The sequence below is a fragment of the Dickeya chrysanthemi NCPPB 402 genome (assembly GCF_000406105.1).
Taxonomy (GTDB): domain Bacteria; phylum Pseudomonadota; class Gammaproteobacteria; order Enterobacterales; family Enterobacteriaceae; genus Dickeya; species Dickeya chrysanthemi.
The window spans coordinates 1,896,367-2,011,709 of the sequence record NZ_CM001974.1 but is presented as its reverse complement, the minus strand read 5'-3'; the positions used below and the strand labels follow the sequence as shown (position 1 = coordinate 2,011,709).

The following is a 115,343-nucleotide window of genomic DNA, read 5'->3' as shown; positions in this document are numbered from 1 at the left end:
TACTATGCCCGCTATCTGCCGCAGATGTATCTGGCGGCCATCATCCCCGTGCTGATACTGATTATCGTCTTTCCGGTGAACTGGGCTGCAGGATTGATCTTGTTCGCTACAGCGCCGCTGATTCCGCTGTTTATGGCGATGGTCGGTATGGGCGCTGCCGATGCTAACCGACGCAATTTCCAGGCATTAGCCAGATTAAGCGGTAACTTCCTTGACCGGCTACGCGGCCTGGATACCCTGCGCCTGTTTCATCGCGGCGATGCCGAGACCGACAAAATCCGCCAGGCCTCGGAGCAATTTCGCAGCCGGACGATGGAAGTGCTGCGTATGGCGTTTCTTTCTTCCGGCGTGCTGGAATTTTTCGCCTCGATTTCAATTGCCGTGGTTGCCGTCTACTTTGGTTTCTCCTATCTTGGCGAATTACACTTCGGTAGTTACGGCACCGGCGTAACGCTGTTTGCGGGTTTTCTGGTGTTGATTCTGGCGCCGGAATTCTTCCAGCCGCTGCGTGACCTCGGCACATTTTATCATGCCAAGGCGCAGGCCATCGGTGCTGCCGAAGCGCTACACCGCTTTATGACGGCCGCAAACGAGGAAAACGGCGACGCGACTCGCCCATTCCAAAGCGATGCACCCGTCACGATTATTGCCGATGAGCTTATTATCTTATCCCCCGAAGGCAAAGCACTGGCCGGGCCACTGACCTTCAGGCTGGAAGCCGGGCAACGCGTTGCACTGGTCGGGCCGAGCGGCGCCGGAAAAAGCTCTCTGCTCAATGTGCTGCTCGGTTTTCTGCCTTATCGTGGTTCGATAACCGTCAATGGCGAGGAGTTGCGCACCCTGTCACCGATGTCCTGGCGACAGCATCTTAGTTGGGTGGGGCAAAATCCTCATCTTCCGGAAGCCACGCTGCGACAGAACGTATTGCTAGGTCGTCCGCAGGCCAGCGATCCTATACTGCAGCAGGCGCTTGAGCGCGCTTACGTCCACGAATTTCTGCCGCAATTGCCGCAAGGTCTGGATACACCGTTAGGCGACGGGGCGGCACGTTTGTCTGTCGGTCAGGCTCAGCGGGTTGCGGTAGCGCGTGCGCTGTTGCACCGATGTCGCTTGCTGCTGCTGGATGAACCCTCCGCCAGCCTTGACGCCCACAGCGAGCAACGGGTGATGAGTGCGTTGAGCGAAGCCTCACAGGCTCAGACCACCTTGTTGGTCACGCATCAGTTAAACGAAATTCGGGACTATGACGCCATCTGGGTGATGGCCGACGGTCAGTTGGTCCAGCAAGGCGACTATCTTACCCTGAGTCAGGTTGATGGGCCGTTCGCCGCGCTCCTGACACAACGCCGGGGAGAGCTGTAAGATGGAAAAGACGCACGTAATGCAGGTACTTAAACCTTTTCTGGCACTGTATCGCCGCCATTTTTTTCAACTCATTTTGGGTATCGTACTGGCTATTCTGACGTTACTCGCCAGCATTGGTCTGTTGACGTTATCAGGCTGGTTTCTGGCTGCATCGGCTATTGCCGGTCTGGCGGGCTTAACCACCTTCAACTATATGCTGCCCGCTGCCGGCGTGCGCGGTGCGGCGATCCTGCGTACCGTCAGTCGTTACTTTGAGCGACTGGTAAGCCATGACGCCACCTTCCGCGTTCTGATGCATCTGCGGGTGTTCACGTTTAGCCGTATTCTACCGCTGTCGCCCGGCGGGCTGATTCGCTTTCGTCAGGCCGAGCTGCTTAACCGACTCGTGGCGGATGTGGACACGCTGGATCACCTTTACCTACGGGTTATTTCGCCACTGGTAAGCGCACTGGTGGTGATTCTGGCTCTGGCTTATGGGCTAAGCTGGTTGGATACATCGCTGGCATTCACGCTGGCGTCCATCATGATGGCGTTGTTAGTGATGCTGCCGTTGGTCTTTTACCGTGCCGGGCAACCCATCGGCGCTGACCTGACCGCATTACGCGCTCATTACCGGGTACAACTGACGACATGGCTCCAGGGGCAGGCAGAATTAGCCGTCTTTGGTGCACTGGCAAACTTTCGCCAGCAACTGGATGTGTTGGAACAGCGTTGGTTTGAACGGCAACGGCAGCAAGCCGGGCTCAGCGCATTGTCACAGGCTATCCTGATCGCTGCCGGCGGATTAACGGCAACTTTGTTGCTATGGCTGGCCGCGGGCGGTGTCGGCGGCGACAGCCAACCCGGTGCGCTTATCGCACTGTTTGTCTTTACCACTCTTGCCGCTTTTGAAGCACTGGCACCGGTCGCCGGCGCATTCCAGCACATCGGGCACGTAGTGGCTTCCGCCTCGCGAGTCGATCAATTGCTGAAACTCCACCCGCCGGTCACTTTCCCGTCTCAGGGGCCAGAGCAGCCGGCGCAGGTAGCATTGACGTTGGATAAAGTGAGCTTCACATACCCGGAACAACGCCAACCTGCACTGCACGATATTTCACTCACACTGGCGCCGGGCGAACATGTCGCATTGCTCGGGCGTACCGGTTGCGGCAAATCAACCCTGTTGCAATTACTCACCCGAGCCTGGGATTGCAGTGAAGGCGAAATCCGGCTTAACGACACCCCGATTGCGGCATGGCCGGAGTCCGCTTTGCGCGCAACCATGAGTGTCGTGCCCCAGCGCGTACACATTTTCAGCGCGACATTACGGGATAACTTGCAGTTGGCTGCGCCTTCTGCCAGCGACGCACAGTTGGAAACGGTGCTCACACAAGTCGGGCTGGAGAAACTGCTGGATGACCAAGGGCTCAATGCCTGGCTGGGTGAAGGCGGTCGTCAATTGTCCGGGGGCGAGCAGCGACGCATTGGTGTCGCTCGCGCCCTGCTCCACCCGGCACCGCTGGTGCTGCTGGATGAACCGACCGAAGGACTTGATGCCGACACGGAGCAACGCATACTGCAAATATTGCGGCAGCATTGTCTTGGCAGAACCCTGCTCGTGATTACCCATCGGCTCAATGGGCTGGAAAGCATGGACAGGCTGTTTGTAATGGACGGCGGGAAAATGGTGGAGCAAGGGTCACATCGCAGCCTGATAGCGTTGCAGGGACGTTACTGGCAATTTCATCAACACCTGTAGCCCGAGGTGAGCATGCTATTGTGTGAACTTTCTCCCTTCTCATTGCAGTTCCCTAATCCACAGACCGCTCTGCGCGACCCGAACGGGCTGTTGGCTTATGGCGGCGATCTGTCGCCGGAGCGGGTGCTGAGCGCTTATCAACAAGGAATTTTTCCGTGGTTTGCGCCGGGCGAACCAATCCTGTGGTGGTGCCCTGACCCACGGGCAGTGTTGTTTCCGGCACAGTTTCACCTTAGCCGGAGCATGAGAAAATTCATTCGGCGTACCGATTATCGGGTCACACTGAATCAGGCGTTTGAGGCGGTGATTGCCGCCTGCGCCGACGAGCGGGAGGAAGGCACCTGGATTGGTGACGATATCATGCAAACCTACTGCCGGTTACACGTGTCCGGACTGGCGCATTCGGTCGAAGTCTGGCTCGGTGAACAGTTGGTCGGCGGATTATACGGTATCGCCCAGGGGGCGCTATTTTGCGGTGAGTCGATGTTCAGCCGGGCTGACAATGCCTCCAAATATGCTCTGGCAACGTTTCTGCAGCATTTTGTACGCCACGGTGGTCAGTTGATTGACTGTCAGGTGCTTAACGACCACACTGCCTCTCTGGGAGCCTGTGATATCCCGAGACGCGAATTTCTGTATCAACTGCATCAGTTGCAACGGCAGGTATTGCACAACGGCTGTTGGCACCCGCAGACACTCTCTCCCGCCAATCCCGATCAACTGCTTAAAGGGGATAAATGACCGGCGGTCGCTTACGCGCCTTTACATAATGAGGGTTTTTCGGCATTATCTTGCCGGTTAAAAACTAAGGTAATTACACCTAGAGGATTCGATGGCCAAAGAAGACAATATTGAAATGCAAGGCACCGTGCTGGATACGCTGCCCAACACCATGTTCCGCGTTGAGCTGGAAAACGGGCACGTGGTTACCGCTCATATCTCCGGTAAAATGCGTAAAAACTATATCCGCATCCTGACGGGTGACAAAGTGACTGTGGAACTGACCCCGTACGACCTGAGCAAAGGCCGCATTGTCTTCCGTAGCCGTTAACAACTGCACTATCGTCTGAAACGATAGTCGGTATGTTTACCTTTCAGCCCTTGCCTCTCTGGTGAGGGCGTTTGCATTCTAAGGCTGTAAGTGACTTACCCGCCTATTAATTCAAACGACCTGGTATGGTTGAGCATACAGGCACCATCCCCGATGTTTATGCTATCGCGGCGATGATGTCGTAAAGATATCAAGACAATGTTGTAAAACCATGTTGTAAAACAATGTTGTAAAAAAGGGCATCTGACGATGCCCTTTGTGTTTTGATCGGGTAGACGATGACGGTTAACGACGATTCACTCAGTGAACTGCGCCTTCAGTTTTGGTTTTCTGCGCGCTCAGAAAGCGGTAGGTCAGTTGCTGAGCAGGTGCATCCAACTCCACCTTCACCGAGCCCCCATCCACCAGCGAGCCGAACAGCAGTTCATTTGCCAACGGTTTCTTGAGGTTCTCCTGAATGACACGCGCCATCGGCCGTGCGCCCATCGCCTTGTCGTATCCTTTTTCCGCCAGCCAGTTACGCGCTTCTTCGCTGACTTCCAGCGATACGCCTTTGGCATCCAGTTGCGCCTGCAGTTCGACAATAAACTTGTCCACCACCTGCTGAATCACGTCTGCCGACAGATGATTGAACCAGATAATGCCATCCAGACGATTGCGGAATTCCGGCGTGAATACCTTTTTGATCTCTTCCATCGCATCGCTGCTGTTATCCTGCTGGATGAGACCAATCGACTTACGCTGGGTTTCCCGCACGCCGGCGTTGGTCGTCATCACCACGATCACATTGCGGAAATCCGCTTTGCGGCCGTTGTTATCGGTGAGCGTACCGTTGTCCATCACCTGTAAAAGCAGGTTGAACACATCCGGGTGCGCTTTTTCGATTTCATCAAGCAACAGCACCGAATGCGGGTGTTTGATGACCGCATCGGTAAGCAAACCGCCCTGATCGTAGCCCACATAACCCGGAGGCGCACCAATCAAACGGCTGACCGTGTGGCGCTCCATGTATTCAGACATATCAAAACGCAGCAATTCGATATCCAGCGCTTTCGCCAGTTGCACCGTCACTTCTGTTTTACCCACCCCGGTAGGGCCGGCAAACAGGAACGACCCGACCGGCTTACGCTCATGGCCCAATCCGGCACGGCTCATCTTAATGGCCTCGGTCAACGCCTCAATGGCTTTATCCTGCCCGAACACCAGCATTTTCAGGCGATCCCCCAGATTACGCAGCACATCACGATCGCTGGCGGAAACGGTTTTCTCCGGAATGCGGGCAATACGGGCGACCACCGATTCAATATCCGCCACATTGACGGTTTTCTTGCGTTTGCTGGCAGGCAACAGGCGGCAACGCGCACCGGCTTCGTCGATAACGTCGATGGCCTTGTCCGGCAGATGGCGATCATTAATGTATTTCACCGCCAGTTCCACCGCCGCGCGAACCGCCTTAGCGGTATACCGCACATCGTGGTGCGCTTCGTATTTCGGCTTCAGACCGTTAATGATCTGTACCGTCTCTTCCACACTCGGTTCGGTAATATCGATTTTCTGGAAGCGACGCGCCAGCGCTCGATCTTTTTCGAAGATATTGCTGAATTCCTGATAGGTAGTGGAACCGACGACGCGAATCTTACCGCTGGACAGCAGCGGCTTGATCAGGTTAGCGGCGTCAACCTGACCGCCAGATGCGGCTCCCGCACCGATAATCGTGTGAATTTCGTCGATAAACAGAATACTGCTCTGGTCTTGCTCCAGTTGCTTGAGCAGCGATTTAAAGCGTTTTTCGAAATCGCCGCGGTATTTGGTGCCCGCCAGCAACGAACCGATATCCAGCGAGTAGATTGTGCAGCCAGCCATCACCTCCGGCACGTCGCCCTGCACGATACGCCAGGCCAGCCCTTCGGCAATGGCGGTTTTCCCCACGCCGGATTCACCGACCAACAACGGGTTATTTTTACGGCGGCGGCATAGCACCTGAATGGTACGCTCCAGTTCGCTGTCGCGGCCAATCAGCGGGTCGATGCCTCCCACCCGGGCAAGCTGGTTGAGATTAGTGGTGAAGTTTTCCATACGCTCCTCCCCGCCAGCCTGTTCTTCATTCACCGGATTTTCCGGATTTGCAGCCGGGCCGGACTCTTCTTTGCGCGTACCATGTGAAATAAAATTCACCACATCCAACCGGCTGACGTCGTGTTTACGCAGCAGATAGGCCGCCTGAGACTCCTGCTCGCTGAAGATGGCGACCAGGACGTTAGCGCCGGACACCTCGCTACGCCCCGACGACTGCACGTGGAACACGGCACGTTGCAACACGCGCTGGAAACTCAGCGTCGGCTGAGTATCACGTTCTTCGTCATTTTGCGGCAGTGTGGGTGTGGTCTGTTCGATAAAGGTTTCCAGTTCCTGACGCAGAACTGCCAAATCGACCGTACAAGCTTCCAATGCCTCGCGTGCGGAGGGGTTGCTGAGCAGCGCCAGCAACAGATGCTCCACGGTCATAAACTCATGCCGGTGCTCACGCGCTCTGGCGAAAGCCATGTTGAGACTGAGTTCCAGTTCTTGATTGAGCATAGGCACCTCCCCCAATAAATTGCCCTATTCAGGCTTTTTCCAGCGTACAGAGCAACGGATGCTCGTTCTCCCTGGCATAGCGGTTCACCTGCTCCACCTTGGTTTCCGCCACTTCGGCGCTATATACGCCGCAGATGGCTTTACCTTGATAGTGAACCGTAAGCATCAGTTGCGTTGCACGTTCAATATCATAAGAAAAGAACTTTTGCAGAACGTCAATAACAAATTCCATCGGCGTGTAATCGTCATTGTTAAGTATCACTTTATACATCGATGGCGGCTGCAAAGCTTCAGTATAATGCTCTTTGGTCAGGTCGTCGGTCTGTGGCCCGGTGCTATGATTTCCCATCTTCTACCCAAAATCAGTTCTGCTACTTATCCGCTGGCTGTTATCACAGCAGCATGCCTGATTTTCATTGTATCACCGACCTATCAAAATCGCTCAGACCTCGAAAATGCTCCTTCCTGATATTAACGGCAATAAAACCTGACGATAGCGTTATCTATATCAAATTTTCACAAACCTGCTGCAACCTGTCCGATCCGAGTGCTTGACGGCAAGGGCGATTTCACTAGAGTGTAGGGTTGGATTGATGCTGTTTTAATCAATTCGGTTTGCCTTAACCCAATAACCTCACCTTAGAGAACACTCTAGCGAAGGATGAAGATGCATGGAGACAGGTACTGTTAAATGGTTCAATAACGCCAAAGGCTTTGGTTTTATTTGTCCCGAGAGCGGTGGTGAAGATATTTTCGCCCACTATTCAACCATTCAGATGGACGGCTACAGGACGCTGAAAGCAGGTCAGGTGGTGCAATTTACCGTGCACCAGGGGCCTAAAGGAAATCACGCCAGTCTGATCGTACCGGTCGCCGGTGAAACGGTCGCCTGAATACTCACCTTACGCTTTCCGGTCTTTCTCCTTTATTCCTGTAACCAGGTCAAAACGAGTCCAATACCGGCCGCCGTCGGGCAGCCGGTATTTTAATCCGCCCGTCCGCGCGCCAGCCACAATACCCGCGAAAACATACTGCGAATCAGCGGAGGAATCGCCGACTCCCCCAGCGATGCGGCCTCTATCGCTACCTCAATCGCCAGATCCGGTTTCGACGTCCGATGAATTGCCTTGGTAATGATTTTAGCCGCTGATAACGGCACCGGCTCCGGTAATTGCGCAATACGATGGTAAACCTGACTAAACCCATTACGGTACATGAAGTGCTCCATGTCCAGCGCCGGCAGCATCGTTAAATGGTCGCGCTCGGATTCGCCCTGTGATTGCAACAAACTACGGACCGTCGCCGCGTATTTTTTCCCGGCGTCATCGCCATCGACCAGCACATGCCATTCAATCCCCATGCGATAGGCGAATTTCAGTAGCGGTCTTAGCCCTGCCTGCGCAAACTCGATAACCCTCACCCCTTCCGCCTCAAAATGATGCCCGCACTGACGCGCCAGTTCACTGAGCATCCAGACTTCGGTTTCGCCTTCCACCAGCAGCCAACAGCGCGCAAACAAAGACGCCGGGCGATTGAAACGAATGTGGAAGGTGATGCGGCGGCTGTCTTCCTGGGTCATCCCCTGACGACCAATACGGTAAGTCGCCACCTTCGCCGATTCACGTACCAGACGGCACACCTGCTCGACCGGCACCAGCGATAGCAATTCACCCGAGTTGGTGGTGGTGATCTTCTGCAACGGCAATTGCGTCAACAGCCCCCACGCCACCGACAGCATGATCGGATGCAACCGGGTTTCCGGGTCTTCAATCAGCAGCAATGGCCGTGCATGCGGGTCAAGCACCGCCGAACCCTTAGCCTGTAACAGGGTGGAAAACAGCTCCAGCAGAATAATGCGGCGACTGCGGTTGTGGGAGCCGGAAATCATGCGGTTGATGTTATCCAGCGAGCGCCACGCCCGGCCATTGCCGGCACGCGCATGGCGATGATGACGCCTGTCGTTCGGATCTGCACTCTGCTCGGAGAAATAGTGCTCAACCAGTTGGCGCATCGCCACCAGACCTTGCCGCAGTTCCTGATTGGTCAGCCGGTTGGGATTCTGCGCCAATTCGCGCACCAGCGCCTCAAACTGGCGCGATAGCCGTTCATTATCATCGAGTTGCGGCATTAGTGTGCCGGTGCGAAAACGGCGAATAAAACGCGCATCACGCAGCCGCAGAACCGGATGTAATCGGACCACCTCGCTGGCCAGCCAGTCGATATTCTCCAGCGCCAACGCCTGACCATTGGCATCCAGAAAGCTGCGCCAGGTAAAAATCGCCTGGCTTTCATCCATTTCCCCTTCCAGACGATAAAAAATGCGGTGCAAGCGCCCTTCACCCTTGATCCATACCGGCGATAACGAACGATAACGGGGAGCCAAATGATGCCCGGGAGCTGATTCGCAAAAGGTAAAGATCACCTGCAGGTGGCGTTCACGGCTGGCTTCATCACCCGGTGTAAAATGAAAATCTTGCAGATCAAAGTGATAGAGGGGCGGCGACGGCGTCAGCAACAGAGAAAGCGCATCCAACAGGCTGGACTTGCCCCAGGCGTTCTCACCGATCAGCACGGTATTGTCATCCAGCGTCAGCGACAGTCGGTTAATGCCACGGAATCCAACAATCTCGACTCTTTCCAGATACATCCGTGCCTCCTGTTCTGTACTTTCCTGATGAGCATGACGATAAAAGCACGGCAGGGTCAAGCCTTATACCTCGGATCTGACTCGCAACGCATAAAAATGGCCCTCAGGCGCGAGTGATTATCATCCACAAGTAAAATTGCGCTAAATCAACTTCGGCTTAAATTGCATATAAAAAACCTTTTTAGCGGTCTGCAACCGTTCTATTCTCATAACAGGCATTAAAAATGCAACTTTAAAAGGAAGCCATCATGTATTGTGTGCAATGTGAACAGACCATCCGAACCCCGGCCAGCAACGGCTGCGCCTATGCGCAAGGCATGTGCGGTAAAACCGCCGAAACCTCTGACCTGCAAGACCTGCTGGTTGCTGTTCTCCAGGGATTGTCGGCCTGGGCGTTGCAGGCACGCGCGCTGGGCATCATCGACCACGAGATCGATAGTTTCGCTCCCCGCGCCTTCTTCTCTACCCTGACTAACGTGAACTTTGATTCACCACGTATCGTCGGTTATGCCCGCGAGGCGATTAACCTGCGTGAAAGCCTGGCCACCCGCTGCCGATTGCTGGACGCCAGCGTCGCCGTCGATCACCCGATGGCGGAACTGCAACTGGCGGGCGACGACATCCCGACACTGTTGCATCAGGCAGCCGAGTTTGCGCTGAATAAAGATAAAGCCGCTATTGGCGACGATATCCACGGGCTGCGTATGCTGTGCCTGTATGGTCTGAAAGGCGCTGCCGCCTACATGGAACACGCCCACGTACTGGGGCAGCACGATGATGCCATATACGCCGATTACCATGCACTGATGGCCTGGCTTGGCACCGCGCCTACCGATGTCGATACGCTGCTTGGCAATGCGATGGCCATCGGTAAAATGAACTTCAACGTGATGGCGATTCTGGATCAGGGCGAAACCTCCGCCTACGGCCATCCGCAACCGACCCAGGTGAATGTGCGCCCGGTTGCTGGCAAAGCGATCCTGATCTCCGGCCACGACCTGAAAGACCTCCGCATGCTGCTGGAACAAACCGAAGGTACCGGCATCAATATCTATACTCACGGCGAAATGCTGCCGGCGCACGGTTACCCGGAATTGAAGCGATTCTCCCATCTGGTCGGCAATTACGGCAGCGGCTGGCAGAACCAGCAAACCGAATTCGCCAAATTTCCTGGCCCGATCCTGATGACCTCGAACTGCATCATCGATCCTAACGTAGGCCAGTATACCGACCGCATCTGGACCCGCAGCATCGTTGGCTGGCCGGGCGCACAGCACCTGGAAGGCGACGATTTCAGCGCCGTCGTCGCACAAGCGCAGCAACTGCCGGGCTTCCCGTACAGTGAGATTGAGCACCTGATTACCGTCGGTTTTGGTCGCCAGACGTTGCTGAATGCCGCGGATACCGTGATTGATCTGGTCGCCAACAAGAAGCTGCGCCACGTCTTTCTGGTCGGCGGTTGCGACGGTAGCCGTACCGAACGCAGCTACTACACCGATTTCGCCCGTAGCGTACCGCAGGACTGCCTGATCATGACGCTGGCGTGCGGTAAATACCGCTTCAATAAGTTGGACTTCGGCACGCTGGAAGGCTTGCCGCGTCTACTGGATGTCGGCCAGTGCAACGACGCTTACTCCGCCATCATGCTGGCAGTCAATCTGGCGGAAAAACTGGGCTGTGGCGTCAACGATCTGCCGCTGAGTCTGGTGCTGTCATGGTTCGAACAGAAAGCTATCGTCATCCTGCTGACACTGCTGGCGCTGGGCGTAAAAAATATCTACACCGGCCCTACCGCACCGGGATTCCTGACGCCGTCGCTGCTGGCCATTCTGAACGAGAAGTTCGGTATGCGCTCCATCACCACCGTAGAGCAGGACCTGAAAGACATCCTCGCCGCCTGACCTTTTTGTTGACCTTCGCCTTCCACTGCAACACGGCGGAAGGCTGTTATGGAGACTGCCCATGACCATGCCTACTCCGCAGTGCCCCAACCGTATGCAGGTGCACTCCCTTCATCAGGAAACGCCGGATGTGTGGACGATTTCCCTGATTAGCCATGATTTTTATCCCTGGCAACCGGGCCAGTACGCACTGGTCAGCATCGCCAACAGCAGTGAAACACTGCGTGCTTATACGTTGTCCTCCTCACCGGGGCTTAGCCCGTTCATCACCTTCACCGTAAGGCGACTGGAAAACGGCACCGGCTCGCGCTGGCTGGCTGAACAGGTAAAACCGGGCGACTATCTGTGGATCTCCGATGCGCAAGGCGAGTTTACCTGTACCCACGCCGTCGGCGACCGTTATCTGATGCTGGCCGCAGGCTGTGGCGTAACGCCGATTATGTCGATGACGCGCTGGCTGCTGGCCAACCGCCCGCACACCGATATTCAGGTGATTTTCAACGTCCGCGACCCGCAACACGTGATTTTTGCTTCGCAATGGCAAGCGCTCCGCCAGCGTTACCCACAGCAGTTGAAACTGACGCTGATGGCGGAACAGCAGGCTGAAGCCGGTTTTCTCAGCGGGCGGCTTACCGAGTCGGTGCTGTTGCAGCAGGTACCGGATATCGCCAACCGTACCGTGATGACCTGTGGCCCACAGCCTTATATGAAGCAGGTGGAAACATTTTGCATACAGGCCGGCGTGCCGCGCGATCGTATTTTCAAAGAGCAGTTCGGTGCTACGGATGTCGAAGTGGACGATGACAGCGAACAACTCACCATGACGATTCGTCATTCATTGCAACAGTTGAAAGTCCCGGTCGGCATAAGCCTGCTGGCAGCGCTGGAAAGTCATCAATTACCGGTCAACGCGGCCTGCCGTGCCGGTGTGTGCGGTAGTTGCAAGACCCGTATTATCAGCGGCCACTACACCACCACCAGCACCATGACGTTGACGGCCGAAGAGATTGAAAACGGCTATGTGTTGGCCTGCAGTTGCCAGTTACAAGGTGACGTCGAACTGGCCTGACGCGCCGCCTCTCCTTGCCATACGGCAATATACATCGCGCCTCTGGATCGACCCCGCATTTTCGTTAAGAAAGCGTTAAGGCGGGGTTTTTCCCCTTTCAGCTTCCAGTTATATTAAATACCGTCATGCTTATGGCGGGGCATAATCTACGCTGTGTCATAGGTATTACTGCTAAGCTGAATGCAGCTATTACCAGGTTTAGTGTATTGTCAGGCTTAATGTATTGCGGGCGTGAACATCGACAGGGACACCGCTGCAGTATCAATCGCGCTGTTGTGGCAGGAGCAAAAACACATGATGACCGTCAAACCCGCCCCGATTCTCATCCTTGGCGCCAGTGGTTATATTGGCCGGCATCTGCTGACATGTCTAAGCCGTCAAGGACAATCGGTCATTGCCGCGTCACGTCATATCGATTCGCTGGCGGCGCTGAATCTTCCCGGCGTACGCTGTGAATATGTGGACCTGATGAAGCCGTATACGCTGCCGGAAGGACTATGGCAGGCGGATACTCTGTACTATCTGGCGCACAGCATGGGTGATGGCGCCGATTTTCTGGAGCGGGAATACCAATCGGCGCAAAACCTGCGCCAGGTGCTACGCACCAGTCGGGTTCGCCAGATTATTTATTTAGGTTCAGCGCAATCCGAACACCGGCCGTCCGTTCATATGCAGGCACGTAAACTGACCGGCGATATTCTGCGCAGTAGCAATATTCCCGTCACCGAACTGCGCGCCGGCATCATCGTCGGCCCAGGCTCCGCCGCGTTCGAAATTATGCGCGACATGGTGAACAATTTGCCGGTATTGACACCGCCGCGCTGGGTACGCTCAAAATCCGCGCCTATCGCACTGGAAAACCTGCTTACGTATCTGACGGAGCTGAGGCATCACCCCGCGGCCCGACATCGGATTTTTGACGCCGCCGGGCCGGAATACCTCAGTTATCAAACCTTGTTCGAACGCTTTATCCGCATTACGGGTAAACGTCGCCTGCTGATACCGGTTCCCGTACCGACCGGATTGGTATCAGCCTGGTTTCTGAATTTGGTTACCTCGGTCTCCAGTTCCACCGCTCGGGCGCTGGTACAAGGGTTACGACATGATTTGCCGATGGACGATAGCGAGCTGCGTCGCCTGATTCCACAACGGCTGTTGGGATTTGACGACGCGGTACGGGCGACGCTGGATGATGAAAAAGCCGCCGCGCAACACCCCGACTGGGGATATGACCCGGAAGTCCAGGCACGCTGGCGCCCTAACTACGCGTTCTATCCTAAACAAGCCGGTTACAGCCACAAGACCGATGCCAGCAGTCAGGCGCTGTGGCAAGTAGTGCAGAATATCGGCGGGAAGGAAGGCTATTTCTACGCCAATATATTGTGGGCAATCCGGGCCAAAATAGATGATTTATGCGGTAATCAGGTGATTTACCAACGCCCGAATCGGGCTACGCTGATCGAAGGCGATCTCGTGCACGGCTGGAAAGTCATCCGCGTGAAGCCCCTTAAGCAACTGGTACTGTTGTTTGGTATGAAAGCGCCCGGACTTGGGCGACTGGCGTTCTCGATTGACGACCGCGGAACCTACCGCGTACTGGATGTTCGCGCCTGGTGGCATCCGGCAGGCTGCAACGGGCTGGGTTATTGGTTCCTGATGATGCCGGCGCATCTGTTCATATTTCGCGGCATGGCGCGCCGTATCGCCGCGCTGGCACAGGAAGCGGAGCGTTTGGATATCCATCGCCTGCCCGATAACGACTAACCCCCTCTGCGCGATGACGCCTGTGTGGCCGAATAAGTCGAACGACCGGTTTTCAGGCTCATCGCGCTCACCATAACACTGATGCCTGTTGATGGGGCTAAATCATGTCGCCCCTTTGCAGGACCCGCCGTATTTTTCCAGCAATGCGTCGGCAATCGCTTCAGTTTCGGCGTCGGCGTTGCCGTCATAACGCTGTTGCCGGAAGTGCATCTGGAATGCCGCCACGACGCGCTGCTGCTGATCCTCGCTCATGCCCGGGTTGACCTCATAGCCATAACACGCCAGTTTCTTCAGCAACGCGCCTCTGTCTGTCGGTGTATATGTCTGTTTATCTCCCAGATAGAAGCGGACGCGTTGTGCATCCGGCCAGGCACCAATTCCCGCCAGCGCCAGTTGACGCCAGGGAAACAACGGCCCCGGGTCGACCTTGCGTTGGGGAGCGATATCGCTATGCCCCACTACATTCTGCGGCGCAATATTATGATGACGGGCAATGATGTCGCGGGCCAGGCGGGTTACCAACGTAATCTGTTGCGGCGTATAGGGTTGCCACCAGTAGGTACCCAACGCGGTCTGACGCCAGCCGGGGTTTTCCTGCTCGATACCGACAGATGTCGCGTTCAACTGGCTGTAACCTCGCCAGTAGCTGCCGCCAGCATGCCAGGCCGCCTGCGACTCCGGCACCAGTTTCCACGCGACGGGCTTACCATTGACCTGCCGCGGATACGCCGGCACCAAATAATGTGCACTGACATGGCCAGTGGTAAGCGTTTCCAACGAAGTGCTCAGGTCTTCAGCCGTGTAGTGAAATACCAGAAAACGAACCCGCTCCCCCCGGCTGATAGCCGGAGACGACAGATCCAGTTGATAATCCCCCTCATCAACATAACGTTCACGCGTCTGGCAGCCCGCCAGCAGCGTCAGCACAACTAAGACCGCGCTCCGCCATGCCGGCCCGATAACCGGGCGATTCATAAGCGGCGGACCTCGACCGCTGTGCCGCTGACGGACACCATCAGCATGCTGCCGTCTTTACCTACCGTTTCATAATCAATATCGATACCGACGACGGCATTCGCCCCCAGTTCCTGAGCCTGCTGCTGCATTTCGCGAAACGCTATCTGTCGTGCATTGCGTAGCTCCTTCTCATAGGCACCGGAACGGCCGCCGACGATATCGCGAATGCCGGCAAAGAAATCCCGAAAGATATTGGCGCCGAGGATAGCTTCTCCCGTCACCACGCCACAGTAAGTTTCAATGACGTGTCCTTCCAGCGTTGGTGTAGTAGATAACTGCATCATGCCTCCTCACATCAGATGTTCGATAACCAGACTAATTGCACCTTCTCACAGCTTTCTTACACTTTTATAGCAATTTCCGCCATAAACAGACCGTTTTACAACACAGAGGTCATCAATCGCCTGTTTCAGCAACGTACCCGGCTATAACTGAGTAAAGTTATGGATGAAGATTGTTTGCCGCCGTGCGGCTATCGCCTTGACAAATCCACCCGTCATCGCAGCAAAGCGAGATTTTGTGCTAAAATATCAACAATAAGTCATGTATTCGCAAATTTTAACCCGTGACGATTGCATAACTATTCTGCCGAGGCTACCATTTGCGGCATCAATGTCTATTCAATTCTTGCGCATGAGTATTCAACTAAACAGCATTAACTGTTTCTATGGCGCACACCAGGCGCTGTTCGATGTCACCCTTGATTGTCCATCCGGCGAAACGCTGGTCTTGCTTGGCCCCAGCGGTGCAGGCAAAAGTTCATTACTGCGGGTGCTGAACCTGCTGGAAACGCCCCGCTCCGGTACGCTGAGCATCGGCGGCAATACTTTTGATTTCAGCCAGACGCCCGGCGAAAATGCCATCCGTGAACTGCGTCGCAATGTCGGCATGGTGTTCCAGCAGTATAATTTGTGGCCGCATCTCACCGTACAGCAGAATCTGGTCGAAGCGCCCTGCCGCGTGCTGGGGCTCGGTCGTCAGGATGTGCAGGTTCGTGCGGAGAAACTGTTGAGCCGCCTGCGCCTGAGCGACTTCGCCGACCGCTATCCGTTACATCTCTCCGGCGGCCAACAGCAGCGTGTTGCCATCGCCCGCGCGCTGATGATGGAACCGCAGGTGTTATTATTCGACGAACCCACCGCCGCCCTCGACCCGGAAATCACCGCTCAGGTGGTTAGCATTATTAAGGAATTGAGCGAAACCGGCATCACTCAGGTGATCGTCACCCATGAAGTGGATTTCGCACGCAAGACCGCCAGCCGCGTGGTGTACATGGAAAACGGCCGTATTGTGGAACAAGGCGACGCCTCACACTTTTCCCAGCCACAGACACCGGCGTTCGCTGGCTATTTATCTCACTGATAGATAAGGATAATAATATGAAAAAACTGTTCATTGCCGCCCTGTTCGGCAGCGTAAGCTTTTCCGCTGGTGCAGCCGAAACGATTCGTTTTGCTACCGAAGCGTCCTATCCTCCGTTTGAGTCGGTAGACGCCAACAACCAGATCGTCGGCTTTGATATCGATCTCGCCAACGCGCTGTGCAAACAGATTCAGGCCACCTGTACGTTCAGCAATCAGGCTTTCGATAGCCTGATCCCCGGCCTGAAATTCCGCCGTTACGACGCCGTGATCGCCGGTATGGACATCACGCCGGAGCGCCAGCAACAGGTGTCTTTTTCCCAGCCGTACTATGAAAACTCGGCGCTGTTCATTGCTCAGAAAGACAAGCTGGCCGATGTCGCTGCGCTGAAAGGCAAGCGTGTCGGGGTACAAAACGGCACCACGCACCAGAAATTCCTGTTGGATAAACATCAAGACATCACCGTCGTGCCGTACGACAGTTACCAGAATGCCGTGCTGGACCTGAAAAATGGTCGTCTGGACGCCGTTTTCGGCGACACTGCCGTAGTCAACGATTGGCTGAAACAGAACCCGAATCTGGCATCCGTAGGGAACAAGGTTACCGATAAAGACTACTTCGGCATCGGTCTGGGTATTGCGGTTCGCCAGAACAATGATGAGCTGGTGAAAAAATTCAACGATGCGCTGAACAACATCAAGCAGGATGGCACCTATCAGACCATCTACAAGAAATGGTTCCAGCAGTAATCCGATAAAAATCAATGACTGAATTTCAACCTATTGCAAGCGCCGCCGGGATGACCGTCGGCCTTGCCGTTTGCGCTCTGCTGCTGGGGCTACTGCTGGCTATGCTGTTTGCCCTGTGGGAAACCGCACGCTGGAAAACCATCAGCGCCGGCGGCACCGCGGTAGTCACTCTGCTGCGCGGTTTGCCGGAAATTCTGGTAGTGCTGTTTATCTATTTCGGCTCGTCCCAGTTACTGCTGATACTGTCCGACGGTTTCACGCTCAATCTTGGTCTGGCGCAAATACCGGTCAAACTGGCTATCGATAACTTTGAAGTCAGCCCGTTTTTGTGTGGCGTTATTGCCTTGTCGCTGCTGTATGCCGCCTATGCATCGCAAACGCTGCGTGGGGCGCTGAAAGCGGTGCCACAAGGGCAATGGGAATCCGGTCAGGCGCTGGGCATGAGCAAAAGCGTGATTTTCCGCCGTCTGATCATGCCGCAAATGTGGCGTCATGCCCTGCCGGGGCTCGGCAACCAGTGGCTGGTGCTGCTGAAAGACACCGCGTTGGTTTCGCTGATCAGCGTCAATGACTTGATGCTGCAAACCAAAAGCATCGCCACCCGCACTCAGGAACCGTTCACCTGGTACATGATTGCCGCGGCGATCTATCTGGTGATTACGTTGTTAAGTCAGGCGATCCTGAAAAGGATTGAAACACGCGCCACACGCTTTGAACGGAGGCCGTCCTGATGTTGGCTTACATTCCCGAACTGCTCAAAGGGTTGAACACCAGCCTGTTGCTGACACTGGCCGCGCTGTTGCTGGCATTACTGTTGTCGCTGCTGTTGACGGTGATCCTGACGCTAAAAACACCGGTGCTGTCGGTGCTGGCCAAAGGCTACATCACATTATTTACCGGCACCCCGCTGCTGGTGCAGATTTTCCTGATTTATTACGGCCCCGGTCAGTTCGAATCGATTCGCCGCATTGACTGGCTGTGGAATTTGCTATCGCAACCGTGGTTGTGCGCAGTCAGTGCGCTGGCGCTCAATAGCGCAGCCTACACCACGCAGCTGTTTTATGGTGCGGTGCGAGCCATTCCGTCGGGACAATGGCAATCCTGCGCGGCGCTGGGGATGAATCAGCGCCAGACGCTGCGTATCCTGCTGCCGTTTGCGTTTAAACGTGCGCTCTCTTCGTACTCCAACGAGGTGGTGCTGGTGTTCAAAGGCACCTCGCTGGCTTACACCATTACCCTGATGGAAGTGATGGGTTACGGTCAGTTGTTGTACGGCCGAACCTACGATGTATTGGTGTTTGGTGCGGCCGGCATCGTCTATCTGTGCGTCAATGGCCTGCTGACGCTGTTGATGCGCCTGGTCGAGCGACGCGCACTGCGGTTTGAACAACGCAACACCTGAATCATCAGCGAATATGACTTATGCACTGATTACGCCGGCTTTCATGCCGGCGTTTTTATGCATAAAAACCCATCCAGCCCAGGTTCACCATCAATTAAAATCTGCTTTATTTTTAAACTATTACAGTGTTTCACCCTCATAAAAACAATATAAATACAACTAAAATTGAATTTATAATCATATTATTTGCATATAAATACATTTAATGGCATGGTATCGTTATCCTTTTCAACGACAATCACGTTGATAAACATAAGTTAAGCTGGAGTACTTGATGAAAAAACTGATTCTTGCCGCACTGCTGGCCGGCACCGCTTTTAGCAGCATGACCTTTAACGCAATGGCGGCAGAAACCATCCGCTTCGCCGCGTCGGCCACCTATCCGCCATTCGAATCGCTGGATGCCGGCAACCAGATCGTCGGGTTTGATATCGATCTCGCCAATGCGCTATGCAAGCAATTACAGGCGACCTGTAGCTTCACCAATCAGGCGTTTGACAGCCTGATTCCAGCATTGAAATTCCGCCGTTATGACGCGGTGATTTCCGGCATGGACATCACGCCGGAACGCAGCAAGCAAGTGGCGTTTACCCAACCGTACTACGCTAATTCAGCGATCGTCATCGCTCAGAAAGGCAAGTTTCACTCGCTGGCAGACCTGAACGGTAAACGTATCGGCATGGAAAACGGCACGACTCACCAGAAATTCCTGCAGGAAAAACACCCGGAAGTGAAAACCGTCCCGTACGACAGTTACCAGAATGCGTTGATCGACCTGAAGAACGGTCGTCTTGACGGCGTATTCGGCGACACCGCCGTGGTCAACGAGTGGCTGAAAGCCAACCCAGACCTGGCCACCGTCGGCGAGAAAGTCACCGACCCGGCCTATTTCGGCATCGGTTTGGGGATTGCCGTTCGCCCGGATAATCAGGCGCTGCTGGAAAAACTGAACAGCGCGCTGAACGCCATTAAAGCGAATGGCACTTACCAAGCCATCAACGACAAATGGTTCCCGCAGCAGTAAATCTCTCCTTACGCTGCCGGTTGCCGCCGGCAGCGTACCACGCTCGCCAATCATTTTGGCCTGTCCTGCATTTTGTACTTACCAACGCCGCTGCAGGAAGCCACGTTCGTTAAACACGCCGTTGCAGTAGCGTTAGCACCTCGTAATGCGCGGTATGCGGGAACATATCGAATAACTGTACCTGCCGTATCTGATACGCCGGTAGCCGTGTGATGTCTTTCGCCATACTTTCGGCGTTGCAGCTGGAGTAAAGAAGATACGGCGGCGCCATATGGCTCAGGTAATCGCACAATTCAGAGCCGATACCGCGCCGGGGCGGATTGACGATCACCAGATCCGGCGTCTGTGCTTCGCCGACGGCAAAGCGGGTGGAATCAAGCGCGGCAAAACTGACGTTAGTCAGCCCCAGTTGTGCCGCCGAACGCCGGGCACAGGCAATGGCTTCAGGGCTAATCTCAATGCCGGTGAGCGGTGTATCGGCTCCGGCACAATGCAGGCCGAATCCACCCACGCCACAGAACAGATCCCATAAACTGCGCACCGGCAACGCCGACACCCACTGCCGAGCGGTATCATACAAGGCTGCCGCCACCTGCGGGTTGGTCTGGAAGAAGCTTTGCGGCCGAATATACAGCGGCACCTGATTAAAGCGCTCTTCCAACGCTTGCGCTTCCGTCAGCGGAATCTCCAACTCCCCTTCCAGTATCGCCTGATGAACAGGTTGAATATTGGCCGATATCACCGCCAACTGCGGCAATTGCTGTTGTAGCCACGGCAGCGCGGCACGCAATTGCGCCAGCCTGGCGTCGGAACGCAGCACAAAACGCAGCATGAAGTGGCCGTTCAGGGTGCTTTGCGTTAACAACAGGTATTTCAGTTCGCCCCGGCGTCGGGCGACGTTATAGGGCGTCAGTCCGGCGCGGGCGATAAACGTTTTCAATACACGAAACACCGGCGAAAAACTGTCGGGATACAGCGGGCAATCGCAAAGATCAACCGGCGAACCGTCACGATGCAACATTCCCAGCAGCGGGCGTTCGACGCTGCCGCTGACGACCATCTTGGCTTTATTGCGAAAAGCGATTTCCACCGAGGTTACCGGCGTCAGCCAGCGTTGAACCGGATGAGCGGCCAGCAACCCGAGCAGATGTTGCTGCTTATGGGTTATCTGCTGCGGGTAGGCGGTTTCCAGCCATTGACAGGAACGACACGAACCGTCGTTATAGCGGGCACATTGCATGGAAAATCTGAAATCTGTCGTTAACATCAAGGGGGGCTGATTGTATCACCCCCGTGCGAGAAAGTTAGGGATGGCGCGTAAAAAAACGCTGGCTGCGCCGGGGAAAAAACAACAGCAAAATCAGCAAAAAATCCGGCAGCCGCTGCATCAGCAAATGATGCAAAATCTCACTCATGCCGTCGCCGCTGACATGAAAGATCGGCGGCAAAAACTCCACCAGCGACGCCGTCAGCATATACATCGTCACCAGACACTGGATCAGCAGGAAACACCAGCGCCCCCAGTTCAGCCCGCTGAGCACCGCGAATCCACAGCGGATTTCGAGGCAAACCACCAGCAACGCCGCCAGCAACACCAGCGTGCTGTCCCACTGCTTGGCGCTACTACTGAGCCAGCCGCCAAAACCACTCAGCCCCAGTTCACTGATAGTCAGGACGATCCCCAGACACCGGGTAGCGATAATTGCTGAACCCGCCACCATGATGGAGACAGGGGCGAACATGCCACGCCGCAGAGGTTCCCGTTTACTGTACAGTATGATTGCGTTCCCCCTGAAATTACCGCGCCACCAGAAAGTATGGCGGCGCGGTGGGAATTGGCAAGTTCAGGGCGAAAACGCGGCTATCGTCAGCCACGCCTTGCTTTTTGCAAATCGCGTTGACGCTGCTTTTCCGCCCTGGCCATAAACCACCAGGCAATCAAACCGATAATGCCTACCACCAACAATATCAAAGAGGCCAGCGCGTTAATCTGCGGGTTAACGCCCATTCTTACGCTGGAAAAAACCAGCATCGGCAAGGTGGTCGCACCGGGACCAGAGACGAAGCTGGCAATCACCAGATCATCCAGCGACAGGGTAAAAGCCAGCAGCCAACCGGAAACCAGCGCCGGTGCTATCATCGGCACGGTGATAATGAAGAACACCTTCAGCGGCGTCGCCCCCAGATCCATCGCCGCCTCTTCAATCGAATGATCCAGCTCACGCAGGCGAGCGCTGATGACCACGGTGACATACGCCGAACAGAAGGTGACGTGCGCCAGCCAGATGGTCAGCATGCCGCGTTCCGCCGGCCAGCCAATAGCCTGCGCCAGCGACACAAACAGCAGCAGCAGCGACAACCCGGTAATCACATCCGGCATGACCAGCGGCGCGGTCAGCATAAAAGCAAAACCATTGGAACCGCGGAAATTGCCGAAGCGCACCATCACCACCGCCGCCAGCGTTCCCAGCACCACCGCCATAGTGGCTGAGGCCGCCGCGATGGTCAGGCTGAGCAATACCGCACTGATCATCGCCGAATCCTCGAATAGCGCACGGTACCACTGAGTAGACCAGCCGGCCCACACCGTCACCAACCGAGAACTGTTGAAGGAGTAAATCACCAGCATCAGCATCGGTGCATACAGAAAACCGTATCCCAGCACCAGAATCAGCGTCCGCCACGGCGAACGCACGACCGGTAAATTGTTCATGCCTGATCCTCCGCAGCTTTATTCTGATGTTTATGGAACCAGATGATCGGCACTATCAGCAGGAACAGCATCACCATCGCCACCGCCGACGCTACCGGCCAGTCACGGTTATTGAAGAATTCCTGCCACAGAATACGACCGATCATGATGCTGTCCGGCCCACCCAACAGTTCAGGAATCACGTATTCACCCACGGTAGGAATAAACACCAGCATCGACCCGGCGATAATGCCGCCTTTGGTCAGCGGCACAATCACGCTGAAGAAGGTTCTCACCGGACGGGCGCCCAAATCCAACGAGGCTTCAACCAGCGAATAATCAAGGCGGGTCAGCGCGGTATAAATCGGCAACACCATAAACGGCAGGTAGGAGTAGACCACGCCGATATACACCGCCAGATTGGTGTGCAAAATCACCAACGGCTGATCGATAACCCCCAGCCAAATCAGGAAATTATTCAGGATACCGTTGTCTTTCAGGATACCCATCCAGGCATACACGCGGATCAGGAACGAGGTCCATGACGGCAGGATCACCAGCAGCAACAGAATATTGCGGGTAGACGGCTTGCTATGCGCTACCGCCCAGGCCATCGGATACCCGACCACCAGACAGCACAGGGTGGAAATCGCCGCCACTTTCAGTGACTGCAGGTAAGCGTCGATGTACAGCGGGTCGGACAACAGTTGCAGATAATTGCCGATATTCAGGCTGATTTGCAGCCGATTCTCCGCCCATTCAAGCAAATCAGTATAAGGCGGCACGGTGCGCGCCATTTCCGCAAAGCTTATCTTGAATACGATCAGAAACGGCAGCATAAACAGGCACAACAACCACAGATAAGGCAGCGCGATCACCAGTTTGCGGCCATGCGCCAGACGCAGCCGCGCCAGCGTAGCGCGCAATGGGCTCATCGACTGACCCGGCGGTTCATGTTGTTCAGATAACATCGCCATTGCGTCTTCCCCCGTTACACCGTCAACACCACACAGCTGTCCGCATCCCAACACAGGCGGACTTCATCCCCCCAGGTGGGCGAACCTTTACGGAACCGGTCGGCGTTTTGTAATTGGGCGCTGATGGTCTGGCCGCTGTTCAGCCGAACGTGATAAATAGAGAGATCGCCCAGATAAGCGATATGCACCACTTCGCCCACGGCAAAGTTACAGCCATCCGCCGGCACATCTTCACACAGCATGATTTTTTCCGGACGCAGTGCGATGTACACCGGCACGCCATCCACCACCGACACATCCGAATTGACCTTCAGCGGATGCACCAGCCCTGGGCTCTGTACGATGAGCGCATCATCCTGGCGCTCTTTCAACAGCCCTTCGAACATGTTGACCGAACCAATGAACTCAGCGCTAAAGCGGCTATTCGGGTTTTCGTATATCTCTTCCGGCTCGCCAATCTGCACGAATTTACCGCGATTCATAATGGCGATACGGCCGGCCATGGTCATGGCCTCTTCCTGATCGTGCGTAACCATCACGCAGGTCACCCCCACCCGCTCCAGAATGTCGACCACTTCCAGTTGCATACGGTCGCGCAGTTTCTTATCCAGCGCGCCCATCGGTTCATCCAGCAACAACAATTTGGGACGCTTGGCCAGACTGCGCGCCAGCGCCACGCGCTGACGCTGACCGCCGGAAAGCTGATGCGGTTTACGCCCGGCGAATTCCTGCATATGTACCAGCGTCAGCATTTCCTCTACGCGGTCTTTGATTTCACCACGCGACAGCTTGTCCTGTTTCAGGCCAAAAGCGATATTCTTCTCCACCGTCATGTGCGGGAACAACGCGTAAGACTGAAACATCATGTTGATCGGGCGTTGATAAGGCGGCACCAGAGACAGGTCCTGTCCGTCCAGCACAATTTGCCCCTGAGTAGGCTGCTCAAAGCCCGCCAGCATACGCAACAATGTGGATTTACCACATCCGGATGCCCCCAACAGGGCGAAAATTTCACCTTTGTAGATGGTCAGGCTGACGTCATCAACCGCAAATTGACCATCATAGGATTTGGTCAGGTTGCGCACTTCCAGCAGCGGTGTGGCCGCTTTCTGGGGCTTGGGGCGGGGAATCGCTTCGTTCACTTAATATTGCTCTCCGGCAAAAGCAGAACAAAATCGCAGCCACATGACTGCGACACAAATAGCACAAACAGGCGGGGTAAGCCGCCTGTTGCATGAAAGTGGCATCAAAGACGGCGGTTATTTCCCGCTTTTTACCTTGGTCCACGAGCGTGTAATCACGCGGTCGATTTTGGGTGATTGTACCTTGAGCGTAAACAACTTGGCGCGAATATCCGCTGGCGGATAAATATTCGGGTTATTACGCACTTCATCTTTCACCAGTGCCGTAGCCTCTTTATTCGGGTTGGCGTAATACACATGGTTACTGACGTTGGCAATCACCTCCGGTTTCAGCAGATAGTTAAGGAACTGATAGGCTGAATCCAGATTTTTGGCATCTTTCGGGATAGCGAATACGTCAAAGAACGCCAGCGCACCTTCCTTCGGAATGCTGTAGCTGATGTTCACGCCGTTTTTCGCCTCTTTCGCCCGATTAGCCGCCTGCATCACGTCGCCGGCCCAGCCGATAGCCACGCAGATATCGCCGTTGGCCAGGTCGTTAATGTACTGAGACGAGTGGAAATAGCGAATGTTCGGGCGCAGTTTCAGCAGCAGATCCGTGGCGTCTTTGGTGTAATCCGCTTCGGTGGCGCTGTTCGGGTTTTTGCCCTGATAGTTCAACACCGTGGCATAAATTTCAGCCGGCGCGTCGAGGAAGGAAACGCCGCAGCTCTTCAGCTTTTCCAAGTTCTCCGGCTTCAGCACCAGATCCCAGCTATTGACCGGCGCGTCTTTGCCCAATACGGCTTTCACCTTATCCACGTTGTAACCGATACCGGTGGTGGCCCACAGATAAGGCACCGCGTATTTATGGCCCGGATCGTGTTCCTCGATCAGCTTCATCAGCTCAGGATCGAGGTTCTTGTAGTTCGGCAGTTTGCTCTTATCCAGCGGTTGAAAGACACCGGCGCTGATCTGGCGGCCGAGGAAGCTGGCGGAAGGCACCACCAGGTCAAACCCCGTGCTGCCGGCCATCAGTTTGCCTTCCAGCACCTCGTTGGAGTCAAACACGTCGTACACGACTTTAATACCGCTCTCTTTCTGGAAATTTTCCAGTGTGTCCGGCGCGATATAATCAGACCAGTTATAGACGTGCAGCGTTTTCTCTTCCGCAGATGCGGTGACGGACGCGGCCATCATCAAGCCGGTTAAAACACCCGAAAGCCATTTTTTACGTTGGGTGAACATCCGTTCCTTCCTCCATACCAGGGATAAACATAGGGGGTGATTGCACGGTGCCCGGCAGCAACACCGTTCGTTGTTTATCAGGCCTCAGAATAACGACGCGATGAATGGCTATGCACCCGCGTTTTTCATCGTTAAAACACAAACCGTCACGACGTTATTATCTGAACCATACAGAAATAAAGCATAACCGCACTGTTACGCCCGTACCATACCGGAAGGCAAAAAACGGGTTTTATCGATTATTTATTCACTATTTATCTATGTGCTGCGTCCCGAAGCGACAAACGCAGAAAAAAATATGGATTAGAAAGCAAAAAACCGCACTAAATGCGGTTTTTGAAAATAAGAAAAGCTAATGACCGGTGATTGATCCGTAAAGCAATCAGTGCAGGCTGGAGGTGTTGAAGCGCTCAGCAGGGCTCTCTTCCTCATCACCTAAAAACAGCAGATTATTGGCGCTGGCCTCCATAATCACCATGGAGACCTGCTGCTCGGCTTGCTGCATGAAATGGCGGAACTGTTCGAGCGTGATACCGGCGCCGGCACTGAATGTCTGGCACACGATCAACTTGGGCAGGTTATCGTCCTGAATATCAAGAAATGCCTTAGCCGTTAGCGAGCTGGCGTTAATCTGGCTTAGGTTGCTCGCCAGCGGAATCAACGCCGTCGGCTTAACTTCCGCCAATGCGGAAAACAGGATAACGTTGTCAGCCATGTCGACTTTCGCGTCAAACACGCCGTCAAAATTCTGCATATGCGGCAGATGTAACGCCTGACAGGAATCACATTCGAAATAAATGATGCCCAGTTGATCCAGCCACCGCCGAAGCAAATTCAAATCAGGGACGATGATTGAATCCATCTTGACCGCCTCATATTCATGGAGATAAAAAACCTGACCTACGCCAACGCCTAACTCAGGGATGACAGGTCAATCATCATTATTGACTGACCACCAAGACACGCCTACGCCGTCAAAAGCGACGTTCACGCGGCGTATTCACCCGACTTTGGCTGAACGGGATACGGTGCGATGATGTTGCTCAATGTATTCGACCATCATCCCTGCGATATCCAACCCGGTAACGGTTTCGATACCCTCCAGCCCGGGTGAGGCGTTGACCTCCATAACCAGAGGCCCACGCGCCGAGCGCAGTATATCAACACCCGCCACATTCAGTCCCAATGTTTTTGCGGCTTTGACCGCAATTGCACGCTCCTGCGGCGTAATTCGCACCTGGCTGGCCTTGCCGCTTCGGTGCAGATTGGAACGAAAATCCCCAGGTTTGGCCTGCCGTTCAATCGCCGCCACGACCTTATCGCCAATCACCAGGCACCGAATATCTTTCCCCTGCGCTTCGCGGACATACTCCTGCACCAGGATGTGGGCATTAAGACCACGAAACGCATCAATCACGCTTTCCGCCGCCTGCTGGGTTTCCGCCAGCACAACGCCTATCCCCTGTCGTGCCTTCCACCAGTTTCACTACCAGCGGCGCTCCGCCGACCATTTTGATCAAATCAGCCGTATCATCGGGAGAATGCGCAAAACCGGTAATCGGCAGATCGATACCCTGCCGAGCGAGCAATTGCAGCGAGTGCAGTTTGTCGCGGGCACGGATGACCGACATCGCGTTATTCAGCACCATGCTGCCCAGCATTTCAAACTGGCGCAACACCGCCGTGCCATAGAAGGTAATCGCCGCGCCGATGCGTGGAATAACCGCGTCATACGGGTCCAGATGACGCCCACGATAATGCACCGAGGGTGCCGCCGAATTAATATTCATATAGCACGACAGCGGATTGATGACCTCAATGCTGTGTTGCCGTTCTTCCGCTGCTTCACACAATCGCTTGCAAGAATAGAGAGAACCGTCCTGCGACAGAATGGCGATTTTCATAGCGCTCCGGTGCTATCGGGTGGCCCAGCCCTGCCGCCGCAGGTAGTCCAACATGAATGGCCGGCTCTCTTTACTCAGAGTCCGCCGGATTTGTTCGCTCCAGTTGTCCATACGCTGATGGCTGTCGCGATGACGATAATACTCGACGATATGTTGGTCATATTCCGCCAACAAAGCACGATCCAGCAGTTGATAGCCGTTCTCATGCACCACCAGTTCTGCGGGCAGGCGCGGTTTCAGGTCCGGCTGCGCGGCCGGATACCCAAGACACAAACCAAACAACGGCAACACCTGTTGCGGCAATGCCAGCAAACGCGTGACTTCGGCAATACTATTGCGGATCCCACCGATGAAAACGCCGCCCAACCCCAACGACTCCGCCGCTACCAGCGCATTCTGCCCCATCAGCGCGGTGTCGACACACCCCAGCAGCAATTGCTCGGCCAGCCCCAGTTCAGCCTGCGGGTAGATTTGTTGATGACGATGAAAATCGGCGCAAAATACCCAAAATTCCGCCGCCTTTCCAACCCAAGGTTGCTCGCCGGTCAGGTGTACTAATTGCGAACGCAAAGCGCGATCGGTAATACGGATGATCGAGCTGCATTGCAAGAAACTGGAGGTGGATGCACTCTGAGCCGCCGCAATAATGGCATGGCGTTGCTCATCGCTGAGCGCCTGGTCGGTAAACGATCGGATGGAACGATGCTGGCGTAGTAGCGAGATGGTTGGCGTCACGTTGAATATCCCTGAAACACAATGTTGAGATGATAAGCTTCCGGCGACGATGTCCGCCGCCTATGCGGGCCGGCAACCGCACTATAGAGCATGCCGTCGCTCTATTGATAAACGAGCATAATGCCGAGCTGTCTCTTGTCTGGCCGGGCTACTGCGTCCTTTGCGGTTTTCGCATCCTGCCGCCGCAGCTTCGCGCCATAAAAAACGTCCATCTAGTATATGTCAGACCGGCAGGCAGACCAATGTCGCCAGCCATTTTAAGCAATAAGTCACAACCGAAAAGGTGGCATAAAATCATAGACGGCGCTAATCGTTATGACAGGTAATGACTGCTTTAGGTCTCCTCTGATTGCAGGCATAGTAACGCGGTTGGCTAAAACCGTTTACAATATGGGTATATCCTGATTACAGCGATGCCCAGACAAAATGAGATGTTAAGGAGTTCACATGTACGCAGTTATTTTTGGTCGTCCCGGCTGTCCTTATTGTGTCCGAGCCAAAGAATTGGCTGAAAAGTTGACCGAAGAGCGCGACGATTTCAATTACCGTTACGTCGACATACACGCAGAAGGCATCACCAAGGCCGACTTGTCTAAAACGGTAGGAAAACCGGTAGAAACCGTACCTCAGATTTTCCTGGATGAAAAACACATTGGCGGCTGCACCGATTTCGAAGCTTACGCCAGAGAAAATCTGTTTCAGTAATCACGTATCGTTGATGTGATGACAACGTTGATGTGTTGATGTGATGACAACAAAGGCGCGATAAGCGCCTTTGTTGTTTTCCTGCCGGTCGTATCATTCCCTAAAGACACCTATCGCCATGCAATCAGTTGCCGGCATCAGCAGAGACCTAACGCAAATGCAGACTGACCGCACGTAAGAACAGAAAAGCCAAGGCGCCCATCAAACACCAGAACACCGCACTGCTGACATACGCCAGTTCTTGCCAGAACGACAAGCTGGAAAACTGCCATATCTGTAATACCAGCAGGCAAAGCGGCATCGCCGCTGCCGCACCCAGCAGCGGGTAACGTAATCGCCGATTACGCGACAGGTAACTCGACACCATGCCTGGCAATAAAAACAACAGCATACCCGGGTCCCCATGAAAGCCGTCTTCCAGCGAGGTTCCGACAATACGCATTTTTTGACTTAAGAACACCAGCGTAAACAACACAAAACAGCTGACTACGCCCAACCAACCTCTGTTGCCTGTCATGTGAGCCTCTCCGCAATAGACCAAAGCCGCGCATGACAAGCAAACGCTCAACTCATGCTGCGTCAGATATCCCTGATAGGACGAAAAGCCAGCAATGAGGTGATTTATCAGCACCCTCGGCTGGTTGTCCGCCGGAGAAATCACTAAAATGGCACGGCCATATCAGACGGTGTTCCCCGTCCCTGGCGACCTTGCCAGATAATGAATAACGGGACCCAAACCTTTCTTATCATCATGTTGTCGTCCAAACATGGTCAGGCCCTCTTTTATAGGGTAAATTTAGTCTAAATTATTTTTATATCAATAATTTACCAGTAAACAACAAGTTACATTCCATGAATATAAACGTCGCTGATTTGTTAAACGGGAATTACATTCTGCTGCTGTTCGTCGTTCTCTGTTTAGGTCTTTGCCTGGGAAAATTGCGGCTTGGTTCAGTTCAACTCGGCAATTCTATTGGCGTTCTGGTGGTGTCGCTGTTATTGGGGCAACAACACTTCGCTATCAACACCGAGGCGCTTAATCTCGGTTTTATGTTGTTTATCTTCTGCGTCGGTGTGGAAGCCGGTCCCAACTTTTTCTCGATTTTTTTCCGTGACGGTAAAAATTACCTGATGCTGGCGCTGGTTATGGTCAGTAGCGCGTTACTGATAGCCCTGGTGCTGGGTAAAGTATTCGGCTGGGGCATCGGCCTGACCGCCGGTATGCTGGCTGGCGCCATGACCTCGACACCGGTGTTGGTCGGCGCCGGCGATACGCTGCGCAATACCATTAGTCTCGGACCGCAGTTGTCGATGACGCAGGAACAACTAAGCCTTGGCTACGCACTGACTTACCTGGTCGGTTTAGTCAGCCTGATTTTCGGCGCCCGCTATCTGCCGAAACTGCAACATCAGGATCTGCCGACCAGTGCACAACAAATCGCACGTGAGCGCGGTCTGGACGCCGACAGTCAGCGCAAGATTTATCTGCCGATCATTCGGGCTTATCGGGTCGGCCCGGAGCTGGTCGCCTGGGCCGACGGCAAAAACCTGCGTGAACTCGGCATTTACCGTCAGACCGGTTGTTATATTGAACGTATTCGTCGTAATGGCATTCTGGCCACGCCGGATGGCGATGCGGTGCTGCAATTAGGCGATGAAATCGCGCTGGTGGGATACCCGGACGCCCACGCTCGCCTTAACCCCAATTTTCGCGACGGTAAGGAAGTGTTTGAGCGCGACCTGCTGGATATGCGGATCGTGACGGAAGAAATTGTGGTGAAAAACCACAACGCCGTGGGTAAACGCCTGAGCCAATTAAAACTGACCGACCACGGCTGTTTCCTCAACCGTATCGTCCGTAGTCAGATCGAGATGCCGATCGATGACGGCGTGGTGTTAAACAAAGGCGACGTGTTGCAGGTGAGTGGCGACGCACGTCGTGTAAAAAGTATCGCGGATCGCATCGGTTTTATTTCCATCCACAGTCAGGTTACCGACCTGCTGGCCTTCTGCGCCTTTTTCATCATCGGCATTATGGTGGGGCTTATCACCTTCCAGTTCCGTAATTTTTCTTTCGGCATCGGTAACGCGGCCGGCCTATTGTTTTCCGGCATCATGCTCGGTTTTCTGCGCGCCAACCACCCGACGTTCGGATACATCCCGCAAGGGGCGTTAAATATGGTGAAAGAGTTCGGATTGATGGTATTTATGGCCGGCGTCGGACTCAGCGCAGGCAGTACCATCAACCATAGCTTTGGTGATATCGGCATCCAGATGGTGCTGTCCGGGCTTATCGTCAGCCTGCTGCCGGTGATAGTGTGCTTCCTGTTTGGCGCTTATGTGTTGCGTATGAATCGGGCGCTGCTGTTCGGCGCTATCATGGGGGCGCGTACCTGTGCGCCGGCCATGGAAATCATCAGCGACGCCGCCCGCAGCAACATCCCGGCATTGGGCTACGCCGGCACCTATGCTATCGCCAACGTGCTACTGACGCTGGCAGGCTCGTTGATTGTGATTATCTGGCCGCAACTGCCCGGCTAAAACCATTTTGTAAATCAGCGTCAATTTTTTTTCAGAAAACGCAGAACTTTTTTCCAGCAGTAAAGTCTGAATAAGTGCCACTGCTTTTCTTTGATATCCCTGAATTGAGGAGCCCGTCGTTCACGCCGGTTAGGTTCAAGAACGATGGGCCTTTTCTTTTCCCCTTCCCTGTTTTGCATTCACCGCGTTGCCTGTTTTTGATCGGCATACCGCTTAACTGTTGGTTTCTTTGCGTTAATTAGCCCATCTAATAAGATTCGGGGCGTTATAACATTTGCACGATGGATTTGCGCCCTACATTTCATGAAGGTTATATTAATGCCCCATCTGCTGAGCAATCAGCGCACATTGCCTGCGGTTAACCATCCCCGGTGCATTTCCTTTCACCCCATTTCTATCCCGATTCAGGCGTAGCCATGAAGGATAGCGTAATGCGTGGTGGTGATAGCGCATCGGAACACGTCTGACCGGCATTATCGAGGAAAACATGGAAACGCGTCGCGCAGCAAGGCTCAACAAACTGGCTCAGGCTTTAAAAAAAGCCGACAAACTGCACCTCAAGGATGCAGCACAACTGCTTGGCGTCTCTGAAATGACGGTTCGGCGTGATCTGAGCGCTAACCCAGATGCATCGGTGGTGTTGTTGGGTGGCTACGTGGTTTGTGACCCGAAAACCAACGGCGCCACCAATTATTTTGTCTCCGATCAGCAGACAAAGCATGTGGTAGAAAAAAATATCGTGGGAGAATTAGCCGCCGCCGGCATTGAGCCCAACGACACCCTGTTCTTCGACTGCGGGACCACCATACCTTTTATCATCGCCGCTATTCCGGATGACCTGCCGTTTACCGGTATCTGTTATTCGCTCAATACCTTTCTGGCGTTGCAAGACAAACCGAATGGCCGGGTAATCCTGTGTGGTGGGGAATTTCACCCTGACAACGCGATCTTCACCCCGCTGGGGCATCAACATGAGCTTGACCAAATCTGCCCGACCAAAGCCTTCATTTCAGCAGGAGGCATCGACCCGGAGGCTGGCGCGACCTGTTTTAATTTCGCCGAACTGGCAATGAAACACCGAGCCATGACGTTGTCCCAGCGGGTAATTTTAACCGCAGATGCCAGTAAATTCGGCAAGCGCAAACCTGCTCGCATCGGTGCGTTAACCTTGTTTGATTCGCTGATCACTAACCGTACGCCGGACACGGATTGCGTGAACTACCTCAAAGCCAACAATATTCAGTTACTGACGCCGTAAGCCATCGCCGCAGTAGGCTCTGATGAACCCACTGCCGCGTACTCCCCTGACGGGTTAACCCCATAATCCGCCGAACCATCCGGATAATGTCATCAGCACCGTATCCCACAGGCGACTGAAAAAGCCGGCTTCCGGTATGTCGTCCATGACCACCAGCGGGCGCTGGCCGATACTGGCGCCATCCAACTGGAAATCTATCGTCCCGACGACCTGCCCTTTCTTCAGCGGCGCTTTCAGTTGCGGCTGGGCTAATGTAAAACTGGCTTTCAGGTTTTTCGTCTGCCCTTTTGGCACAGTCAGCGCCGCATCCTGTGCGACGCCTAATCGGGCCTGCTTTTCGCTGCCGAACCACACCCGATGGGTAGTAAACGGCGTATCGCTGCGTACCCGCGTCGCTGTTTCAAAGAAACGGAACCCCCAGGTCAGCAATTTTTCGCTTTCCCGAAAGCGCACGGCATCAGACGGCGCGCCCAGCACCACGGAAATCAACCGCATATCCCCATCAACCGCCGAAGCCACCAGGCTATGGCCAGCCCCATCGGTATAGCCGGTTTTCACGCCATCGACCCGCAGATTGCCGCTCCACAGCAGGCGATTACGGTTTGGCTGACGAATATTATTAAACGTAAATTCTTTTTCGCTGTGTAACGCATACTCGCCCGGAACATCGCGGACTAATGCCTGCGTCAGGCGCGCCATATCGCGGGCGGTGCTGTATTGCCCGGGCGTATCCAAACCGTGAACCGTGAGAAAATGGGTATTCGTCAAACCGAGATTAAGCGCATACTGATTCATCAGGCTGACGAACGCATCCTGGCTGCCCGCCACATAATCCGCCAGAGCGATACTGGCATCATTGCCGGACTGAATCACCATCCCTTTATTAAGATCGGACACCGGAATCTGGTCACCCGGCTTGAGAAACATCAGTGAAGAGCCACGGAGTGATGGATTACCGGTCGCCCAGGCGTCTTTTCCAACGGTCACCTTATCTTCGGGCTTAATCTTTCCTACTTTTATGGCTTGCCCAATCACATAACTCGACATGATCTTCGTCAGGCTGGCAGGGTCCAACCGGGTATCGGCGTTTGACTCCGCCAGCACCCGACCGCTGGCGGAATCGATCAGAATAAAAGCCTTGGCGTCAATTTGTGGCGGAGGCGGCGTCTGTTCGGCGCGAAGCCCCAACGAAACCACCATCAGTACCCCAGTCGCCGCTACGACTGCGTGCCGCCAGGAAATGCGAGGTGTCATTATCTTCATGCGCGCGGTCCATAAATTGTTAAAAGTAAGTAGGATCAAGCAGTTTACTGAGATCAACGGGTACAAGTTAGCCGGACATATCTGAGAATAGAACGACTCTCTCTGTAAAGTTCGTCAAAGAAAATAAAAAATTAACAACTTCTGCCGGTGAGTGCAGTCAAATTCACTACCGAAAGGTGATAATACCCTTATTTACATCATCACAACGTCATAAAATCTACACATCTATCGAAATTATTAAAAATTTTTATAAGATCGTCTCTACATACCACTTAGGTCAGGATTTTTACTCTTTTATTTATTTTTAGAAAGCTTAATAGTGCGAATAAATTAAGTGGCATTTATCTCATCCCGAATAATGTGATAAATTAATCATGTCAATATATTAACAATAAAGATAAAAACCATATTCCTTCCGCGTTTTAAGAGGGAGCACTATTAATTCGGTTAAATCTCACGACTAGAAATGAACTAACGATAGCGCCATGCCTTGGCCGGGCAAACAAAAGGGACTTTATCATGTCAATAGAAAAATGCATTGTCACATATGACTCATGGAAAATATATGTTGAAAGGCATATTTCCGATCCTGAACATGAAACCATCATTATGGTTAACGGAGCACTATCGACAACAGCCGCGTTCAAAAACACCGTTAAGAATCTGTCCAGCAGGTTTAATATTATTCTTTTTGATTTACCGTTTATTGGCGAATCACTGCCACACAACACACTGGATAGAGTCATAACAAAAAACGATGAAGTCAATATCCTGCTTCATCTTATCGATACTTTTGAGCCGGACCACATACTGTCGATCTCATGGGGAGGCCTCTCGTCCATGCTGGCCTTGTCTAACAAGCCCAAGCATATCAAGAAGGCCGTCATCGCATCGTTTTCAGCACACCTTAACGACAAAATGCGGGATTATATCCAACGTGCCAGATACTATATCCACTCGAAGGAATTCGAAAGTGCGGCAGAGTTGCTGAATAATGAAGTCGGCAAGTTTTTGCCGCCTTTATTGAAGCATATTAACCTAAAACATATTTCTTCTATGAGCGAATTTGCTTTCCAGCAGGTCAATTTCCATATAGATCAGGTGCTCACGCTCAAAGAGGAGAATTATATCGAGATATTCAAGGATATTAACGCTGAGATACTGTTTCTGAATGGTGAAAATGACGAGTACACTACAGCTGACGATATTAAGAAAATGGAGAAGTATATTCAGAGCTGCGAATTCACTACGATTCCAGAAGCGGGCCATTTCCTTGACCTTGAAAACAGAAAAGCGGCAAAGCAAGTAGCAGAAAAAATAATATCGTTTTTCGCATAACGGAACACCTTCCCTTACACCAGGCCACTGCCCCCCATCAGTGGCCTGATCATTTATCTGATAGTCAAATAAGATTTCATTATCGGCGACGCTCGCGCTTATCAGCGCGTTTTGCCAGCCCGTCGCCCAATGTCTGTACTATCTGAACCAGAATGACCAACGCAATCACAGTAATCACCATTACCTGCGTTTCGTAGCGGTAATAGCCGAAACGAATCGCCAGATCACCCACGCCGCCACCGCCGACAATCCCAGCCATAGCGGAGTAGCCAATCAGGCTGACCAGCGTAATCGTCAATCCCCGCAACAGACCGGCTCGTGCTTCCGGCAGTAACACGGTACAGATAATACGCAGCGGACTGGCGCCAAATGCTTCCGCCGCTTCCACAATACCTGGGTCAACCTCACGCAAAGCACTGTCGACCAGACGCGCATAGAATGCTATCGCAGCCACCGACATCGGCACCGCTGCGGCTACCGGGCCGATAGTATTCCCCAGCAGGAACTGAGTCAGCGGCAGCAGCAGTACCAGCAGAATCACAAACGGAATCGAGCGGATGATATTCACCAGCACGGTGCTGACCAAATAGAGGAAGCGATTTTCCCAAAACAGATGTCGGTCAGTCACATAGATCAGGAATCCAACTGGCAACCCGCCTATCACTGCGAATAGCGTTGAAATACCGACCATCTGGAAGGTTTCGTTGAACGCATTGAACAAATCGGTCAATAACTCAGCCATGCAACACCTCCACCTGAGCTGTGCGTTGTTGAATATGCTTCACGGCATCCGTGACCTGCAGGTCATCGGTAGGATGAGTCAATAACGCCACCAGAATGCCCAGCGCCCGATGACCGATATATTCAATTTTGCCGTGCAGGATATTGACCGACACACCGTAGCGGGTTGCCACATCCGACAGCACAGGTTGCTCAGCCGACTCGCCGATAAACAGGATTTTCAGCAAGGTACCGCGTAGCTCTTCCTTCAGACGCGCCGGCAATTCCAGATTGAGGGTGTGCGATACCAGTTGCCGGGTAAAAGCATGTTGTGGCGTCGCGAAAATGTCGAACACATCCCCCTCTTCCACCACGCAACCGTCGCTCATCACCGCCACCCGGTCGCAAATCGCCTTGATCACACTCATTTCGTGGGAGATCAGCACAATGGTGATGCCCAGTTTCTGGTTAATTTCTTTCAGCAAATCCAGAATAGACGCCGATGTTTCCAGATCCAACGCTGACGTCGGCTCATCGCACAACAGTACCTCAGGATGATTCGCGATGGCGCGGGCAATGCCCACTCGCTGTTTTTGCCCACCGCTCAGCTGAGAAGGATAGGCGTTGGCTTTATCCGCCAGCCCCACCAGCGCCAGAGTTTCCGCAACACGCTGGTTGATTGCCTGCGATGCTACGCCGGCGGCACGCAGGCTGAATGCGACATTTTGCGCCACAGTGCGCGTCTGCATTAAATTGAAATGCTGAAAAATCATGCCGATCTTCTGACGCTCGGTACGCAGCGCCTGGCCTCGCAGGCCGCTAACCAGCACGCCATTGACCCGTACCTGACCCGACACCGGACGTTGCAGCAGGTTAATGGTACGCAGCAAGGTGCTTTTACCTGCGCCGCTGGCCCCCACGATACCGTAGACCTCTCCCGGGCGAATATGCAGGCTGACGTTATTGACCACCCGTGCGCTCACACCTTTTCCCTGGGGAAATTCTACGCAGATATTTTCTAACTGAATCATTATCCGCCTGACTCCTGATAAGCCTATGGAAAAAAACAGAAAGCCGGTCTAAGACCGGCTCATGCCGAGACTACGCGATTCTGGCCCTGAATCGGCGTACCGTTAATGGTGTTAACCTCCCGACACCCTCTGCCTCAGGTCATTATTATTGGGCCGGCACCGGCGTTTGCGCCTGCATCCAGTCAGGACGCTGGAACTGGCTGAACATGGTGGCCGGGTCATTGATCACCGCGGCATAAGCCGGGGACTCCACCACCGCTTTGATATCTTTCACAAACGGTTTGTCCAAATCATCGGCACGTACGGCAATCACGTTCTTCAGATTCTCATCCAACGTTTCCAGTTTTAATGCTGAAGAGAGTTTCAGCCCGGCGGCGATGGCGAAATTGCCGTTCACCAACGATGCAGTCACGCTATCCAGCGTACGCGGCAATTGCGCAGCCTCCAGCGGTTTGAATACCAGCTCGCGTGGGTTGTCCTGAATATCCTTTTCCGAGGCTTTGGTCGGATCGATAGCCGGTTTAATGGTGATCAACCCCAGTGATTGCAGAAAACGCAGGCCACGTGCCAGGTTGGTCGGGTCGTTGGACAGGGTGATCACATCTCCTTTTTTCAACTGATCCAACGAGGTAATTTTACGTGAGTAAAATCCCATGCTGGCAGTCGGCACCGTGATCAGACGAGTGAGTTTCAGCCCTTTGTCGGCGGAAAATTTGTCCAGATACAGCGTATGCTGGAACAGGTTGGCGTCGATACTGCCGTTAGACAATGCCAGATTGGGCTGAACATAATCGCTGAATTCGCGCACCACCACCTTGTAACCTTTTTTGACCAGTTCCGGTTTAATGGCCTGATTGACCATATCTCCGTACGGCCCCGGCGCCACGCCAAATACGATAGTATGAGGATCGTTCTGTGCGAATGCCTGCGAAGTACCAGAAGCCAAAAGCGCCACCGTCAACAGGGCGCGAATCGAATGGGTTAATGTCATATATAATGATCCTGTCTGCTAATAAATAGCTGCCATTATTGGAAATATCAGTCTGATTGGTAAATAGAAAAAAGGTATATCTTAAATAATTCGAGTTGCAGGACAACACGCTCGCGTGTTGAACAACGCCACGCGTTGGCCCTTTAGGGCAAGGCTCATTGAGCCTTGTCATGAGCGGTGGGCGACACGACACCCACCGATTTTTGTGCAAAAGAATAAACAAAAAGGAGTGGCGCCATGTTAAAAATCTGGGGTCGAGAAAACTCGACCAACGTGAAAAAAGCGCGCTGGTGCGCAGCAGAGCTCGGTTTAACATACGAGCTAGTGCTGGCTGGCGGGCAATTCGGCCGTAACCACGACGCGGATTATCTGTCCATGAACCCTAACGGACTGGTGCCATGCCTGCAGGATGATGAACTGGTGCTGTGGGAATCACACGCCATCGTGCGTTATCTGGCCGCACAATATGGTCAGGGTCGTTTCTATCACGCTAGCCCGAAAATCCAGGCGGGTATCGATAAATGGCTGGATTGGGCGGCAGGATTTACCGAGCCTTACAAGCAGGTATTTGTCAATCTGGTGCGCACTGCGCCAGAAAAACGCAATATGCAGGATGTCGAAGCCGGTATCGCCGGATGCGAAAAACTGTTCGCCATTGCCGATACCGTACTGGCGAAACAGCGCTGGCTTTCCGGTGCGGAGTTCGGCATTGGTGACATTCCGGCTGGGTGCATCGCTTATAGCTGGTTCAACCTGCCGATTCGCCGCCAACCTCGCCCTCACCTGGAGCGCTGGTATCAGCAATTGACCGAGCGGGAAGCGTTTCGCCAAACCGTCATGCTGCCATTGACCTGATACTTTCTCTCGTGCGCCCGACACGGGCGCACTCAGCCTTTCACCACACGCCTGATACGTTGCGCTTTGCGTTTTGTTACTCTGCCAGCCCAACCTTCAGCAGCTTGCCGTTGTCCTGATCCGTCAACACATAGAGATAACCGTCCGGTCCAACCCGCACATCACGGATACGTTCGCCCTGTTCCGAGAGTAAACGCTCTTCAGAAACAACCCGATCGCCCTCCAGCGATAATCGAATCAGGCTGGTTCCCGCCAACGCACCAATAAACAGCGAGTGACGCCAGACCGGGAAGCGGTCGTTGTTATAGAATGCCATGCCGCTGATGGCGGGCGAAACTTTCCAGTAATAAATCGGGGTTGCAGTCCCAACGACTTCCGCACCCTGAAATTCCGGGATTTTCTGCCCCGAGTAATCAATGCCGTAGGTTGCCAACGGCCAGCCGTAGTTTTGCCCTGGGCGAGGAATATTCACTTCATCGCCGCCTCGCGGGCCATGTTCACTTTCCCATACGTCGCCAGACCATGGATTCAGCGCCAGACCTTGCGGGTTGCGTAATCCGTAGGCCCAGATTTCCGGCCGCGCCGCGGTGTGATTAACAAAGGGATTATCCATCGGGACTTGCCCGTCGGGTGTGAGACGCACCAGTTTCCCTTGCAGACTACCGAGATCCTGAGCCAACATGCGTTGCTGGTTTTCACCTAAAGCAATAAATAAATACCCTTGCTTATCAAATACCATGCGTCCGCCAAAATGCGCGCCTGTGGAGCGTTTCGGCGATTGCTGGAAAATCACGGTGAAGTTATTCAACCGCTGCATATCGTCCGACAGGGTGCCGAATCCTACCGTCGTTCCCGCCAGCCCTTCCGCCCCTGCTTCGGCATAACTCAGGTATACGCGGCGATCCTGACGAAAGTTCGGCGACACGACCACATCCAGCAAACCGCCTTGTGAACGGACAAATACCGCCGGCACGCCATCAATCGGCGCCGACAACCCCTTGCCCGCTTGCCAGCGTCGCAACTGACCTGAACGCTCGGTCAGCAACAATCCCTGATCGTCCGGCAAAAACGCCAGCGACCAGGGATGATCAAGATTATCTTGTAGCACGGCGACCGTCGGCCCCGCAGACAAACTCGCGGAAAATAACCAGCCCACCGCCAGCAGCGGCAAGGCAAAAAAACGAAAGCGGGGGAAAAACATGCCGGTCTCCCTGTTATGGGGGTGGTGATAACATCGTCACACGACGAACCTCAAAGAAGGTCAAATTAATAGCATGTTGCACCAAATCGCCAGGGAGAATTTACTCAAATTTGCATCCCGGCGATGTAAACGGCGATGGCCACCAAACAGATTGCCGCTGATTGTTTTATAATCATGCAGGACTGTTTCCTGCCGGCGATTCAGGTATAATCCGCCGCATTTTTCCGCCCCAACCCGATGTATGAGACGCTATGACTGTTAATACCTTCGATCCATCCCAGACCACTACACTATCGGCCCCGCAAAAGGCATTGAGCGATCAGTCCGGCGATGTCGGCAAAGACCTGTCCCGCAAGATTGGCTTTGTCAGCCTCGGATGCCCGAAAAACCTGGTGGATTCTGAGCGGATCCTGACTGAGCTGCGTACTGAGGGCTATCAGGTAGTGCCGAGCTACAACGATGCCGATCTGGTGATCGTCAATACCTGTGGTTTCATCGACAGCGCAGTGCAGGAGTCACTGGAAGCGATTGGCGAAGCGCTCAACGAAAACGGTAAGGTCATCGTGACCGGCTGTCTGGGCGCGAAAGAGAATCAGATCCGCGAAGTGCATCCAAAAGTGTTGGAAATCACCGGCCCGCATAGCTATGAGCAGGTACTCAAGCATGTGCATCATTATGTTCCTAAACCGGAACATGACCCGTTCACCAGTTTGATCCCGGCGCAGGGTGTAAAGCTGACGCCGCGTCATTACGCTTACCTGAAAATTTCTGAAGGCTGCGATCATCGCTGCACCTTTTGCATTATTCCATCAATGCGCGGTGATTTAGACAGCCGCCCCATCGGTTCGGTGCTGGATGAAGCCAAACGGCTGGCAGAAGCCGGGGTAAAAGAATTGCTGGTGATTTCTCAGGATACCTCTGCCTACGGTGCCGACGTCAAACACCGTACCGGATTCTGGAATGGCCAACCGGTGAAAACCAGTATGGTCAGCCTGTGTGAACAACTGGCGACGTTGGGCATGTGGGTTCGCCTGCATTATGTCTACCCCTATCCGCATGTGGATGACGTTATCCCGCTGATGGCGGCGGGCAAGATCCTGCCGTATCTGGATATCCCGTTGCAGCATGCCAGCCCGAAGGTCCTCAAGTTGATGAAACGGCCCGGCGCGGTCGAGCGGACGCTGGAGCGCATCAAGCGCTGGCGCGAGATCTGCCCTGATCTCACCTTACGCTCAACGTTTATTGTCGGTTTCCCTGGCGAAACCGAAGAAGATTTCCAGATGCTGCTGGATTTTCTGCAGGAAGCGCAGTTGGATCGCGTAGGTTGCTTCCGCTATAGCCCGGTCGAAGGGGCTGCGGCAAACGACTTGCCGGATCAAGTGCCGGAAGACGTGAAAGAAGAGCGTTACCATCGCTTTATGCAGGTACAACAACAGATTTCCAGCCAGCGTTTGCAAGCCAAGATTGGCCGGGAACTGAAAGTGTTGATCGATGAAGTGGATGACGAAGGCGCCATTGGCCGTAGTATGGCCGATGCGCCGGAGATCGACGGCGCGGTCTATCTGAACGGCGAAAAACGGCTCAAGGTTGGCGATCTGGTTACCGTAAAAATCGAACACGCCGACGAATACGATCTGTGGGGCAGTCTGGTCTGATGCTCTCACTCCGGCTGGGGTAAAACCCGGCCGGTGATCGCCCCCATTAATTCCGAACAAAAAATCAGCACCGCTTGCCGCTTCCGGACAGTTCACCTTGCGTCGTTTCAGTACCTCAAGTAGCCTTGCCTCATGATTACCGATTCCATGATGATTCTCTACGCCATGCGAACGAAGGCAGCAGCATGTGGAAACGCCTGATATTTGGTCTTTTCGCCACGATTCTGGTGCTGGCCTGCAGCGCTTTTTTGCTTGATCGCTGCATCAGTTGGCGTACCGCGCCTTACATCTACGAAGACGTTCAGGACCTGCCGCCGCGTCAGGTCGGCGTGGTGTTGGGGACCGCCAAATACTATCGCACCGGCGTTATCAACCAGTATTATCTGTTTCGCATTCAGGGGGCGCTCAATGCCTACAACAGCGGCAAAGTCAGCTACTTGCTGCTGAGCGGCGACAATGCCCAGCAGAGCTACAACGAGCCGATGACCATGCGCCGTGATCTGATCGCCGCCGGCGTGCCTCCCGCCAATATCGTGCTGGACTACGCCGGATTCAGAACACTGGATTCCATCGTGCGGACCCGCAAGGTCTTTGATACCAACGATTTCACGATTATTACCCAGCGTTTCCATTGCGAACGCGCGCTGTTTATCGCGCTGCACAAGGGCATTCAGGCACAATGTTTCGCCGTACCGTCGCCCAAAGATATCTGGCAGGTGCGATTACGCGAGTTCGGCGCCCGACTGGGCACCCTATTTGATCTTTATATCCTGAAGCGGGAACCTCGCTTTCTGGGCCCACAGGTCCCGATTCCGTCTGAATACAAAATTTCAGACGATGAACCCAGTTATCCTGCCGTACCGCCGGAATTCATGAACGATCAGGATTGGCGCGCAGAACCGCCGTTGCAGCAAAAACCCGCTCCGGCGGCGTCTCGCTAATTATCGCTCGTCGGCAGAGGATGTCGAAACCGGCCCGGCAACCCAGGCCGTCAGCCAGTGCCATATCGCCTCTATCGGCCCTTGCCGGAAAAGACTCAGCCAGAAACGCGCGATCAGCAGGTTGCACAGCCATACCGGCGGCACGACCAGCAACAGTTGCCAGCGATCCAAATGCATGAACCAACCGAAGCGGTTGAACAAGGTGGTGCAAATCAGGGTTTGCAGCAGGTAGCTACTTAGCGCCATGCGGCCGACATTGACGATCCAACCGGTCAACCGCCAGTTTGCCAGCGTCGGCCAAAATCCATAGCACAGCGCCAGATAGGCAATCGCCTGTAGCGGCGCGCCGATTTCCCGCGGAAGTTGCAGCAGTAAACCGCACCAGCGATAGTCCCACTGCAACTGCCACTGACTCATGACGCCCAGCCCATTAATCAACAACGCCGGCGGCAGCAGCCACAGCGCGACACGCCGATAATGACGCTGGCTAAACTGCCCTCGCAACCAGCCGCTACGCATCAGCGCAGCGCCCAACAGCATCGAGCCGGCCAGCAACCACCCGTACTGAATCCCCAACGACAGCAGGCTCTCATTAAGCAGCGACAACCGGTTGCGCCAGGCCTCAGGCCCCCCCTGCGTTAACCACCAAGCCTCATAGGTCACTTCAGCCGCCCCCGGTTGCCAGAAGCTCCCGCCGTCAGGGCTCAATACCTGACTCAAGACCACCAGCATCACCAGCCCCATCAGGTACAACGCCATGCCGGTACGCAGCAACATGCGGGTGCTGTCGGCATGACGCAACATGCCGTAACACACCAGACCGATCAGGCCATAATCCAGCAGGATATCGCCGTCCCATAGCAACAGGCTATGCAGTAAACCGAACACCATCAACCAGAACAAGCGGGCGTGGATCCAGCGTTTGCCGCGTCTTAGCAACAGCTGCAATCCGGCACCGAACAGCAGGGCAAACAGGGTGAGAAATTTCCCTTGCGCCACCATATCCATCAGCGCCCATGCCCAGGCATCAGCGGAAGAAGGCGGCCCCTGCCAGGCCGGATTAAGGTACGCGGCATGCGGCAAGCCGAACGAAACGATGTTCATCAATAGAATGCCGAGCATCGCCAGCCCGCGGGCGAAATCGAGCATAGGGATACGGAATGAAGAATGAGGCGGTGGCGACATGGTTTTTAGCAAATACAGGAACGTATCCGCGAATTGTAGTGACTGATACGGCAATTGCCCATGATTTTCTGGCGGCTGATAGCGGCCGCCAGCAGAGCATCGACACTAACGATCAGTTGTGATGGTGGCGCACTGCGCGTAAGAACTCCTGACGGGTGTTCTGGCTGGATTTGAACAGCCCTCCCAGCGACGTGGTAGTAGTGGCGCTGGTCGCATCGCGAATACCACGCGCCTTGACGCAGTAATGCACCGCATCGATCGATACAGCGACGTTGTTGGTGCCAAGCAGGGTCTGCAATGCGACCAGAATTTGCTGGGTCAACCGTTCTTGTACCTGCGGGCGCTGAGAGAAAAACTGCACGATGCGGTTGATCTTGGACAACCCGATCACGCCGTCTTTAGGAATATAGGCCACCGTGGCTTTACCATCGATAGTCACAAAATGGTGTTCGCAGGTACTGGTCAGCGTGATATCGCGCACCGTCACCATTTCATCAACTTTCATCTTGTTTTCAATGATGGTGATCTTCGGGAAATTGGCGTAATCCAGACCGGAAAAAATCTCCTCCACATACATTTTAGCGATGCGGTGAGGCGTTTCTGCCAGGCTATCATCCTCCAGATCAAGATTCAGCAGGTTCATGATTTCCGTCATGTGCTGAGCGATGAGGCGCTTGCGGGTTTCACTTTCCAGCATTTCGCCGCGCAGTGGCGTTTCAAGGCCACGGGCCAACAGCGCTTCGTGAACCATAGCCGCTTCTTTTGTTAATACAGCCGACATGTTTTTCTCCAGCAGGTGTCTTTCAGTCTGACGATGACCGGAGCCAGCGTCGGCCACAACTCTAATGGAGTGCCTGACGATTATCCAGCGATTGTATGTCATGACCGATGAAAAGACGTCAACTTGCCGACGCGGTATGCTCCGTCGTATTCAGCGCTGCCGAATACGACGGGCAAACGCATCACAGACTCAGAATTTTTCCCAATTATCCTGCGTGCTGACTTTACTCGGCAATGCAGGGGCCGCGCCTTTGAGCGCCGGTCGCTTCAGCGCCATGCCGCCCGATTGCCCGGTATTAACGGCAGCCGAACGATGCTCGGTACCAAGATGGAACACTTCCACCGCCTGCGTTAACTGCCGCGCCTGCTCTTCCAGCGAGGCTATCGCCGCCATTGCCTGTTGCACTAACGTCGCATTCTGTTGGGTCACGCCGTCCATTTCATTGACGGCCTGGCCTATTTGCGAAATCCCCCGGCTTTGTTCATCCGATGCAGAGGCAATTTCGCCGATGAGATTACTCACGTGCGATACCACATCGATAATCGTCTGCATCGCCTCCCCTGCCTGCTTAACCTGCGTTGACCCCACATCCACCCGGGATACCGATTCCGCAATCAAGCCTTCGATCTCTTTGGCCGCCTGGGCGCTGCGCTGCGCCAGACTGCGTACTTCCCCTGCCACCACGGCAAAGCCGCGGCCTTGCTCACCGGCGCGCGCCGCTTCCACCGCCGCGTTCAACGCCAGAATATTGGTCTGGAAAGCGATACCGTTAATAACCGATGTAATATCCGCGATCTTACGAGAACTGGCGGTAATGCTGTCCATGGTTTCCACCACATTATCGGTGATCTTACCGCCCTGTCTGGCTGCATCGGACGCTTCCTGCGCCAGTTTGGTTGCCTGATGGACGTTTTCCGCATTGTGCTGCACGGTAGAACTCAGTTGCTCCATGCTGGCGGCGGTTTCCTGCAATGCCGAAGCCTGTTGCTCCGTGCGGCCGGACAGGTCGTTATTGCCCTGTCGGATTTCGGTCGCGCCCTGATAAATCGCTTCGGCGGTATCCCGAATCAACGATACGGTATCTTTCAAGCTAAGTTGCAGCTTTTTGATATCGGGGATCATACGCCCGGCACAGTTACGGCCGAACTCATCCAGATACTGATCCAACCGCCCGGCGATCAGCTTTCCAAGGTGAGCCTGGATCGCAGTAATAGGGTTAACCAAATATCGGGTTAGGTAACGTTCACTGATCAGGAAAATCAGGACACTGATGGTTAACGCCAGAATTAAGATATTCCGCGTCCAGCTGTTATGCTCATTTACCGTACCCAGGAAATCGGCATTGGTGACTGCCGCGGTGTATTTCTGGGCTGCATCGCCAAATGCCCAACTGGCTGGCGGATAGGTTTTGCGAAACACATTGCGAAAGGCGTCCAGATCATTTTTCTGCAACGCGGTATACATAGGCTCGATGGCGGTCGCAATCAGTGCAGACCAGCTTGATACCATCTCATCGGTAATTTTTTGCTCAACACCGATGTGCGGTGCCGCCTTAAATTTACCCAATGCGCCTTTGGTGTTATTGATGGCCGTCAGCGCCATCTCCAGCGTTTTTTTCGCGTTCTCCGTGTCGTTAAATTGCAAATAATCCATCACCCGCGCCATTCGGGTGACGGAGCGGAAGTATTGATCATTGCCATACGTGAGATAACTATGGGTTTTGCTTTGAGTCGAGTTATCACTGAGCAGCACAGTGACCTGTTTTAACGAATACAGGCTGTAGCCCGATACACTTCCCCATAACACCACGAAGAATCCCATAATAAATAACATCATCACTCTTATACTGATATTTCTTAGAAAAGACATAATTCACTCCCGAATGTTATTCGACATTTTCCAGGATTCGCTGAATAGCAGAGTGCCTTTGACGCATTAATACGGCAGTCCCTTCTATCAGAACACGTGTCTCGCTAAATACCGCCGCACCACACGTCATAGAGAGAAATACTACCATCAAGTGGTTATAAGCAGGGTAAGCAATAAACTGAACAGGCACGTACCGATCATCAGCAAGTATAGGCAGGGATAGGAAAAATGAGGGGGGTGCAAGCGCTTATTCATATAAAAACCGCGCCGAAAAAGAGTGAGACGGTGTTCGCCATTCCAGAGGGGAATAAAAAATGCACCGGCTAGCCGGTGCATTATGGGTAAATATGTTGATCAGATCAGAATGTTTCCCAGCCATCGTGGGACGAGCGGTTCGTTAAGGCAGCTTTCTGCGATGGCCGTTTCAGCGCAGGCGCCGCCGGCGCGACACGTGGTGAGTGCAATGCGCCCGACGATCCACCCAGGTCAAATGCGGCGACAGCCGACGCCAGGCTCTGCGCCTGCTCATCCAACGATGCGGCGGCGACGGAAGCTTCCTGTACCAGCGCCGCGTTCTGCTGCGTCACGCCGTCCATTTCCGTTACCGCCTGACCGATTTGGTCGATACCGCGGCTCTGTTCGTCGGATGCCGCCGATATCTCGCCCATCAGGTCATGCACACGTGATACCGAGGAGATAATCACCTCCATGGCGCTGCCCGCTTCCCGTACCAGCGCCGACCCGGTATCGACCCGGCTGACCGACTCGCCGATCAACGTCTCAATCTCTTTCGCCGCCTGCGCACTGCGCTGCGCCAGGCTGCGGACTTCACCGGCGACGACGGCAAATCCCCGGCCTTGTTCGCCGGCCCGCGCCGCTTCCACCGCCGCATTCAGCGCCAGAATGTTGGTCTGGAAGGCGATGCCGTTAATCACGCTGGTAATATCTGCAATCTTGCGGGAACTCTCGGAAATGCTCTGCATGGTGGTCACCACGCTGTCGGTAATATCACCGCCCTGCCGGGCCATTTTCTGCGCTTCGTCCGAAATCTGCCGCGCCTGACGCACGTTATCGGCGTTGTTTTTCACCGTCGAGGTCAACTCTTCCATGCTGGCGGCCGTTTCCTGCAACGCCGCCGCTTGTTGGTCGGTACGGCGCGACAGTTCGTCATTCCCCTGGCGGATTTCGCTGGTGCCGGTGTAAATCACCGTCGAGCTGCCATGGATAGTCTGCACCGTGTCGCGCAGGCTTTGCTGCATCGCGCGAATGTAAGGGATCAACTGGCCGGCGCAGTTACGGCCGAACTCTTCCAGTTCAACGCCTAACTTACCGCTGGTCAGCAATTCCAGATGACGTTTAATCTGACCAATCGGCTTCACCAGATAATTGACCAGATAACGGTCGCTCAGGAACAACATGATAACGCCTGTAACTAACGCAAACAGCAGCACCGTTTTATTAATGGCAATGTGGTTTCCTACGGCTAAAATCGTCTCGTCAGATTGGATAGCTACTGCATATTTCTCTGCAATATTGCCAAACTCCACACTCAACGGCGGATATTGTTTGCGAAACAACTGGCGAAAATCCTCCATTCTGCCTTCCTTAGCCGCCGTCAGCATGGGTTCGATGCCTTCCTGTAATAACCGGCCCCACGTTTCGTGCATTTTTTGTACAGTTTCTTTATCTACCCCGATATGTTCGCTGTTTTTAAACTGCGCCAGCGCATCCTGACTGTTTTTCAGTGCGGTGCCGGCTGCACTCAGGGTTTTCTGGGCATCTTCCTTATTCCCCGTCTGCAGGTAATCCGCCGCACGCAACATGCGGGTTACCGAGCGAAAATACTGATCATTACCTTTGACCAGCGTAGAGTAACTCTTCTTTTGTGACATGTTGTCATTCAGTAGATTACTCATACTACTGAACGAATCCAATGTATAAATAGAGGCCATTCCCCAGATGACAGTAAACAGTGTCAGTATAATGAGCAGCATCCGCCTAACGGTAATGTGTCTTAAGATATTCATAACAGGCTCCGGATAATTAGTCGCGCCTTCAGCGCTTGCGTAGTCATAGCCACCTGCGTTTGGTTATTCCCCAGTTTAAATAATGAGCACTTCTCACAACTGTTCACCTGACGCGTATCGTGACAATCAAACCCTGGCAAAATCACTCTTAATAAATTGAATAATTTTTCTATTCCGGTAAGTGCTACGGCGAAAAAAACCGCGTTTCCTTTTTATCCAACGCTTGTCAGTTTACCATGACTGGCTATTCATTCACGGTATTTTCATCGTTTAAACTACCGATTGAAAATTAAGCCATCCTTAAATAAAAAAATAAAATGGACCGAGATCACGTTATTTCATTTCAACTATTCTATTTTTAATTTCTTCCGTTACTGAACCCTGAGTCACCGTCTCTGTAGTAATCATTCGGTATTTGCCGCGGCTCCATTTATACCCGTCAGACTTGCGCCAACACACCGGCATACAGCCGAATGCACCGGCAAGCCGGTGCATTCGGAACAAGAGACGGGCACATCAGATACTGCGTCAGAAGGTTTCCCAGTCGGCCTGAGTAGAGACCGCGACCGAACGTACGCCCGGCGAAGATGCCGCTGGTCGTTTCAAAGCCGGCCCCACGCGGCGAGCCGAGCCCGCAATACCGTGCCGATCGCCCAGGTCAAACGCCGCCACCGCCTCAGCCAGATTCTGCGCCTGCTCATCCAACGATGCGGCGGCGACGGAAGCTTCCTGTACCAGCGCCGCGTTCTGCTGCGTCACGCCGTCCATTTCCGTTACCGCCTGACCGATTTGGTCGATACCGCGGCTCTGTTCGTCGGATGCCGCCGATATCTCACCCATCAGGTCATGCACACGTGATACCGAAGAGATAATCACCTCCATGGCGCTGCCCGCTTCCCGTACCAGCGCCGACCCGGTATCGACCCGGCTGACCGACTCGCCGATCAACGTCTCAATCTCTTTCGCCGCCTGCGCACTGCGCTGCGCCAGATTTCTCACCTCACCGGCCACCACGGCGAAACCGCGCCCCTGTTCACCGGCCCGCGCCGCTTCCACCGCCGCGTTCAGCGCCAGAATGTTGGTCTGGAAGGCGATGCCGTTAATTACGCTGGTAATATCTGCAATCTTGCGGGAACTCTCGGAAATGCTCTGCATGGTGGTCACCACGCTGTCGGTAATATCACCGCCCTGCCGAGCCATTTTCTGCGCTTCGTCCGAAATCTGCCGCGCCTGACGCACGTTATCGGCGTTGTTTTTCACCGTCGAGGTCAACTCTTCCATGCTGGCGGCCGTTTCCTGCAACGCCGCCGCTTGTTGGTCGGTACGGCGCGACAGTTCGTCATTCCCCTGGCGGATTTCGCTGGTGCCGGTGTAAATCACGGATGAACCGGCATGAATGGTCTGTACGGTATTACGCAGGCTATGCTGCATCGCCCGAATGTAGGGGATTAATTGGCCGGCGCAGTTACGGCCGAACTCTTCCAGCTCGACGCCTAACTTACCGCTGGTCAGTAATTCCAGATGACGTTTAATCTGGCCGATCGGCTTCACCAGATAATTGACCAGATAACGGTCGCTCAGAAACAGTACACCGATGCCGATGACCAACGCAGCCAGCAAGATATTTTTGCTGATTGCGATGTAATGCTCTACATCCATAATCGAATTGTCGGACTGAATCGCAGCGGCATATTTTTCCGTCAACTCACCGAACTCCACACTCATCGACAGATATTGCTTCAGAAAAATTCGCTTAAACTCGTCCATTTTCCCTTCTTTCAATGCCGTGATCATCGGCTCTACCGCATTACCGAGAATCTGCTCCCATGATGTAACCAGTTGCCGGGCCAGCCCATCGCTGATGCCGATCTGCGGGCTATTTCTGAATTGCGCTAATCCCTCTTTGGCGTTTTTAAGCGCCTCCGAAGCGGACTCCAGCGTTTTTTGCGCATTGTCCATATCCCCTTGCTGTATAAATTCCGGTATGCGCAACATACGGGTTACCGCACGGGAGTATTGATCATTACCGTGAACCAGAATGGAATAGCTTCTTTTCTGCTCCTGATTGTCACCTAATAAACGACTGACATTACCCAGCGAGTACAAAGTAAAGCCGGAGGCGATTCCCCACACAAGGGTAAATAGCGCGAGAATAACCAACATCATTCTTCTGACGGTAATATTTATCAAGAAATTCATAACAGGCTCCACATTGTTTTTGCGTGCTCAGCACGTATTTAGTCATAGTCACCTGCGCTGGTTATTACCGAATGTAATCAGAAGCATTGTGCGCGCTGTTTACTTATATTCGCATCGTGACAAGAGAATTCCCGGTCAAATTGAAAAGCACGGCACTAAAAATAATCACCGTGTTTATCTTTCCGGCATAAATCACTACCAATTAAACAAGTAACATGAGATATCAACTTATCTTTTTATCACCGGGAAATAATTCCGCCCCCCGACAGTTTTCAATTTAAAAGATTACATGGCGAAAATTAAGCGAGCCTTAAATTAAAACGACGCGGCATCACCTTCAGCCACCGTTTAACCGATTCCTGTGCTTTCTCCTTCATATGGTTGATGATTTTCTTTTCATCAAAGCATCTATACCCAAAATAATTCGAGTTGCAGGAAGGCGGCGACGCAGCGAATCCCCGGGAGCTTACTCAAGTAAGTGACCGGGGTGAACGAGGAAAGCCAACGCACCTGCGACTTGAAGTATGACGGGTATATCGTTGCTATCGTTATTTCAGTGCTGTTTCAGGTCAGGGAAAAGCTATCGTCACCAGTAGATGATGACGGCAGAGTGCGATGGGGACGAACTGGGAGATATGGCCGTCGGCAATACGGCAACGTGCAAAACAATGGGAATAATAATTAACAGGAACAATGAATTAGGTTGAATCTATACCCAAAATAATTCGAGTTGCAGGAAGACGGCAAGAGAGTGAATCCCGATGAGCTTACTCAGGTAAGTGATTCGGGTGAACGAACGCCGCCAACGCACCTGCAACTTGAAGTATGACGGATATATTGTAAAAACCACCGGCATAAAGCAGGTGGTCTGTATTGATGATTACGCGATCAGAAAAGCCGCTATGGCGCGCACGACACGTGCTGCCCCTCTCCCGCAATGGCGGCTCAACGGAATGACGTCGCCAGCCGCGCCGGGGGCAGCATCCCGTGAGTAGCGTACCGATGTTCCTCCCCCTCCGACAGGCTGAATACGGTAACGGCATCCGCCAACTGCCGGGCCTGGAATTCCAACGATGCCGCAGCGGAGGCCGCTTCTTCTACCAGCGACGCATTCTGTTGCGTCACGCCGTCCATTTCCGTCACCGCCTGGCCTATTTGCATGATGCCTCGCTTTTGTTCTTCCGACGCGGACGCAATATCACGGATCAAGGCATCCACGCCCATGATGCTATTAATGATGTCGCCCATCGCCGCCCCCGCTTGCGTCAACTGGACGGAGCCTGCGGCCACTCGCTGAACGGAATCACCGATCAGCGTGCTGATATCTTTGGCGGCCTGAGCACTGCGTTGAGCCAGATTACGCACTTCGCCCGCTACGACGGCAAAACCGCGACCAGCCTCACCCGCACGCGCCGCTTCCACCGCCGCATTCAACGCCAGGATATTGGTCTGGAAAGCAATACCGTTAATCAGGGTAATAATGTCGTTGATCTGACGCGAGCTGTTGGAAATTCCAGCCATCATATCTTCCAGCGCCTTCCCGACTTCGCCGCCGGCCACAGCACGTTTGGTGGCGTCCTGTGCCAACTGGCTGGCTTGTCTCAGATTATCCGCATTATGGATCACGGTAGCGCTCAACTGTTCCATGCTGGCCGCCGTCTGTTGTAGCGCTGCGGCCTGCTCTTCCGTGCGGCTGGCCAATTCATCGTTGCCGCTTTTGATCTCGCTTGCCCCGACATGCAGCGCCGCTGAGCTATCGCGGATGACGCTCACCGTATCACGCAGATTATTTTGCATTTGGCGGATGTAGGGGATCAGTTGACCAACACAGTTACGGCCGAACTCCTGCAGCTCCAGCCCAAGGCGCCCTTCCGTCAACGCGCTCAGATGACGTTTGATATCCCCTATCGGTTTCACCAGATAGTTGACCAGATAACGATCGCACAGCAACAACGCCAGCACGCCAAAAATCAGGGCGGCACTCAGCACATTCCGGCTGACAGAAGTCAGATGATTCGCTTTGGCTAATGAGTTATCAATCTGTATTGTCTCGCCGTACTGCGCCACATTATTACCAAACGCTTGTGCCAGCGCAGGATAAACGTCCAGATAATAGTGTTGGTATTCGTCGAAACGGCCCGCACGGCTGGCATTCAGCATCGGAATCAATGCCTGGACAATAGCGTTATCCCAGGAGTCGGCGATTTGCCCGACCAGCGTAGCCTTGATGCCGTCATGACTGGAGGCACGAAAAGTTGCCAGCAGCGTACGGGTACTGTCGAGGTTACCCTGCACTCGTTGCAACAGGGCCTGCGCCTGAGCCGTATCTCCTCGTTGTTGAAATAGCGCGCTGCGATTAATCAGCGAAATTGATTGGGTAAAGGCTTCCCGGCCATTAGACAGAATAGTGTAATTTTTTTTCTCAATCTGATTGGTGTTCAATAACGATTCCACTTTATTTAACGACACGATAGTAGTCATCGCGCTGCCTCCCCAGATTAAGGTAAATCCGGTGAGTATGATTAAAAGCATGGCCCTGATGGTGATATTGTTTAAAATGCGCATCATGATATCCAGATAATGTCTGTCTGATTAGAATAATGACTTATCCACGGCGCAGAAAAACGCGATGACGCCAGAAAGGATAAGGTATTTTCCCTAAATAATTCGAGCCGCAGGAGGGTGGCGACTGAAAGCGTCCCCAGGCGCGTAACAGATAAGCGACTGGGAAAAATAACAAAACCAACGCACCTGCAACCTGAAGTATGAAGGATATAACGGGTAGGTGATCAGTCAGTGATGACTGTCAGTGTCGTCCATAGAATGTCACAAAGAAAAAGAATAATAGCCAGGGCTCCATGCCAAAACCCGAATATCATCTTATCCCTACTTCGTGATAAAAAAAAAGCCACTCCATTAAAATGCGGCTAATTAAAATGTCACAAAAAATAAAAAAGCGCCGACGTCTATCCGGCGGTTATACATATACCCAAAATAATTCGAGTTGCAGGACAACACGCTCGCGTGTTGAACAACGCAAAGCGTTGGCCCGTCAGGGCAAGGCTCATTGAGCCTTGTAACGCGGCGACGCAGCGAATCTCCGGGAGCTTACTCAAGTAAGTGACCGGAGTGAGCGAGGAAAGCCAACGCACCTGCAACTTGAAGTATGACGGGTATAGAATAATTCACATTGCAGGACAAGCCGCTTTACGTTTTGAACAACGCGTCGCGTTAACCCGACGGAGCAAGGCTTGTTAAGCGCCTTATTGCGCGGCAAGAGCGTGACAAATTCGTTGGGAACAAATTTGAACGCCGCTCGCTGCGGCCCGGAAAGGCCTCACCAACAACCGGGTTGCCAGTGCCACACACAACCGCTAAACTCAATATAAATAAACAACTCAACAAAAGTTATTCACGAAAAAAGAATAAATGGATCTCACTCAACTGCGTATGTTCTGCCTGGTGGCGGAAACCGGCTCACTGGTACGCGCCGCCGCACAGCTTGGCCGGGTACCGTCCAACCTCACTACCCGGCTGCGCCAGCTGGAGCAAGAGCTGGGCACCGATCTGTTTATTCGTGAGCGTCAGCGCGTTCGTCTTTCACCGGCAGGCCATAATTTCCTGTGTTATGCCCAGCGTATTCTGGCGCTAAGCGACGAAGCGCTGGCGATGGCGCACACCAGCGAACCTGCCGGCCTGTTCGCGTTGGGCGCGGTAGAAAGCCTGCTGATCACGGCGTTGCCTGAACTGCTGGCGCTGTACCATCGCCGTTATCCACAGGTTCAGTTATCACTGCATAACGACACCTGCGGCGCATTGCTGGACGCGGTAAATGCCGGCGAGCTGGCGGCAGGGCTGGTTACCGGCCCAGTCAGGCATGACGCCGTCAACAGTTGCCAGGTGTTTTCGCAACAGTTGGCGCTAATTACCGCCGTCGGCATGCCGCCGGTTTCCCAGGCGTCGCAGGTTAAGCACCTGCCATTGCTGACCTTCGCCGCCGGCTGCGGTTACCGCCAGCGACTGGAGGGCTGGTTTCGCGGGCAAGGTTTCACCCCCGTCGCCATCGTGGAAATGCCGTCGTATAGCGCCTTGTTGGCGGGTGTGGCCGGCGGCAGCGGTATAGCCATGGTGCCGCACAGCGTGCTGGACGCGCTGCCGGCCGGTCAGCAGGTTCAGCCTCATTCATTGCCCGGTGACATCGCCTTGGTCACGACCTGGCTTATCTGGCGGCGGGATGCGTTCGGTCCCAATGTCGAGGCGTTGAAAAAGCTCATGATTGAACTCGGCGTCTGATGCCGGTGTCTGCATCAGCCCCGCATTACCCCTGGCTGCCGCTGTGTGATTCCAGCGGCTGCATTACAACTTAATAAGGAGTTTCACCATGCAAATGATTAAAACCCGCGCCGCTATCGCCTGGGGTCCGAATCAGCCGTTGTCGATTGAAGAAGTCGATCTGATGCCGCCGCAGAAAGGCGAAGTGCTGGTACGCATCCTCGCCAGCGGTGTCTGCCATACCGATGCTTATACCTTGTCCGGCAAAGACCCGGAGGGCGTATTCCCGGTGATCCTCGGTCACGAAGGCGCCGGCATCGTAGAGGCCGTGGGTGAAGGGGTGACCAGCGTCGCCGTCGGCGATCATGTGATCCCGCTGTATACCCCGGAGTGCGGCGAGTGCAAATTCTGCCGTTCGGGTAAAACCAACCTGTGTCAGGCGATCCGCGCCACGCAAGGCAAAGGCCTGATGCCGGACGGTACTCACCGTTTCTTTAAAGACGGCCAGCCGATTTTCCATTACATGGGCACGTCCACGTTTGCGGAACGTACCGTGGTGGCGGAAATTTCTCTGGCGAAAATCAGCAAAGAAGCCCCATTGGAAGAAGTGTGCCTGTTAGGTTGCGGCGTCACGACCGGTATGGGCGCGGTAACCAATACCGCCAAAGTGAAGGCCGGAGATACCGTGGCGGTGTTCGGTCTGGGCGGCATCGGCCTGTCTGCGATTATTGGTGCGAAAATGGCGGGTGCCGGCCGCATCATCGGTATCGACCTCAACACCAGCAAGTTTGACCTGGCCCGTAAACTGGGCGCGACCGATCTCATCAACCCGAAAGATTACGACAAACCGATCCAGGACGTGATCGTCGACATGACCGACGGCGGCGTGGATTTCTCTTTCGAATGTATCGGCAATGTCAACGTGATGCGCTCTGCGCTCGAGTGTTGCCATAAAGGCTGGGGTGAATCGGTTATTATCGGCGTGGCCGGCGCGGGCGAAGAGATCGCCACCCGGCCATTCCAACTGGTGACCGGGCGCGTATGGCGCGGCTCCGCTTTCGGCGGCGTCAAAGGTCGCAGCCAACTGCCGGGGATCGTACAGCGTTATCTTGACGGCGAATTCCAGCTCAGCGACTTCATCACTCATACCATGCCGCTTGAGCAGATCAATGAAGCATTTGATCTGATGCACGAAGGTAAATCCATTCGCTCCGTGGTGCATTTCAACTGATGACGGGGAATTCACACACCATGACGGCATCACTGGAATTGCTGGAAGAACACCGGTTATTCGGCGGTTGGCAGCGGCGTTATCGCCATGCCTCCGCCACGCTGAATTGCGACATGACCTTTAGCGTGTTTTATCCGCCTCTCGCCAAAGACGCCCCGCCGCCGGTGCTGTACTGGCTGTCGGGGCTCACCTGCAACGACGAGAATTTTACCCTTAAATCCGGTGCTCAACGGGTGGCGGCGGAGTTGGGGCTGGTGCTGGTGATACCGGATACCAGCCCGCGCGGCGATGACGTTCCGGACGACGCGCAGTACGATCTGGGTAAAGGCGCAGGGTTTTATCTCAACGCCACGCAATCGCCCTGGGACCGGCATTTCCGTATGTTCGACTATATCAGCGACGAATTGCCTGCGCTGGTGCGCCAGCACGTCAGCGCCAGCGATCGGGTCGCCATCAGCGGCCATTCGATGGGCGGGCACGGCGCGTTGATGCTGGCGCTGCGTCATCCCGGCCGTTTCCGTTCGGTGTCGGCTTTTGCGCCCATCGTCAACCCTGCGCAAGTGCCCTGGGGGCAGAAAGCGTTCAGTGCCTATTTGGGCGACGATCGGCAGCAGTGGTTACAGTACGACAGTTGTCACTTGCTTGCTCACAGTGAGGCACCGCTACCGACGCTGATCGATCAGGGTGACGGCGACAGCTTCCTGCCCGTCCAGCTTCAGCCAGAGCAACTGGAGAGCATCGCCGGCGCACGACAGTGGCCGTTGACACTGCGCATTCAGCCGGGTTATGACCATAGTTATTACTTTATCGCCAGCTTTATTGAGGATCATCTGCGTTTTCATGCAAATCACTTGCAGTCAAACTAATCGGGGTTGTTTAATAACGTAACCCTGCACGGTACACGTACCGCGGAGTTCATCGGGAACGCTTGCGGTACGTGGCAGTAGCCTTTTAAGACGTGCTTACTCTTCATGAGGCAATCTACCGAGCGGCCGGTAGGCAGGTGAAAAAACGAGAGTCGCCTTTTTATATTTTCTTCGTCTGTTTTGACGACGGTTTTCGCCCCACCGGGGCTATGATTGACCAAAAAAAACACAGCAAGTAACATTACCGTTACATCGCAATCATCAACAGGGAGCAATTTGTTTTGCAACGCAAACGTGTATCTTCCACTGAGTTGTTTGCCGTAGGTTACGATCCGGACAATAGCATTCTGGAAATAGAGTTATTGAACGGCAGTCTGTATCAGTACAAAAATGTGGCGCGGATGATTTATGAAGAGCTGATGGAATCCAATGCCAAAGCACGTTATTACGCACGTTACATCAGGAACTCTTTTCCGTATAACAAACTGCAGTAACACCGTCCAATACAACAAACAGCGGGGCGGTTTAACCGCCGCCCCGCACTCATCACACCGTTCGCTCCACTGACTGAAACGCCGCCAGCAGCCTGTTGGCGTCCAACACGCCGGGTAAATAATGAATGGACTCGCCGGCCTGCAAGGTACGGGCGATTACCGCCTGCAACGCCGAGTCATCGGTGATATCCACCCCCAGTTCGGCCAGCGACACCGGTAATCCAAACACCCGGAACGCGGCCTTCAACTGGCGCAACGTATCGGTTTGATCCAGCAATGCGCATTGCACCAGAATACCGTAGGCCACTTTGGTGCCATGCAGGAATGGCTCCGTCTGCGGCAACACCGTTAAACCATTGTGCACGGCATGTGCCGCCGCCACCCGGGTATAACGCTCGCCCAATCCCCCGACCATGCCGCCACCGGCGATAATGGCATCGACCACATCCAGAAAGTCCTGATTCAGCGTGGCGGTGCTCGCGGCTTTCAGCGCCGATTCGCTTTGGCGCAGCAACAGGTCGCGGATATCCTGCGCGGTTTGCAGGCCCAGGCGCACGGTCAACGATAACGTCTCCGGCCGGGGGCTTAACACGACGGCCTCATACCATTTGGCCAGCGTATCGCCAATCCCCGCCAACAGGTACTCCACCGGCGCGGCCAGCAGAATACGCGGCTCCACCAACACCAGGTGGTTGGCATCATTGAAAATCTCAAACCGCAACGCCTGCCCGGCGTCGTTGTACCAGACGGACAACGGCGTCCAGGCGGCGCAGGTTGCGGCGATAGTCGGTATCGCCACCAGCGGCAGCCCCAAACGACGCGCCACCACCTTCGCGGTATCCAGCACCGCACCGCCTCCCACGCCAATCACTACGGTGCGATCGTCGCCCGCGGCCGTGGTTAAGCGAGCAATCTCGCTTTCGCTGCAATGCGCGGAAAAGCCGGCGGACCGGGCCGTCGGTGCGGAAAATGCCGACGGCAGATACGGATGCGCCGCCGCCAGAGCACGTTCACCAGAGATCCAGAACGCTCGCGCCAGCACCTCATCCGGGTAAAATTCACTCAGTTTGTCGATTGCCCCTGGGAAAGAAAAATAGTTAGCCGGCCCTACCTGGACCCGAATATCGGTTGTACTCATGACGAACACGTTCCTGTTTGAATAATTTAGGCGATAACACGCACGCGTTAACCTGCCGCCGGGCGTGGAAAAAACGGGTGGAAACCATCTTTAGCGATAACGGATTCCGGTGTTAATAACGTTTTTGCTTAAGTTATGCTTTTTCATTTCTTTCCCGCAACGCCCGGAGCCCTAATCAGGCATTCCATTCTGCGGTTAATATGATATTTTTCAACGTCGACTCCTCGTCATTATCGCCATTAAGAATCCGTTGTTGTCAATTATGCCCATAAACCCGCGCTCGCGTCTGGAAATGCGCTACATTTCCATCTCTTTTGCCGGATTTCCGGCCCTCAGACAGGTGAATTTCACGCTGGAAGGCGGGTCTATCCACGCGTTGACCGGCGCCAACGGCGCGGGAAAATCCACGCTGATGGCGATTCTTTCCGGCTCTTATGACCATTACAGCGGAGATATTCTGCTGGATGGCGAAAAAGTCTCGATTCATTCTCCCCGCGACGCCAAACGTTATGGTATTCATCTGGTGCAGCAGGAAGTGGATGCCGCGCTGGTGCCCACGCTGTCGGTAGCGGAAAACATCATGCTGGACCAGTTGGCGGAAAGCGGCCATGTGGTCAACTGGGCGGCGCTCTATCAGCAGGCGCAGGCGCTGCTAACGCAGCTAGGAGTCAGCATCAACGTTCGCCGGCGACTGGAGCAGTGTACGCTGGCGGAGAAACAGCAAATCCTGCTGGCACGCGCCTTATCCCATCGTTGCCGCTTTCTGATTCTGGATGAGCCTACCGCGCCGCTGGACCAGGAAGAAAGCGCCCGCTTATTTGCGGTCGTGCGCCGTCTGCAACAAGACGGGATCGGCATTGTCTTTATTTCACACCGCATTCACGAACTGAAGGCCATTTGCGATACGTTAACCGTGCTGCGCGACGGGCAGTTCGTCAGCAGCGGTCCGATGGCGGGCCTCAGCGGCGGTGAAATCGTCGAACGGATGCTGGGCCATCGACTGGATGATATTTACCCGCCCCGCCGCCCACGCCATGACGGCGACATCCTGTTGCAGGTAGACGGCCTGCATGACGACACGCTGCTGCACAATATCTCATTGCGGTTACGTCAGGGCGAAATTCTCGGCATCGCCGGCCTTGCCGGTGCGGGCAAAACCGAACTGTGTAAAGCGTTGTTCGGCGCCGCCCGCAGTCGGGTTGCCTCCGGGCGTTATCAGGGGCGCGCCTGGCGCCCTACCTCGCCCGCCGACGCCGTGCAGCAAGGTATCGCGTTGGTGCCGGAGGAACGACGTAAAGAAGGCATTTTTATTGATGAATCCATCACCATGAATCTCAGCATCAGCGCCAGCGACAGCTTTTCCCGCTATGGCATTTTCGGGCATGGTCAGGCGCTGGCCTGGGCCCGCGACCTGATCCAGCGGCTGACCATCCGCACCAGCGGGCCGCAACAGCGGTTGCGACGCCTGTCGGGCGGTAATCAGCAAAAGGTGGCGATCGGCAAATGGTTACGCAGCGACGTACAGGTATTGATTCTGGATGAGCCCACCAAAGGCGTGGATATCAAAGCCAAGCAGGATCTGTTCACGTTGATCGACTCACTGGCGAGACAAGGCAAGGGAGTGATTTATGCTTCCGGCGAATTCTCCGAACTGGTCGGGCTGTGTGATCGCATCTGCGTGCTGTGGGACGGCCGCATCGTCGCCGAACTGGACGGCGCAGACGCCGATGAAGAGACGTTATTACTTTATTCAACCGGAGGAACTCCCGCGTGAGTCAGCCACTTGCATCCAACAGTGCGCCCAACGAAGCACTTCCCTTGCGCCATCGCCTGTTTGACCTGTTCTATAAGTGGGGAATGCTGATTACCGTCGTCGCCCTGATCGCGCTATTCGGGCTGGCGTCGGACAATTTTCTGGATCCGAACAATATCATTAATATTCTGCGATCCATCGCCATCGTGACGGTGATCGCGATAGCCGTTTCCATTTCGTTATCCGTCGGTGGATTCGACCTGTCGGTCGGGTCAACCACGTCGCTGGCGAACGCGCTGGTGATTTCGTTGTTCGTCTGGCACGGTTTCGGCACGACCGGCGCCATCATGTTGACGCTGACGCTATGCCTGCTGGTTGGGCTGTTTAATGCCTTTTTGATCGTAGTGTTGCGTATTCCCGACATGTTGGCGACGTTGGCCAGCCTGTTCGTCATTCAAGGCGTTGCCATGACCTACAGTTACGGCGGTTCGATCACCCAGAATATGCTGCTGCCGAGCGGCGATATGGCGGAAGGCGTGATCCCCGAGGTGTTCGCGACGCTTGGGCAGGTGCCGGTGATTGTGGTGATCATGTTGGTGGTTACGGTGCTGGTACAGCTGTATATGTCGCTCACCAAACACGGCCGACGCATGTACGCCATTGGCGGCAATCCGGAAGCGGCGCGGCTGGCCGGGATCCGTACTGCGCGTTACCGGGTGCTGGCCTATCTGCTCTCCTCGTTGCTGGCGGCGTTGGGCGGTATCTTACTGGCATCACGCATCGGTTCTTCGCAGGTTAACGCCGGCGGCGGTTATCTGATGGATGCGGTAGCCGCCGCTTATATCGGTTTTTCGCTGGCGGGATCCGGCAAGCCCAATGCACTGGGCACGCTGGTCGGCGCGGTGATCCTCGGTGTATTACAAAATGGTCTGGTGATGCTGTCCGTCCCCTACTACGCGATGGATATCATCAAAGGACTGGTGCTGGCGCTGGCGCTGGCGATGACCTACTTCCAGAAACGCTGATGCCGACGTCGAAACACGCCTCACGTCGGCAAACAAGATAGCTCGGCATATAAAAAAATGGGGCCGGTACTCGCGCCCCAAACTGACAAAAGGCCAGACGGTTTGTAGACTAAAACGCTGTATGCGGCCAGGCATAACGCTTAATACACAAGATGCGCCTTCGACGCCCCCCCTCGGACGATACGCCCGCGTTATGGCAGATCACGCCAAATATCAGGCGATTGTCCTTAATCACTTTTTTGCCGATTGATGATGTTTTGCTGATTGATGATGCTTTGCTGATTGATGGTGAAAAATCGCACTAATTTCAGTATCCAAATCATGGCGAAACACAACTTATCGCTTCAGATACCGCAGAACACGAACCCCCAGTCCGGCGACGCCGTGCAGAACCCGTGACAAACGCAGCGAATTCAGTAACGACCATAGCAAATACACCCGCACAGTTTTGCCGTATCCGGGCGATCCATGCACGTCGTCCAGCGACAAAATATGGTTCTGCCGGGACAAACGGCGGATCGTGTCCGCTTCAAGGTTAGGGATCACTTCGTCGCGCAGGCTCTGAACGTAATACAACCTGACACTATGGTTGATATCCTCCTGATGCATCACGAACGTTTCATTGAGGTAACCAAATACCTTGTCGTCGTTATCCAGTTCCGGATGCGTTTTCCCCACGTTATGGCCGATCACCAACCGTGTAACGTAAGGTAGCCGACGATAAACCTCTCGATCGTGATACAACGAATCAAGCGGTGTACCCGCCATAGTGATGCCCACAATGCGGCTATCGGTCAGGCTGTTCTTATAGGCGATAAACCCGCTGAAACTTAGGCCGAAAATATGACAACGAATGTCGGAGCGATCCTGTGCGAGATAATCCAGTACATCGCTGTACATACGGAAAGACTGTTCGTTGTAGGGTAATTGGTTTTCCCCCACCCCCGGCATTTCCGTCAACACCACGGTAACGTCGAAACGTTCGAACAACCCCACCAAATGTACCCACTGCTCTTTCAGCGAGATGATGCCGCCATTAATAATGACGACGCTGCCGGTGTTCTTTTTTCTGACATAGCACACCTGTCGCCCTTGCGACAGACTGACCCGTGTCACCGTGCCGCTCTCGATATACTGCCGGCGGAACAAGCGCTGACAATGCCGGTTGCACTCATGCTGGAGCGGCGTTTCCGGATAGGGAAAGCGCGCCAGGTTGTAAAGCGAACACGCCTTGAGTAGTTCGCCTTGATTTTCATAGTGTTGTGCCTGACGATAAAACATCTGGCTCCAGCTATGCGGCAGATCGTCGCCCAAATGATGAATATCCGGCAGGATGGCACGGGTTTCCGCGGCGACATTCAGTACATTGCTGTGCAACAGCACAAAATTTTTGAGCTCATCAAGCATCATGATGATGGCTCCAGTACAACATCTTCCATGTTGCTTTTTATCTGCGCCAGAAACTCTGACGCCAGGCGACCGTCCAGCACGCGGTGGTCGAAAATCATCGACAGATTCGCCACATGCAACATTGCCTCTTCATGCTCATGCGCGTTTCGCGACCACTTCTCGTTAATTAACCCCAGCGTAAACGTGAACGTGGAACCGGATAAGGGGATACAGATATCGGGGCTGTTTTTCCCCAGCGATGTCACGGTGAAACTACCCCAGGTCTCTGCCTGTAGTTTCGGCGACAGCATCGCTAATCGCAGCAACAGGCCGGCCAGTAACGGTGGCAAACGCTGAATAAGGCGAATTTTCCGGTAATGCTCGCTGGTGGCGGCGTCCTCTTGCTTGAACTGCTGTAGCGCCCGCTCAATGTCGGCAACGGACAGCCGATCCGTATTTTTGATCACCCGTGAATACACCCCGGATACGCCGTTCAACACTTTTTCCAGCGTTACCCGGGTACTGATGTTATCCGGGCAAATCAGCGTGCTGTCGCTGCCGAATTTGATCATCGCATTCAGTTGCGGAAACTGGCGCAGCGCCTCGCTGATCGCCTTGATGGTAATCGCCGTCATGCTGCGCTGCTGCCCACTCGCCACAATGCGCGAGACATCAATCTCGCGTATGACGGTAATAGCCGGAATGCCCCTGGATATCGCCAGAAAAGAGAGCGTCTGGCGTCTTTCCCTAGACACTTGCAGTAATTTCATGGCTCACAACCTTGTAAATGTCATTCAACGTGGTGCATTGCAATACTTTCTCGACATCGATCTTAATATTCTGCTGTTTTTCGATTTCCATCAGCAGATAGACGAAGGTCAACGAATCCCACTCCGGCAGGTCGGTTAAATCCGTCTGCGCCTGCTCGGTCGCCAGCGCCATACCGGTTTTGGTGTTGATCAAGCCAATAAAATCGTCCAGTTTCATGGTCATTTCCCTTCTTTGACAGTGACGGTATTGCTGTTATCAGCCAACAACGCGGGCGCTGGGTTGATAACGGTGAACACATTGCTTGTGGTTTCGGTGAACCCGCAATCCGGGTAGAAACGCTGGAACTTGCCATTTTTTTCGGTCGGGCCGAACACCGCGGTAATCCGGTCGACACCCCGTGTCTGACACAGATCGAATAACCAGCGCATCGCTGCAAACTCAACCTGTCGCCCGAAGATACGGCAGCTCATGATGAAGTTATCGATGTGACAGCCATCGCCATCAAAATGCAGAAATATCGCACCAATAGTGCCGTAGTCGCCGATGCGATCGCGGCACGCCAACGTAACCGCCAGGTGTCCTTCCCGCGAGAGATAACCAGCCACGTCCTGCGCGGTCATCCGTTGCGTCGTCATGTTGAACTGGTTAGTGCGCAGCGTCAGTTGTGATACGCGATCCAACGTGGATTCCTCTACCGGCAGAATGGTCAGCGTCATTCCCAGGCTGGTCAGAAAGGCGTGGTCATCCGTAAACTCTTTTTGCAGTTCCGTGCGGCGTTTATTCTGTGCATAGCTCAGATTGCGCATGCGATCATCACTACTGATGGTCGGACGCAGGAAATAGTCGGCGTTAATCAGCGCGGCGACGTTCTCCGACACATCGCCGGAAAAATCCAGCACGGTGATTTCCGGGATACGGGTCTTGACTTCCGCGCACTCGAACGCCGAATCGTCGATAAACAGCATGTGTTCCGGGGAGATATTCAACTCGTTGGCGATGTTCAGGATGTTGCCGCTTTTGCTCTGCCAATTGGCGCTAACCACGGAAAATTTATCCAACGAAATACGCATCTCATCAGCGCGGCGTTTAAACGCCTCCTCCACATTCTCCAGGTTATTTTTGCTACAAATAGCCAGAATGATGCCCTGATCGTACAGATGGCGCAGGTACTCCTGATAGCGCAGGTGTCCCGTACCGATATGTTTATCCGCCATCAGGATACCGTCGACACCATCGTCCGCCAGAATGCCTTTCCATAGCGTGTTATCCAGATCACTGACCACGCATTTCAGCGTTTTCCCCAGCGCTTGCCGGATAGCAACGGCACCGCTGCGAGCAATGGCGTCCAGCGCATCCAGGCCAACGCCCAGCCCTAACAGTTGTGCCGTTCGGCGGGTGGCAGGGTCCTCCACTATTCCGCCGTTCTCCTGCAGGTCGACCACCGTCACACGATCTTCCGTCTGCCCTAACGCCAGAAGATTCGCATTAAATTCGTCAATCAGTTGCTTTAACGCTACCCGCTGATCCTGCGCGATAACATGTTTGAGCTGCGATTCAGCGATATGGATGGTGTTTAATACCACGTGGGCATCGCAATCGGCGGTAGAAAAATTCAGCAGATACGCCAGCCGATTTTTGTGCTCCTGGATAGTTTCGCGGATATCATCCGTTGGCAGCAGCGAACCAATGTCGTTTTCGATAAAGGCGGTATCCAGAACATAGAAATGAAATTGTGCCCCGAACGCTTTAATGTCGCTAGCATTACCCAAAACGTGGGGAAAATAGTCGCTGTAAATACCGTCATAAAAGGAGGGATAACAACCCAGGTCATTCAGGTTAAAGGTAATCAGGTCATTCAATGCTTTATGATTGAAATTACTAAACGTGGCGATATTGATGCTGCGCTTTCCTTCCGCCGCGATTTTTTTCGACGCGGCGATCCGACTTAATGCATTATCCTGTTTCATACATATCCTTATTCTCTTTATCCCTGTCGGATTTCAGGTTGCAGGCGTATCGCCTTGAGGCCCGTCTATCGATGCCCCTACGGGCCTTTTCTCTTTCGGCTACAGTAGATTTCATTCCACATGGCTGACGGCTACGCGGGTATCACCCAGCCACTTAACGGAGTAAGCAACTGGGGATTCGAGCAATTGCCGCGTTACAAAACGGGAATACCGCTTGTCCTAAAGAGCCAACGCATTGCGTTACTCAATACGCCAACGTTTTGTCCTGCAACTCTACTTATTAAAAGTTCTTTTTATAGGAGATTACAACATGCCTTTCTTGTTTCTTAGAATAAGACCACCTGCCAACCAACGCGACGACTCAACCGAGATGCCGATGGCACATTCATTGGCAAGAGAGATATCACTAAATTCTTTTATTTGGAAAAACAATGCGGCGTTGGCGGTATTACCGATTTTATCCACCAGACTGAATGTTTCATCTGCCGCATAACCGATATCGGATAATATTTTCTCCAACATCGAGCCGGATAGCTGTGGCGGCAAAAGCCAGTTCGGACGCCCACCCAACTTATCCGTTAATGCATTGAGCGTATCCTGAGTAATAACCGGCACCAGTTTTTCAATCAACTTATATTCTTCATTCAGCAACGCGCCATATTCAATATCATTACGGGAGCCACGCCAGTTGGCCAGTTGGCCCACCGCTTCGTCAACCCCCAGATATTTAAAAGAAATATGTTCAATCTCAATACTGGATACGGCGGGTTGATTAGAAACCAGGCATCCACCAACGCCATCGCCAAACAACGTATAATTAACCAGTTCCTTGGTTTCTTTCTTCCCGGCATGTTCATCGAAGACATCCAGAAATTTATAGGCTGTCTCAACCCCGATGACCAGTCCGTGGTCCAGGCCATTGTCCGGCGTCGCCACCAGCTCGCGAGCGAGTTTGAGCGCCTGTACTGCGCCGGAACATCCCGAAACGATCTGGTAGGTTTCAATCTGCCGAAACCCCATAGCATGGCACGCCTGATTGACACTGCTTGGCAAAAGTGTATCCGGTGTGGCGGACGCAACGATAATAAAATCGATACGTTCTTTATTTATACCGGCGCTGGAAAGAAGTTTCTTGATTAAGATGGTAATTAATTCTGCTGACGACGCGATAGGTTTACCGGTATTCATATTCACCGCAAAATGCCGACCAGTATTCCCAAAAAGTTTTTTAATTAGCTCGGGTTTAAATCCGATTTTATTACCCAACTCCTGATTACTAATAATCGGACCAGGTAAATAGGTTTCCACCGCATTAATATATACGCTCATTCTCTGTTCCCTCATCGAAGCTTGTGACAAAGCTCTCATACCTGTTTTTATTTTGCAACCACAATTTCATTCATAATTATGAAAAATTAACTTCATTCGGATCACGTAAAAACTCACTTAGTTTTATATACTTCACCATTTCATTGAAAAATAATTATCAAGATCATGTTTAGTTATATCTATTTAATTTTTCTATGCTACGCATATACAAACACTAAAAAACCATAAACAAAATAACAATAACGCCATCTTGAAGAGATGATCTTCTGCGAAAAATAAAAATAACCACAATTAATATTGAAATTCAAAGTGTAAAAAAAACGTCACGACATTGTAACCACTCCATCTGTTAATAATATCCTCATCACTCCCAAACAACCAACAGTGAAAATAAACAAATACTATTTTTTATGTAGCTTATTTGATGAAAAACAAATACAGAAAAATGATAATATTCATCACACCCTATTATTCTTAAAATTAATTTTTATTAAAATAATTTATTTTAAGAATAATACTCGACTCTATCAAATAATAAATTGCAACATTGGAGGCCGATTTAGGCTCTTACTGCATCGACTCTCGACGTGGATGTCAGGCGACCATCGAAAGCTGTACCGGAGTGAAATGTGATCGTAATCGCATTTTGACTCGTGATTGACTACAATGGGATGCCCGTCACACCCGTTCAGGATCCTGTTATGACAACCACATCATCCCCGCGCGCCACCGCCTGGCTGCGCGTGGTCACCTTGGCTATCGCCGCGTTTATTTTCAATACCACGGAATTTATTCCGGTGGGACTGCTGAGCGACATCGCCAACACCTTTGCCATGAAAACCGAAGATGTCGGCTTGATGATTACCATTTATGCCTGGATCGTGGCGGCAGCTTCGCTGATCTGTATGTTGCTGACCAGCGGCATTGAGCGCCGCAAATTGCTGATTGGCCTGTTTAGTCTGTTTATCATCAGCCATATGCTGTCTGCCGTCGCCTGGAACTTTACCGTGCTGGTCATTTCCCGCGCCGGGGTCGCGCTGGCGCACTCGGTATTCTGGTCGATTACCGCCTCGCTGGCGATTCGCATGGCGCCTCCCGGCAAACGCGCGCAGGCATTGGGGTTGATCGCCACCGGGTCGTCGCTGGCGATGGTACTGGGGCTGCCGTTGGGACGGGTTATCGGTCAGTACCTTGGCTGGCGCATTACGTTTCTGACCATCGCCGTCGGCGCTACCGTTGCCATGATCCTGCTGGCGCGCCTGCTGCCGCGCCTGCCAAGCGAGCATTCCGGTTCACTGTCCAGCGTACCGACGTTGTTCCGCCGCCCGGCGCTGGTCGGCGTTTATCTGCTGACTGTGGCCGTGGTGACCGCGCACTTCACCGCTTACAGTTACATTGAGCCGTTCATCCAGACGGTGGCCCGGTTGCCGGAAAACTTCACCACCCTGATTCTGTTGCTGTTCGGCTGCGCCGGGATTGTCGGCAGTATGCTTTACAGCCGCTACAGCGAACGTTTTCCTCTCGCATTTCTGTTTATCGCCATGCTGCTGTTGCTCAGTTGCCTGACGCTGCTGATGCCGTTGTCCGGTTATCCGTTCGGCCTGACATTATTGTGCCTGGTGTGGGGACTGGCGATGATGGCGATAGGGCTGGCGATGCAGGCCAAAGTGCTGGCGCTGGCGCCGGATGCCAGCGATGTCGCCATGTCGATTTTCTCCGGGTTGTTCAATCTCGGTATCGGCGGCGGCGCACTGCTGGGCAGCCAGGTGAGCCTGCATCTGGGAATGGACAAAATCGGTTATGTCGGCGCGCCGCTGGTGCTGATGGCGTTGGTCGCCGTGCTGCTCAGCGTCTACCGCAATGTGCGGCTGGTGCAGCACTCACGCATTTAAACCGCTTCTTTCTCGCATAAAAAAAAGCCAGCCGGTAACCCGACTGGCTTTTTTATTGACGGAACAGTTACTGATGTTCCGGGAAGGTCATCTCGCCGTATTTCACCATCCGTGAACCTTTCACCAGACGGTAACTGAACCAGATAACCAAAAACAGCGGAATGCCGATGTAAGTCGCCGTCACGGCATACCAGTCAATCTTATCCGCCAGAAACGCCTGATAGTTCTGCCCCAGCGTAATGATCAGGCAGAGGATAAAAGCAAAAATCGGCCCCAGCGGGAAGAACCCGGAACGGTACGGCAGCGCGTTCAGGTCACGCCCCTGCATGACGTAACCACGGCGAAAACGGTAGTGACTGATGGCGATCCCCAGCCAGGCGATAAACCCGGTCATGCCGGAGGTATTCAGCAGCCACAGGTATACCGTCTGGTTGCCGAACATCGACGACAGGAAACACAAGCCCGCCACCACCGTAGTGGCATACAACGCGTTGCGCGGTACTCCGCCGTTAGACAGTTTGCCGAAACAGGCCGGTGCCTTACCTTCCTGCGCCAGCGTAAACAACATGCGGGTGGACGCGTACATACCGGAATTGCCCGCCGACAGCACCGCCGTCAGGATGACCGCATTCATCACCGCCGCCGCCGACAACAGACCGGCATTTTCAAACACCAGCGTGAACGGGCTGACGCCAATGTCTTTCACATCATTGCGCAGTAGGTTCGGGTCGGTGTAAGGGACCAGCAGGCTGATAATCAGAATGGCGAAAATATAGAACAGCAGAATGCGCCAGAACACCTGACGAACCGCGCGCGGGATAGTGGTCTGCGGATCTTTTGATTCTCCGGCCGCTACGCCAATCAATTCCGTGCCCTGGAACGAGAAACCCACAATCATCGCCACGCCGATCATGGCGGAAAAACCGCCGACAAACGGTGCATCGCCAATCTGCCAGTTATGCCAGCCGGCGTGCTCGCCGCCGCGCAGAATGCCGATAATCATCAGCACGCCGACCGCAATAAACAGAATAACGGTGGTGACTTTAATCAGCGAGAACCAGTATTCCGCTTCGCCAAATCCTTTCACGGAAATGTAGTTCAGCAAAAACATCAGCGACAGGAACAGCGCGCTCCATACCCAGCCGGGGACTGATGGAAACCAGTACCCCATCACCAGTTGCGCCGCCACCAGGTCGACCGCGATGGTCACCGCCCAGTTGTACCAGTAGTTCCAGCCCAGCGCGAAGCCGAACCCTTCTTCCACGTAACGCGCCCCATAAGTGGAGAACGAACCGGATACCGGCATAAATGCCGCCAGTTCGCCGAGACTGGTCATCAGGAAATAGACCATCAGGCCGATCAACGCATACGACAACAGCGCGCCGCCAGGCCCAGCCTGCGACACCGTCGCCCCGGAGGCGACAAACAACCCGGTGCCGATCGAACCGCCAATGGCGATCATCGTCAAATGCCGCGCTTTCAGCTCACGCCGTAGCGTGGTTCCTCGCTGTTCTGCGAGGTGAGTATTATGTTGAGCCATTACTATCCATGCCCTTGAAAATTTGAGGGCGGATTGTAGGCAATCCGCTATCTGCTGAATAGCGCACAGCGCGGATTATAAGAGACCTTCATAACTCACCCGGCATCATAAGAAATCCCTCTGAAAGGAAGCACTGCTCGTTACATTTGCGTTGCCGATTTGTTTAAATTGAGTCATCCCCACGGCAATATTCCAGAAAGCATTGCAGTACGCCGGATAAGTGCTTCTGACGGTGATGCACCAGATATAACGAGCGGCTCAGGCGCGGCAAGGGAACCGGTAACTCCACCAGCATTCCGGTCGCGAGTTGCTCGGCAACCACATGGCGCGATAAGCAACTGATACCGATACCATGCCGCACCGCGTGTTTAATCGCCTCCGAGTTGCCCAGTTCCATCACCAGCCGAAAATGCGGCAAACGAGTCAGCAGCAGATGGTCCAACACTTCACGCGTCCCGGAACCGTGTTCACGCAGAATCCAGGGCGCATCGGCCAGCGTCTGTAACGTAAAATCACTATTAATCAGCGGGTTGCCCGGTGCGCAAAACACCACTAATTCATCTTCCCGCCAGGGCTGGGTAATCAAGTCGGGATGATGGCAAGGCCCCTCGATCAAGCCCAGATCAACCCGAAACTCAGACACGGCATTCACCACATCCAGAGTATTGCCGACATACAGTTCCAACGGAATGGCAGGAAAATCCTGACGATAGCGGGCAATCATCGCCGGCATCAGATAATTACCGATGGTGCTGCTGGCATAAATGCGCAGTGCGCCGTTATCGCGCCGAAACAGTTGCTCAATCTCCGCCGACTGTTCCAGTAACGCCAGCGCCTTGGGGTACAACAGGCGCCCGTGCTCATTGACCACCAACCGTTTACCCACTCGGTCAAACAGCTGGACTCCCAGTTGGCTTTCAAGATCGGCCAAGGCGGCGCTGACGGCGGACTGCGACAGCGACAACACCACCGATGCCTGCGTCGTTGAGCCGCTTTTCAGGACTTCGGTAAACACTTCCAGTTGACGTAACGTAATGTGCATAGGGGCTCTTATCGTAAATATCTATAGGTTATAAATATATAATCAATTTCTATTTTAAGCGCGCTGATCATAGGCTGTGCCCTCAACCTCACCATTCAGAGCGGGTATGGCTATGTTTTCATTTTCTTCCAGGGTACAACGTCTTTCCCCTTTATCCGCCGCGGGCCACCTGCTGGCCGGCATCATCCTGACCGGCCTGCTGACCCGTGGCGTATTATGGTTATCCAGCCTGCCGGCGATTGCCGGATTAGGGCTGGGTTCCCTAACGCTGGCGATACTGGTTGGCATGGTGTTAGGCAATACGGCTTACACTCGTCTGCAACCCTGGTGCGACGCCGGGGTTCAATGGTCGCGGCATCATCTGTTGCGCTGGGGCATCATCCTGTACGGTTTCAAACTCAACTTTCAGCAACTGGCCGCCGTCGGTGTCGCCGGGCTGGTGATCGACCTGATGACCCTCACCTCTACCCTGCTGCTCGCTTATTGGCTGGGGCGGCGCTGGTTTCGGCTGGATCAGCACACCGCTTTACTGATCGGTGCAGGCAGCAGCATTTGCGGCGCCGCCGCCGTGCTGGCTACCGCACCGGTACTGAAAAGCACCGCCGACAAGGTGGCCGTGGCGGTATCGACCGTGGTGCTGTTCGGCACTACCGCGATGTTTTTTTACCCGTGGCTGTACCAGCATGTTATCCAGTATAGCGGCTGGTTATTTACCCCGCAGACTTTCGGACTCTATCTCGGCTCAACGGTGCATGAAGTGGCGCAAGTGGTCGCCGCCGGCCATGCTATTAGCCCGGAAACCGAAAACGCGGCGGTCATCGGTAAAATGCTGCGCGTTATGATGCTGGCGCCGTTCCTGTTTCTGTTGGGGATGTGGCTGAAACCGCGTCAGCCTGCCCATTCAACGGCGGCAACCTCAACTACGGCCGGGTATCCGTGGTTCGCGCTGGGTTTTGTGCTGATGTGCGGCGTCAACTCCCTGAACGGGTTGCCGGGAAATTGGGTTACCGTGATAACGCAACTGGATAACGCGCTGCTGACGATGGCGATGGTGGCCCTGGGGATGGCGACGCGCCTGAGCACACTACGTCAGGCCGGGCTCAAGCCATTGCTGTTGGCGGCCGTCCTGTTTATCTGGTTAGTGGTGGGTGGTGCGGCCATTAATCTGGGGGTACAGCATCTCTTCGCCTGAACAAAACAACATGGGTGAAACATGGCTACAGCCAGCTAAGCGGGTAATGTCATAATGCGCGGGCATGAAAAGGAGAAAAACATGAAATATGTCGGAGCCCACGTCAGCGCCTCAGGCGGCGTGGATCAGGCGGTGAGCCGCGCCCATGACATCGGCGCCACCGCGTTTGCGCTGTTTACTAAAAATCAACGCCAGTGGCAGGCCCCGCCGTTAACGGCAGATGTCATTGATCGTTTCCAGGCAGCCTGTGAACAGTATCGTTTCACCCCGGCGCAGATACTGCCGCACGACAGTTATCTGATCAATTTGGGTCATCCGGATGACGACGCCTTACAGAAATCCCAAACGGCGTTTATCGACGAAATGATGCGTTGCCAACAACTGGGGCTGACGTTGCTGAATTTCCATCCCGGCAGTCACCTGCGTCAGATCGACGAAAATACCTGCCTGAGCCGCATCGCCCGGTCTATCAACCTGGCGCTCGAGGCTACCAACGGTGTCACGGCGGTGATCGAGAACACCGCCGGTCAGGGCAGCAATCTGGGGTTCCGGTTTGAACATCTGGCGGAAATCATCAGTCAGGTGGAAGACAAAAGCCGGGTCGGCGTCTGCATCGATACTTGTCACGCCTTTGCCGGCGGCTATGACCTGCGCACCGACGCCGACTGCGAACACACCTTTGCCGAGCTGGAACGTATCGTCGGCTTCCGTTATTTGCGCGGTATGCACCTGAATGATGCGAAAAGCGCGTTTAACAGCCGGGTTGACCGTCACCACAGCCTGGGGGAAGGCAACATCGGTAAAACCGTATTCAGTTATATTATGCGCGACCCGCGCTTCGACGGCATTCCACTGATTCTGGAAACCATCAATCCGGATATCTGGCCACAGGAAATCACCTGGCTGAAGTCGCAGCAATCACCGGGCAACTGAGCCCGAACACACTCTGCGCCTTTCCATCGGCGTCAGCAAAGAAAAATCATACCGCTATTTGCCGACATCGCGGGAAAAACATAAAAAAACGCCGGTCGCAGGACCGGCGTTTCCACCACGGAATCATCACATCAGGCTTTAGCCAGTTGCTCTTCCGGACGTTTCAGCACCGCGTACAGCACGCCAGCCACTACCGTACCGGCAATGATGGAGAACAGGTAACCCAGCACCGGCGTAATTGCCCCTGGAATCAGCAGCACAAACAGACCGCCGTGCGGCGCCATCAGCTTCGCGCCAACCGCCATGGAGATAGCGCCGGTCAACGCCCCGCCCAGAATACAGCTCGGCAACACCCGCATCGGGTCACGGGCAGCGTAAGGAATGGCCCCTTCGGAGATAAAGCACAGTCCCAGTACCACCGCAGCCTTGCCGCCTTCCCGCTCGCTGGCGGTGAATTTCTTCGCCGCGATGAAGGTCGCCAGACCCATCGCCAGCGGCGGCACCATACCGGCAGCCATCACGGCGGCCATCGGTGCATACACCTGACTACTCAACAGCGTAGTACCGAACACATAGGCCACTTTGTTCACCGGGCCACCCATATCGGTACACATCATGCCACCCAGAATAGCGCCCAGAATCACCGCATTGGCCGTACCCATGGACTGCAGCCAGCCGGTCAGACCGGTCAGAATTTTCGCAACCGGCGTACCGACGACATAAATCATGATGAGACCGGTAATCAGCGTAGCGAATAGCGGAATAATCAGGATCGGTTTCAGCGCCGACATGCTCTGCGGCAGCGTCACATGGTTACTGATGGCGCGCGCCAGATAACCCGCCAGGAACCCGGCGATGATACCGCCAAGGAAACCGGCGCCGGTGCTGACGGCCAGCATACCGCCCACCAGACCCGGCGTCAGACCAGGACGGTCGGCAATAGAGAACGCGATATAACCGGCCAATATCGGCACCATCAGCGCAAACGCGGAACCGCCGCCGATCTTCATCAGCGCCGCCGCCAGCGTCCCCTCTTCCTTGAATGCAGTAATCCCGAACACGAATGACAGGGCGATACACAGACCGCCGGCCACCACCATCGGCAACATGTACGACACACCGGTCAGCAGATGGCGATATGGGCCCGCGCCGCCTTTTTGGGCGGTTTCGCCGCCGGCCGCCGCACCGCTCTGGGCGGATGGCTGGAACACCACGGCTTCAGACAACGCTTTGTCAAACTCCTGCGCCGTCTTTTTCAGCGCCAGACCGGTGGACGTGCGATACATTTTTTTGCCGGCGAATTTGCTGAGGTCGACTTCGATATCCGCCGCCACGATCACCAAATCCGCCTGTTCCACTTCTTCCGGGCTGATCGGGTTACCGGCGCCGACGGAACCGCGGGTTTCAACTTTCACCCACCAGCCACGTTTTTTTGCTTCACTTTCAATGGCTTCGGCCGCCATGAAGGTATGCGCTACCCCTGTCGGGCAGGCAGTGACCGCCACAATACGTTTGGCCGCAGTTGGCGCCGCCGCGGCAGCGGTAGCGACCGGTGCCTGATACGGCTGCGCTTCCGCCTTCGCTTTTTCCAGGAACTGAGCCGGCTGACTCAACGCCAGTTCTACATCACCGGCAAACACTTTCTTGCCATTCAGACCGCTGTCTGCCTGTACGGGAGCACCCAGCACAATGGCCAGCTCCGCATCGGCAAGCTGCTCGGTGAGGGTAAGTCCTGCGTTAGCGGCAGCAGCACCAAGCAAATTCTTCACCAGACGGCTTTTCGCCAGTCCCAGTGATTTATCAAGTATCAGCAGCGTTTTCATTGTTTATCTCCTGCTGTCAGTTAAAGGGTTTCAGATCGACGCGCGCCATCATCGCGGCCAGTTGCGGACGATCACTAATGCCTACGTTGCTCTGGCTGACGGCCAGCGCTGCCACCGCAGTGGCCAGGCGCAACGTGTGTTCACTGGACTCACGCATTAATAAGCCATAAATCAATCCCCCCACCATGGAGTCACCCGCACCTACCGTACTGATCACTTCACAGGCCGGCGGCAACGCCCGCCAGGCTCCGGACGCATTGACCCACAGCGCGCCTTCCGCTCCCAGCGAAATCACGACATGAGCAATACCCTGTTCACGCAGCGCATGCGCTGCGTCCACCACATCCGCCAGCGTGGGCAACTTACGCCCGGCCCAGATTTCCAGCTCGCGGCGATTGGGTTTCACCAACCACGGCGAAGCTTTCAGTCCCGCTACCAGCGCTTCACGGCTGCTGTCGAAAATAATGCACGGACACTGGCTGCGCAGACGCGACATCCAGTCGGTAAACGCATCCGGGTCGACGCCGCTCGGCAGGCTGCCGCTCACGGCGACCATGTCAAACTGCCCCAGCCAGCTCAGCGAATCATTAACGAAACGCTGCCAGTCCTGCTGGGTCACTTCAAAACCGGAGAAATTCAGGTCGGTCACCTCACCATTCTGCTCGGTGAGTTTGACATTAATGCGAGTACGCCCCGACACCACCTGGAAACGGTTGGCAATGCCCAACTCGCTGAACAACTGCTGAAAGCCGTCCTGATTGTCTTTTCCCAGGAAACCGCCCACAGTGACATCAATCCCAAGGTCTTTCAGCACCTTGGCCACGTTGATGCCTTTACCTGCCGCATGCAGACCGGAAGTCTGCACCAGATTAACTTCGCCACGTTCGATTTCCGGGCAGTACCCTACTAAATCATAGGCGGGATTTAGGGTAATGGTGGCAACGCGCCTGCTCATACCGCACCCTCCCCAAGACCGGACTGAATGGCTTCGCCGATGGCCTTCAGCGCCGCTTCAGCATCGCTGCCTTTAGCAGTAAAGCGCAGGCGATGACCGCTCTTGACGCCCAGCGCCACCACCTTCATCAGGCTGCGGCCGTTGGCCGGTTTGCCGGTGCCGTCAAGGTTCGTCACGGTGATTTCGCTGGAGAACTGTTTGATGACGTTAACCAGCATCGCGCCGGGGCGGGCATGCAGACCGTGCTCGTTACGGACAGTAAATTCCGCCGCCAGCGCGTCGCTTTCTTCTTCCTCTTCTTCGCTGGTCAGCAATGCCAGCAGCGTCGCTTCATCAGCAGACAGCAAACTGTCGGCTTTGCCGGCGATCAATAACTTGCTGAGATAATCGAGCGACGCGAACACCTGCTCATCAGCCGCCGAAACGGTCAGCAACAACGCCACGTTTTCGCCATCCGCCACGAACGGCTCGGCCGGGCGGCTTACCGCCAGCGCACTCGCCAGATTGCCGTTCAGGCTATCGCTCAGCCAAATGCCCTGCCCCAGATAAGTCGGTTTATTAGCGACTACGTGGCTGACAAAACCGGCATCCACCGCGCCAATCTGCTGTAAACGGCCGGCGTTCAGCGCCTGCAGCGTCATCAGGTTGTCGGTCGCCACATTCAGGTTAATCAGCGAAGTATCAAAGCGGAACGCGCCCGCCAGTTGTTCGCCCATCAGCAACCCGCGCAATTCGTCCGCCGACGTGGTGCTGGCCAGACGGGCCGCCACACGATCATCGCTCAGTACATGGGTCAGTTGACGCAACAGCGCCAAGTGTTCGTCAGAACGCGCAGCGATGCCCAGTACCACATAGGCGGTCTGGTCTTCCCCCCACGCGATCCCCTGCGGGAACTGGAACACCTGAACACCGGTTTTCTTTACCAGATCACGTGTATCGGTGGTGCCATGCGGAATGGCGATACCGCTACCGAGATAGGTCGAGGTCTGCTGTTCGCGCTGAAGCATCCCCTCGACATAACCTTCGCTCACGCAACCCGCTTCGGTCAGTGCGGCGGCTACCTGACGGATAGCCTCCTCTTTGCTACCGGCGGAAGCACCTAAATGAATGTCGTGCTGTGACAACTGAAACATAATGCTCCTCTCTTGCTGAACTTGAATCGTTTCAGCTTTTATGAGAAATAATTTGCTGACTCGCTCAGGGTGGTTTCAGCAAAACCTCGCTGAAACGTTTCAAAAATTCTGCGTTTTTCATTATACCTATGCAAGCATTCTGCATGGATGAAATAACAGATCTTAGAGGTCACGCACATTTTTACGCTAAACCCACACAATAAATAGTGTCTTTTTGCGTCCATGCTGAATGCGTGCTGAAGAAAAAAAATTGAAACAGACTTTCGTTTCTACTTCATCAGCGTAAGATGGCGCGTTCGGTTTTCTCCCTGTTCTTTCTCTAACCTGAATTCAGCATGACACTTTCTTCTGCCCGCTCAGCCCGGCGCCTGCCCGACCTGACGTCTTTCGCATTTCTGGTGATCGCTTTTTTGACCGGGATCGCCGGTGCGCTGCAACTCCCCACGCTCAGTCTGTTCTTGTCGACGGAAGTACAGGCGCGTCCGTTCATGGTCGGCCTGTTTTATACCGGCAGCGCGGTGATCGGCATCATTGTCAGCCAAATTCTGGCCACGTATTCGGATCATCAGGGCGACCGCAAAACACTGATATTGCAGTGTTGCCTGTTGGGAGCGCTGGCCTGCCTGCTGTATGCCTGGAACCGTAACTATTTTGTTCTGTTGTTTGTCGGCGTATTGCTGTCGAGTTTCGGCTCCACCGCCAACCCGCAACTGTTTGCATTGGCACGGGAACATGCCGACCGTAACGGCCGCGGTGCAGCCATGTTCAGCTCAGTCATGCGGGCGCAGATTTCCCTGTCATGGGTAATTGGGCCGCCGGTCGCCTTCGCGCTGTCGCTGGGCTTCGGCTTCCCGGTGATGTACCTGACGGCGGCAACGGTGTTTGTGTTGTGTGGGTTACTGGTCTGGCAGCTCCTACCGTCAATGCCGAAAACCCGGGTGAAATCCGCCGCGACGCTGGAGTCCCCCCGGCAGAATCGGCGCGATACGCTGTTACTGTTTAGCGCCTGTACCCTGATGTGGACCTGCAACGGGATCTATTTGATCAATATGCCGTTGTATCTGGTCCATGAATTGCAGTTACCGGAAAAGCTGGCCGGTGTAATGATGGGCACGGCCGCCGGACTGGAAATTCCCGTGATGCTGCTGGCCGGTTATCTGGCTAATCGCTTAGGTAAACGCCTGCTGATGCGGCTGGCGGTAATCGCCGGGCTGTTTTTCTATGCCGGGCTGATGCTGCTGAACGCCTCATGGGCATTGCTGGCTCTGCAACTGATGAATGCCATTTTCATCGGTATTCTGGCCGGTATGGGGATGTTGTACTTTCAGGATCTGATGCCGGGTCAGGCCGGGGCCGCCACGACGCTGTTCACCAATACCACCCGGGTCGGCTGGATCATCTCCGGATCGCTGGCAGGCGTGGTGGCGGAAGTCTGGAGCTATCATGCCGGTTTCGTTATCGCCGTCGCCATGCTGGCCGGCGCCGTCCTCTGTATGTGGCGCATCCGCGACGTTTGAGCTTGTTACGGCGCGGTGGCGTCTTCCAGTCGGATAAGGTAGAACATCGCTTCATCACGATCATTTCGGCACATGTCGCGGCGAGGCTGCAAGCCTCGGCACACCGCCGGACGCAATGACGAAAAGAACAGACCGCAACGCATGTGCTCGTCCAGATGGATACAGGCCGTGTTGGCCGGTTTTCCCTGCGGCATACCGGGAATCGGGCTGGAGATAGAAGGCGCGATACAACAGGCGCCGCAATCAGGGCGACATTCCATCAGTGACCTCCGGAGATTCCCGTCGCTATATTCAGGCCGCAGAGCCTAACAGGCTGTCGACCGCAAGGCCACTACTCTATTTTCGGCCGGTTTGGCGCCGTTTTCATTTCCGCCGTGTTTTATCCAGCCGGTGGTTTGTCTGGTGTCTGGCCGCCACAATTCCCGCTTGCCTGAACCCATCCTGACGAGTAACGTGTCGCCACAAAAATTTCTCTTCTTTATTTAAGGTATATCCCATGGCAAGAGCAAATGAGATCAAACGCGGCATGGCCATTAACTACAACGGTAAATTGTTGCTGGTAAAAGATATCGATATCCAAAGCCCCAGCGCCCGCGGTGCCAGTACGCTGTACAAAATGCGTTTCGCCGATGTCCGTACCGGCCTGAAGGTGGAAGAACGTTTTAAAGGCGATGACATTCTGGATACCATCACCCTAACCCGCCGTTCCGTCACCTTCTCTTATATTGATGGCGATGAATACATCTTTATGGACGAGGAAGACTACACGCCGTATACCTTCAAGAAAGAGCAGATCGAAGACGAACTGCTGTTTATTCCGGAAGGCGGCATGCCGGGCATTCAGGTATTAACCATGGATGGGCAACTGCTGGCGCTGGAACTGCCGCAGACGGTCGATCTGGAAATCGTTGAAACCGCACCCGGCATTAAAGGCGCCTCCGCCAGCGCCCGCAACAAACCCGCCACGCTGACGACCGGTTTGGTCATTCAGGTGCCGGAATACCTGAGCGCCGGCGAAAAAATCCGTATTCACATCCCTGAACGCCGCTACATGGGCCGCGCGGACTAAATTACAGCAAGCGCCTCACCAACCGTCCCCGCGTCTGACAGTCCATGTCAGACGCATCCCGCACACGCAAGGAGACTCCAGTGTTGACGAAAGTAAACCTGATTACCGGCTTTCTCGGTAGCGGTAAAACCACCACCATCAGACACCTGCTCTCTCATAAACCCGAAGGCGAAACCTGGGCGGTGCTGGTGAATGAGTTTGGTGAAATCGGCATCGACGGCGCGTTGTTAAGCGACTCCGGTGCCCTGCTCAAAGAGATCCCCGGCGGATGCATGTGCTGCGTCAACGGCCTGCCGATGCAAGTGGGCCTCAACATGTTGCTGCAGAAAAAACCACATCGTTTGTTGATTGAACCGACCGGTCTTGGTCACCCGAAGCAAATTCTGACGCTGTTGAACTCGGAGGCTTACCAGCCGTGGCTTCAGCTACAGGCGACCTTCTGTTTGCTCGATCCGCGCCAGCTCGGCGACAGCCGTTATAGCGAGAATGAGAACTTCCGCGATCAGCTCGCCGCAGCAGACGTCATCGTCGCCAACAAGGAAGATACCTGGCAGGACAGTGACCGCGCAGCGTTGCAAGACTGGTATCAGCAGCAGGGGCAGGATCGTCGCCTGATCACGCTGTCTCAAGGACAGTTGGACACGGCAATACTGGACCTGCCGCGGAAAAACCACAATGCGCTGCCGGATGCCCGTCACCATCATCACTCCGCCGCTGCCAAAACCGGGCTGGCCGCACTGAAACTGACCGGCCGGGAAAGCTGGCGCCGCGCCCTTAATCAAGGACAGGGTTATTACGCCTGCGGCTGGATTTTTGATGGCGAGACCCAATTCAATACCGCCAGTCTGCTGGACTGGGTACGCCTGGCACCGGTAAGCCGCGTTAAAGGGGTGATGCGCATTCCGGAGGGCACACTGGTGGTCAACCGCCAGGGATTCGACCTGCGCATTGAAACACAATCGGTATCACCGCCAGATAGCCGCATCGAAATCATTAATGAGTCTGAAGCGGAATGGAACAAGTTACAAAAGCAGTTGCTGGATGCACGGTTACTCTAAGTGGTGTCGGCGGCACGCTCAGGCAGCGATTAACGGGCGTCAGAATGTCTGTCCGGGCGTTATTCTCCCTGTAATTTCTCGTTCTGAACGCCTGTAGCAGGTTTTTATCGGGCTGACATCAAAGATTTCATCACGAAATCGTATTAACAAAAGAGACAAAAAAACTCGCAATCTGATTTTCGTTAGGGTATGGTCACCAAGGTTTGTGATTTATCGGCAGATGTCCGGCCAGTTAAATAAATGTTGCAACATCAATAATAATGTGCGGTGTTGCACAAATTAACTGACGAATAATTGTCCCGGTAATAGTAGTACTTTAGTCTGACACTCGTTTTGTTTGGCATAGATACATCGATCAGTAGATACATCGCCCAATAGATGCATCAATCAATAGATGCATCGTTCATAAACACAGCGATAGCGATTGAATCGCTAAGGACATCAAGGGAACACAACAACAATGGTCAAATCTCAACCGACTCTGAGATATATCTGGCGGGCCTTGCCTGCCGTGGCGATGGCGATAGCGCTTTCGGCCTGTACAAGCAACAATGCAAGTCTTAATAATCAAACTGATAGGCGTGTAGTTAACGGTGGTGACCCTTCACTACAAGCCTCTCAGGATGAATTCGAAGCGATGGTTCGCAACGTGGAAGTCAAATCCAGGTTGCTTGAACAATACGCGAGCTGGAAAGGCGTGCGTTACCGTCTCGGTGGCGACAGCCGTAAAGGTATTGATTGCTCCGGTTTCGTTCAGCGGACTTTCCGTGAACAATTTGGTATGGATTTACCCCGTTCCAGCTATGAGCAGAAGGATATCGGCGTTCAAATCCAACGCAATAAATTGCGTCCAGGTGATTTGGTAGTGTTCCACGCAGGCTCAACCGGCCGCCACATGGGTATCTACCTGGGTAACCAGCAATTCGTTCATGCATCCACCAGTATTGGTGTGACGATTTCCAGCATGGATGACAACTATTGGAAGCCACGCTACCGTGAAGCACGCCGCGTGCTGAAACAGGAACCGCACAGCTGATTTTCCTTTCCCTTGATGTTGCCCAAACAAACGTAAAACGCCGCTCGTCAGACAGCGGCGTTTTTTATTTATAGCCCGATATCGGTTCAGGTAACAACTTGGATCGATTAACAGTAGGTTTGACATCTGATTTCATGGTAAAACAGAGCGCTATAGCGTCCGGCATCGCGATTGCCAGGAATTTCAGGCACTTTCTCCGGCAAGCCTGCTTTTCACGCGGAGAAACATGAGGTTATCAGGAGTCTGCCATTTCGATGTTTACACGTGCCATTCTCGCCGCCATGCTGTCCGCCAGCGCCTGGCTGGCGCACGCGGCCCCCGTCACGCAGCAAACCTATGCGTTTGCGACGCTGGGGGATCCGAAGTACCCGCAGGGCTTCACCCACTACGATTACGCTAATCCATCGGCACCCAAAGGCGGTAAAATCACGCTGAGTGCACTGGGTACCTTCGATAACTTCAACCGTTTTGCCTTGCGCGGCCTGGCCGCCGCTCGCACCGAAAGCCTGTACGATTCGCTGTACGTCAGTTCGGAAGACGAACCGGGTAGCTACTACCCGCTGATCGCGCTTACCGCACGTTACGCCAGCGACTACAGTTGGCTTGAAGTGGACATGAACCCTGCCGCACGTTTCCACGACGGCTCGCCGGTGACCGCCGCTGACGTGGCATTCACCTTCAATATGTTTATGACGCAGGGCGTGCCGCAATTCCGCGTCTACTACAAAGGCACCGAAGCCAAGGCCATCACACCGCATACCGTACGTTTCACTTTCCCCGACCCCGACAAAGAAAAAATGCTGGGGATGTTGACGCTGCCGGCGATGCCGGAGAAATTCTGGCGCGACCACAAACTCAGTGATCCGCTGAGCACGCCGCCATTGGCCGGCGGCCCCTACCGCATCACCGATTACCGCATGGGGCAATACGTCATTTACTCCCGTGTAACCGACTACTGGGCGGCCGATCTGCCCGTCAACCGGGGTCGCTACAATATCGACCAATTACGGTACGACTATTATCTGGACGACAGTGTCGCGCTGGAAGCCTTCAAGGCCGGCGCCTTCGATCTGCGTATCGAGGGGTCACCGAAACATTGGGCGACTCAATATGACGGCGGCAACTTCGCGCGGGGGTATATTCTGAAGAAGGATGAAACCAATCAGGCGGCGCAGGATACCCGCTGGCTGGTATTCAATACCCAGCGGCCTCAGTTTAGCGATCGCCGGGTGCGTCGGGCGCTGGCGCTCGCCTTTGATTTCAACTGGATGAACAAGGCGCTATTTTTTAACAGCTATCAGCGCCCCTACAGCTTTTTCCAGAACACCGAGTACGCAGCGCGGGGAATGCCATCGGCAGAAGAACTGGCCTGGCTGACGCCGCTGAAAGACAAAATTCCCGCCGAGGTGTTTGGCCCGGCGTACCGGCCGGAGGAATCCGATGGCAGTGGTTATGACCGCGCCGGTCTGCTCAACGCGTTACAACTGCTGCAACAGGCCGGTTGGGAGTTGAAAAATCAGGTACTGGTGAATACAAAAACCGGCCAGCCTTTCCGTTTCGAATTGCTGCTGCCGAGTGCCGCCAACGCCATCTATGTGTTGCCGTTCCAGCATAGCCTGGCGCGACTCGGTATCCGCATGGAAGTGCGCAGCGTCGACAGCCCGCAGTTCAACAACCGGTTTCGCAAGCGCGATTTCGACATGATCCCGAAGCTGTATCCGGCGATGCCCTACCCCAGCTCGGATCTGGCCGTCAGTTGGAGTTCAGCCTATATCAACTCCTCCTACAACTCGCCGGGGGTACAGGACGCCGCCATCGACCAGTTGATTGACAACATCATTCGCCATCAGGGCGACAAGCCGGCGCTGTTGTCGCTGGGACCGGCGCTGGACAGAGTGCTGACCTGGAATCAGTTCGCCATACCGATGTGGTATTCCAACCACGACCGTTTCGCTTACTGGAATAAATTCGCCATGCCTGCGACCCGTCCGGCTTATACGCTGGGCATCGACACTTGGTGGTATGACGCAGAGAAAGCCGCCACATTGCCGGCGGCGCGTCGATAAGGAGCCGATGTGGGAACTTACCTGTTACGTCGATTATTGCTGGTGATCCCCACGTTGTGGGCCATCATCACCATCAACTTTTTTATTGTGCAAATAGCGCCGGGCGGCCCGGTCGACCAGGCTATTGCCTCCATTGAAATGGGCCAGGGCAGCGGTTTCGGCGCCGGCGGGGACGGCGGCGGGCTGGCGCGCGGGCCGGGTGGTGGCAAGCCATCGGTGGAAAATACTTACCGCGGCGCGCGTGGGCTGGACCCGGAAGTGATCGACGAAATCACTAAACGCTACGGTTTTGATAAACCGCTGCACGAGCGTTACGTCAAACTACTTTGGGACTACGTGCGGTTTGACTTCGGCAACAGCCTGTTTCGCGGCTCGTCGGTGATTGCGCTGATTAAAGAGAGTATGCCGGTTTCAATATCCCTTGGGCTGTGGAGTACGTTGATTATCTATCTGGTTTCCATTCCACTCGGCATTAAAAAAGCGGTGCGCAACGGCTCCGCCTTTGACGTCTGGAGCAGCACGCTGATCATTGTCGGATACGCTATTCCCGCGTTTCTGTTCGCGATTCTGCTGATCGTGCTATTTGCCGGCGGCAGCTATCTTGATTGGTTCCCGCTGCGCGGGCTGGTATCGCCACATTTTGATAGCCTATCCTGGTTCGACAAGATCATCGATTATCTGTGGCATATCGCACTGCCGGTGCTGGCGATGGTGATTGGCGGCTTCGCCACGCTGACCATGCTCACCAAGAACTCATTTCTGGATGAAATCCGCAAACAATACGTGATCACCGCCCGCGCCAAAGGGCTGGATGAGAAAAAAATTCTCTATCGCCACGTGTTTCGCAACGCCATGTTACTGGTGATCGCCGGTTTCCCCGCCACCTTCATCAGCATGTTTTTTACCGGCTCGCTATTGATCGAAGTGATGTTCTCCCTCAACGGCCTCGGGCTACTGGGGTACGACGCCACGTTGCAACGCGATTACCCGGTGATGTTCGGCACGCTATACATTTTTACCCTCATCGGCCTGCTGCTGAACATTCTCAGCGACATGACCTATACGCTGGTTGACCCACGTATCGACTTCGAGGAGCGCCAATGAGCCGTCTAAGCCCCATTAATCAGGCGCGCTGGGCACGCTTTCGCGCTAATCGTCGCGGCTACTGGTCGCTGTGGATTTTCCTGGCGTTGTTTGCCGTTACGCTATGTTCCGAACTGATCGCCAACGATAAACCCTTGTTGGTGCGCTACAACGGGCAATGGTATGCCCCGTTCATGGTGGATTATAGCGAAACCACCTTCGGCGGCCCTCTGGCCACGCCGGCTGATTACCGTGATCCCTGGCTGGCACAGCGGCTGGAGCAAGGCGGCTGGTCGTTGTGGCCGTTGATTCACTACCGCTACGACACCATCAATTACACCACCCAGAGCGCGTTTCCTTCGCCGCCGTCGAGCCAAAACCTGCTCGGCACCGACAGCCAAGGACGCGACGTGCTGGCGCAGATACTGTACGGCTTTCGTATTTCCATTCTGTTCGGGCTGGCGCTGACACTACTGTCCAGCCTGATTGGCATCGTAGTGGGCGCGTCTCAGGGGTATTACGGTGGTCGTGTCGATCTGTGGGGACAACGCGTTATCGAAGTCTGGTCCGGCATGCCGACGCTGTTTCTGATCATCCTGCTCTCCAGCGTCATTCAGCCGAATTTCTGGTGGCTGCTGGGGATTACGGTACTGTTTGGCTGGATGGCGCTGGTAGGGGTGGTGCGAGCGGAATTCCTGCGTACCCGCAATTTCGACTATATCCGCGCCGCACAGGCGATGGGTGTTAGCGATCGGTCCATCATGTTTCGCTGCATGTTGCCCAACGCCATGGTCGCCACCCTCACCTACCTGCCGTTTATTTTGTGTGGTTCCATCACCACCCTGACCTCGCTCGATTTTCTGGGTTTTGGTCTGCCGATGGGTTCCGCTTCGCTCGGCGGACTGTTGCTGGAAGGGAAAAACAATCTACAGGCGCCGTGGCTCGGCATTACGGTCTTCATGGTGCTGGCGGTGGTGTTGTCACTGCTTATTTTTATCGGCGAAGCGGTTCGCGACGCCTTTGACCCAGGCAAGGCGCATTGATATGTCCGCACAACCTTTACTTGAAATTCGCGATCTGAGCATTGCCTTTCGCAACGGCGGCCTGCAGCGGCAAGTGGTCGACCAGGTCTCATTCAGCGTTGAAACCGGTGAAACGCTGGCGCTGGTCGGTGAATCCGGCTCCGGCAAAAGCGTCACCGCGCTGTCGGTACTGCGCCTGTTACCTTCGCCGCCGGTCGTCTACCCGCAGGGCGACATTTTATTCGCCGGCGAATCGTTGCTAAACGCCGATGAACAGCGGTTACGCCAGTTGCGCGGCGAACGGATAGCGATGATTTTTCAGGAGCCGATGGTATCACTCAACCCGCTGCATACCATCGAAAAACAGTTGGCGGAAGTGCTGGTGTTGCATCGGGGAATGCGCCATGAAGCCGCCCGGGGCGAGATCATCGGTTGTCTTGAACGCGTCGGGATTCGTCAGGCGGCACGACGGCTGGCGGATTTTCCCCATCAGCTTTCCGGCGGCGAACGCCAGCGGGTGATGATCGCCATGGCATTGCTGACGCAACCCGATCTGTTAATCGCCGATGAGCCGACTACCGCGCTGGACGTCACCGTACAGGCGCAAATTCTGGATTTGCTCAATGAACTGAAGCAGGAACTGAATATGAGTTTGCTGTTCATTACGCATAACCTGAACATTGTGCGCCGATTTGCAGACCGGGTCGTGGTGATGCAGGCCGGACGCTGCGTCGAGCAGAACCGCACCCACGGGTTGTTCAGCACGCCGCAGCACGCTTACACCCGGCAGTTACTGGATGCCGAGCCGACCGGAGAAGCGCTGCCGCTGGCGCAGGAGGCGTCAACGCTGCTGGATGTCCGGGAACTGGGCGTCAGCTTCCCCATCAAACGTGGCCTGCTGCGCCGTACCGTAGGGGAAAAATCGGTGCTACAGGCGCTCAGTTTTCGTCTGCGCCGCGGCGAAAGCATCGGACTGGTGGGTGAATCCGGTTCCGGCAAAAGCACCACCGGGCTGGCATTGCTGCGTTTGCTACGCAGTAGTGGCGAGATCTGGTTCGATGGCCAACCGCTACACCGCTTTAACCGCAAGCAGATGCTGCCGTTTCGTCGCCGTATTCAGGTGGTGTTTCAGGATCCCAACGGTTCGCTGAATCCCCGTTTAAATGTGGAACAGATTATTGCCGAAGGGCTACGGGTACATTACCCGTTAAGCGCGGCGGAACAGACGCAGCGGGTGATTCAGGCGATGCAGGAAGTCGGGCTGGACCCGGACAGCCGTCATCGCTATCCGGCGGAATTTTCCGGCGGCCAGCGGCAACGTATCGCTATCGCCCGGGCACTGATCCTACAGCCGGAACTGCTGATTCTCGATGAGCCCACCTCATCGCTTGATCGCACCGTCCAGGCGCAGATTCTGGCGTTACTAAAAACCCTGCAACAGACCCATCAACTGGCCTATCTGTTCATCAGTCACGATCTGCACGTGGTACGCTCGCTGTGCCATCAGGTGATTGTACTGCGGCACGGCGAAGTGATAGAGCAAGGCGATTGTCGGCAGATCTTTGAACACCCGCAGCAGGACTACACCCGGCAATTGCTACGGTTATCCGCCTGATGTGCTCCCGGCCTGATACTTGCGCAGTCTGGCAGGCATCAGGCCGGGCGGGAGAACAGCGACTACAGTTTTTTTCGATGCGGCGAGCTTAGAAAGGATACTGCGCGCATACGGACTCGGCGATCGCCACGCCCACGTCTTTCAGGCGGCACATCGCGGCGCTCTCGTCATGACGATGCAAAAACAGACATGGCTCGCCCTCCCACTCCACAACGGCGCACTGCAGTTGAATCTCATCCAGCGACTGGTTGAGATGGCGCATAATCTGACGGGCTTCTTCACCGTCGTGGCTGAGTAGTTTAAAACCAATCAGACAACTGTCATCATCCATGCTGCTAAGTGGAATCGGTTCAACTTTTATGCCAGTAAAACCCGATAACCATCGGTAACTTTGCGGCAAGCGATGAACTACCGAAAGTTGGAGAGTATTCACAGCGGTCTTCCTCAGCTAAGCTGCCATAAATTCACAAAATTATAACATAAATTCACAAGTTTTCTTTGCTTCGCATCTTTTTTACCACGATAGCGACACAAAAAAGTAACATGTTTTCATGATGAGGCCGCCCCAGAAGCATGGCACTCAGCGTGACAACCGTTCAAAACGTTAGCAAGATCACGTTCTTGATCGATTTTGCGCTATATGTAACCTTTTATTCCCAATATCTCAACCCATTTCTTCTAATTGTTCACTTTTGGTTCAACTTTTTCACATTTTAAGAACGCGGGCGGGAACACTGCCGACAACACGCCGGCGGCAACATCAGGAAAGGACACATCAGGAGATGACGATTAGCGGCGGCCTGCGTACAGAAATAAACCGAATGCGCCGGTTGAACAGAACGCCATCGCGCCCACCATCGGCCAGGGACTTTGGAAAGTAGCCAGCGACAACAATGTCCCTACCAGCGACCCCAACCCGAAGCGCATCGTACCCGCCAGTGAGGATGCCGTCCCGGCCATATGCGGGAAATCATCAAGAATCACCGCCATGGCATTAGACGCCACCGTCGCGACGCACCCGACGAATACCGCCACGCCAAACACCAGCGGGATAAACCCCAGATGAAAGCTACAAACCGCCACCAGCCATATCCCCATCATAAACTGGATAAGCAGCCCCAACCGAAACATGAACATCGCCCCCATACGCGACACAATGCGGCTATTGAGCAAAGTCATCAAAAACAGGAACACGATATTCAGCGCAAAATAGTAACCAAAGTGTTGGGGTGACACGCCATTCAGGTCGATGTAGACAAACGGCCCGGCGCTCAAAAAAGCAAACATCCCCGAAAACGACAGTCCGCTGGCAAACATATAACTGAAAACACGGCGATGACGCACCAACTGGAAAAAATTCCTCACCGTAGTACGCAGATGGAAAGGCTGTCGCCGTTCGGCCGGCAAAGTTTCATGCACAAACAGCCATACCAGCACCGTCGCAACCAGCGATGCCGCGGCTATCGTCCAGAAAATGGCATGCCAGCTCAGCCAGAACAGCAGCGCGCCGCCAATAATCGGTGCCAGCAGCGGCGCCACCGTCATGACCAGAATCACGAACGACATCATGCGCGAGAATTCATCTTTCGAGAATCTATCCCGCATCAGCGCATTGATAACCACACTGGCTGAAGCCGCCGACAGGCCATGCAGAAAGCGCATATGAATCAGTTGGTCGACCGTTTGCGACAAGGCACAGGCTGCGGCCGCCAGCGTAAAGACCAGAACCCCGCCCAGAATCACCGGTTTACGCCCGATGCTGTCCGACATCGGACCGTAAAAGATCTGACCAATAGCGAAACCGAGCACATATGAACTGAGCGTCATCTGCACCCGGCCCGGATCGACCGAAAACTCTTTTGCAATCACCGGCAACGCCGGCAAATACATATCGATGGCGATAGGCATCAGCATCGATATTAATCCCAGAATAAAAATCAGACCGACGCGCGAAGATGAGGGTGATGGCACGAAAAGCGGTTCTCCAGATAAAAGGAAGCACCCCGCCACGGAGCGGCGGGGATCAAGACGTTACACCGGATAACGTATCAACAATTGACTGCGTGCAGTTATTGCCCGATGCCGGCGATTTCTTCCGGCGTCAACGGCCGATATTCGCCCGCCTCCAGCGCATCATCCAAGGTAATGGCGCCAATACGCTCACGATGCAACGCCACCACATGATTGCCCACCGCGGCAAACATGCGTTTCACCTGGTGATAACGCCCTTCGCTGATGGTCAGGCGCACCCGATGCTCAGAGAGAACCTCCAGCGTGGCCGGGCGCGTCAGGCTCTGCTCGCCGTGAAGCTGTACGCCGGCCTGAAACTTCTCTGCGGTATCCGGCGCCAAAGGCTGCTCCAGCGTCACCAGATAGGTTTTTTCGCAGTGGTGTTTCGGCGAGGTAATGCGGTGCGACCACTGACCGTCGTCGGTCAACAATACTAAACCGCTGGTATCGATATCTAACCGCCCGGCGGCGTGCAGTTTGTGCGCGACCGGTTCATCGATAAAGTACAAAATCGTTGGATGGTCAGGGTCATCGGTCGAGCACACATACCCCAGCGGCTTGTTGAGCATGAAATAGCGCGGCCCGTTCTGCTGTTCGAGCACATTGTCGTCAAACGCCACCTCATGCTCCGGCAGCAGTTTGAATGCACCGTTTTTTATGACTTCGCCGTCAACCGTCACACGCTGCGCACGCAACTCGCGCGCGACCAGCGAACGGCTGATCCCCAACTGCTGGGAAAGAAATTTATCCAATCGCATTAATGAATGACTGCCTATGGTGATCACGAATTACCGGTCAGGTACGGACGTAACGCCGCCTGACCGGGATAAGGCACTGTCTTTCACACCGAATATCCTCTTTCAGGCCGGATATTGATGTAGACCGCCTCTCTGTACCGTTTAAAAAAGCATAATAAAAGCAACTTTACTATTCTGCCGCCTGGCCTTATCGGCCGGCACACGATAGCAAGTATAACCGCGACGTCTCGCCGTACTGGCGATGATCGATCGCCCGATAATTATCAGGAGACCTATTATGTCATCGATTCACGGCCATGAAGTATTACATATGATGGTGGCCGCCAACAGATCCTTTACCACTGATGAACTGATTGCCGCCATCGAAGCACGTTTTGGCCGCGATGCCCGTTTTCACACCTGCTCCGCCGCCGACATGACGGCTGCCGGACTGGTGCAATTTCTGGCTGACAAAGGCAAATTCATTGCGCAAGATAACGGCTTTACTACCCACGAAAGCAAAATCTGCCGCCACTGATGTCATTTACACTGCGCCCGTACCAGCAAGAAGCGGTTGACGCCACCCTTGCCTATTTTCGCCAGCACACCGCCCCGGCGGTGATCGTTTTACCCACCGGCGCCGGCAAAAGCCTGGTGATTGCTGAGCTGGCACGGCTGGCGCGCGGGCGGGTATTGGTACTGGCGCACGTCAAGGAACTGGTTGAGCAGAATCACGCCAAATATTGCGCGCTGGGTTTACCGGCGGATATTTTCGCCGCCGGACTCAATCAGCACGACAGCGAAGGCAAAGTGGTGTTTGGCAGTGTGCAGTCAGTGGCGCGTCACCCCGGAAAATTCGATGAGGCGTTCTCACTGTTGATCGTCGATGAGTGTCATCGAATCAGCGATGATGAAAACAGCCAGTACCAGCAAATCATCCGGCATTTACAGCAGACCAATCCCCAGTTGCGGTTGCTGGGATTGACCGCCACCCCCTATCGCCTGGGCCGGGGTTGGATCTATCAATACCATTATCACGGTATGATCCGCGGCGACGAGAGCTGCCTGTTCCGCGACTGTATCTACGAATTACCGCTGCGCTACATGATCCGCCACGGTTTTCTGGTGCCACCGGATCGGCTCGATATGCCGGTGGTGCAATATGACTTCAGCCAACTGGCGGCGCGCAGCAACGGGCTGTTCAATAATGGATCGTTCAGCGATGCGGATCTGAACCGGGAGCTGAAGCGTCAGCAGCGGGTCACCCCGCTCATCATTCGCCAGATTATCGAATACACGACACACCGGCGAGGCGTGATGATCTTTGCCGCCACGGTGGAACATGCGCGGGAAATCGAAGGCTTGTTACCGCCTGGCGAAGCGGCGCTTATCAGCGGGGAAACGCCTACCCCACAGCGAGACGCACTCATCAGCGCCTTCAAACAGCAGCAATTGCGTTATCTGGTTAACGTGTCGGTGTTGACGACAGGTTTTGACGCGCCACATGTCGACGCCATCGCCATTTTACGGCCAACCGAATCCGTCAGCCTCTATCAGCAAATCATCGGGCGTGGCTTGCGTTTGTTTCCCGGTAAAACCGACTGCCTGATCCTGGATTATGCCGGCAACCCTTTCGATCTCTACACGCCGGAAGTCGGCAACAGTAAACCGCACAGCGACAGCCAGCCGGTACAGGTATTCTGCCCGCAATGCGGTTTCGCCAACTTGTTCTGGGGGAAATGCACCGATGACGGCAGCGTAATAGAACATTACGGCCGCCGCTGTCAGGGCTGGCAGGACGATGAACAAGGGCGGAGACAACAATGCGACTACCGCTTCCGCTTCAAAAGCTGCCCGCACTGCGGCGCGGAAAACGATATTGCCGCGCGACGCTGCCAGACCTGCGATGCATTGTTGGTCGACCCGGATGATATGCTGAAAGCCGCATTGAAGCTCAAAGATGCGCTGGTGCTGCGCTGTAGCGGCATGCGCCTGCAACACGGCACCGACGCCAAAGGCGAATGGCTGCGCATCACCTATTACGACGAAGACGGTGCTGATGTCAGCGAACGCTTTCGGCTGCACACGGCCGCCCAGCGTAACGCGTTTAGCCATGTTTTTCTGCGGGTGCATCAGCGCGCGCCCGGCGTTCCTTTTCACTGGCAGAATGCTGACGATGTGGTGACGCAGCAGGTGCTGCTGCGCGCGCCGGACTTCGTGGTGGCCCGTCTACAGGGCAAATTCTGGCAGGTGCGGGAAAAAATCTTCGATTATCAGGGCCGCTATCGCCGGGCAAACGAACTGCGCGGCTAGCTTGCAGTGGTTTTATTTGCCCGCGCCGCCATATTCCGCTAGAATCTCGCCCGCTTTTATTTCGAATATCAACATATACCCAAAATAATTCGAGTTGCAGGAAGGCGGCAAGAGAGTGACAAATTCGTCGGGAACGAATTTGACCAGCCAACGGCTGGCCTCCGGTGAGAGACAGGATGTCTCTCATTTCATCCCGATGAGCTTACTCAGGTAAGTGATTCGGGTGAACGAACGCAGCCAACACACCTGCAACTTGAAGTATGAAGGGTATGGTTATTTGAACAAAGCGGATTATCCTGCCTGTTGCTGGGTCGCCTGTAACAGGGTCATTTTATATAAGTAGAGAAAGCAATGATTACTATCAACGCAGAAGTACGTAAAGAGCAGGGTAAGGGTGCGAGCCGCCGCCTGCGCACTACCGGTAAATTCCCCGCTATCGTTTACGGTGGTAGCGAAGCACCGGTTTCCATCGAACTGGACCACGATATCGTTAAAAACCTGGAAGATCGTAACAGCGAAGGCCTGTACGGTGAAATCGTCCTGGTTGTCGATGGCAAAGAAACCAAAGTAAAAATCCAGGCTGTTCAGCGTCATCCGTTCAAGCCGAAACTGACTCACATCGATTTCGTTCGCGTGTAATTACACCACAACGTTTCGACGAGCCAGCAAAAACGCCGCACAACTGTGCGGCGTTTTTGTTTTCACCTTATCGACAGCTTCCCGTTATCTCGCCAATACGCGGTCTTCCTTACGTCTTCCCCCAAAAAAACGCCACCGGCGTGATGGCGGTGGCGTTCGGCGATACAGTAAAGGCCGGGCGAATCAGGCGTGGCTACCTTGGGCAACCAGCGGGACATCCTGCTCACGCGGTGCTTTCGGCGGCTGGATAAACAGGGTAATCACCAGCGAAACCACCGACAGCAGCGCAATGGCGATAAAGGTACTGTGGAACCCTCCCAGCGCAGCGGCGATAAAGGAACCGGCTAGCGGGCCTAAACCAAACCCCTGATAAATCAGCCCGTAGTTTTTACTGTGATGCTTGAGGCCAAAGAAATCAGCCACGATCGCCGGGTAGACCGTAATATTTCCGCCGAAACAGAAGGCCACCGCCCCGGTGCACAGGAAGAACGTCATAGCGTTAAGCGGCAGGAAAGCCATCACTGTAACAGCCAATGCAGTGACCAACAGCGTAAAATTCAGCACCCGCAAACGCCCCACTTTGTCGGACAGATAGCCAAGAATCAAACGCCCCGCCGTGTTGCAAATCGCGATCGCCGATACCGCACTGGCGGCCGTCATTGCATCCAGCCCGGCCATTGTGACCCCGATATCCTTCACGATGCCGATCAGATACAGCCCGCTCATGCAAGAGGTGAAGAACACCACAAACAACAACCAGGCTTCTTTACGACGCAGCATTTCACTGACGGTAAAGTTGACGTTGCCACCCTGAGCTGCCGTCTGAATCGGTTGTACCGGCGCATCTTTCAGCAGCATCGCACCGCCGGTAATCATCAGCAGCGCCATGATCCCCCACCAGAAGAATGTCTGTGATACGCCGACCTGCGCCAGCAATGCGCTATTGACGTATTTAAACACCAGACTGCCGGTGCCGTATGCGCCGACGGATACCCCGGCAATCACGCCTTTGCGATTCGGAAACCACTTTATCAGGTTGGATAGCGTGGTGATGTACGCGGTGCCGTCGGCAAATCCCACCACCAGCCCGACCAATAGCCACAGCATCGGCAGCGACGACACCATGGATGTCGCCATCAACGCCACCCCCAGCACCAAACCGGCCATCAACGCCAGCTTGCGAATGCCAATGCGTTCCTGTATCCGCCCGGCAAACAGCGTGGCGAACGCCAGAAAAAAACTGGTGAGGGAGAAAGTGGTCGACACCGAACTGAGCGGCCAGTGAAATTTGTCGACCAGCGGTTGGTTGTAAAGACTCCAGGTGTATATGGTGCCCAGCCCCATTTGGGTCAGGACGGTTCCGGCAACAATAACGCCGCGGTTTACTGGTGTTCCGTTCATGACGGTAGCCTCGATTGTTCTGGTGTGAAGAGATGCGGGCAAAACGGCCTGCGAATGGCACCAGTATAAAGAGGGGGAACGACCACCGATTTAATAACGGCATGAACGGCATCAATCAGGGAATGAAATGCCGCCAGAGCGGCATCAATGACGGTGAAGACGCCTTACGATGTCGGACGTCCGGCCTCGTCATCGCTACAACCGCATCAACTGGCGAAACTCCCGCACCTTGCTGCGGCTGACCGGCACCTGGAAATCCAGGTCGCTCAATTTGAGGATGTAGGTATTGTTAAACCAGGGCTCTATCTCGCGGATTTTGCTCAAATTCACGCAGTACGACCGGTGGCACCGAAAGAAATAGGCCTCCGGCAACCGGCTACAAAACTCGGTAATGTTCATCGACATCACAAACTCATCGCGCCGGGTATAGACAAAGGTCAGCTTTTCATGGGATTCGGCGTAATAGATATCATGAATATTGGTGACGATAATCCGCTTATCTTTGAGCAGATTGATGGTCATCGGCGCCGGGCGGATGCTGTCGCTGCTGGAATGAGCAGGTAATTGCTGTTGCTGCCACGCTGCTTCCAGTTTTTGCAACATGCCGACAATGCGGGTTTCATGGTAGGGCTTGAGAATATAGTCGAACGCTTCCAGCTCAAACGCCTCCACCGCATGGTTTTTATAGGCGGTAATGAAAACAATCAGCGGCTTGTGGGCAAACTGGTTGATATTTTTCGCCAGCATCACCCCATCCAACGACGGAATATTGATATCAAGGAAGATGACATCCACCCGGTTATCCTGCAGGTATTTCAACACATCCAGGCCATCATCAAAGACGGCATCCACCTCAATCTGGCTGTGCTGTTTGATAAGCCAGCCCAGTTCCTGCTGCGCCAGAAATTCATCTTCAACAATGATTGCTTTCACACGGTTCTCCTGCCGCCGGTTCGGTTCATGAAGGAAACGTCACCCTATTGTCCGAACGGTTCATGCTGTCGCGCGTAATAAAAAACTCGATTTCGGTGCCTGGATTAAGCCGAGTGATTCGCAGCCCTTCGCCATACAACAGCTTAATCCGTTGATGAACGTTGAGCAGGCCAATCTTATTGCCCGGCAGTTCATTGCGCTCCACGCGGGCAATCACCTCATCGCTGATGCCGATGCCGGTATCACGCACCGCCACCCGAATGCGATCACCCTGCTCCCGAATGCTCAGCGTCACTACGCCCTTGCCTTTACAAGATCGAATGCCGTGAACAATTGCGTTTTCAACCAGCGGCTGAATCAGCAGGCCAGGGATATGACAACTGACGTCTTCATCAATCTCGTAAATCACCGTCAGCTTGTCGCCGAAACGCGCCTGCTCAATGGCGATGTAATCCTTAACCTGGTACAGCTCGCTTTTTATATCAATCAGTTCCTCTTCATTGCGCTCCAGGTTATACCGCAGGTAACGCGACAGGTTGATAATCAACTGACGCGCAGTATCCGGATTCAGCCGAATGGAAGTAGAGATCGCGTTGAGTGCGTTAAACAGGAAGTGCGGGTTGATTTTGCTTTGCAGCGCCCGTAATTCCGCGCGATTAGCCATATCACGCAGTTGCTCGGCGCGCGACACCTCAAGCTGGGTGGAAATGATTTGCGACAGCCCGACAGCCATCTCTTGCAGCGACCAGGTAATCCGATGCGCCCGTTGGTAATAGATTTTAAGCGTGCCGGTTACTTCGCCTTTTTCCCGCAAAGGGATCACAATCATCGAATGGATTTCCGGGGTGCGATACGCCTCATCATTGTTTTTAATGATGATTTTCCCACTTCTTAGTGCCAGTTGCGTCGTCGGGCTAAGCTCGCGATCGCCGCTATGGTAATTCTCCTCCCCGACCCCCACGTAGGCCAGCACCTGCGAGGTGTTGGTGATCGCCACGGCGTCGGCAGCAATATCACGGCGGATAATTTCACATACCGTACTGAGCGACTGGCTATTGATATGGCGAAACAGCGGCAGCGTTTTGTTGGCAATATCCAGTGCCAGCTTGGCCTGTCGGGCGGCAATCGCCTCCTTTTCCCCTTCCACGCTACGCACCAGCAACACGATCAATCCGATACTGACCGCACCCAAAATCATCGGAATCGCAATATGGGCGACAATATCCAGCCCCAGCGAAAACGGCCGCGCCCACAGCACCACCAACAGCATGGTCAACGACTCGCACAGCATCCCGCCGACGATTCCCACGCTCCAGTGGCGATCACGCGGGATGCGATGGTGAATCCAGGCCGACATAAACCCGGCCACAATGCTGGTGATAAGGCAAGGGACCGACGTAATACCGTGAATATCGATCAGGTAACGGTGCACACCGGCGATCACGCCTGTGGTGATCCCCACCCACGGCCCGAACAGAATACCGCCGGACATCACCGCCACCACCCGCACATTCACCAGCGACCCTTCCACGTTAATACCGGACCAGGTGCTAAACAGCGCAAACAGTGAAAAGATGGCGGTGACCACCACCAGGTCAACGCGGGAGTGTTCATCCTGCTGCAACAGTTGGCGGAAATGGCGTGTCCGCGTCAGGAAAAACAGGCAGATAAGCATCAATGCCGCACGGTCGTACACCGCCAGCAACATGTCAAAGGTCGAACGCACGGGAATCTCACAACGCACACAGACGAATACCCATCATAAAACAGTGGGCAAACGCTGCCAAACCGGTTTGCAGGCAGGGACGACAATCCCTGCCTGAGCAAACTCCACGCAGAGAAACCGGTGGAGAGAGGGGAAAAAAGGAAAAATCAGCGCTCGCCGCCGCCAAGCCGACGCTGTAATTGGTCACGCAGATTAGGCGGCGTGCCTTTGATGGTCAGCGTATCGGTGGCCGGGTCCCAGAAAATACGCTCTCCCAACAGCAGCGCATCAAAATTAATACTGAGCCCGCCGCCGCTACCGGCAAATTTGGTCAACTGGCGCAGCGTGCTGCGGTCCGCCGGGAAGCTCTCTTCCAGTTCATACCCCTGCTCGGCGGTAAACGCCTGGAAGGTTTTATCGCCCAACGGCGGCAGCTCGTTCGACAACGCTTCCAGTTCGATTTCTTCGCCCGCCTGCAACTGCTCGTTGCAGTAGCTGTACACCTGCTGACGGTATTGCTGACGCTCGTTCTTATCCAGTTGTGCATCAGCGCAATACTCATCCACCGCCTTCAGCAACCCTTTATTCTGCGCTTTGGTATCCAGCCCTTCGGCTGCCGCCAGAAAATCCATAAAGAAGTCAGATACTTTACGGCCAACACGCCCTTTGAAAAAGGTCAGATAACGGGTGGATTCCGGGCTGGTTTCCCATTCGGTCAGATCGATGCGCGCCACGATATCGGCATGGTGGATGTCCAGATAATGGGTGCTGCTGATATCCAGCTGTTCGTTGACCCGCAGGCTGTTGCAACTGTTCAGCACCGCAATCAGCAGATACTCCACCGCCAGATAACGGTACTGGCAGAACAACACTACGCCGCCTTCAGCAAACGGGTATTTGGCCAGCTCATCGCGTAACCGGCCGGTCGCCGCGCGGGAAAAGGCCAGAAAGTCATCATCGCCTTTACGGCAGGAACGCAATGCCGCCGCCAGCTCGCTCTCTTCATTAAACAGGCCGTATGCCTTGCTTTTGGCGCTGTAAACACGGTGCAGCTCCGCCATCATATCGCTGACCGCGCCGTTCACGGTCAACAGCGAATCGCGCAACACCATCTCCAGCGACTGCTCGTCACGCTTGATGAGCTGGTGCAAGGCAATCTGGTCGATATCCAGACTCATGATAAACTCTCCTTACTGGTAAGGCGCGTATTCAAGCACCTGGTGTGCCGGTATGCAACTTAAAGCAACCGGATTCTGGCGAGCGGCGTTGATAAAAGTGCGGAAAAGCACGCCCCTATACGGTAATATATTGGCCTTTCATCATCAGAGATTCATGATTTTATGCCACAATCATCCCGTTATAGTGACGAACAAATCGAACAATTGCTGACTGATTTGGTCAATGTGCTGGAAAAGCACCACACCCCGACCGATCTCGCACTGATGGTGCTCGGCAACATGGTCACTAATCTGCTCAATACCAGCATCGCTAATCCGAAACAACGCGAAGCGCTGGCTGCTTCGTTTGCCGACGCATTGCAGGCGTCTATCAAAACCAACGACATCCACTGAGTACCGGCCCGTTTATGGTAACCAACCGTCCGCGCTACCGTGAAAAAGTCTCCCAGATGATCAGCTGGGGGCACTGGTTCGCCCTGTTTAACATTCTGCTCGCTCTGGGGCTGGGTAGCCGCTATCTGTTTGTTGCCGACTGGCCGTCGTCGCTGGCCGGGCGAGTCTATTCTCTGGTGAGCTGGCTAGGGCATTTCAGCTTTATCGGTTTTTCCGCCTACCTGCTGATCATTTTCCCGCTGACATTTATTGTGATGTCGCAGCGACTGCTGCGCTTCCTGTCTGCCGCGCTCGCCACCGCCGGCCAAACACTGCTGATTGTCGATGCCGCCGTGTTCAGCCGTTTCCATCTTCACCTGAACATGACGGTATGGGATCTGGTCACCAACCCGGACCAGAGTGAGATGGTGCGTGACTGGCAGTTGCTGTTCATCAGCGTGCCGGTGATCTTCATGGTGGAGATGTTATTCGGCACCTGGTGCTGGCAAAAGCTGCGCAGCCTGAACCGACGCCACTTCGCCAGGCCGATGGCGACGGTTTTCATCGCTGCGTTTTGCCTGTCGCATTTGATGTATATCTGGGCTGACGCCAACTTCTACCGCCCGATTACCATGCAACGCGCCAATTTACCGCTTTCCTACCCGATGACGGCACGCCGTTTTCTGGAAAAACACGGTCTGCTCAACGCACAGGAATATGAGCGTCGTCTGGCGTTGCAGGGCAACCCGGATGCGGTGTCGGTGGAATATCCGCTCAGCGACATCCGCTTCCGTGATGCCGGCAGCGGCTATAACCTGCTGCTGGTGGTGCTGGACAGCGTACCGGATCAGGATACGCCCCATTCCATGCCCAATCTGGCACGCTTCGCTGAAGAAAACGTACGCTTCAGCAACCATTTCAGCGCCGGAACCCAGCAAGACGGCGGCTTGTTCAACCTGTTTTATGGTATCTCCACCACCTACATGGACGGCATACTCGGCAGCAGCAAACCGTCTGCGCTGATCGACGCCTTGAGCCAGCAGGGTTACCAGTTTGGCCTGTTCTCCGCCAGCGGATTCAGCAGCCCGTTGTACCGTCAGGCGCTGTTGTCCGACTTCTCGCTGCCGCCGGCACAACCACAAAGCGATGACGCCATCACCACGCAATGGCTCAAATGGCTGGACAACAATACCGGTACCCGCTCTCCCTGGTTCTCGTTCATCGAGTTCAACCACGCGACCACGGGCAGCAACGGTCGCCCGCTTGCCGCCGGTGAACAGCAACGTCGCTACCGTCAGGATACCGCCAGTATTGATGAGCAGATCGACCGCATCATCACTACATTGCGGGAGAAAAACCTGCTCGATAAAACGGTGGTGGTGATTACCGCCGAGCAAAGCAGCGCCGAGCGCCTCAAAGACGACGACCCGTCGCCGATGAACCGCGAACACCGACAGGTGCCGCTGGTGGTGCACTGGCCGGAAACCCCGGCGCAGACCATCAGCAAAATGACCGACCCGAAAGACGTGATGACCACGCTGATGCAACGCCTGCTGCATGTGAAAACCGCAGCGGAAGATTACTCCCAAGGTGAGGACTTGTTCAGCGCTGAGCGGCGAACCAACTGGCTGCTCAATGGAGACGGCAATTCGCTGACCATTGTCACACCGCAACAAGTCATCCTGTTAGGTCGCAACGGCAACTACCGCGCGTATGACGCCAACGGCCGGCTGTTACCGAATGAAAAACCGCAGTTAGGGCTGCTCTTGCAAGTGTTGACGACTGAACGGCGATTTATTGCCAACTAACTGCCTAAATCTAAAGCAGTCGTTTGGGGCGGCTATTGCAATCGAGTCAGGAAACGGTAGTATAGCGGCCCATAGCATCGGCACGTAGCGCAGCCTGGTAGCGCACCGTCATGGGGTGTCGGGGGTCGGAGGTTCAAATCCTCTCGTGCCGACCAAATACTACTTCCGTAAGTACCGGTTACTGACGGAAACCCCACAGAAACCCGCATCCTCTCTGAGTTTGCGGGTTTTTTGTTGCCTGTTATCTGCCGGGATACCCCGTTTACAGCCGGAAACTTTGGGACTACATTTGGGACTAACTCGGCATAGTCCCATAAAACCGTAGTCCCAAAGGAAACGATCATGGCAATTCAGGCAAAGCCCCTCACCAACACGGAAGTCAAAGCCGCCAAAGCGACGGATAAAGAATTGTCATTGCATGACGGCGGCGGGCTGCTGCTGTTCGTCAAACCATCTGGTACAAAAACCTGGCGCTTTCGCTATTACCATCCACAGACCAAAAAGCGGACTACGCTCACCTTTGGCAATTATCCAGCGCTCTCTTTGGCCAACGCTCGCTAAATGCGCGAAGCAGCCAAAGCACTTTTAGAAAAAGGCATCGATCCGCAATTCCACCAGCAACAGCAGCGCGAACAAGAGCAGGCAATCAGCCTGAACACGTTCGCCAAAGTCGCCGCCGACTGGTATGAAGTAAAAAAATCTCAACCGCTGGCCGCGAACACCATCAAAGATATCTGGCGCTCATTGGAAAAATACGTGTTCCCGTTCATCGCAAACCAGCCTATCAGCCAACTTACCGCGCGCCATTTCATCACCGCGCTGGAACCGATACAGGCCAGTGGCAAACTGGAAACCGTTAAACGGATTAGCCAGCGCATCAACGAAGTGATGGACTATGCCGTTAACTCCGGCCTGATACCGGCTAACCCGGCAGCAAAGATCCGCAAAGCGTTTCAGACGCCGGTGAAAACCCATATGCCGACCATCCGGCCAGAGGCATTACCTGGCCTGATGAAAACGCTATCGGTCGCCAGCATCGAGCTACAAACCCGGTTATTGATTGAATGGCAATTGTTGACCGTCGCTCGCCCGGCTGAAGCCGCAGAAACCCGCTGGAGCGAGCTAGACCTTACGCAGAACACCTGGACAATCCCGGCAGGCCGCATGAAGATGCGCCGCGAGCACGTCATTCCCCTGCCCCCACAAGCGTTAGCCATTCTGGACGCCATGAAGCCAATCAGCGGCCACCGGGAATATCTGTTCCCTTCCGCTAAAGACCCGAAACAGCCGATGAACAGCCAAACCGCTAACGCCGCATTGCGTCGCATGGGTTACAAAGGCGTGCTGGTGTCCCACGGCTTGCGCGCTATCTTCAGCACCGCCGCCAACGAAGCAGGCTTCCCGCCGGACGTCATCGAAGCCGCGCTAGCTCACGTTGACACCAATGAAGTGCGCCGCGCCTACAACCGTTCCACCTATCTGGAGCAACGCAAGGTACTGATGTGCTGGTGGGGTGAGTTTGTTGAAACCGCCGCCACCGGTAAGGCGATGGCCGCAGACGGCGCAAAAGGGCTACGAGTGATTAACGCCTAATACTGTTTATTTATACAGTTATTTGTTGATTCCTGTTACAGCACTTCCTAAAATGGCGCTATCCGGTGAAAACCGATAGAAACCAGTACATTGCACTGGCCCTATCACCACGAGCCTTTGCATTCGACACTCTAGCCGAGGGAATATGCTGAAAATACCCAGACACATGCGGGGACTGATCGAGGTCACAGCACAACAGGTTGCTAGCGTTATGGCATCGCAAGGTAACGAAGATGCGCCTGTCTCTTACTGCGTTGATGACTTCCTGCCTGACTCCGTTCCCTATTACCACCATGAAGCTGAAACCGAAAACTATCTACAAACCATTTTTCAGGCGGTCAGATTTGGCGTAATAAAACCGATCCGCGCCTCAGCGACGCACGCATGGGGCGACACCACCAACATTTGGACAACCAAGATTGACGTAGACACTATCAATCAGAACACGGAAATTCACGATGCCACCTTCCTGGCTACCGAGATTTGGCCGTGGGCTAACCAATTACTTGCTGATGATTCACCCTGGTATGGCTTTTCCGATCCCAAAAAAGACACGCCATTACCAGAAAATTGGGGTGAATTCGCCAATCGTGATACCGCATTACTTCTTATCGCGGGTTTGGCAAAGGCGCTTGAAGGTAAAAGTGGTGGTGTTTATAAGTGGGGCAACAAGCTGAATCAGAAAAAACTGGCGGAAGATGCAGCGCTTGCGGTGAGTTGCGCATTCGGCACCGGTGAACCCGACAAAACAGAATCTTTTCGTAAGTTAATTGGCGAAGCGCTGGCAGCCATGTCGCTTAACTCAGACGCATAATTGACGATCACAGACAGAGTAACGGCCAGATCAGATTCTGGCCGTTACCAAACCAGCACCACTCATTACCTAACTCTATTTCTGACCCAGCCAACTATTTCCCCCGACTTACCACACTTTGACCGGTAATCCCGGTTAACTATTCGTACCGAACGGATAGCATCGGTTTTACTGGAGATCCTTGTTTATGAGTCTGTTAGAAAGAAAAATCCTGCTGAAAAAAGAAGTGAAAGCTATTTTGCGTGTCAGCTCTGACAGCAGCTTTCAGGAAATGATCAACGCCGGGGAATTCCCGAAAGGCTTTCGTATTGGCCTGCGCCGCGTAGGTTGGTTTGAAGATGAGGTTAACACCTGGCTGTCACAACGGATTGCTGAACGCGATCAGCAATCCGGGAATTAACCCGTCAGGCACAGGCGCGGAGGCTGAATAACACCGCCGTCGCCACCGTTTTGATCTTATTTCGATTCAATTACCGACCAACCGGAGTTTAACTCATGATGTCATCGCCATTTATGGCCGTTCGCGGTCAGGGGCTGACTTTCGCCCAAAACAGAGCAACGCCCTATTCTGCCAGCCACACCAGCGGTGCTTATTTTTTTGATTTATCGCGCTTTTCGGCGTCCAGCTTACGCCCGCAGGCATCCAGCACCCAGGCGGAAAAATTGGCGTTCGGGTTATCGGCTTTCTCCCGCTCTACGCTGGCGTCGATCTCGTCGATGAGTTCATGCGGAAAGCGGATTCCTTTTTTAATGGATTTATTGTTGTTATTACCGGTTGCCATGCCTAACTCCGTTAAAGAAGGTGATAACACTATACGTAAAGTGGTGAGGATTAAAAACCTTGACGTGTGCGCACACCATAACTTAATGTGTGCACACACCTTGATTCCATCCAAGGTTGACATAACGAAGCCCGGCAGTGCAGCAACACATACCGGGCCTCTGACCACAATGTTATCGGAGGTAACACTATGGCTGGTTCACAGTCTACCCAAACTCGCCCCAAATTTCAGTATCGCTTCCTGGCGCTGCGGCGTCACTCGCCAAATACTGTTCCCCGCCCGCTTGCCGTTGAAGCCCGCAGCGAAGCCGAAGCCCGCCGCCATCTGGAGCCAGATTTTATTCTGGTCTTTGCCGGTCGCCTGCCAGTTCAGGAGGTGCGCCATGTTTGATAACACCCCACTGGAGCTGGAAGAAATTATCGACCAGTGCCGGGCGCTGGCGTATGCCATCGTCGAACTGGAGCAGCCAGAGGCCAAAGAGATCCTGATGTTTATACTGTGGGAGCGCCTTGATTGCCTTTATCGCACCCATTTGCAGGAGCAACAAACCCCGCTGATGCTGGAGGAGCGGGCCGATGCGTAATATCGACCTGATCCGCGATACCGCCAGTGCGGCGCAAGGGCGCTGGCGGGCGGTACTGGCCCAACTGGGGATTACGGTTCCCGACAATGCCCGCCAGCACGCCCCCTGTCCGGCGTGCGGCGGCAAAGACCGCTTCCGCTTTGATGATGACGGGCGCGGGGCGCATTTCTGTAACCAGTGCGGGGCCGGTGACGGCCTCGAACTGGTGCAGAAAGTCAGGCAGTGCGATATCACCGCTGCCGCCCGGCTGGTGGCGGGGGTGGTCGGCACGCTGCCAGCGTCTTCTGTCGCTGCGCCAGCAGACACCCCCGCCGCCAAACGCCAGCGCTTTCTGCAACGCTATCAGGCGCTGGCGCGTCAGGCGGTGCCCGGTGTATCGGCCTATCTGGCCGGGAAAGGGCTGGCAGCCACGTACCCACTGCTACCGGATGGCCGCCTGTTGCTGGCGTTACAGACAGCGGAGGGCACCATCACGGCAGCGCAAACCCTCGCCCCGGATGGCAAAAAGCGGTTGCTGACCGATTCGGCCAAAACCGGCGCGTATCACCCGGTCACTGCGCCTGCCCACCCCGACACGGTTATTTTGGCGGAAGGGCTGGCAACCGCGCTGAGTGTCAGCCAGATGAACCCAACGGCCATGACGGTGGCCGCCATCGACGCCGGAAACCTGCTGCCGGTGGCCCGCGCCCTGCGCACACGCTTTCCCGCTGCCCGGCTGATAGTGGCGGCGGATAACGACACCGCACCGGGCAAGGCCAACACCGGCAAACAGTGGGCGGAGAAAGCCGCCCGCGAAGTGAACGGCTGGGTGGCGCTGCCGCCGACCGATGAAAAGGCCGACTGGGACGATTACCGCCAACAGGCCGGTATCGAGGCGGCAACCCGCGCCTTTCAGGCATCGCTGTATCAGCCGACCGACGACACTCCACCGGCCAGACGCGAGCCGCTGGCCTCGTTTGTGGACAGCCGCGCCACCGGGGTGTATTGGGTGACGCCCAAAGCCGACCGGGACAGCGGCGACATCATCCAGCACGAGCAGTGGTTATGTTCCCCGCTGGCGGTGGTGGGCGTCGGGCGTGATGACGCCGAGCAATACCTTATCCTGCGCTGGCAGCCTGCCGGGGCGACACAGGCCGTGACCGCTGCGCTGCCGCTGGCAGACGTGGGCGAGCGCGAAGGCTGGCGCACACTCAAGGCGGGCGGCATGACCGTCACCACCCGTCCCTACCTACGCGCTATTCTGGCCGACTGGCTCCAGCGCCAGCACAGCGGCGAGGTCTGGCATATCGCCCACAGCACCGGCTGGCAGTACGGCGCGTACCTGATGCCGGATGGCGAAGTCATCGGCACCCCGTCGCGCCCGGTACTGTTCCGGGGCCGCAGCGCTACCGCGTCCGGTTACGGCATCAGTGGCACGGCGGAAAGCTGGCGCGAATCGGTGGCCCGGCTGGCATCCGGCAACCCGTCGATGATGACCGCCATTGCCGCCGCGCTGGCCGCGCCGCTGATTGGTCTGTCCGGTTCGGACGGCTTTGGGCTGCATTTCTATGAACAGTCGAGCGCCGGGAAAACCACCACCGCCAACGTCGCCACCAGCCTGTACGGTGACCCGCAGGCACTGAAGCTGACCTGGTACGGCACCGCGCTCGGTATCGCCAACGAAGCTGAAGCCCATAACGATGGCCTGCTGCCGCTGGATGAAGTCGGCCAGGGAAGTGATGCACGGTCGGTGTCCACCTCGGCCTACACGCTGTTTAACGGCGTCGGCAAATTGCAGGGGGCGCGGGAAGGTGGCAACCGGGAGCTGAAACGCTGGCGCACGGTGGCAATTAGCACCGGGGAAATGGACATGGAAACCTTTCTCGCCAGCGCCGGCATTCCCCCCAAAGCCGGACAACTGGTGCGCCTGCTCAATCTGCCACTGGAGAAGGCCCAGCAATTCCACGGCTACCCGGACGGCAAGGCGCACGCCGATGCGCTGAAAGCGGCGTATCGCACCCATTACGGCGCAGCCGGTCGGGCATGGATACGCTATCTGGCCGAACACCGCGAGGACGCCATACAGGCGGTGAGCGAGGCGGAAACCCGCTGGCGCAGCCTCATTCCTGCCGATTACGGCGAGCAGGTTCACCGGGTGGCGGAGCGCTTTGCCATTCTGGAAGCGGCGCTACTGGTGGGCCGGGCCGTCACCGGCTGGGAGCCGCAGGCGTGCCGGGATGCGATACAGCACAGCTTCAATGCCTGGATTAAGGAATTCGGCACCGGCAACAAAGAGCACCAGCAAATCACCGCCCAGGCGGAAGCCTTTCTGAATACTTACGGCCTCAGCCGCTATGCGCCGGTGGGGTATGACCCGCGTGATTTACCCATTCGGGAGCTGGCGGGCTACCGCGACAAGGGCAAACACGACGATGAACCGATGGTGTTCTACACCTTCCCGGCCACCTTTGAGGCGGAAATCGCCAGGGGGTTTAACGTGCGCCACTTTGCCCGCGTGCTGGCACAAAGCGGGATGTTGAAGCCCGGCGCTGACGGCAAACACACGCGTAAATCCATCCGGGTGGACGGTCGCCAGCCGCGTTTTTACGTGCTGATGTACCTGCCGGAAGAGGCGGAAGCGACCGGCTGACGCTAACGCGACGAACAACGGGGTTCACGTGGTTCAGGGGGTTCATGACAGGTAACTACCTGTTTTATCAATTAGTGAGTGAGTTTTTTGAACCACCGGTGAACCCTATTTTATCTGTTTTGAACCCCCAATCACTGAACCACCCTGTGAACCCCTTTTTACTGGCGGGAAGGGGGGTTCATTATCGGTGAATATTTCACCACCGAAAAAATACAACCTGCTGATTTTACATCACTAAAATACGTAGCCTGCTAACGTGAACCACAAAACCACCTGAACCACCGGCGCATGGCGTGTTATACGGCTGGCGTAAAAAATCACGCTGACCGATGCCGCCTTACCCCATGCATCATAGAGAAATATATATACCCAAAATAATTCGAGTTGCAGGAAGACGGCAACCGAGTGAATCCCCAGGAGCTTACTCAAGTAAGTGACTGGGGTGAGCAAGGGCAGCCAACGCACCTGCAACTTGAAGTATGACGGGTATAGAGGTTTTACGGTGAACGTCGGCAGGATGGCAGACAACGGAATACAGCAATGAACGACCGCAAAAGACTGCTGAAGCGCTATCAGGCGCACCATGACCGCAAGATGGCCGAACACCGGGCCTGGGCCGCCACCGGCTATGACCCGCAGCAAAGACCGCCGCTAGAACCTTATCCTGATGAACTGCGCGGCCTGCAATGCTGCGCTACCACCCGTGCTGGCACACCCTGCAAACGCACGGACATTTACCGTAATGGCCGCTGTAAATACCACGGTGGCAAAAGTACCGGAGCCAAAACGCCGGAAGGCAAAGCCCGCCAGTTAGCAGGCTACCGCCGCTGGCTGGAGAAGAAACGCAAAAACGAAGCCGCTACGGCATAACGTGCGCAGTGGTTCGCATCAGCGCTGGCGGGTGCGAACTGCGAACTGCGAACTGCGAACTGCGAACTGCGAACTGCGAACTGCGAACTGCGAACTGCGAACCAGTGGCAACCTGGCAGCAAGCCGCGTCATCGCTCAATTTTTTCAATTTGGCAGCGAATTGAAATCAATTTGGAAGGCGTGGGGACATGCTAAGAAATGCTAAGGTTTTTTGCTCCCTAACTTACTCCATTCACACACAGAAATCACAATCCGTATGGTGGGCGTTTAGCCTGACAGCTCATAAACCAGAGCCGGTACGCAATAAAGTGCGCAACACCATGCGTCATCCTCAGTGCGTACCACAGTACAAGCATCCTACCCCTTGCACTGTTAGCTTTTGTTAGTGTATTTCCTGTCTCATCCTGCGCTAAACATTCAACCTGCTGTCAGATAGGCAAATTGCGCAATGTCATCCTACCCTTTGGAGGCTATGGAAAACTTGAGTTTTATGGTCTATAAACGCGAGATTGCGCAATCTGAATTGCGTAGTGCGCAAAACGAAACCGAACGGTAGGAATGCGCAAAAGTGTGGGATGGGCGGACATTACTGACTCACACTATTTAAATTTAGAAGAGGAGCAAGTCACAAAGGGATGCTATTACGATAATAATGTCTTCAAGGAAAATTTTTTCAATTGTAGGCATCGTCACTGCATGTGACAGACTCAGTCCAGGAAAATTTGAAAATCAGAACCTCGCTGAGAACCGAGTCCACATTACGTGGGTAGGATCAATTTTCTTGGTATGGTGAGAAAATCAGGAAACTTAACAACTCCCCAGTAGCGATAAAATATATTAAAATCAGTAAAACACTATGAAAAATAAAAATGGACTTCCCGAAATGATAATGTTTACACCGTGGCTTACACCCCCTACCATTGATAATGACGGCAGTGAAGCGAATAAAGTGGGATATGAATCACTCACGCCAACAGAACTTGAACCAGAGAAAGCCAGTAGCTACGTCGCAGCCCTGAATTACGCCTTTGACCAACGCGACATTAGGAACATTGCTGTCACTGGACCTTATGGTGCGGGAAAGAGTTCCGTATTAAAAACATGGTGTAAAACAAAAGAAGATACGCTTCGTATGTTAACTGTTTCTCTTGCCGATTTCGATATGCAGAAGTCAACCGAGGATGGTAACACGGACTGCGAGGGCGGAATGCCCGGAGGGCCAGAAAAAAGTGCCACCACCGAAGAGAAATCCATTGAATATAGTATATTGCAGCAAATTTTGTATAAAAACAAAAAAATGAACTACCCTACTCCCGTATCGAACGTATTTCTGGCGTCACGGTGGGACAAACACTGAAGTCCGCCACTGTTCTCACAGGAACTATGCTGTTGGCTGGGGTAGCCTTGTTTTTTCTTGTTCCAGATTATGTCACAGCAAAGCTTTCTCTGCCGGAAACATTCAGTCGCTATCTTCTTGAATGTCCATTTAAAGTGCGTCTGGCCGGAACCGTATTATCTATGGTGAGTTCTTTAGGTCTGCTTCTAAACCAGCTGCACCGTATCGGTATATTTGATAGGAAAGTCAACCTTGATAAAGTAGATATCCTCAAGGGGGCTGTTACGACAAAATCATCATCTCCTTCTCTCCTTAATGTCTATATCGATGAGATTGTCTATTTCTTCGATTCCACAAAGTATGATGTGGTTATTTTTGAAGATCTGGATCGTTTAAATAATCATCGCATCTTTACCAAGCTCCGCGAAATAAATCAAATAATAAATAACTGCCTGTCAGAAAAAAAACCGTTAAAATTCATTTACGCAATAAGAGACAACCTATTCAATTCAGCTGAGTCCCGAACTAAATTTTTTGATTTTATTATCCCAGTCATTCCAGTAATGGATAATGAAAATGCCGCAGCCCATTTTAGTAAAAAATTCACAGAAGAAGAAAAATTTCAAGAAGGATTAAATGAATGCATAAGTCGGATATCAACATTCATTCCTGACATGCGGGTCATGCATAATATTACTAATGAGTTTCGCCTGTATCAAAACATTGTCAACAGTCGGGAAAACTTATCAAAGCTTCTGGCGATGATAGCTTACAAAAATATTTGCACTGAAGATTACCATGGAATAGACAGTAAAACTGGCACTCTTTATAACTTCACGAAAAATTTTGTCGAACATCGTGTCCAGAATTTTTGTTTACGCTCTATAAATAGTGACCTTAAAGAATTAAGGGATAAGTTAGACTCTATAGAGTCGGAAAGAAACATTGACAGACAGTCTCTTCGGAAAGAACTACTTAGCCCTTATATAAATGAACAACACAAAGACCTTCTTGTATTTTACGCAGATAAAAAATGGAAACTTGAGCAAGCAATAGAGGATGAGGAGGTATTTTTTAGTATTGTTAGTAACCGAGAGATTCAGACCATAATAGTAAGTGCAAATCAATATTTCCTGAAAACCCAAAATAATCCGACTAAGCAAATCAAGGATGAATACTCTAAAAGATGCTCATCTATCGACAGTAAGAAAAATGGTGAATCAAAATCGCTTAAAAATAAAATTTCAGAACTGGAAAAATTAAAAAACAAAATCAACACAGAAACAATTTCTGAAATTTCGATTCGGATGACCCATGCCGGATTTTCTGAATGGTTAAAAGAACATAATGATGAATGTCACAGCAAAGAAAATGATAACAATGAAAAGAATGATTTCATTTACTTCCTTCTTTGCAGTGGCTATTTATCTACAGATTATATGTCTTATCGTTCAATCTTTATGGCGGGAGGACTTAGTGAAAGTGATAATACCTTCATCAAAGCGGTTATGGCGGGTAATGGACCTGAAAAAACCTTTAATTACTCACTAGACAAAATTGACAATGTTATTAAACGCCTTAGGAAGCTCGGTGTTATGCATCGTGCAAACGCTCAGCACCCACTAATAGTATTGTGGTTGCTTGATAATGACTCCGATGTGCTTATTCAAAATCTTAATATTTTGCTCGATATTGATGATAAAGAAAAAACGATAGAATTATTTAGCCTGCTTCAAAAAGACTGGATACCTGAATTACGAATAAGATTTATAATAATGTTAATTTCAAATGAAAAATTGCTGGACAGACTACTCTCACTTCTTTTTGATTTTACTAATCATTCTGTAACACAGGAAATGACAGCTCACTTATTCTGTATTAAAGATGTCTGGAAAAAAATCGGCCACGATGTGAATTTTCATAAAGTGAAGAGGCTGTTCAGTGTACTGACCAATCTGCTTAGCTGTGTTCCGACTGAATACGGAAATATATTTATTAATAACATAAAGATGCTGAAAATTCCTTTAGGTCACTTACAGCTGACACATGAATCAGAACAGCAGAAGTTATTAAGAGATATTGTCAGCAATAGGTTGTTCACTTACAGAGACAGTAATATTGAAAATATATGCAGGTCGCTATGCCAAGATATCAATACCGATAATGGCACATTCCTGCGTCATCCTCTTTCAATGATCGAATCTCTTGATATTCCTGCTCTTAAAGAAGAAATTGATGCCAATATGGGAGCATTTATTTCATCGTTTTTTATCCAGTCAGCAGAAATTGAACGCATTCCGCAGTTACTTAACTCTGAGTATGTATCTCTGAAGATGGCAGAGCTGATTATAAATAGAATGGATTTCAACATTGAGCATCTTGAAAAAATCACTAACCGGGAGGAAGGGGTTGACTCCAGTGACATCGGTCAAAAATTAAGCACCTACAGTCTACTTCTTCAGAATAAAAAAATCTCTCCAACTCTTTTTAACTTCGCTTATTTATTGCATGTTCATTCAGTTGATATCAGTAATGATGTTGTTCTGTGGGCGAATGAAAACCATAAAACATTAATAAATTACAATATTATCTTTTCTTCCAACGAAACCTTTGATAACTTCCTCAGTAAGTTTATATCCTCTCCACTTCTGCATGAAGATACTCTTTTGACCGTGATGAAAAGTTGCAATTTCTGCATCACAGAAGTCCCTAAAACCATTCCATTACGCAATGCTGAAATATTATTTTCAGAGGGAAAGTTGGCACCAATAATAAATGTCTTCACAGGCTTATATAACGCTCTTAGTAGCAATGTGGATAATAAGATAAGAATGAATACTCTGCTGAGTAATTTAATTGCAGAACAACCAGAACTGCTGCTCAAAGAGCCTGAAGAAATTTTTTATGTCGACGAGGAGTTTGATGCTGAACTTGCCCGTAATCTGTTCAGACATCATAAAATCAGTGTCAATATCAGGGTCAGAGCAATGCGTTGGTTAAGGGATAAAGACCCGAACCTCCTGGGCAGTATCAGAATTCTGTCACTGCAAACACTCGCTGAACTGAGCCCCGGAATGTTTGATGATGCTCTACGGCTACCGTTGCTCAGAGTTTGCCTGACTTCCGGAGATGCTGATAAAGAAATACTGCGTGTAGTTCTGGATAGTTTTGCCGATGAGAACTATCGCAGACTGCTGCCACAAGAAAGGTTCAGAAAAATACCTTACTCTGCCGACTTATGGAGTATTGCCGAATTAATAAGCAATATAGCTCTCATTTCCCCTCCCAAAATGGGTACGGGACGTGATAAACAAAAAATGGTTATTAATCCGGCTCGCCATAACCATGAAGACTGCTAAGAGGAAGAGCCTTGTACATTGATTACATCATAGATAACAGTAAAGCTATAGCTATGACTGATTTTTCTCTATGGGACTACAATTGGGACTACAATGTTAAATTAATAAAAATAAAAACAATTAAAATCAATATGATGAATAATAAATTCAACTTCTCTCGTGTATTATACCGCCCCATATAACTACAAAAGCATATAACTACGATGGCTCGTATAACTACCCCTCTGACCAAATACCGAGATCAAAGCCGCCAAACCTGCCGAGAAGGAATACACACTACAAGACGGGGACGGGTTGTATCTGTTGGTGAAACCAAGTGGCTCTAAAATCTGGCGCTTTAACTATTACCGCCCTGACACGAAGAAACGTGCATTAATCAGCTTTGGCGCATTCCCTGCGGTTTCTTTGGCTGAAGCCAGGCAACGGCGTGAATCAGCAAAAGCACTGATAAGCAAAGGCATCGATCCGCAATTCCACCAGCAACAGCAGCGCGAACAAGAACAGGCCATCAACCAGAACACGTTCGCCAAAGTCGCCGCCGACTGGTACGAAGTGAAAAAGTCTCAACCACTGGCCGCGAACACCATTAAAGATATCTGGCGTTCACTGGAAAAATACGTGTTCCCGTTCATCGGAAACCAGCCTATCAGCCAGCTTACCGCCCGCCATTTCATCACCGCGCTGGAACCGATACAGGCCAGTGGCAAACTGGAAACCGTTAAACGGGTTAGCCAGCGGATTAACGAAGTGATGGACTATGCCGTTAATTCCGGCCTGATACCGGCTAATCCGGCAGCAAAGATCCGCAAAGCGTTTCAGACGCCGGTGAAAACCCATATGCCGACCATCCGGCCAGAGGCATTACCTGGCCTGATGAAAACGCTATCGGTCGCCAGCATCGAGCTACAAACCCGGTTATTGATTGAATGGCAATTGCTGACCGTTGCCCGCCCGGCTGAAGCCGCAGAAACCCGCTGGATCGAGATAGACCTTACGGAGAACACCTGGACAATCCCGGCAGGCCGCATGAAGATGCGCCGCGAGCACGTCATTCCCCTGCCCCCACAAGCGTTAGCCATTCTGGACGCCATGAAGCCAATGAGCGGCCACCGGGAATATCTGTTCCCTTCCGCTAAAGACCCCAAACAGCCGATGAACAGCCAAACCGCTAACGCCGCATTGCGTCGCATGGGTTACAAAGGCGTGCTGGTGTCCCACGGTTTGCGCGCTATCTTCAGTACCGCCGCCAACGAAGCAGGCTTCCCGCCGGATGTGATCGAAGCCGCGCTAGCTCACGTTGACACCAATGAAGTGCGCCGCGCCTACAACGTCGCAGAAGCCTGGCGCCTGAGCAGCGTGTCATGGGATACCATTAATCGTCACAGACGGCTGGTTAAAGAAGAGGGTATTGATGCTCAGGCGCCAGGAGACACCAGATTTACGGCATAAGAACCGGACAGAAGAAGCCCAGAAAAACTGATTATCGACTTCTCTCTGCGTAATCCTCATCTCGGTCAGGTACAGCTATCAGCCCCACTTCATTGGCAGATGTCCTGCCTCAATACTTCCCTCATTTCTTGCCCAACATGCTCAAACCCTGATGGCAAAAAAACATTGTATTTGGTTGATTTTTGATCAATTGTTGCGGGTGTGAAACTTTCCTGAGATTGCGTAGAGCTAAGATCATGGAATTAAATTCTGTTGAAAAACAAAAAATTAAAGTCGCTCAGTATCTTCGGATGTCCACTGAGCACCAACAATATTCGCTGCATAATCAAGCTACATTCATCAAAGACTACGCAGATAAACATAACATGATCATCACTCATACTTATGATGATGCAGGCAAAAGTGGTGTAACAATCTTAGGGCGATTAGCACTTCAGAAACTGTTGAACGATGTCATTTACCGCAATATAGAAATCCAAGCAGTCCTCGTCTATGACGTAAGCCGTTTTGGTCGTTTTCAAGACATCGATGAAGCTGGTTATTACAGCCATATTCTCAAAATGAATGGGGTTGATGTCATTTTCTGTGCTGAGCATATACCAACAAAAGAGCACCCTCTTGAAGCAATGCTAATGCTGAGTATCAAACGCGCAGGGGCTGCGGATCTCAGTAAAAATCTATCAGACAAAGTTTATGCAGGACAGGTCAACCTAATCAA

96 protein-coding genes, 1 tRNA gene and 3 pseudogenes (1 of these 100 running past the window's edge) are annotated in these 115,343 nt (G+C 53.8%); 54 read left to right on the top strand and 46 right to left on the bottom strand.

Annotated features, from left to right (window positions below):
• The 4 genes from cydD to infA all read left to right on the top strand — a co-directional run.
• A protein-coding gene (cydD, locus tag DCH402_RS09035) for a heme ABC transporter permease/ATP-binding protein CydD (RefSeq protein ID WP_040000784.1) crosses the window boundary here: on the top strand, positions 1-1,362 show its 3' portion. 405 nt of this gene lie to the left of the window's left edge; 1,362 of the gene's 1,767 nt are visible here — the last part of the coding sequence; the start codon falls outside the window, past its left edge; it ends in the stop codon at positions 1,360-1,362.
• Positions 1,363-1,381: 19 nt separating this feature from the next.
• On the top strand, positions 1,382-3,103 hold the full coding sequence (gene cydC, locus DCH402_RS09030) for a heme ABC transporter ATP-binding protein/permease CydC (RefSeq protein ID WP_040003508.1): 1,722 nt from the start codon (positions 1,382-1,384) through the stop codon (positions 3,101-3,103).
• A gap of 12 nt (positions 3,104-3,115) precedes the next feature.
• Positions 3,116-3,844: a leucyl/phenylalanyl-tRNA--protein transferase gene (gene aat, locus DCH402_RS09025; protein WP_040000783.1), complete on the top strand. Its 729-nt coding sequence runs from the start codon at positions 3,116-3,118 to the stop codon at positions 3,842-3,844.
• A 91-nt stretch (positions 3,845-3,935) separates the two neighbouring features.
• Complete coding sequence (gene infA / locus DCH402_RS09020) at positions 3,936-4,154, top strand: translation initiation factor IF-1 (protein ID WP_002211347.1); 219 nt, start codon at positions 3,936-3,938, stop codon at positions 4,152-4,154.
• A gap of 300 nt (positions 4,155-4,454) precedes the next feature.
• Here infA and clpA read toward each other — a convergent pair whose 3' ends face one another.
• Both clpA and clpS read right to left on the bottom strand, forming a co-directional pair.
• Positions 4,455-6,731, bottom strand: a complete 2,277-nt coding sequence (gene clpA, locus DCH402_RS09015; protein ID WP_040000782.1) for an ATP-dependent Clp protease ATP-binding subunit ClpA — start codon at positions 6,729-6,731, stop codon at positions 4,455-4,457.
• A gap of 28 nt (positions 6,732-6,759) precedes the next feature.
• Positions 6,760-7,080, bottom strand: a complete 321-nt coding sequence (clpS, locus tag DCH402_RS09010) for an ATP-dependent Clp protease adapter ClpS (protein ID WP_012770071.1) — start codon at positions 7,078-7,080, stop codon at positions 6,760-6,762.
• 322 nt (positions 7,081-7,402) lie between these two features.
• Between clpS and cspD the strand changes: the two genes are divergently transcribed.
• Positions 7,403-7,624: a cold shock-like protein CspD gene (gene cspD / locus DCH402_RS09005; RefSeq protein WP_012770072.1), complete on the top strand. Its 222-nt coding sequence runs from the start codon at positions 7,403-7,405 to the stop codon at positions 7,622-7,624.
• Between the two features lie 92 nt (positions 7,625-7,716).
• Here cspD and DCH402_RS09000 read toward each other — a convergent pair whose 3' ends face one another.
• Positions 7,717-9,378 (bottom strand): ATP-dependent endonuclease, encoded by a 1,662-nt coding sequence (locus DCH402_RS09000; protein WP_040000781.1) that lies wholly within the window; start codon positions 9,376-9,378, stop codon positions 7,717-7,719.
• A 248-nt stretch (positions 9,379-9,626) separates the two neighbouring features.
• Between DCH402_RS09000 and hcp the strand changes: the two genes are divergently transcribed.
• From hcp to DCH402_RS08985, 3 genes are all read left to right on the top strand, one after another.
• Positions 9,627-11,279, top strand: a complete 1,653-nt coding sequence (gene hcp / locus DCH402_RS08995) for a hydroxylamine reductase (RefSeq protein ID WP_040000779.1) — start codon at positions 9,627-9,629, stop codon at positions 11,277-11,279.
• Positions 11,280-11,340: 61 nt separating this feature from the next.
• On the top strand, positions 11,341-12,348 hold the full coding sequence (hcr, locus tag DCH402_RS08990; protein ID WP_040000778.1) for an NADH oxidoreductase: 1,008 nt from the start codon (positions 11,341-11,343) through the stop codon (positions 12,346-12,348).
• A 294-nt stretch (positions 12,349-12,642) separates the two neighbouring features.
• Positions 12,643-14,112, top strand: coding sequence for a DUF2867 domain-containing protein (locus tag DCH402_RS08985; RefSeq protein ID WP_081642150.1), 1,470 nt, complete (start codon positions 12,643-12,645; stop codon positions 14,110-14,112).
• A gap of 102 nt (positions 14,113-14,214) precedes the next feature.
• On the opposite strand, the gene DCH402_RS08980 is transcribed toward DCH402_RS08985, so the two are convergent.
• Positions 14,215-15,087 (bottom strand): N-acetylmuramoyl-L-alanine amidase, encoded by an 873-nt coding sequence (locus DCH402_RS08980; protein ID WP_050583286.1) that lies wholly within the window; start codon positions 15,085-15,087, stop codon positions 14,215-14,217.
• Positions 15,084-15,410, bottom strand: coding sequence for a heavy metal-binding domain-containing protein (locus tag DCH402_RS08975; protein ID WP_040000777.1), 327 nt, complete (start codon positions 15,408-15,410; stop codon positions 15,084-15,086). The genes DCH402_RS08980 and DCH402_RS08975 overlap by 4 nt, the downstream gene beginning before the upstream one ends.
• 352 nt (positions 15,411-15,762) lie before the next feature.
• Between DCH402_RS08975 and artP the strand changes: the two genes are divergently transcribed.
• The 5 genes from artP (at position 15,763) to DCH402_RS08950 (ending at position 19,666) form a co-directional block, all read left to right on the top strand.
• On the top strand, positions 15,763-16,491 hold the full coding sequence (gene artP, locus DCH402_RS08970; protein WP_152486906.1) for an arginine ABC transporter ATP-binding protein ArtP: 729 nt from the start codon (positions 15,763-15,765) through the stop codon (positions 16,489-16,491).
• Positions 16,492-16,508: 17 nt separating this feature from the next.
• Complete coding sequence (artJ, locus tag DCH402_RS08965) at positions 16,509-17,240, top strand: arginine ABC transporter substrate-binding protein (protein ID WP_027712256.1); 732 nt, start codon at positions 16,509-16,511, stop codon at positions 17,238-17,240.
• A 14-nt stretch (positions 17,241-17,254) separates the two neighbouring features.
• A complete protein-coding gene (gene artQ / locus DCH402_RS08960; RefSeq protein ID WP_040000775.1) occupies positions 17,255-17,971 on the top strand; it encodes an arginine ABC transporter permease ArtQ in 717 nt (238 codons plus the stop codon).
• Positions 17,971-18,642, top strand: a complete 672-nt coding sequence (gene artM, locus DCH402_RS08955) for an arginine ABC transporter permease ArtM (RefSeq protein ID WP_040000773.1) — start codon at positions 17,971-17,973, stop codon at positions 18,640-18,642. Before artQ ends, artM begins: the two co-directional genes overlap by 1 nt.
• A 274-nt stretch (positions 18,643-18,916) precedes the next feature.
• Positions 18,917-19,666 carry an arginine ABC transporter substrate-binding protein gene (locus DCH402_RS08950; protein ID WP_040000772.1) on the top strand — a complete coding sequence of 250 codons (750 nt, stop codon included), beginning with the start codon at positions 18,917-18,919 and terminating at the stop codon, positions 19,664-19,666.
• Positions 19,667-19,775: 109 nt separating this feature from the next.
• Here the strand turns inward: DCH402_RS08950 and rlmC are convergent, their stop codons facing one another.
• From rlmC to nfsA, 9 genes and pseudogenes are all read right to left on the bottom strand, one after another.
• Positions 19,776-20,906 (bottom strand): 23S rRNA (uracil(747)-C(5))-methyltransferase RlmC, encoded by a 1,131-nt coding sequence (rlmC, locus tag DCH402_RS08945; protein WP_040000771.1) that lies wholly within the window; start codon positions 20,904-20,906, stop codon positions 19,776-19,778.
• Between the two features lie 64 nt (positions 20,907-20,970).
• Positions 20,971-21,408 carry a YbjO family protein gene (locus DCH402_RS08940; protein WP_027712261.1) on the bottom strand — a complete coding sequence of 146 codons (438 nt, stop codon included), beginning with the start codon at positions 21,406-21,408 and terminating at the stop codon, positions 20,971-20,973.
• Between the two features lie 125 nt (positions 21,409-21,533).
• Entirely contained in the window at positions 21,534-22,379 is an 846-nt protein-coding gene (gene potI, locus DCH402_RS08935) for a putrescine ABC transporter permease PotI (RefSeq protein WP_040000770.1), read from the bottom strand.
• A complete protein-coding gene (gene potH / locus DCH402_RS08930; RefSeq protein ID WP_033575611.1) occupies positions 22,376-23,335 on the bottom strand; it encodes a putrescine ABC transporter permease PotH in 960 nt (319 codons plus the stop codon). Before potH ends, potI begins: the two co-directional genes overlap by 4 nt.
• Before the next feature lie 14 nt (positions 23,336-23,349).
• On the bottom strand, positions 23,350-24,477 hold the full coding sequence (gene potG / locus DCH402_RS08925; protein WP_040000769.1) for a putrescine ABC transporter ATP-binding subunit PotG: 1,128 nt from the start codon (positions 24,475-24,477) through the stop codon (positions 23,350-23,352).
• Between the two features lie 117 nt (positions 24,478-24,594).
• Complete coding sequence (potF, locus tag DCH402_RS08920; protein ID WP_012770089.1) at positions 24,595-25,704, bottom strand: spermidine/putrescine ABC transporter substrate-binding protein PotF; 1,110 nt, start codon at positions 25,702-25,704, stop codon at positions 24,595-24,597.
• Positions 25,705-26,086: 382 nt separating this feature from the next.
• A complete protein-coding gene (locus DCH402_RS08915; RefSeq protein ID WP_027712266.1) occupies positions 26,087-26,566 on the bottom strand; it encodes a YbjN domain-containing protein in 480 nt (159 codons plus the stop codon).
• A 138-nt stretch (positions 26,567-26,704) separates the two neighbouring features.
• A pseudogene (gene rimK, locus DCH402_RS08910) lies at positions 26,705-27,608 on the bottom strand (30S ribosomal protein S6--L-glutamate ligase).
• 12 nt (positions 27,609-27,620) lie between these two features.
• Positions 27,621-28,343, bottom strand: a complete 723-nt coding sequence (gene nfsA / locus DCH402_RS08905; protein ID WP_040000768.1) for an oxygen-insensitive NADPH nitroreductase — start codon at positions 28,341-28,343, stop codon at positions 27,621-27,623.
• 447 nt (positions 28,344-28,790) lie between these two features.
• On the opposite strand from nfsA, the gene DCH402_RS08900 reads away from it, so the two are divergent.
• Entirely contained in the window at positions 28,791-29,048 is a 258-nt protein-coding gene (locus DCH402_RS08900; RefSeq protein WP_012770093.1) for a GrxA family glutaredoxin, read from the top strand.
• 148 nt (positions 29,049-29,196) lie between these two features.
• Here the strand turns inward: DCH402_RS08900 and DCH402_RS08895 are convergent, their stop codons facing one another.
• Entirely contained in the window at positions 29,197-29,565 is a 369-nt protein-coding gene (locus DCH402_RS08895; RefSeq protein WP_040000767.1) for an inner membrane protein YbjM, read from the bottom strand.
• 335 nt (positions 29,566-29,900) lie between these two features.
• Between DCH402_RS08895 and DCH402_RS08890 the strand changes: the two genes are divergently transcribed.
• Complete coding sequence (locus DCH402_RS08890) at positions 29,901-31,589, top strand: aspartate:alanine antiporter (RefSeq protein WP_012770096.1); 1,689 nt, start codon at positions 29,901-29,903, stop codon at positions 31,587-31,589.
• 487 nt (positions 31,590-32,076) lie between these two features.
• A complete protein-coding gene (gene deoR / locus DCH402_RS08885) occupies positions 32,077-32,847 on the top strand; it encodes a DNA-binding transcriptional repressor DeoR (protein WP_040000766.1) in 771 nt (256 codons plus the stop codon).
• A gap of 54 nt (positions 32,848-32,901) precedes the next feature.
• Here deoR and DCH402_RS08880 read toward each other — a convergent pair whose 3' ends face one another.
• Positions 32,902-34,110 carry a serine hydrolase gene (locus DCH402_RS08880; RefSeq protein ID WP_040000765.1) on the bottom strand — a complete coding sequence of 403 codons (1,209 nt, stop codon included), beginning with the start codon at positions 34,108-34,110 and terminating at the stop codon, positions 32,902-32,904.
• A gap of 519 nt (positions 34,111-34,629) precedes the next feature.
• Here DCH402_RS08880 and DCH402_RS08875 point away from each other — a divergent pair.
• Positions 34,630-35,448 carry an alpha/beta fold hydrolase gene (locus DCH402_RS08875; RefSeq protein WP_040000764.1) on the top strand — a complete coding sequence of 273 codons (819 nt, stop codon included), beginning with the start codon at positions 34,630-34,632 and terminating at the stop codon, positions 35,446-35,448.
• A 79-nt stretch (positions 35,449-35,527) separates the two neighbouring features.
• Here the strand turns inward: DCH402_RS08875 and DCH402_RS08870 are convergent, their stop codons facing one another.
• The 3 genes from DCH402_RS08870 to DCH402_RS08860 form a co-directional block, all read right to left on the bottom strand.
• Positions 35,528-36,190: a methionine ABC transporter permease gene (locus tag DCH402_RS08870; protein ID WP_040000763.1), complete on the bottom strand. Its 663-nt coding sequence runs from the start codon at positions 36,188-36,190 to the stop codon at positions 35,528-35,530.
• Positions 36,183-37,199 carry a methionine ABC transporter ATP-binding protein gene (locus tag DCH402_RS08865; protein ID WP_040000762.1) on the bottom strand — a complete coding sequence of 339 codons (1,017 nt, stop codon included), beginning with the start codon at positions 37,197-37,199 and terminating at the stop codon, positions 36,183-36,185. The genes DCH402_RS08870 and DCH402_RS08865 overlap by 8 nt, the downstream gene beginning before the upstream one ends.
• A gap of 145 nt (positions 37,200-37,344) precedes the next feature.
• Entirely contained in the window at positions 37,345-38,190 is an 846-nt protein-coding gene (locus tag DCH402_RS08860; protein WP_040000761.1) for a MetQ/NlpA family ABC transporter substrate-binding protein, read from the bottom strand.
• Between the two features lie 237 nt (positions 38,191-38,427).
• Here DCH402_RS08860 and DCH402_RS08855 point away from each other — a divergent pair, with 237 nt between their 5' ends.
• Entirely contained in the window at positions 38,428-39,045 is a 618-nt protein-coding gene (locus DCH402_RS08855; RefSeq protein ID WP_027712273.1) for a glutathione S-transferase family protein, read from the top strand.
• A gap of 76 nt (positions 39,046-39,121) precedes the next feature.
• On the opposite strand, the gene DCH402_RS08850 is transcribed toward DCH402_RS08855, so the two are convergent.
• Positions 39,122-40,246 (bottom strand): PQQ-dependent sugar dehydrogenase, encoded by a 1,125-nt coding sequence (locus tag DCH402_RS08850; protein ID WP_040000760.1) that lies wholly within the window; start codon positions 40,244-40,246, stop codon positions 39,122-39,124.
• Between the two features lie 251 nt (positions 40,247-40,497).
• Here DCH402_RS08850 and rimO point away from each other — a divergent pair, with 251 nt between their 5' ends.
• Both rimO and sanA read left to right on the top strand, forming a co-directional pair.
• Entirely contained in the window at positions 40,498-41,901 is a 1,404-nt protein-coding gene (gene rimO / locus DCH402_RS08845; RefSeq protein WP_200864874.1) for a 30S ribosomal protein S12 methylthiotransferase RimO, read from the top strand.
• A 185-nt stretch (positions 41,902-42,086) separates the two neighbouring features.
• Positions 42,087-42,842, top strand: coding sequence for an outer membrane permeability protein SanA (sanA, locus tag DCH402_RS08840; protein ID WP_040000759.1), 756 nt, complete (start codon positions 42,087-42,089; stop codon positions 42,840-42,842).
• Here sanA and yeiB read toward each other — a convergent pair whose 3' ends face one another.
• Positions 42,843-43,991, bottom strand: a complete 1,149-nt coding sequence (gene yeiB / locus DCH402_RS08835; protein ID WP_152486905.1) for a DUF418 domain-containing protein YeiB — start codon at positions 43,989-43,991, stop codon at positions 42,843-42,845. It abuts the gene before it with no gap.
• Between the two features lie 11 nt (positions 43,992-44,002).
• Here yeiB and DCH402_RS22595 point away from each other — a divergent pair, with 11 nt between their 5' ends.
• Positions 44,003-44,149, top strand: a complete 147-nt coding sequence (locus tag DCH402_RS22595; RefSeq protein WP_161624066.1) for a hypothetical protein — start codon at positions 44,003-44,005, stop codon at positions 44,147-44,149.
• Here DCH402_RS22595 and folE read toward each other — a convergent pair.
• The 5 genes from folE to DCH402_RS08810 all read right to left on the bottom strand — a co-directional run bounded on the left by folE (position 44,140) and on the right by DCH402_RS08810 (position 53,435).
• Entirely contained in the window at positions 44,140-44,808 is a 669-nt protein-coding gene (gene folE / locus DCH402_RS08830; RefSeq protein ID WP_012770108.1) for a GTP cyclohydrolase I FolE, read from the bottom strand. The two genes, DCH402_RS22595 and folE, sit on opposite strands and share 10 nt — an antisense overlap.
• A gap of 189 nt (positions 44,809-44,997) precedes the next feature.
• The gene (locus DCH402_RS08825) at positions 44,998-46,677 is read right to left on the bottom strand and encodes a methyl-accepting chemotaxis protein (protein WP_040000758.1); all 1,680 of its coding nucleotides are present in this window, start codon (positions 46,675-46,677) and stop codon (positions 44,998-45,000) included.
• 359 nt (positions 46,678-47,036) lie between these two features.
• The gene (locus tag DCH402_RS08820; RefSeq protein ID WP_040000756.1) at positions 47,037-48,704 is read right to left on the bottom strand and encodes a methyl-accepting chemotaxis protein; all 1,668 of its coding nucleotides are present in this window, start codon (positions 48,702-48,704) and stop codon (positions 47,037-47,039) included.
• A gap of 528 nt (positions 48,705-49,232) precedes the next feature.
• Positions 49,233-50,903: a methyl-accepting chemotaxis protein gene (locus DCH402_RS08815; protein ID WP_040000755.1), complete on the bottom strand. Its 1,671-nt coding sequence runs from the start codon at positions 50,901-50,903 to the stop codon at positions 49,233-49,235.
• Between the two features lie 945 nt (positions 50,904-51,848).
• Positions 51,849-53,435, bottom strand: coding sequence for a methyl-accepting chemotaxis protein (locus tag DCH402_RS08810; RefSeq protein WP_233276359.1), 1,587 nt, complete (start codon positions 53,433-53,435; stop codon positions 51,849-51,851).
• Positions 53,436-54,332: 897 nt separating this feature from the next.
• Here DCH402_RS08810 and DCH402_RS08805 point away from each other — a divergent pair.
• From DCH402_RS08805 to DCH402_RS08790, 4 genes are all read left to right on the top strand, one after another.
• The gene (locus DCH402_RS08805) at positions 54,333-55,196 is read left to right on the top strand and encodes a LysR substrate-binding domain-containing protein (protein ID WP_040000753.1); all 864 of its coding nucleotides are present in this window, start codon (positions 54,333-54,335) and stop codon (positions 55,194-55,196) included.
• 88 nt (positions 55,197-55,284) lie between these two features.
• Complete coding sequence (locus DCH402_RS08800) at positions 55,285-56,406, top strand: S-(hydroxymethyl)glutathione dehydrogenase/class III alcohol dehydrogenase (RefSeq protein WP_033577006.1); 1,122 nt, start codon at positions 55,285-55,287, stop codon at positions 56,404-56,406.
• Between the two features lie 20 nt (positions 56,407-56,426).
• Positions 56,427-57,272, top strand: coding sequence for an S-formylglutathione hydrolase (gene fghA, locus DCH402_RS08795; RefSeq protein WP_040003503.1), 846 nt, complete (start codon positions 56,427-56,429; stop codon positions 57,270-57,272).
• Between the two features lie 281 nt (positions 57,273-57,553).
• Positions 57,554-57,766 (top strand): KTSC domain-containing protein, encoded by a 213-nt coding sequence (locus DCH402_RS08790; RefSeq protein WP_040000752.1) that lies wholly within the window; start codon positions 57,554-57,556, stop codon positions 57,764-57,766.
• 52 nt (positions 57,767-57,818) lie between these two features.
• Here the strand turns inward: DCH402_RS08790 and DCH402_RS08785 are convergent, their stop codons facing one another.
• Positions 57,819-58,904, bottom strand: a complete 1,086-nt coding sequence (locus DCH402_RS08785; RefSeq protein ID WP_040000751.1) for an oxidoreductase — start codon at positions 58,902-58,904, stop codon at positions 57,819-57,821.
• Positions 58,905-59,166: 262 nt separating this feature from the next.
• On the opposite strand from DCH402_RS08785, the gene DCH402_RS08780 reads away from it, so the two are divergent.
• On the top strand, positions 59,167-60,678 hold the full coding sequence (locus DCH402_RS08780; RefSeq protein ID WP_040000750.1) for a sugar ABC transporter ATP-binding protein: 1,512 nt from the start codon (positions 59,167-59,169) through the stop codon (positions 60,676-60,678).
• An 83-nt stretch (positions 60,679-60,761) separates the two neighbouring features.
• Entirely contained in the window at positions 60,762-61,682 is a 921-nt protein-coding gene (locus tag DCH402_RS08775) for an ABC transporter permease (protein ID WP_233276358.1), read from the top strand.
• Between the two features lie 336 nt (positions 61,683-62,018).
• Here DCH402_RS08775 and DCH402_RS08770 read toward each other — a convergent pair whose 3' ends face one another.
• From DCH402_RS08770 to DCH402_RS08750, 5 genes are all read right to left on the bottom strand, one after another.
• The gene (locus tag DCH402_RS08770) at positions 62,019-63,092 is read right to left on the bottom strand and encodes an alpha/beta hydrolase (protein ID WP_040000748.1); all 1,074 of its coding nucleotides are present in this window, start codon (positions 63,090-63,092) and stop codon (positions 62,019-62,021) included.
• Entirely contained in the window at positions 63,089-63,841 is a 753-nt protein-coding gene (locus DCH402_RS08765; protein ID WP_040000747.1) for a 2-oxo acid dehydrogenase subunit E2, read from the bottom strand. The genes DCH402_RS08770 and DCH402_RS08765 overlap by 4 nt, the downstream gene beginning before the upstream one ends.
• Positions 63,819-64,058 (bottom strand): acyl carrier protein, encoded by a 240-nt coding sequence (locus DCH402_RS08760; protein ID WP_040000746.1) that lies wholly within the window; start codon positions 64,056-64,058, stop codon positions 63,819-63,821. The genes DCH402_RS08765 and DCH402_RS08760 overlap by 23 nt, the downstream gene beginning before the upstream one ends.
• A 2-nt stretch (positions 64,059-64,060) precedes the next feature.
• Positions 64,061-65,809, bottom strand: coding sequence for an HAD-IIIC family phosphatase (locus DCH402_RS08755; protein ID WP_040000745.1), 1,749 nt, complete (start codon positions 65,807-65,809; stop codon positions 64,061-64,063).
• A 303-nt stretch (positions 65,810-66,112) separates the two neighbouring features.
• Positions 66,113-67,138 carry a beta-ketoacyl-[acyl-carrier-protein] synthase family protein gene (locus DCH402_RS08750; protein ID WP_040000744.1) on the bottom strand — a complete coding sequence of 342 codons (1,026 nt, stop codon included), beginning with the start codon at positions 67,136-67,138 and terminating at the stop codon, positions 66,113-66,115.
• Positions 67,139-67,839: 701 nt separating this feature from the next.
• Here DCH402_RS08750 and DCH402_RS08745 point away from each other — a divergent pair.
• Positions 67,840-69,030, top strand: coding sequence for a sugar transporter (locus DCH402_RS08745; protein ID WP_040000743.1), 1,191 nt, complete (start codon positions 67,840-67,842; stop codon positions 69,028-69,030).
• Between the two features lie 67 nt (positions 69,031-69,097).
• Here DCH402_RS08745 and DCH402_RS08740 read toward each other — a convergent pair whose 3' ends face one another.
• Together DCH402_RS08740 and yieE are read right to left on the bottom strand one after the other, a co-directional pair.
• Positions 69,098-70,570, bottom strand: coding sequence for an amino acid permease (locus DCH402_RS08740; RefSeq protein ID WP_040000742.1), 1,473 nt, complete (start codon positions 70,568-70,570; stop codon positions 69,098-69,100).
• A 163-nt stretch (positions 70,571-70,733) separates the two neighbouring features.
• On the bottom strand, positions 70,734-71,612 hold the full coding sequence (gene yieE / locus DCH402_RS08735; protein WP_040000741.1) for a DNA-binding transcriptional regulator YeiE: 879 nt from the start codon (positions 71,610-71,612) through the stop codon (positions 70,734-70,736).
• 106 nt (positions 71,613-71,718) lie between these two features.
• Here yieE and DCH402_RS08730 point away from each other — a divergent pair, with 106 nt between their 5' ends.
• Both DCH402_RS08730 and nfo read left to right on the top strand, forming a co-directional pair.
• On the top strand, positions 71,719-72,804 hold the full coding sequence (locus tag DCH402_RS08730; RefSeq protein ID WP_040000740.1) for a YeiH family protein: 1,086 nt from the start codon (positions 71,719-71,721) through the stop codon (positions 72,802-72,804).
• 81 nt (positions 72,805-72,885) lie between these two features.
• On the top strand, positions 72,886-73,737 hold the full coding sequence (gene nfo / locus DCH402_RS08725; protein ID WP_040000739.1) for a deoxyribonuclease IV: 852 nt from the start codon (positions 72,886-72,888) through the stop codon (positions 73,735-73,737).
• 131 nt (positions 73,738-73,868) lie between these two features.
• On the opposite strand, the gene fruA is transcribed toward nfo, so the two are convergent.
• Genes fruA through fruB form a run of 3 tightly spaced genes read right to left on the bottom strand, consistent with a single transcriptional unit; the run spans position 73,869 to position 77,648 of the window.
• Positions 73,869-75,560: a PTS fructose transporter subunit IIBC gene (gene fruA / locus DCH402_RS08720; protein ID WP_040000738.1), complete on the bottom strand. Its 1,692-nt coding sequence runs from the start codon at positions 75,558-75,560 to the stop codon at positions 73,869-73,871.
• 16 nt (positions 75,561-75,576) lie between these two features.
• On the bottom strand, positions 75,577-76,515 hold the full coding sequence (gene fruK / locus DCH402_RS08715; protein ID WP_040000737.1) for a 1-phosphofructokinase: 939 nt from the start codon (positions 76,513-76,515) through the stop codon (positions 75,577-75,579).
• Positions 76,512-77,648: a fused PTS fructose transporter subunit IIA/HPr protein gene (gene fruB / locus DCH402_RS08710; RefSeq protein ID WP_040000736.1), complete on the bottom strand. Its 1,137-nt coding sequence runs from the start codon at positions 77,646-77,648 to the stop codon at positions 76,512-76,514. The genes fruK and fruB overlap by 4 nt, the downstream gene beginning before the upstream one ends.
• Positions 77,649-77,983: 335 nt before the next feature.
• On the opposite strand from fruB, the gene DCH402_RS08705 reads away from it, so the two are divergent.
• Positions 77,984-79,165, top strand: coding sequence for a sugar efflux transporter (locus DCH402_RS08705; protein ID WP_040000735.1), 1,182 nt, complete (start codon positions 77,984-77,986; stop codon positions 79,163-79,165).
• Positions 79,166-79,170: 5 nt separating this feature from the next.
• On the opposite strand, the gene DCH402_RS08700 is transcribed toward DCH402_RS08705, so the two are convergent.
• Positions 79,171-79,425 carry a zinc/iron-chelating domain-containing protein gene (locus DCH402_RS08700; protein ID WP_040000734.1) on the bottom strand — a complete coding sequence of 85 codons (255 nt, stop codon included), beginning with the start codon at positions 79,423-79,425 and terminating at the stop codon, positions 79,171-79,173.
• A gap of 236 nt (positions 79,426-79,661) precedes the next feature.
• Between DCH402_RS08700 and yeiP the strand changes: the two genes are divergently transcribed.
• From yeiP to yejF, 7 genes are all read left to right on the top strand, one after another.
• On the top strand, positions 79,662-80,234 hold the full coding sequence (gene yeiP / locus DCH402_RS08695; RefSeq protein ID WP_040000733.1) for an elongation factor P-like protein YeiP: 573 nt from the start codon (positions 79,662-79,664) through the stop codon (positions 80,232-80,234).
• Between the two features lie 80 nt (positions 80,235-80,314).
• On the top strand, positions 80,315-81,292 hold the full coding sequence (locus DCH402_RS08690) for a CobW family GTP-binding protein (protein ID WP_040000732.1): 978 nt from the start codon (positions 80,315-80,317) through the stop codon (positions 81,290-81,292).
• Between the two features lie 460 nt (positions 81,293-81,752).
• Positions 81,753-82,328, top strand: coding sequence for a bifunctional murein DD-endopeptidase/murein LD-carboxypeptidase (mepS, locus tag DCH402_RS08685; RefSeq protein ID WP_040000731.1), 576 nt, complete (start codon positions 81,753-81,755; stop codon positions 82,326-82,328).
• 281 nt (positions 82,329-82,609) lie between these two features.
• Positions 82,610-84,394 (top strand): extracellular solute-binding protein, encoded by a 1,785-nt coding sequence (locus DCH402_RS08680; protein WP_200864882.1) that lies wholly within the window; start codon positions 82,610-82,612, stop codon positions 84,392-84,394.
• Positions 84,395-84,403: 9 nt separating this feature from the next.
• Entirely contained in the window at positions 84,404-85,498 is a 1,095-nt protein-coding gene (locus DCH402_RS08675) for a microcin C ABC transporter permease YejB (protein WP_040000729.1), read from the top strand.
• Positions 85,495-86,520, top strand: coding sequence for an ABC transporter permease (locus tag DCH402_RS08670; RefSeq protein ID WP_040000728.1), 1,026 nt, complete (start codon positions 85,495-85,497; stop codon positions 86,518-86,520). Before DCH402_RS08675 ends, DCH402_RS08670 begins: the two co-directional genes overlap by 4 nt.
• A 1-nt stretch (position 86,521) precedes the next feature.
• Positions 86,522-88,114, top strand: a complete 1,593-nt coding sequence (gene yejF, locus DCH402_RS08665) for a microcin C ABC transporter ATP-binding protein YejF (RefSeq protein WP_040000727.1) — start codon at positions 86,522-86,524, stop codon at positions 88,112-88,114.
• 88 nt (positions 88,115-88,202) lie between these two features.
• On the opposite strand, the gene DCH402_RS08660 is transcribed toward yejF, so the two are convergent.
• From DCH402_RS08660 to rsuA, 3 genes are all read right to left on the bottom strand, one after another.
• Positions 88,203-88,547, bottom strand: a complete 345-nt coding sequence (locus DCH402_RS08660; protein WP_040000725.1) for a YejG family protein — start codon at positions 88,545-88,547, stop codon at positions 88,203-88,205.
• A gap of 356 nt (positions 88,548-88,903) precedes the next feature.
• A complete protein-coding gene (locus tag DCH402_RS08655; RefSeq protein WP_040000724.1) occupies positions 88,904-90,085 on the bottom strand; it encodes a Bcr/CflA family multidrug efflux MFS transporter in 1,182 nt (393 codons plus the stop codon).
• 98 nt (positions 90,086-90,183) lie between these two features.
• Positions 90,184-90,882, bottom strand: coding sequence for a 16S rRNA pseudouridine(516) synthase RsuA (gene rsuA / locus DCH402_RS08650; RefSeq protein ID WP_040000723.1), 699 nt, complete (start codon positions 90,880-90,882; stop codon positions 90,184-90,186).
• Between the two features lie 277 nt (positions 90,883-91,159).
• Here rsuA and DCH402_RS08645 point away from each other — a divergent pair, with 277 nt between their 5' ends.
• The 3 genes from DCH402_RS08645 (at position 91,160) to rplY (ending at position 93,813) form a co-directional block, all read left to right on the top strand.
• Positions 91,160-91,399 (top strand): YecH family metal-binding protein, encoded by a 240-nt coding sequence (locus DCH402_RS08645; RefSeq protein WP_027712300.1) that lies wholly within the window; start codon positions 91,160-91,162, stop codon positions 91,397-91,399.
• Positions 91,399-93,174: a DEAD/DEAH box helicase gene (locus DCH402_RS08640; RefSeq protein WP_040000721.1), complete on the top strand. Its 1,776-nt coding sequence runs from the start codon at positions 91,399-91,401 to the stop codon at positions 93,172-93,174. The genes DCH402_RS08645 and DCH402_RS08640 overlap by 1 nt, the downstream gene beginning before the upstream one ends.
• A gap of 351 nt (positions 93,175-93,525) precedes the next feature.
• Positions 93,526-93,813: a 50S ribosomal protein L25 gene (gene rplY / locus DCH402_RS08635; protein WP_038918788.1), complete on the top strand. Its 288-nt coding sequence runs from the start codon at positions 93,526-93,528 to the stop codon at positions 93,811-93,813.
• Between the two features lie 183 nt (positions 93,814-93,996).
• Here the strand turns inward: rplY and DCH402_RS08630 are convergent, their stop codons facing one another.
• The 4 genes from DCH402_RS08630 to yejK all read right to left on the bottom strand — a co-directional run bounded on the left by DCH402_RS08630 (position 93,997) and on the right by yejK (position 99,030).
• Positions 93,997-95,214 carry an L-lactate MFS transporter gene (locus DCH402_RS08630; RefSeq protein WP_040000720.1) on the bottom strand — a complete coding sequence of 406 codons (1,218 nt, stop codon included), beginning with the start codon at positions 95,212-95,214 and terminating at the stop codon, positions 93,997-93,999.
• 195 nt (positions 95,215-95,409) lie between these two features.
• Positions 95,410-96,147 (bottom strand): LytR/AlgR family response regulator transcription factor, encoded by a 738-nt coding sequence (locus tag DCH402_RS08625; protein WP_040000719.1) that lies wholly within the window; start codon positions 96,145-96,147, stop codon positions 95,410-95,412.
• 25 nt (positions 96,148-96,172) lie between these two features.
• Positions 96,173-97,873, bottom strand: coding sequence for a sensor histidine kinase (locus tag DCH402_RS08620; RefSeq protein ID WP_040000718.1), 1,701 nt, complete (start codon positions 97,871-97,873; stop codon positions 96,173-96,175).
• Positions 97,874-98,019: 146 nt separating this feature from the next.
• Positions 98,020-99,030 carry a nucleoid-associated protein YejK gene (yejK, locus tag DCH402_RS08615; RefSeq protein ID WP_040000717.1) on the bottom strand — a complete coding sequence of 337 codons (1,011 nt, stop codon included), beginning with the start codon at positions 99,028-99,030 and terminating at the stop codon, positions 98,020-98,022.
• A gap of 162 nt (positions 99,031-99,192) precedes the next feature.
• On the opposite strand from yejK, the gene DCH402_RS08610 reads away from it, so the two are divergent.
• The 6 genes and pseudogenes from DCH402_RS08610 to DCH402_RS08585 all read left to right on the top strand — a co-directional run bounded on the left by DCH402_RS08610 (position 99,193) and on the right by DCH402_RS08585 (position 104,017).
• Positions 99,193-99,423 carry a YejL family protein gene (locus DCH402_RS08610; protein WP_040000716.1) on the top strand — a complete coding sequence of 77 codons (231 nt, stop codon included), beginning with the start codon at positions 99,193-99,195 and terminating at the stop codon, positions 99,421-99,423.
• A 14-nt stretch (positions 99,424-99,437) separates the two neighbouring features.
• The gene (yejM, locus tag DCH402_RS08605; RefSeq protein WP_040000715.1) at positions 99,438-101,210 is read left to right on the top strand and encodes an LPS biosynthesis-modulating metalloenzyme YejM; all 1,773 of its coding nucleotides are present in this window, start codon (positions 99,438-99,440) and stop codon (positions 101,208-101,210) included.
• Positions 101,211-101,288: 78 nt separating this feature from the next.
• Positions 101,289-101,365, top strand: a tRNA-Pro gene (locus tag DCH402_RS08600).
• Between the two features lie 187 nt (positions 101,366-101,552).
• A pseudogene (locus tag DCH402_RS08595) lies at positions 101,553-102,803 on the top strand (integrase domain-containing protein).
• Between the two features lie 211 nt (positions 102,804-103,014).
• Positions 103,015-103,617: a hypothetical protein gene (locus tag DCH402_RS08590; protein WP_233276344.1), complete on the top strand. Its 603-nt coding sequence runs from the start codon at positions 103,015-103,017 to the stop codon at positions 103,615-103,617.
• 187 nt (positions 103,618-103,804) lie between these two features.
• Positions 103,805-104,017 (top strand): helix-turn-helix transcriptional regulator, encoded by a 213-nt coding sequence (locus DCH402_RS08585; protein WP_015854054.1) that lies wholly within the window; start codon positions 103,805-103,807, stop codon positions 104,015-104,017.
• A gap of 190 nt (positions 104,018-104,207) precedes the next feature.
• On the opposite strand, the gene DCH402_RS08580 is transcribed toward DCH402_RS08585, so the two are convergent.
• Entirely contained in the window at positions 104,208-104,399 is a 192-nt protein-coding gene (locus DCH402_RS08580; protein WP_024108688.1) for a YlcI/YnfO family protein, read from the bottom strand.
• Between the two features lie 189 nt (positions 104,400-104,588).
• On the opposite strand from DCH402_RS08580, the gene DCH402_RS21250 reads away from it, so the two are divergent.
• The 7 genes and pseudogenes from DCH402_RS21250 to DCH402_RS08545 form a co-directional block, all read left to right on the top strand.
• Positions 104,589-104,789, top strand: a complete 201-nt coding sequence (locus DCH402_RS21250; protein ID WP_071604691.1) for a host cell division inhibitor Icd-like protein — start codon at positions 104,589-104,591, stop codon at positions 104,787-104,789.
• Positions 104,782-104,982, top strand: a complete 201-nt coding sequence (locus DCH402_RS08570) for a hypothetical protein (RefSeq protein ID WP_024109874.1) — start codon at positions 104,782-104,784, stop codon at positions 104,980-104,982. The genes DCH402_RS21250 and DCH402_RS08570 overlap by 8 nt, the downstream gene beginning before the upstream one ends.
• On the top strand, positions 104,975-107,611 hold the full coding sequence (locus tag DCH402_RS08565; RefSeq protein WP_040000712.1) for a TOPRIM and DUF927 domain-containing protein: 2,637 nt from the start codon (positions 104,975-104,977) through the stop codon (positions 107,609-107,611). The genes DCH402_RS08570 and DCH402_RS08565 overlap by 8 nt, the downstream gene beginning before the upstream one ends.
• Positions 107,612-108,151: 540 nt before the next feature.
• On the top strand, positions 108,152-108,481 hold the full coding sequence (locus DCH402_RS08560; RefSeq protein WP_040000711.1) for an HGGxSTG domain-containing protein: 330 nt from the start codon (positions 108,152-108,154) through the stop codon (positions 108,479-108,481).
• A gap of 856 nt (positions 108,482-109,337) precedes the next feature.
• A pseudogene (locus DCH402_RS08555) lies at positions 109,338-113,176 on the top strand (YobI family P-loop NTPase).
• 240 nt (positions 113,177-113,416) lie between these two features.
• Positions 113,417-114,625 (top strand): integrase domain-containing protein, encoded by a 1,209-nt coding sequence (locus tag DCH402_RS08550; RefSeq protein WP_233276357.1) that lies wholly within the window; start codon positions 113,417-113,419, stop codon positions 114,623-114,625.
• A gap of 236 nt (positions 114,626-114,861) precedes the next feature.
• Positions 114,862-115,343 (top strand): recombinase family protein (locus tag DCH402_RS08545; protein WP_040000710.1); only part of this gene is annotated, 482 nt, incomplete at its 3' end.

Excerpts from the sequence above, each read along its gene's own strand:
- rsuA (WP_040000723.1), bottom strand. The coding sequence starts at position 90,882 with ATGCGATTGGATAAATTTCTTTCCCAGCAGTTGGGGATCAGCCGTTCG.
- nfo (WP_040000739.1), top strand. The coding sequence starts at position 72,886 with ATGAAATATGTCGGAGCCCACGTCAGCGCCTCAGGCGGCGTGGATCAG.
- DCH402_RS08855 (WP_027712273.1), top strand. The coding sequence starts at position 38,428 with ATGTTAAAAATCTGGGGTCGAGAAAACTCGACCAACGTGAAAAAAGCG.
- DCH402_RS08760 (WP_040000746.1), bottom strand. The coding sequence starts at position 64,058 with ATGAAACTGGACGATTTTATTGGCTTGATCAACACCAAAACCGGTATG.
- DCH402_RS08980 (WP_050583286.1), bottom strand. The coding sequence starts at position 15,087 with ATGAATCGCCCGGTTATCGGGCCGGCATGGCGGAGCGCGGTCTTAGTT.
- DCH402_RS08645 (WP_027712300.1), top strand. The coding sequence starts at position 91,160 with ATGTCATCGATTCACGGCCATGAAGTATTACATATGATGGTGGCCGCC.
- aat (WP_040000783.1), top strand. The coding sequence starts at position 3,116 with ATGCTATTGTGTGAACTTTCTCCCTTCTCATTGCAGTTCCCTAATCCA.
- DCH402_RS08825 (WP_040000758.1), bottom strand. The coding sequence starts at position 46,677 with ATGTCTTTTCTAAGAAATATCAGTATAAGAGTGATGATGTTATTTATT.
- hcp (WP_040000779.1), top strand. The coding sequence starts at position 9,627 with ATGTATTGTGTGCAATGTGAACAGACCATCCGAACCCCGGCCAGCAAC.
- DCH402_RS08950 (WP_040000772.1), top strand. The coding sequence starts at position 18,917 with ATGAAAAAACTGATTCTTGCCGCACTGCTGGCCGGCACCGCTTTTAGC.
- DCH402_RS08880 (WP_040000765.1), bottom strand. The coding sequence starts at position 34,110 with ATGAAGATAATGACACCTCGCATTTCCTGGCGGCACGCAGTCGTAGCG.
- DCH402_RS08900 (WP_012770093.1), top strand. The coding sequence starts at position 28,791 with ATGTACGCAGTTATTTTTGGTCGTCCCGGCTGTCCTTATTGTGTCCGA.
- DCH402_RS08765 (WP_040000747.1), bottom strand. The coding sequence starts at position 63,841 with ATGAAATTACTGCAAGTGTCTAGGGAAAGACGCCAGACGCTCTCTTTT.
- DCH402_RS08815 (WP_040000755.1), bottom strand. The coding sequence starts at position 50,903 with ATGAATTTCTTGATAAATATTACCGTCAGAAGAATGATGTTGGTTATT.
- DCH402_RS08585 (WP_015854054.1), top strand. The coding sequence starts at position 103,805 with ATGAGTCTGTTAGAAAGAAAAATCCTGCTGAAAAAAGAAGTGAAAGCT.
- fruK (WP_040000737.1), bottom strand. The coding sequence starts at position 76,515 with ATGAGCAGGCGCGTTGCCACCATTACCCTAAATCCCGCCTATGATTTA.
- rimO (WP_200864874.1), top strand. The coding sequence starts at position 40,498 with ATGACTGTTAATACCTTCGATCCATCCCAGACCACTACACTATCGGCC.
- DCH402_RS22595 (WP_161624066.1), top strand. The coding sequence starts at position 44,003 with ATGAAGAATGAGGCGGTGGCGACATGGTTTTTAGCAAATACAGGAACG.
- artQ (WP_040000775.1), top strand. The coding sequence starts at position 17,255 with ATGACTGAATTTCAACCTATTGCAAGCGCCGCCGGGATGACCGTCGGC.
- DCH402_RS08915 (WP_027712266.1), bottom strand. The coding sequence starts at position 26,566 with ATGGATTCAATCATCGTCCCTGATTTGAATTTGCTTCGGCGGTGGCTG.
- potF (WP_012770089.1), bottom strand. The coding sequence starts at position 25,704 with ATGTTCACCCAACGTAAAAAATGGCTTTCGGGTGTTTTAACCGGCTTG.
- DCH402_RS08875 (WP_040000764.1), top strand. The coding sequence starts at position 34,630 with ATGTCAATAGAAAAATGCATTGTCACATATGACTCATGGAAAATATAT.
- yejM (WP_040000715.1), top strand. The coding sequence starts at position 99,438 with ATGGTAACCAACCGTCCGCGCTACCGTGAAAAAGTCTCCCAGATGATC.
- DCH402_RS08775 (WP_233276358.1), top strand. The coding sequence starts at position 60,762 with ATGCTGATTACCGTCGTCGCCCTGATCGCGCTATTCGGGCTGGCGTCG.
- DCH402_RS08890 (WP_012770096.1), top strand. The coding sequence starts at position 29,901 with ATGAATATAAACGTCGCTGATTTGTTAAACGGGAATTACATTCTGCTG.
- DCH402_RS09000 (WP_040000781.1), bottom strand. The coding sequence starts at position 9,378 with ATGTATCTGGAAAGAGTCGAGATTGTTGGATTCCGTGGCATTAACCGA.
- DCH402_RS08705 (WP_040000735.1), top strand. The coding sequence starts at position 77,984 with ATGACACTTTCTTCTGCCCGCTCAGCCCGGCGCCTGCCCGACCTGACG.
- DCH402_RS08860 (WP_040000761.1), bottom strand. The coding sequence starts at position 38,190 with ATGACATTAACCCATTCGATTCGCGCCCTGTTGACGGTGGCGCTTTTG.
- DCH402_RS08940 (WP_027712261.1), bottom strand. The coding sequence starts at position 21,408 with ATGTTCGCCCCTGTCTCCATCATGGTGGCGGGTTCAGCAATTATCGCT.
- DCH402_RS08800 (WP_033577006.1), top strand. The coding sequence starts at position 55,285 with ATGCAAATGATTAAAACCCGCGCCGCTATCGCCTGGGGTCCGAATCAG.
- DCH402_RS08820 (WP_040000756.1), bottom strand. The coding sequence starts at position 48,704 with ATGAATATCTTAAGACACATTACCGTTAGGCGGATGCTGCTCATTATA.
- folE (WP_012770108.1), bottom strand. The coding sequence starts at position 44,808 with ATGTCGGCTGTATTAACAAAAGAAGCGGCTATGGTTCACGAAGCGCTG.
- DCH402_RS08750 (WP_040000744.1), bottom strand. The coding sequence starts at position 67,138 with ATGAGCGTATATATTAATGCGGTGGAAACCTATTTACCTGGTCCGATT.
- yeiB (WP_152486905.1), bottom strand. The coding sequence starts at position 43,991 with ATGCTCGATTTCGCCCGCGGGCTGGCGATGCTCGGCATTCTATTGATG.
- DCH402_RS08610 (WP_040000716.1), top strand. The coding sequence starts at position 99,193 with ATGCCACAATCATCCCGTTATAGTGACGAACAAATCGAACAATTGCTG.
- clpA (WP_040000782.1), bottom strand. The coding sequence starts at position 6,731 with ATGCTCAATCAAGAACTGGAACTCAGTCTCAACATGGCTTTCGCCAGA.
- fruB (WP_040000736.1), bottom strand. The coding sequence starts at position 77,648 with ATGTTTCAGTTGTCACAGCACGACATTCATTTAGGTGCTTCCGCCGGT.
- yejF (WP_040000727.1), top strand. The coding sequence starts at position 86,522 with ATGTCCGCACAACCTTTACTTGAAATTCGCGATCTGAGCATTGCCTTT.
- DCH402_RS08785 (WP_040000751.1), bottom strand. The coding sequence starts at position 58,904 with ATGAGTACAACCGATATTCGGGTCCAGGTAGGGCCGGCTAACTATTTT.
- yeiP (WP_040000733.1), top strand. The coding sequence starts at position 79,662 with ATGGCAAGAGCAAATGAGATCAAACGCGGCATGGCCATTAACTACAAC.
- DCH402_RS08805 (WP_040000753.1), top strand. The coding sequence starts at position 54,333 with ATGGATCTCACTCAACTGCGTATGTTCTGCCTGGTGGCGGAAACCGGC.
- yieE (WP_040000741.1), bottom strand. The coding sequence starts at position 71,612 with ATGCACATTACGTTACGTCAACTGGAAGTGTTTACCGAAGTCCTGAAA.
- clpS (WP_012770071.1), bottom strand. The coding sequence starts at position 7,080 with ATGGGAAATCATAGCACCGGGCCACAGACCGACGACCTGACCAAAGAG.
- hcr (WP_040000778.1), top strand. The coding sequence starts at position 11,341 with ATGACCATGCCTACTCCGCAGTGCCCCAACCGTATGCAGGTGCACTCC.
- fghA (WP_040003503.1), top strand. The coding sequence starts at position 56,427 with ATGACGGCATCACTGGAATTGCTGGAAGAACACCGGTTATTCGGCGGT.
- DCH402_RS08780 (WP_040000750.1), top strand. The coding sequence starts at position 59,167 with ATGCCCATAAACCCGCGCTCGCGTCTGGAAATGCGCTACATTTCCATC.
- rlmC (WP_040000771.1), bottom strand. The coding sequence starts at position 20,906 with ATGCAATGTGCCCGCTATAACGACGGTTCGTGTCGTTCCTGTCAATGG.
- DCH402_RS08985 (WP_081642150.1), top strand. The coding sequence starts at position 12,643 with ATGATGACCGTCAAACCCGCCCCGATTCTCATCCTTGGCGCCAGTGGT.
- sanA (WP_040000759.1), top strand. The coding sequence starts at position 42,087 with ATGTGGAAACGCCTGATATTTGGTCTTTTCGCCACGATTCTGGTGCTG.
- DCH402_RS21250 (WP_071604691.1), top strand. The coding sequence starts at position 104,589 with ATGGCTGGTTCACAGTCTACCCAAACTCGCCCCAAATTTCAGTATCGC.
- DCH402_RS08630 (WP_040000720.1), bottom strand. The coding sequence starts at position 95,214 with ATGAACGGAACACCAGTAAACCGCGGCGTTATTGTTGCCGGAACCGTC.
- cydC (WP_040003508.1), top strand. The coding sequence starts at position 1,382 with ATGCAGGTACTTAAACCTTTTCTGGCACTGTATCGCCGCCATTTTTTT.
- DCH402_RS08640 (WP_040000721.1), top strand. The coding sequence starts at position 91,399 with ATGTCATTTACACTGCGCCCGTACCAGCAAGAAGCGGTTGACGCCACC.
- mepS (WP_040000731.1), top strand. The coding sequence starts at position 81,753 with ATGGTCAAATCTCAACCGACTCTGAGATATATCTGGCGGGCCTTGCCT.
- artJ (WP_027712256.1), top strand. The coding sequence starts at position 16,509 with ATGAAAAAACTGTTCATTGCCGCCCTGTTCGGCAGCGTAAGCTTTTCC.
- DCH402_RS08700 (WP_040000734.1), bottom strand. The coding sequence starts at position 79,425 with ATGGAATGTCGCCCTGATTGCGGCGCCTGTTGTATCGCGCCTTCTATC.
- DCH402_RS08565 (WP_040000712.1), top strand. The coding sequence starts at position 104,975 with ATGCGTAATATCGACCTGATCCGCGATACCGCCAGTGCGGCGCAAGGG.
- deoR (WP_040000766.1), top strand. The coding sequence starts at position 32,077 with ATGGAAACGCGTCGCGCAGCAAGGCTCAACAAACTGGCTCAGGCTTTA.
- DCH402_RS08730 (WP_040000740.1), top strand. The coding sequence starts at position 71,719 with ATGGCTATGTTTTCATTTTCTTCCAGGGTACAACGTCTTTCCCCTTTA.
- cspD (WP_012770072.1), top strand. The coding sequence starts at position 7,403 with ATGGAGACAGGTACTGTTAAATGGTTCAATAACGCCAAAGGCTTTGGT.
- DCH402_RS08755 (WP_040000745.1), bottom strand. The coding sequence starts at position 65,809 with ATGAAACAGGATAATGCATTAAGTCGGATCGCCGCGTCGAAAAAAATC.
- DCH402_RS08590 (WP_233276344.1), top strand. The coding sequence starts at position 103,015 with ATGGCATCGCAAGGTAACGAAGATGCGCCTGTCTCTTACTGCGTTGAT.
- potH (WP_033575611.1), bottom strand. The coding sequence starts at position 23,335 with ATGGCGATGTTATCTGAACAACATGAACCGCCGGGTCAGTCGATGAGC.
- DCH402_RS08740 (WP_040000742.1), bottom strand. The coding sequence starts at position 70,570 with ATGGCTCAACATAATACTCACCTCGCAGAACAGCGAGGAACCACGCTA.
- rplY (WP_038918788.1), top strand. The coding sequence starts at position 93,526 with ATGATTACTATCAACGCAGAAGTACGTAAAGAGCAGGGTAAGGGTGCG.
- DCH402_RS08870 (WP_040000763.1), bottom strand. The coding sequence starts at position 36,190 with ATGGCTGAGTTATTGACCGATTTGTTCAATGCGTTCAACGAAACCTTC.
- DCH402_RS08745 (WP_040000743.1), top strand. The coding sequence starts at position 67,840 with ATGACAACCACATCATCCCCGCGCGCCACCGCCTGGCTGCGCGTGGTC.
- potI (WP_040000770.1), bottom strand. The coding sequence starts at position 22,379 with ATGAACAATTTACCGGTCGTGCGTTCGCCGTGGCGGACGCTGATTCTG.
- DCH402_RS08810 (WP_233276359.1), bottom strand. The coding sequence starts at position 53,435 with ATGCTTTTAATCATACTCACCGGATTTACCTTAATCTGGGGAGGCAGC.
- artP (WP_152486906.1), top strand. The coding sequence starts at position 15,763 with ATGAGTATTCAACTAAACAGCATTAACTGTTTCTATGGCGCACACCAG.
- DCH402_RS08580 (WP_024108688.1), bottom strand. The coding sequence starts at position 104,399 with ATGGCAACCGGTAATAACAACAATAAATCCATTAAAAAAGGAATCCGC.
- DCH402_RS08680 (WP_200864882.1), top strand. The coding sequence starts at position 82,610 with ATGCTGTCCGCCAGCGCCTGGCTGGCGCACGCGGCCCCCGTCACGCAG.
- DCH402_RS08570 (WP_024109874.1), top strand. The coding sequence starts at position 104,782 with ATGTTTGATAACACCCCACTGGAGCTGGAAGAAATTATCGACCAGTGC.
- DCH402_RS08850 (WP_040000760.1), bottom strand. The coding sequence starts at position 40,246 with ATGTTTTTCCCCCGCTTTCGTTTTTTTGCCTTGCCGCTGCTGGCGGTG.
- artM (WP_040000773.1), top strand. The coding sequence starts at position 17,971 with ATGTTGGCTTACATTCCCGAACTGCTCAAAGGGTTGAACACCAGCCTG.
- DCH402_RS08865 (WP_040000762.1), bottom strand. The coding sequence starts at position 37,199 with ATGATTCAGTTAGAAAATATCTGCGTAGAATTTCCCCAGGGAAAAGGT.
- DCH402_RS08670 (WP_040000728.1), top strand. The coding sequence starts at position 85,495 with ATGAGCCGTCTAAGCCCCATTAATCAGGCGCGCTGGGCACGCTTTCGC.
- yejK (WP_040000717.1), bottom strand. The coding sequence starts at position 99,030 with ATGAGTCTGGATATCGACCAGATTGCCTTGCACCAGCTCATCAAGCGT.
- DCH402_RS08975 (WP_040000777.1), bottom strand. The coding sequence starts at position 15,410 with ATGCAGTTATCTACTACACCAACGCTGGAAGGACACGTCATTGAAACT.
- fruA (WP_040000738.1), bottom strand. The coding sequence starts at position 75,560 with ATGAAAACGCTGCTGATACTTGATAAATCACTGGGACTGGCGAAAAGC.
- infA (WP_002211347.1), top strand. The coding sequence starts at position 3,936 with ATGGCCAAAGAAGACAATATTGAAATGCAAGGCACCGTGCTGGATACG.
- DCH402_RS08770 (WP_040000748.1), bottom strand. The coding sequence starts at position 63,092 with ATGATGCTTGATGAGCTCAAAAATTTTGTGCTGTTGCACAGCAATGTA.
- DCH402_RS08560 (WP_040000711.1), top strand. The coding sequence starts at position 108,152 with ATGAACGACCGCAAAAGACTGCTGAAGCGCTATCAGGCGCACCATGAC.
- DCH402_RS08895 (WP_040000767.1), bottom strand. The coding sequence starts at position 29,565 with ATGACAGGCAACAGAGGTTGGTTGGGCGTAGTCAGCTGTTTTGTGTTG.